Here is a 100,466-nt window from a genome sequence, read left to right as displayed (position 1 = left end):
TGCAATGATTGAAGATTACATTGGCTATTACAATACTAAGCGTTTACAGAGAAAACTGGGTGTAGTAACCCCGATGGAAAAGCACAATAACTATTACGTGGCAGCATAAAAACTGCCACACTTAAAGGAAAGATAAATAAGTATAAAGAAATTCTACTTTTTTTCATCTTTCCTCTTGCACAATGATCATAAAAGTTTTAGGATAGGTATAGTACCGTTCATGGGGATGTAGCTCAGCTGGGAGAGCGTGCGGTTCGCATCCGTAAGGTCGAGAGTTCAATCCTCTTCATCTCCACCATGAAAAAATCCTCTTGCTATAGGCAAGAGGATTTTTTTTGTTGTCGTACGGAATCCGATCAGGCAGCCAGCCGTTTGCGCAAGACTGCCGTAACGACCCGGTCAAATTGAGGCAGCCAGCAATGATCCTTGTGGCTGTAGGTCCGGATGACAATGCGGTCGGCAAACAAATAGAGGGAATTCGTATAAATGGCTTCGTTATCATCCCAGTCGCCATTGTAAACGTTGAGGATGCGTCCATCGAAATAATTGACAGGATTCATAAAATCAGGATCGCCCGGCCGCGTATGGGTATGCCCGGAAACCCAAAGACGCACTTGTGGCTGGTGCCGCAAAATATCTGCCAGTGCCTGAGCCGGCTGGGCTACATCCCGTTCACCTGGCCGTGACACACCTGCCGCATCAGGCAAGGCCGTGCCCGCAAGCGGTGCATGACAGAAAATAATCGTCGGCGCGTCCCTGTTCTCTGTGAGGACCTGCTGCAGCCAGTGAAGCTGCTGCTGTGATAATTCAACTGCCGCCTGGCCGGTCGTCACATCCGGCGACAGGAAGATGAGGACATAGCCGTAGAGACGGCGCATATAATAGAGGGGGCCAAAGGTCCGCGTATACCGCTTCATATGGAGAATCCGGTCGAAGAGGCCAGCCGTCGTAAAATGACCGGCACCGTCCTTACTGTATAACAGCTCATGGTTGCCGGCGATAAAGGCTTTACGGCAGCGCAGGCCCCGGACAAAGGCTTTCACCGTTGCATATTCGGCCTGACTGCCATCGCGCTGCACCATATCGCCTGTAAAAACAGACAAATCGACATCGCGCCAATGGGAAATATCGTGCAGTGCATTTTCTTTCGTTGCCATTTTATTCATGTACGGTGCGCCGGAAATACAGGTCTTGCTGGGATAGTGAATATCGCTGAGGACAACGATACGCCGGTACGCACGGCCCGCACGTTTACTCCTGACAGCAGAAAATGACGGTGCGATTCCTAATACAGACTGCAATTTCTTAAACCATCCTGATCTTGCCATATGTATCCCTCCTGACCCATCCGGTGACCCGGCAACACTGACTTGTTCTCTATCTACAGCATAGCGGACAAATATATGAACATTTCTAATAGAGGGAAAAATCTTTGTAAAGTAAAAAAACGTGGCAGCAAGGAGCCTGTACCCCTATGCTGACCACGTTTTTTTTAATACCATTCATTAATGTAGCATTTCGTCTGCGGGAAGAGGGCTTCCACAAGCTCAAGTCCTGCATCAGACCCGCTCAATTTTTCCTGGAATACCAGGTCCTGTACAGCCAGCGTACCAAAGGAGAGGAGCGCCAGCGTACCGATAGGCAGGGTAACTGCCGCTGCCGTTTCAGGCGGCATCTTTTCAACGCTGCCTTCACCGTGCCAAACACTCAGGCGCCATGTACCCGTATTCCATTCAGCCAGGGGATCCGTAACAGAAAAGACGAGATTGCCGCTTACGTCTTTCGGATAGGGCAGTTCTTCCAAGGCACCCTTGACATCGACAATGCGGCCTGTCATAAAGGGCATCGTTTCATGGCCCTCTTTCCCGTCCGGATAAAAGCGGTAGGACTGATCGTGCAAGCCTTCATTCCATTGGAACGTATCGCCTTGGGAACGGTGATTGTAGATGTAATTCAAAAGACCCTTCTTCCCCTTTGCCGTAGCGTATACGAACTCACCACTGACGATGGTCGGTTCGCCAAGCTGGTAAAAGAGATAGCCTACAGGACGGTCGCCGTCAAAGCAGACAGCAATATTCCCTTCAGCCAGCTGGGCTTCCATATGGGACCGCCAGCTCGCTTCGTCACGCACGGCATAGCCCGAAAGATGACGCGTATAGGCTTCGTATACTGGGGCCAGACATTGCCACTGGTCGGGACTCGTCAAAAAGCCATAATGAAGGCTCCTGTCCGTCAGGGGACGCAAGGCGTCCAAGGGCAGGGTTTCCTTCCATTGATGACAATAGAGCTCATAGCCATAGGGCTGGTAAAAACCGGCTTTGGAAGGCATGAGAATGTTGATGTAATGGCCACGCCGTTTCATTTCGCTGAGAGCGGCTTTCAGGAGTTTACCGCCGACACCACCGCGCCGCGCTGCAGGATGCGTAGCCAGGCCGACGATATAGGAGGTCTTGATTTCCCGTCCCCGCAGGCAGAGCGTGTAGGGATTCAAATGGGTCAGGCAGGCCATTTGTCCGTTCTGGAAGCCTAAGAGCACATTTTCCGGCCGGTAGAATTTCTTGAAATACCATTGAAAAAAGGGATGTTCCCGCGGTTCGAAACAATAGGCCCATAAGCTTTCTACTAATTCCCGGTCCTCTGCAGAGGCTAAACGAAATTCCATAGAAAAAACCCCTTTCCTAGAAAAAAAGTCTCCACAGGTACGGCCGACGCCTGGCATAGTGCCGGCAGCCCGGCCGTGCCCGGGAGACGCTGTCTTTTATTTTTGACGCAGTGTGACATCAAATTTTTCTACATAATGGTGCGGATTGTACGATTCTTTCGAATGACGCAGGCCGGGAATCCCCATATCTTCTTCACGATTGATGTACGTCGTATGGCTCCAGGCGTGGACGACGAACTCGTGGTTAATGATCTGATAGAGACCGCGGATGGTAGGATCACTCTTTTCAAAGTGAATGATCGCCGTATCGTCATTGAGCATTTCCCCAATGGAAAAGGCTACGATCTTATTGTACATGCGGATAGCACCGCCGACAGCCTGCAAAGCATCCCAATTATTGAATACCGTTTCAATGGCATGGCGTTCTCCCAGCAGTTCTTCATCACCTTCGCCATCCGTATCATGCTGGTCGTACCACGTTTTTTCTGCATCCAGGCATTCGCCGAAGATTTTTTCCGTAATAGGCACGTATTCCCAGTTACCGATATACTGGTTGCGGAAATGATTGAGGTTATTCTTTTTCTGGCGGAACTTCTTGCCGGAAAGGTTTATGAGGTCCTGCGTCAGGTAGACGTATTCGTAATTATCCCGGTCCGGTGTAATGTCATAACAGTCCGGGCATAAATCATGGATCCGTTTCGCCGCTTCCGGTACAACGCCCTTCATGAGGAACTGATAACCCCGGGCGTCAAACCATTCGTGCATACGGGCAATGCCCTTGACGAAGTCGGCATCCTTTTTCGTAAAAGGCGGCAGCCAGAACTGCTTCTTGCCACGGCCGGAACGGATATAGAGGACATTGTCTTCTTCGGCCCACTGTATTTCGTAGGGGTACTGCCAGGCAAAGAGTGTCATAAACGTAGCATCTGCCTGTTCGTACCGCTTTTGGTGAAAATAATCATCCAGTATTGCTTTATCTTCCAATCGGAATTCCTTGAATTCGATAATAATAATCGCCCTCCCCCAAAATGAAGACAGCCGGTACTTTCCCTATATACTTACCTGCGGGATACGTACGGGTTATCTTTTATATAAAACCGCCAGGGAAAAAACTTTCCCTTTTCGGCATAATCAATATGAATACGCGGTGAACGCAGTATCGTCAGACGCGTTTTTCGTGCAGGCGCAGCAATATACAGCTCAGCACCGCAAAGATCGAGCATATTTTGCTCTTTCGTAATCGCCATGGCCTGGCACAGCTTGCCCGGGCCATTGGTCAGATTCACACTGGCCTTAGCGGCCTTTCGATTGGCCAGCATGGCCCTGACTCCCAGAACCGGTTCGACAGCCCTGATGAGTACGGCCTCGCCGCTGCCGGCCGGACCGGCTACGACGTTAACACAATAGTACATACCATAAATAAGATAGACATAGCTGCAGCCGCCAGCCCGGAACATGGGCTCCGTCCGTTTCGTACAGCCATGGAAGCTGTGTGCCCCGTCGTCAGGCTGCCGGCGGTACGTGCCGCCGTACGCCTCTGTCTCTACGATGCGGCCTGCATAGGTGGTGCCGGCAGTAACGTGGACCAGATACGAGCCTAACAGCTTCTTGGCCAGGCTGACAGCATGTACCTCATAGGCTTCGCGTGGCCATCTTTCACCAATCATGATTCCTTCCGGTAGCCTAAGGAATAGGAAATTTCATAGGCATACTGGCTCATGGTAAAGAGCATTTTTTGCCGGATAGAGTCGTAAAAACGCATACTCGGACCGGCAATGGTCAGGGACGCCACGACCTGTTCTTCAAAGTTAAAAATAGGTACGGACAGGGCAAAAAGGCCATGTTCGCTTTCGTCCTGCGTAATGGCATAGCCATTATGCCTGATCGTGGCAAATTCACTTTCTGACAGGTTCCCATATTGGACGATAATCCGCTTGCGTTCTGCCTTATTAGCCCAGGCCAGCAATACCTTGCCGGCAGCACCTTTATATATAGGCAGGGATTCGCCCATGGGAATCACGCGGCGCAAGGAATGGGTGCTTTCTACATGATCCAGACAGATACGGTTATCTCCTTCAGCTACATAAATACTGGCCGTTTCATTAAAGATTTGCTGGAGACGGCGCAAGTAGGGCTTAGCCAGGGTAACGACATTTTCCGTCCAATGGGACGAATAGCCCAAAGCCAGCGCTTTAGGACCCAGGCGGTATTGCTTGGAGGCCTCATTGCGGGTCAGATACTGCCGCCGTTCCAGCGTGTTGACGATGCGGAACGCCGTAGACGTATTGAGATCTGTCTTCTCCGCAATTTCTTTCAGCGTCAGGCCTGTATTGCATTCGACGAAAATATCCAGCACATCCAGACTTTTTTCCAAAGACTTGAGCAGGCTGTTTTCCCTGCCTTTTTTCCCTGTATCTTCTGTTCTCACGAAATACCCTCCTTCCTATGGCTACGAATTTACTTTCATGCCAATTTCCAGAGAATCCGGCGGATCTACGACGACCTTATCGCCTTCATTGAGGCCGTTCAAAATGACGACCTGCCCCGCTTCTTCATCGCCAGTCAGGACAGAACGGGCGTCTGCCAGGCCCTGATCATTGACGATGTAGACAAAGTCACCACTGTCCTTCGTGCGGATGGCTGTCTTAGGTACCGTGATCTGCGAAACCTCCTGTGGTGTAGAAAGGCGGACATGATAAAATTCTCCCGGCATAAACAGGTTTTTATCGTTGTTAAAGGTAATCTTAGCCATATACGAATTGGTCGCCGGATCCTTTACGTCAGCCAGGTACGTCAGCTCACCGGCTTCCGATTCACCGGACGGCGCAATAATGGATACCTTGATTGTACCACTGTTCTTGGAACTTTTCAGGGCTTCTATATAATCTTCCGGTACGGCAAAGGTAGCGACGAGCGGAGTCATCTGCTGAATCGTAGCCAGGACGTTGCCTGCTACAGCGACGGACGGGTTGTCGGCTACGGCCGTTACGCGGCCATCAATAGGTGAATAAATCGTAGCATTGCTCAGCATTTCCCGGGCTGTCTGTACAGCCTGCTGGAGCTGGGCAATCTTTTCCGTATCGACAGCCGGAGCTGCCGCTTGTGCCGGCGCAGCAGGCGCTGCCGTGCGGGCCATCATCTGGTTATATTCCACCTTGGAAATAGCCCCCATATTGTACCAAACATCCAGCTTTGCACGCTGGGCACTATCACCGCCGCCACTGCTGGCCGGAGCCGTATACGCCGGCGCTGCCGCCGCGGCCGAAGAGGCTGCTACTAATTGGGCTTCTGCATCGCTGACGCTCTGCTGGTACGGCGTGGAATCCACCTGCACGACGGCTTGGCCAGCCTTTACTTCCTGGCCTACCGTAAGAGGCGTAGAAACCAGCTTACCCGATAACTTCGGCACGATATTTGTCATATGCAGGGCCGTAATATTCGCATCCAGTGTCAGGGCTACAGGATGATTGGACTTCGTCACGCTTTGGGTCTTCGTAGAAACACTGTTACCGCAGCCTGCAAGCAGACTCATGGCAAAGACAGCAGTACAGACCAAAGCGGCCCATTTCTTTACGTTCACAACTATTACCTTCTTTCGGAATAAAAGAATCTGCACTTTTATTCCTATATATCACGCCATAGGGAGCAGGACAGCCGGCTCCTCAAAAAAATGTGTAAAACAAGGTCAATACGGCAACGGCAGGCAAGCCAAAAATCCCGATCAACAGGCCCGTGACGAGCGTAATCGGTACAGGTGACAAGCCCAGCAGATAGCCGAAATGATTGATCCCGTAGAGGACAATCAGGCCGACGATCACGTTGCCAAGGAGACGCCGCAAGGGCGCTAAAATCAGTTTATGAAGCAGCACCAGTATGATAATACCAATGCCCACACCATATAGGTCCAAAAGGCACCTCACATTTCCTGCCGGTTGGCCACAGCACCTGCCAAGGTAGCTTCATCGGCATATTCAATATCACCGCCCATAGGCAGGCCACGGGCAATACGGGTCACGCGGATACCGGCTGTTTTCAGCAGTCTGGCCAGATAGAGAGCCGTCGCTTCGCCTTCCACATCGGGATCCGTTGCCAGGATGACTTCCTGTACCTCTGTATTTTGCAGCCGCTGCAGTAACTCTTTAATGCGCAGGTCATCGACGCCTACGCCATCTAACGGCGATAAGGCACCGTGCAGGACATGATAGAGGCCATGGTAATCGCCACTGCGTTCAATAGCCAGTACATCCTGCGGCGTTTCTACGACACAAATGGTCGTATGATCACGGCGGGAGTCGCTGCAAATCGGGCAAGGGTCCTGGGCCGATAAATTAAAACAAATGGAACAAAAATGCATTTGTTCTTTTGCCTCACGGATAGCCGTAATAAAGGCATCTACCTTATCCTGCGGCTGCTGCACTATATGGTACGCCAGCTTTCTTGCCGTCTTGATGCCTATGCCCGGCAAACGGCGGAACTGTTCCGTCAGGCGATCGAGTGGCGTATCCATTAGAACATGCCCGGCAGCTTCATGCCGCCTGTAATCTTGCTCATTTCAGCAGCCATCATGTCGTCTACTTTCTTGTTGGCTTCATTGACGCCGGCTACAATGAGGTCTTCGAGCATTTCCGTATCTTCCGGATCGATGACATTTTTATCGTTGATTTTGACGCTTTCTACATTCTTTTCGCCATTCATGATAATCGTCAGGGCACCGCCGCCGACGGTCACTTCTACCGTACGCTGTTTTAATTCATCCTGCAGCTTCTTCATATCCTTCTGCATTTTCTGTACTTTCTTCATCATACCTTGCATATTTCCACCAAACATTTTCTTGTCCTCCTGTTTTCTATTTGTTTTCTACATATATATGACAGTCTCCCAGTGTTTTCAGCAATGGTTCCAGAACTTCTCGTTCCTGCTCCGGAATATCCTGCAGCGTAACAGCCTGTAAGGACTCAGCCTCTTCTTCAGGAGCTGCTGCGTTCACTGCCGGCGCCATAGGTTCAGCTATAGATGGCGCAGGAGAACTCATCAACGTGGTTTTAGTGTTTTTTTTTTCAAAGTCTGCCAGTGCAGGATCATTTTCCTGATACGCCTGCATATGGTAGCCCCGGCCAATTACCTGGGCCAAAGCCTGGTCGACAAACTTGTAATAGTCTTCCCGGTTGGCCCGCTTGACCATGAAGGCCGATTTGAGGGAAATGATGACCTCTGTCGCACCGATATAGACGACATGTCCCAGGCGGACACAGGAAAGAACCTGTAACTGCTTTTCTTTTTGTAAAATCTGGCAAACCTGTTTCCAGATAGCCATGTATTGGCCCGGCGGAACAGTCTGGCCGCCTGCTGCACTCCCGGCAGGCATAGCCTCCGGTGCGGGAGCCGTTTTGACCGGTTGTGTAACCTCGGTTGTTGCCGGCGGTGCTGCTGCCACGTCCTTTGGTGCTGCCTTGGGTTTTGCCGGTGCCTGCCGGTGCGGCGTCTCTGCCGGTGCGGCTACGAGGCCGGCATCATCAAAGGGGTCATAGAGAGGTTCCACAGGCTGGTAAAATTCATCCTCCGGCAGGGGAATTTCTTCCTGCTCCGTACCTGCCTTCGAAGCCTGCACGGGCAGGCCTTTTGCCAGTGCCTGTTCTAAGCGGGTTACGCGGTCGGTCAGAGCCTGCAGCACGGGCAGCATCTCGCTGCTGCCTGTAGCAGCCGCAGGGGAAACGACGGGTTCACTCGCCCTAAGCAGCCCCATTTCGACGGCCACCCGTGGAACAGGTGAATTCTTTGCCGTGACCAGGGCTTCCTGAAGAATTCCCAGGATATGAAATACCTGCTCTTTCGAAACGCTGTCGGCCTGTTTGGCCAGTTCGTCCCGCGAATCGGCATAGGCCGCCAGCGTATCGGACGCCGGTGCGGCCTGATACAGCATGAGGGCCCGTAAATGAGTCAGCAATTCGGTCAGGATAACGCGCGGTTCCTTGCCAAAACGTACGATATCATCGACAGATTTGACGATCACATCGCCTTTATTATGGAAAACGGCATCGGCCAGAGAAAAAATCCAATCCCGGCCTACGAGGCCCAGCAGGTTGCGGACAAGCGTTTCATCAATAGTCCCGTCAGCATTACTGACGCATTGATCAAGCATACTTAGGGCATCGCGCATACCGCCATCGGCCTGGACGGCCAAAATATGGGCCGCCCCTACTGTCAGGTCGATCTGTTCCTGTTTGGCTACATAGAGGAGCCGTTCGGCAATATCCTGGCTGGTAATACGCCGGAATTCGTAGCGCTGGCAACGGGAAAGAATCGTCATAGGTATCTTTTCCGGTTCTGTCGTCGCCAAAATAAAAATGACGTGGGCCGGCGGTTCTTCTAAGGTCTTTAAGAGAGCATTAAAGGCTTCTGTCGTCAGCATGTGTACTTCATCGATGATGTAGACTCTCTTTTTGCCTTCTGCCGGCATAAATTTAATCGTTTCCCGTAAGCTGCGTATGTCTTCAATACTACGGTTGGAAGCCGCATCAATTTCCACTACATCCAGTGATTCGCCGTTCATAATGTGCAAACAGGCTTCGCACTCGTTACAAGGATGGGAGGTCGGTCCGTGGACACAGTTCATGGCCCGGGCAAAAATCTTAGCCGTACTGGTTTTGCCAGTGCCACGCGGTCCGGAAAAGAGGTACGCATGGGCTACCTTATCCGTATCTATAGCTTTCTGCAAAGTCTTCGTAATGTGGCCCTGACCGACTACATCTTCAAAGGTCTTCGGCCGCCATTTACGATATAACGCAATATATGCCATGACTATCCCTTTCCAAACTATTAAAAAAAGCAGCTAACGGGCTAGCTGCTTTTACCAACTGAAAAGTACTCGTGTATGACAACCCGTCAGGTTGCCTCATGGCACATGAAAATGACTACTTATCGCTGCTTCCTTTCGGACCTGACGAGGTTCATAGGTTTCCATTGCATAAGTCCCAACGGATTGTCACGCACCAATACTTTTATTATGTTAGCTATGTAATTATAGCCCATAAATGGTAAAATAGCAAGCAATTTTACATTGTAAAATTGAAAACGATCTATACGTAATCCACATATGTCATTTAATGTGTAAAAAAACTGCTGCATGCACCAGGCATGCAACAGTTTTTTTGATCTAAGCCGAAGCTTATTTATTCTGCCAAATATCAACACGACGGTTGTCAGCACGGCCAGCTGCTGTAGCGTTCGTAGCAACCGGATCGGTATCGCCCTTGTATTCCAGTTTCATCTGCGAAGCCGGTACGCCCTTGCTTTCAGCGTATGCAGCTACGTTGTCTACGCGGCGCTGAGACAAGCCTTCGTTGTATGCATTCGTGCCCTTGGAGTCTGTATTACCAACGAGTTTGAATGTATCTGTCGGGTTAGCTTTTGCTGTAGCAACGAAGTTTTCCAGTTTCTGCTGTTCCGACGGCAACGGCTGATCTTCATCAAAGCCGAAGTGGATGCTTTCGAAATAGTAGTCGTTTCTCGGAGCCGGAGCCGGTGTTTCAACAACCGGTGCGGGTTCCGGAGCTGGTGTGTATACAGGTTCCGGAGCCGGAGCTTCTTTGTGGCCGCCACCGAAACGATAGGATACGCCGGCAATGAAGCCTTTGTACGTGATGTTCGTGTCGTCATGTAATTTAACGCCATCGATAACGTCGCCGCCATCAGCCAGTTTCGTGTTCAAATACCGGTAGCCGGCACTGATATCCCAGTTATCGCCAATGGTGTAGCCAAGGCCTGCTTCCCAAAGAGCCGTGCTCTTCGTGCCGACAGCACCTTTTGCATAGAAATCGAGGTTTTTAGCCAGCGGTGCTTTAGCGATCAAGCCGATCTGGGCAACGTTGTTCGTATCGCTCCAGTTGGCACCGTCGAGATCGTTTTTAATGCGGTTCCAACCAGCGTATACAGCGAAGTTTTTGTTCAGGGAATATACGAGGTTGACTTCGTGTTCGTCACCATCGGTGCCGATACCGGCAGTTTCATTGCTGCCATCGGTTTTCAGACCGTAGTAGTTATACTGCAAAGCCAATCTGTTTGTGAATGCATAGCCGAGACCGCCCTGGAAATTCCATTTTGTATCGGTGCTTACGTCGCCACCGGTACCATAAATGTCGCCGCTGTCTACTTCAGCCTTCGGATTCCAGGCACCCAGGTCCAATTGCCACTGGCCCTGTTCAAACTGTGTCTGCGGTGTTGCAAAAGCAAATGATGAAACACATGCAGCTGCTGCTACTAAAGCGAATACTTTCTTTTTCATCATGATACCCCCACGCTTTCTGTTATAAATAAATTCATAAAAACTACACAATAACTTTATAAAAGGTTCGTTATTGTGGACCTTTATACGCAAAAAGTATAGCATATCATTGTTACAGAATTGTTACAGTTTAGTTACAAACAATCAATATTACAAAGTGTCAACTATCTATTCTGCTGTATTCTTTACATACATAAGTACCCGTTCTAAGACGGCCGGCAGCTTGACGGAAACACTTTCAATATTGACCCGTTCTGTCCGTTCGTGCAGATCACGGCCCCACGGTCCGAGGAGCAGGAAGGGAATCTGCATTTCTGCCATGGCATTGAAATCAAAGCCATAGGATTTGCCCCACAAGGGCAGGTTATGTTCTAAGAGAGATTCATCGAGATTGGGATCCACACAGCAATAGCTGCAGTCAGAAACGCCATTAAAATAGTGATCGTAACGGATATCCGTCACTTCTTTAATGGCCTGGCAGAGACCGGAGAATTTTTCGTCGTGAAGCATGTGGCTGTCGGCGGCTGGATAGTACGGCGGTGCAAAGGAAATAATCGTCAGGGGATCAGTCATGCCCGTAAAATCGAGGATTGCTTCGATCATGCGGATCGTTTCCTGGGCATACGTCGTTTCCCCTTCCTGGAGACGGATGAAGCTGTTATTTTTGACGTTTTCGTAGAACACGTCAAAGCCGGGATAGGCTGCGGCCCGGTTGAGCAATTCGGCGCTGCTGATGACTTCCATAGAAAGGCCGTCATCGACATGCTGCAAGGCTTCAGCTACAGCTTCTTGGGCTACATTGCGCAAAATATACATGACATCTTCCGGCGTCTTCGTATAGGTCATGAAATTGGCACAAGCGGCTACGCGCTGAGGCAGGGATACATCATAATGCTGCTTGCGGTCGCGCAAGTAAATCCACGCCGGCGGCGGCGTCATTTCTTCGCCGCAGCGGTCGGCCAGGGAAGCATCCCCTTCTGTCGCTGCAATAATCCGGGATACGATCCCCAAGGGATTGATGCCCTGACGGTAATTGCCTACGTGTACGGATTTTCCCTGTACGAGGACGACAGGCAATAATTTGCCGACAGACCCTGTAAAGGCGACGATTTTTCCGTTTTTCTTTTCGTTCGGTTCACTATTGATGAGAACGCGATAACTAAGGCCGTACGTATCGCGCAGTTCCTTTAACATCGGTACGGCTGTGCGCATACCGGAAGAGTACGATTCTTCATCAGGCAGGGAGACAAATAAAAGACCTACATCGCCACCACCCTGGGCGGCATATTCTTCAAATACGGCGAGCTGCGCTGCGGCACCGCCCTTCATATCACAGGCACCACGGCCAACGAGCCATTCTCCGCTGGTCAGATCAGAAAGGACGACTTCGTCCTTTTCAAACTTGATCAATTCTGCCAAGAGCCGGTCCGGGGAGAATGCATCATCCCGCAAGATACCATAGGCCTCTGTATTGACGGCGTCATGATGATTCAGAAAAATGACCGTATCTTTCTTTTTGCCTGGAATAAAGCCGCAGACTACGGAGCGTCCGGCCGGATCATTCGTGACCCGGATCAGGCTGACCTGTACGCTGTCACCCATGGCCAGTAATTTTTTTTGCAGATATTTTTCCATATCCACTTCTTTTTCCGTATTGGTTTCACTATCAATGGCAATCATTTCCCGCAACAGTTCTAGTACTCGCTGGTTTCTTTCCATATCCCCAACCCCTTTTCAAATTATTTAAAAATCCATTTTTTACGTGATAAATAATTCCACACCGTAACAATCGCACTGGCCATGATTTTTGCCAGCATAGGCGGCAGGCCTAAAATAGACGGTGACGTAAAAATCCACATGAGAAGTAAGTTCCAGCCCAGACCGATGGCACTGACCAAAAATACGAGGGATACCTCTGCGCCCCGGTCATAGCGGCTGCCGCTGTCGAAAACAAAGACATTGCACAAGAGATAGTGGTACAACGTAGAAACGGCAAAGGCCATAGTCGTCGCAGCCAGAACATTTTGCGTTTGCAGTGAAAATACACTGTACGCCGTAAGGCAGCTAAAAAAGAGATAAAACAATCCCCATTCCAACAAAGCCGCGCTGCCACCGACCAGAAGGTACATGAAGATTTTCATATATTCATTATTGGTATAGTCAAAGCCAAATATTTGCTTTTTTTTCATTACTGATGTATATCCTTTGTATTTTCCCCCATCACAGGCGATGAAGAGATGATATTTCTTTAATTATACGTCATCTATGGGCGCTATACAATCCAAAGATAGTCAGACAGTCTGGCAAATTTCTGCCGATACGGCCATAAATCGTGAGATTTATCATAGCATTGATGAATATCTTATGGTAAACTAAAACTGATTTATATCAAAAATCAAACATTAACAAAGGGAGCAATCTCATGGAATATACAAAATGTATCAATTACCTGCTGACGGTAGCACAGCACGAGGTATTTCTCATATTTTCGGAAAACCTGTCCCAGTTTGGCATTACGCCGGGACAGTATGGCGTATTGGCCTGCCTTTGGCAGGAAGAATCGTTGACGCCAAAGGAAATCGCGACGATTTTACGCGTCGAGAATTCTACCATTTCCGGCGTCCTCGACAGGATGGAAAAACGGGGCCTTATCGACCGCGTACTCAATCCTACTAACCGCCGCAGCATCAGTGTCAAAGCGACAAAGGAAGGCCTGTCCCTCAAGGAACCGGTACAAGCCCTGATCGATCAGCTGAATGATCAGGTTTTAAGCATCTTTTCACCGCAAGAAAAGGACGAGCTCATAGGCCTTCTCAATCGTATGTGTGACCAAAAAGGCTGACTATCGTATGGCTCCGGCCCTGTACAATCGTGTACAGGGCCGGTTTTCTTTTCTCTACGTTGCAGCTATAGCATGCATTCTCTCTGCCTATACCCATTTTCGCAGATCATTGACGTATCCTCCTGAACATGATATTCTTTGTTTAAGAAATAGTTCTTAATACGAATTATTTTAATTAAAAATAATAATAGATTTTTCCCTATATAGCAGGAGGTGTTTTTATGAATTTCTCGTTAACAACAGAACAACAACAGCTTGTCGATCAGGTACGTAAATTTACGGCAGCTCACTTGGCACCGGGTGTTGCCGAACGGGATGAAAAACAAGAATTTCCCTTGGACGCATTTAAAGAATTCGGGAAAATGGGCATGTTCGGTCTTTGCTATCCCACTGAATTCGGCGGGTCCGGTATGGGCTATTTACCGTATATCCTGGCTGTAGAAGAAGTATCAAAGGTAGACGCCGCTTTTGGTATCGCCTATTCTGTCAATACCTCTTTATATGGTGGCAGCGTCATGTATTCCCAAGCTACGGCAGAACAAAAGAAACGCTTTCTCGCTCCCATTGCCAGCGGCCAGGCTATTGGTTCCTTCGGCCTGACAGAACCTTCTGCCGGCTCGGACGCAGCGGGCCAAAAAATGCTGGCAACCAAGGATGGAGACAGCTACATCCTGAACGGTACCAAAATTTTTAATACCAATGGCCCCATTGCTGACTACACGGTGATCTATGCTCTGACAGATCCTTCTATCGGTACAAAAAGTATGTGTGCCTTCGTCGTGGAAAAAGGAATGGAAGGATTTTATGTAGGGCCTAAAGCCCATAAAATGGGGATCCGTTCTGCCCAGGTAGCGGAGATGGTATTGAATAATGTCCGCGTGTCACCGGAGCACATGATTGCTAAACCGGGAGAAGGCTTTAAGTTAGCCATGGTCACCTTGGACGGCGGCCGCATTGGCGTAGCGGCCCAGGCCCTGGGTATTGCCGAAGGTGCCTTTGCCATCGCCGCGGACTACCTGCAAAAACGGGAACAGTTCGGTAAACCTTTGGTTAAACAGCAGTATTTGGCCTTCAAAATGGCCGAGCTATATGCCGATCTGGAAAAGGCAAGACTGGTCCTCTATAAAGCAGCTACCTTAAAAGAAGAAGGAAAACCTTTTACAACAGCAGCAGCCATTGCCAAATTGACCTGTTCCGATACAGCTATGAAAATAACGACGGAATGTGTACAAATGCTGGGCGGTAACGGTTATATGCAAGAATACCACGTAGAACGCATGATGCGCGATGCCAAAATCACACAAATTTACGAAGGGACCAATGAAATTCAAAAACTGGTCATTTCCAGTAATCTCTTTGCCCATAAAAAATAAACGCTCTCTATACATAAAAAGTTCCACGTATGAACTGTTTCATGCGTGGAACTTTTTTGATTCTTATTTCATTTTTGCGGCTACATCAGCGGTAATATCCTGATACTGGCCGATCAGGACGCTGCCTTTCAGAACGACATTGTCCAAACCTTTTTCCTTGCGGACGGCGTCAGCCTTAGCGAGGATATCTTTTTCGATGGGCAGGAATAAATCGAGGCGCTGCTTGTTCAGCTGATCAGCGTATTTCTTAGCAACGTCCTGCTGCTGTTTCTGATCCGTTATCTTATCCTTCTTAATTTCGTTCTGGAAGCCTTCCTGGGCTTTTGTTACATCTGTCTTCCAGGAAGCCATGGCTTTCGTGAAGCCCGGATGCTGTTGGATCAGTTGAGGCATATCGAGCGTACCTACCGGTGCGGCCAAGGCACCACCTAAAGCGGTTGCTGCCAGCATAACCGACATCATTAACGTGCCTATTTTTTTCTTCATCTGCATCGTAATCAATCCTCCTTTATTAGTAAACATTATATAACAAAACAGGTTTATTTTTCAACCCCTGTGAGAGCCAGGCATTCTTCATGGACTTGGTCTTCGCAGGAGCGCATAGCTAAAATCGTCTTTTCAAAGAGCTCATTTAAATCCCAGCCCAGTACAGCGGCGCCCTTTTCGATGACGTCACGGGAACAGCCGGCAGCAAAGCGTTTATCCTTAAATTTCTTTTTCAGGCTCTTTACTTCCATATCCTTCGTGCTCTTAGAAGGACGCATCTGAGCAGCAGCCCAAATCAGGCCGGTCAGTTCATCTGCTGCATAGAGGACCTTTTCCATCTGGTGTTCCGGCGCTACGTCGACACAGATGCCATAGCCATGACAGACGACGGCGTGGATAAATTCATCAGAAGCATTGATTTCCTTTAAGAGCTCCGGTGCCTTTTTGCAGTGCTGCTCCGGATATTTTTCAAAATCTACGTCATGCAATAAGCCGACGAGACCCCAAAAATCAGCTTCGTCGCCATAGCCCATTTCCTGGGCATACCAGCGCATGACACCTTCTACAGTCAGGCCATGCATGATATGAAACGGTTCTCCATTATATTTACGTAATAAAGCTAATGCATCATTTCTTTCCATTGTTCTCTACCCCCTGCATGAAATATAAATGGTTACGTGGATATAACCAGTATTATATCATAGATTCTTTAGGAATAGTAAAATTAGAATTGTATTCTATATCATTTCATCAAGGCGGTTCATGCGGCTGTCTTCTACGACCTGAAGAAAAGAGCGCCTATGGATGGGATTATCCCGGAAGCCAAAGAGATGACTGGGGCAGGTGCAATCGGTACAGCCAAAGCCGTCTATACGCCAGTCTGCCACAGTACCTACGGCCTGGGCCAGGCTGTGCTCCAAATCGGCTGCCGTACGGATCGGAATGGCCGCTACGACAGCTGCAGCCTGGCGCAGGTAATCAATGTGCCAGTGCAGGTGCTTACGCTTGCGCTGGTGCCGGGCCAGACGGGCAGCCAGGTTCTTCTTGGCCGAACCGACATAGACGTAATAGCCTTTAGGAAAATGCATGCTGCCCTTGGCACCGATAACGATATCGCAGGCTTCTGCCAGGGAGAGAACGAAAAGATAGTCGCCACGATCTTTGTTTTCTTCTTTTAACACCGCTTCAGGATAGGTCAAAAGACCGGCCGGCTGCGGCTTAGTAAAGGAAGCATCCCAGCCGACGGCCAAGGCCTTCCAGTCCAAAAATGGCGCCGCCTCGGCAAAGGCTGCCGCAAAGGCCGGATCCGTGTGATAATCCGGTAAGAACCAACGGGCCCGGTTCCAATGGACGAGAAAGAGAATGCCCGTATGGCAGCCCTTTTGGGCCATCGCTGCCAGTTCGAGGACGTGCTTTCTGCCCCGCTCCGTTACGGCATCGGGAAACATAGCTCCTTCTTTGCTAAAGAGGGTGCACGACTTCACTTCGACGAAAAAGAGCTCTTCGCCGCGGCTGAGGAGAAGGTCAAAGCGGCTGTCGCCGACAGTCACCTCCCGCCGCAGGAGATCCCAGTCCTCCCAGCCCGGCACGAGATGCTGTGACACCAGCCAGGCTGCGGCATCATTATTGTACTGCGTATCGAGGAGAATGGGCACACCATCCCGTTCGATACCGACAATATCGTAGGGCGTCTTGCGGGCGCTATTCGCAGCCGGCCGCAAATACACCGGTACCTTGGGAAATAACAGCTCCCACATGCGCCCGGGATTGGGCATATGGCAGGTCACACACTGCCCAGCCAGTTCTACATGGGCAATAAAGCGATTCGGGCGATCGACAAAATATCCTTTTTGTAACGGCGGCATAGCTTTCATAGGCTTTTCTTCCTCTCTAGTTCCGATATCCCCAGTATACCACAAAGGACTGCAACCGTTGGTCACAGTCCTTGCACAATTTTGTGGATATGTTTTACCAGAGCTGGCGCTGCGTTTCATTCAAGACATAGCGCAAGCCATCACGGCTTGTGTTGAGGATAAGCTTTTCCGGGAAGTTACACCGCGTCAGCATGGCTTCAGCTGTGGCAAAATCGCCGACAGCCGAAAAAATGTGGGCATCACTGCCGACGATAACCGGCACACCATAGTCCTGGCAGAGGGCCAGAAAGATAGGAATGTTTTTATCAGCATTGCGCCGGCCCGTCCGGGGCGACGTAGAGCTGCTGTTCACTTCCAGGGCTACCTTGGCTTTCGCAGCGGCCTGAACCAAGCGGGGGTAATCCAGTGGATAACGGTCGTCATCAGGATGACCAATGATCTTTACGAAGGGATTTTGCATGGCGCCGATGAGGGCGTCTGTATTTTCAGCCCGCGTGCCCGCATCAATACAGGGTACGTGCAGGCTGGCAATGACATAGTCCATCTTTTTCAGGGTTGCGTCGTCCATATCGAGGTGCCCGTCATAATCGCTGATATTGGCTTCCATACCGGTAAAGATGCGGACGCCAAACAGTTCATCTGGTACGGCCTTATAATTGCCAAAGAAGATGGGGTCCGGTGCGCCCGGCATAGAGCTGCTGTGATCCGATGTGCCCATAGCCCATAGGCCCCGGTCCCTCGCCGCTTCGATATTTTCCTTCAACGTACTGAAGGCATGGCCGCTGACCAGGGTATGCGTATGCAGGTCAAACAATAATTTTTTCATCGGCCTGCCCCTTCCTGATCCTTAAGAATCATGCGGACCTCTTCCCCCGGCTGGAACATGGCTTCACAACCGGTATACACGGTGAACCAGCCGTTGGCACAACGCAGGGAATACTGGATTTCCCGGCCGTTATACTGGCGGTTTGTAACCGTCGCAGCCAGACCCTGACCGGTACGGCTCAGGCGGAACTGTTCCGGCCGTACGGGATAAATCCCTTTTTCTTTAAAGACCGGCGCAATGGCCTGATCTTCATAGACCAAGGTGGAACCGGCCACATGAAACTGATGGTCACGCCACTTGCCCTGCACCATGTTGCATTTGCTGACAAAGGAGGCGACGAATTCCGTCCGCGGCGAGGCATAAATTTCCTGTGGCGTACCGATTTGTTCAATAGCACCATTTTTCATCACGATAATCCGGTCGGCCATAGCCAGGGCTTCGCTCTGATCGTGGGTAACGTAAATGATGGTCGCCCCGGTCTGGCTATGAATGTCCTGAATTTCCCGGCGCATACTGATCTTTAATTCCGCATCTAAGGCGCTCAAAGGTTCATCCATGAGCAGGATAGACGGCTTGCCTACGATGGCCCGGGCCAGGGCTACGCGCTGGCGCTGGCCGCCGGATAATTCACCGGGCAGACGCTTGGCATAGGGCAGGAGGCCCATATTGGCAATAGCCTGTTCGACGGCTCTTCTCTTTTCTTCTGCCGACAAGTGCTTTTGCCGTTTGCTTTCCATAGGAAAGCGGACATGCTCTTCTACGGTCATGTGCGGCCAAAGGGCGAAGGACTGAAACACCATGCCCAGATCACGTGCTTCTACAGGCACCATAGTGTGCCCATCTGAATAGATTGTTTCATCCAGGCGGATCGTCCCTTCGGTCGGCTTAATAAAGCCGCCAATGGCCCGCAAAAGCGTCGTCTTACCGCAGCCGGAAGGCCCCAGAATAGCAATGAATTCGCCTTTTTTGATTTCTAAGGTAATATCACGAAGGGCCGGCGTCTGTCCGAACTGCTGACTTACGTGTTCCAGATACAAACTCATGTTCCTTTTTCTCCTTTCGTTCAGAGGCTTTAAAGTGAACCAGGCTGTAACCAGCCAGGATCAGGATGACAATGACCGTCGACATAGCTGCCGAAAGACTATAATCACCGGCCTGCTGGAAATTAAAGATCGTCAGGCCAATGGTCTTCGTACCGGCACTGGCCAGCATGGAAGACAAGGTTAATTCCGTCAGGGCGGAAACAAAGATCAGGAAGGCACTGGAGAGGACCGGCCGGGTCAAGAGGGGAATCATGACCGTCCGCCACAACGTCCACTTGCTGCGGCCGGAAACGCGGACGGCTTCTTCCAGTTCCGGGTTGACCGAGAGGAGTGCCGTCGTACTGCCCTTGATCTGTAAGATCAGGTAGCGCGTAATGTAGGCAATAATGAGGATATTGATCGTACCGTAAATGCCCGGCTTTACACCTGGCAAGGGTTCTGTCCAATGGAAAATCATAGCCAGGGCCAGGACGATACCCGGAATGGCATAGGTCAGGGACGCACACTTTTCAGCCAGGGCTACGGCCCGGCTGTTACGGCGTACTTTCAAATAGGCCATGGCTGTGCCCACGAGGATACAGATCACACAGGTGATCACGGCCAGGAGAATACTGTTGCGAATGGCCGAAAGGACGCCTGTATTGGTAAAGACAAAGGAAAAATGCTGCAGCGACAGATTGGCACGGGTCATGGCCAGGCCATAATTTTTTAAGAAGGCACTGGAAATCATAGCCGCCAAGAGGACTAAATTAATCAGGCCCCACAGGAGGAACAAGCCCCATTCCAGCAGACGGCGCCGCCCCTTTTGCAAGTAAATACGTACAGCATAATCATCCTTAATACTTTCCATCGCGCCGCCCTTGCGGATGACCAGCGCTTCAATGAGGGTCCCCGTAATGGCAATGACCGACAGGATAACCGACAAAGACGCTGCCAGGGGGAACGAATCAGGGCCAAAGCTGATGGCCTTTTCATAGATATACGTACTGAGTACGGGAATACCGGAAGAAATACCCAAAAAAGCTGGTACAGAAAAGTTATCAATTGCTGAGAGAAAGGCCAGGAGGGAACCGCTCATAATGGCTGGCAGTGCTTCTTTTAAATCAATCTTCCACAGGGTCTGCCAAATGGTGAAGCCGCAGGCCCGGGAAGCCCATTCCATATCGAGAGGTATTTTACGCAGCATATGAACGACACTCAAATACACAATGGGTATGTTGCAAATACCAATGACCAAAAGAATACCGCCCGTCGTGTACATATCGATGGCAGCCAGGCCGTGACTTTCCAGGAACTGGTTAACCAGTCCCCGTTTTGTCAAAAGGCCGCTCCACGAAAGCGTAATAATGTACGAGGGAATGATGAACGGCATGAGTACCATCATTTCCATGAGCCGCTTATGCCGTAAATTGGTATAGGCTACAGCCAGAGCCATGAGTACGCCGACGACAGCAGCGATTACGGTCGAGCCCAGGGCGATGATCACCGTATTGACGATGGCCTCGAGAGTCCGCGCATCCTGCAACAGGATGTAATAATTCTGCAGGCTGTAGCCATCGGGGCCTTTGAGGCTCATGACCAGCAAGCGGATAATAGGGGCTACGAAGATCATAAAGATCGCGGCATAAAAGAGGCTGGTTTTGCTTTTTTGCCACCCCTTGCGCAGTATGTCCATCCTTTCCTTCCTTTCTTAGTTACTGAAAAATACTAGTGAATTTGCTCTTATCTGCTTCTCGGTTTTTAAAGAGTTCGGCAATATTGACATCCATTACTTTAATATCAGCAATGCTCTTCAAGCCGGCCGGCGCTTCTACGCCTTCTTTAATCGGTGTATAACCAATGCTGGCTGCCAGTCTCTGGCCGTCTGCCGAAAGGACATAATCGATGAAGGCCTGGGCAGCTTTCTTATTCTTTGCACCCTTGACGAGGCCAATCGGTTCGGTAATAACCGGGGAGCCTTCAGCCGGATAGACGAATTCTACCGGTGCGCCCTCTTTCTTCGAACGGTTTGCCATGTAGTCGACGATGATCCCGCAGGCTTTTTCTCCGGCCACAACGGCTTTCTGAATAGCACCATTGCCCTTATCTACTTTGACATCGTTCTGTTTCAAGGCCTGGAAATAATCCCAGCCCAAGGAAGGAATACGGGTCATGACGCCTACATTATAGGCAGCTGCACCGGAATAAAGCGGACTGGGCATAATCAATTCCCCTTTATAGGCCGGTTTCGTAAGGTCGGCAAAGCTCGTCGGAATTTCTTTGGTCCGCGTCGTATTGTACATGATCCCTGTCGTAATGACTTTCGTACCCGTATACATATGATCTTTATCGATAAAGGTAGCAGGAATACCTTGCAGCTCCGGCGATTCATAGGCTTCGAGTAAATCCTTTTGTTTCAGGTTTTCAAAGGTGACACTGTCCGCTACCAAGAGGACATCGGCCTGTACGGCGCCAGCCTGTTTTTCTGCCAGTACTTTACTGATGACTTCTTCTGTACCGGAGCGGAACACATCGACTTTTACTTCCGGATGCTGCTTGTGGAAGCCGTCAACGAGCTTCTGCGCATCTGCTTCAGGCTGTGACGTGTACAGGACGAGAGACCCTGTATTTTCATTTTTACTCGTTTCCGAGCCGGTTCCGGAACAGCCTGCCAGCCCCATCATGGTAACACCCATCATTACCGCTACTATGACTTTCTTTTTCCAGCTTTTCATCGAAAGAATCCTCCTTAGAATGTAAGAATGCAAGATTTTTTTTGTATATAGTACACTCCCGGCTGTCGTCATAGCCTTCTATGACGAAGGGGAGATTTCTTTTCTGCAGCCACGGCCAAAAAGCGCTCAAGTCGTAATCTCCTTCCCCTAAGGGCGTATGATATACGGCACCGCGGCGGTTGCTGATATGGATTTTGGAAACACCGGGCATGAAGGTCAATAGCTGCCGCGCTTCGGACAGGCTGTCACAGTGGGCAATATCAACGGTATAGGAAAATTTCGGAAAGAGTTCTCCTGTTACTGTTTGCATAGCCGCAGCTGTCGTAACGAATTCTTTCTTGATTTTCTCCATGATTTCCAGTGATACAGCCAGCGACATAGAAGCGGCAGCCTCACTGATTTCTTCCAGTGAGTGGTGCAGGATCTGACAGCTCCTGTCCGTGATGCCGGCCAAGGTCAGATGCCCCGGGTGAACGGTCACCTCTTCTGCACCAATGGCTTTTGCCAGCTGCAATGACGCGATGACCTGCCCTACCGAAGCCTGGCGGATACTTTCATTAATCGAAGCCAGATTCAGATCCCAGCTGCAGCTGTGCACGAGGGTGCGCAAGCCGTAGGCCTCAGCCAATGTTTTATACTCTTCTATATCATAATTTTGGTAAAAAAATTGCTGGGCCCACATTTCCAGGCCGGTCAGACCATCCGTCTTTATTTGTCTTGTCATATCCTGCAAGGATGTCTGCCAAAACAATGTAGACGCTACAAACATGTCCTTCATGGGATGCCTCCTTTTCCTTGCTACGCTATTATACCCATGTCTTTGTAAAGGCCTTACAGAGTTTCTGTAAAGAATGAATAAAATTATTTCACTACAAAAATATTGAAATAATTATTGCATTTTTGTAACGATATCCTGTACAATAGACGGGAAAGTAAGGTATATCATGGCAAGGAGGATATGTATGCTACAAGAATTGTACGAACAGCACAAGGATCTCTTTTCCCGGTCAGACCATAAAATCATGGAATACCTGTTGCGCAATAAGGATCAGCTTCCCTATTTGACCGTCCGTGATCTCGTGCATACGCTGCAGATCAGTCCGGCTACGGTGTCTCGTTTTTGGGGAAAAATTGACGTCCGCAATTTAAACGATTTAAAGCAGCGGCTCCATGATTTGGAACAGGCAACACCGTCTTCCCGCATGGCCTCGGCAGTAAAACAAATCCAGTGTACAGGCATTTCTGAAGAAGATGTCCTGGAACGGCAAAAGCAGGGTATCAAACGGACCTGGGAACACTTAGAGCCACAGAAATTGGAAAAAGCAGCGCGTCTCATGCAACAAGCCCGTCGGATTTACGTTCTCGCGCCGGATGCATCGCTGGGATTATTTTATATTTTGCAATACAGGCTGCGCCGCCTGGGTTTGGAAATGATTCTTATCAAAACAGTTTCAGAGCTGTATGAATATCTTGTCTCCCTCACAGCCCGGGACGTCCTGTTGATTTTCAGCTATTCCCACATTATCAATGAAGTCAAGGTATTGCTGCGTCACTGCCGAAGCATTTCCTGCCCGGCCTTGGTCTTTACAGATCTCCTCTTATTCACCGAAGAAGACAAAGCCGATTTTGTCTTCTATACCTATCGCGGTGAGCCCAATGAATACCATTCCATGACGATTCCCATGCTGCTCCTGGATATTCTCATTCTCTGCCTGACCAGTATGGACACTGACAGCGTTTCTAACAGCCGCTATTTGGAAGAATTGCGAAAGACCTACGAAACCTTCATTAAGAGATAAAAAATAACGACCTGGTTAAAACCAGATCGTTATTTTTATACAATGTTATTTTCTCCCTGCCGCCAGCTGTGGTTCCGTTACGGTCTTTTGTAAAACCATGTCGGTTTTGGGAATTTCCTTAAAGAAGAGACGAATCAGGAAAAAGGCCAGGATAAAAGCCAAGATATCTGATAGAGACTGGCACCACACCAGACCGGCCAGACCAAAGAAATACGGCAGCAGGAGGAGTGCCGGAATGAGAAAAATACCGCTCCGGCCGGCAGCGACTACCATGGCGCCTAAGGTATGACGCGTCGTTTGAAGCGTCATATTGGTAATGACGACCAGGGCTGTAAAAGGAAAGGTCACACATTGACAGCGCAAGGCCCAGATACCAATGGAAATAACCGCCGGATCATCGCGGAAAAGGGCAATAATGGAGCTGGCAAAGAGAAAGGCAACGACGGAAACGACGCAGGCAAAGGTCGTGCCAAAGGTCACGGCAAAGGAAAAGCCCTGGCGCAGGCGGGAAAATTTTCGGGCGCCATAGCTAAAGCCGCACACAGGCTGAAAGCCCTGGCCAAAGCCGATGATGACGGCGGCGGCGAAAAAACTCAGTCTGGTCACAATGGACATAGCGGCAATGGCCGCATCACCGTAGGCACCGGCAGCTACATTGAGACAAATCGTAGCCACGCTCGTCGTACCCTGGCGGGTCAGGGACGGCGCACCGCCGGCAACGATTTCCTTAAAGACCGGCCACGACGGATGTACATCACGCAGACGGAAGGGAATGTTGCCACCCCGGCGGGTCATACAGAAGAGAATACAAAAGCTCACGATCTGACTGAGTACCGTCGCATAAGCGGCGCCGGCCACCCCCTGATGAAAATAAAAGATAAAAAGCGGGTCGAGAAGAACGTTGAGAAAGCCACCGGCCATAATCCCGATCATGCCTAAGGACGAACTGCCCTGAAAGCGGAGGTGGTTGTTCATCAACAGAGAGCACATCATGACAGGTGCCCCCCAAAGAATGACACTTAAATATTGAATAGCATAGGGTAAAATGGTCGGTGTCGAGCCTGTAAGCACGGCAATATCAGAAACAAAAAAATTACCGCCTAAGGCAACAACGAGGCCACAGCAAAAGGCATAAAAGAAACTCGTCGAAATCATGCCATGGGCCGCGTCCCGCTTTCCTGCACCGAGCAGGCGGGACACGGCATTACCTGAGCCCATGCCGAAGAAAAAGGCCAGGGCCTGCATGATGGCCATGCTGGCAAAGGTAACACCTACAGCAGCCGTCGCTGCCGTATCGATTTTACTGACAAAAAATGTATCAGCCATATTATAAAAGCTCGTACAGAGCATACTGATAATGGAGGGAATTGCCAGGGACGTAATAAGATGCCGTACAGGCAACTCCAGCATATGTTTAATTTTTTTCTTTTCTTTTTCTTCTTGTGTAGATATATCCGTAATGCCACCACCTTAGTCAGATACTGTGCCAGAGGGCCTGACGTTCTAAAAGCGTATTTATTATACTCGCTTTTTTCGAAAAAGGAACGTATTTTTCTGATAAAAAAAGACTGCGCTCCCATGAAAATCGTCATAAGGGCACAGTCTTTAATTTGTCTGGATTATGTGATTTTATCTGTCAGTCTTCCAGCCATTCACCTGTAAAGGTAACAGCAGCCGGACCGGTCATGAAAACGTGGCCGGTTTTTTCGTCGTATTCGATATGCAGTGTACCTAAATACAGCTGTACATCGACACTGCGGCCTGTAAAGCCATTGAGGAAGGAGCCAACAGCGCAGGCGCAGGAGCCGGTACCGCAGGCAAGGGTTGCACCGGCACCGCGTTCCCACGTATGGACTTTGATCGTATGATCATCAATGACCTGAACAAAGTTCATATTGGTTTTGCGCGGGAAGGCCTTGTACGTTTCAAATTTATGTCCTAATTCCGGCAGATTGATGTCATCTACATTGTTAACATAGGTCATCGTATGGGGTACACCCATGAGGAGGCTTGTAATCTTGTAGGTTTTGCCGTCGATTTCGATCGGTTCATCTACGACGGGACCAGCCGGACCTTCCATAGGAATCTGGGCCCGTTCTGTAAAAGGCGTGCCCATGTCGATGGTAACCAGGCTGACCTTGCCGTCGTCCCCTACGGTTACCTTCGGTTTCATAATGCCCGCCAGGGTTTCTACGGCAAATTCCTCTTTCGTAATGATGCCATGGTCGTAGACATATTTGGCAAAGCAACGAATCCCATTGCCGCACATTTCCGCTTCACTGCCATCGGCGTTTATAATACGCATACGCACATCGGCCTTGTCACTGGGCACGATGACGATAATGCCGTCGGCGCCGACACCCGTATGGGGTGCACATAATTTGACAGCCAGCTGGGAAAAATCTTTATCAGCACCATTCTTGTCTTCCAAAAATACAAAATCGTTGCCTAAGCCGTGCATTTTTACGAATTTCATGGGACGTATCTCCTTTTATATAAAAATTACACTATAGAATGTCTATGTCTTGATCCTCTTCATTATAGTATAACGGAAAATGGCAAATATATGAAAATAATGCTATACTTATTGCAAATCCTGCTATTTCTGGTAAAGGAGGAGCTTCAGTTGGCTACGAAAACAGGGTATTTAAAGGAAGAGTTCCGCCTCTTCCATCTTTCCGATCAGCGGCAGTGGACGTGCCCCTATCATTATCATGATTTCGATAAAATCACGTTGTTTCTGCAAGGCCAGGTCCATTATGATATGGCCGGCATATCCTATGCCCTACAGCCGTATGACATTGTCGTCATTCCTTCCGGCTGTATTCACCGGCCGGTCATTACGTCTGATGCGGTTTACGAACGGATCATTGCCTACTTATCGCCAGCCTTTCTCCAGGCCTATGCAGCCAAAGGCTGTTCACTGACACCGATTTTTTCCCAGCCTGGCGGTACGGTCTTGCGCCAATCCCTGGATACGGGCAGCCTGTACGGTACGTCGTGCCGCCTGCGCCAGGCCTGGACCTATGAGGGCGGACCGGGCAAACTGCTCCAGGAAGCCATCTTTTCAGAATTTCTCATTCACCTGGCCCTGGCGGTGCAAGAGAAAAAAATCGGCAGTGCCAGTGATGGCCGGCAAAATAAGAAAATCCAGCTCGTCCTGTCGTATATTGACAGCCACCTGACCCAAAAACTGACCATCCCGATCATCGCCCGCGATTGTTTTCTCAGTCCCGATTACCTCATGCACCTCTTTAAGAGCGAGACGGGCCTTTCCCTCGGCCATTACATTACGGCCAAACGACTGCAGAAAGCCCGCCGCCTCATTGCCGAGGGACGGGCTTTGACGGCAGTCTGCTATGACTGCGGCTTTACGAACTATTCTACCTTTTACCGGGCCTGGAAAAAGCAATATGATCTGTCTCCCAAGCGGGGCAGCGAGCTGGCCGATCTGGATTTCAGCGAATAATCAGCGGTTGCGGTTAAAGTTGATGAGGCAGCCTGCTTTGACGATTTCCTTTTCCGTATCGGTCATAGGCGAAATGAAAAGTTCTATTTCCTGCCATTCTTTGCCGACGATGTAGGCCTTGATGTGCTGCATATCCCCATCGAGGGCGGTTCGGATAGACGGAATAAAGATATAGTCGCCTACTTCAAAGGACGGCGTTTCTTTCATCTGGAACGGCAGCATGCCCCAGTTGATGACATTCGAGCGATAGCGTTTCGTCGCATATTCACTGCAAATATTGGCCAGACCGCCGAGGACGCGCTGGCAGCTGGCTGCCTGTTCACGGGCTGAGCCATCGCCGGGACGGGTGCAGTAGATCATACTGCCGATTTCCGTCGTCTTCATCGACGCCTGGGGGAAATGTGCCTGGATTTGTGCATAAATATCTTTCAAGGCGGCATCAGCCTGGGCCGGGCACTGGCCGGCTGTACGCGCTTCTTCCAGCGCCCGTACGGCCTTAGAGCGGCCTACATATTCGGGATCGCGGCGGGACAAGGTAAATTCTGCCAAGCCTAAGGGATTAGAGCGGAAGGAGCTCGTTTCACCGGAGGGAATGAGTTCATCTGTCGTCGTAACGGCGTCCATGATTTTCGAGCAGACCTTGAGGAGAATGTCGTCAGCCAGAGCTTCCATTTTCGGCCAGTCTTTGATGTTCGGGCCATAAATGAGGTCGGCTTCCGGTTCGGCCTTGCCGAAACCATTATACACGCGGACGGCATACGAGCTGTCATCATAGTCATAGGCCGGTACTTCATAATCATCGGCGTAGGCTTCAGCCGACGTGAGGACACCGCCATTGGCAGCAGTCGCCGCAATGGAGCGGGCATCCATGAGAGCTACAGCAGCAAACTGGTCCTGACCGGGCTTGCTGCCTTCACGGTTCGGGAAGTTACGCGTCGTATGACGGATGCTGAGCGTATTATTCGCCGGCGTATCCCCTGCACCAAAGCAGGGGCCGCAGAAGGCCGTCTTCACGACGGCTCCGGCTGCCATGAGGTCGGCTACAGCGCCTTTGCGGACCAGGTCCATATTGACAGGCTGGCTCGACGGATAGACGTCCAGTGTAAAGATATCGTTGCCGCAACTGGCATTTTTCAGGATATGGGCAGCTGCCATGACGTTGACATAGTTGCCGCCGGCACAACCGGCAATAACGCCCTGCTGGACGTGCAGCTTGCCGTCAATGACTTTATCCGTCAGGCTAAAGGGAATATCGCGGCTGCCAATGAGTTCCTGTGCCCGTTTTTCTGCATCCCGCAGAATGTCAGCGGCATTTTCGTTAAATGCATCGATTTCAAAAGCATTGCTCGGATGGAAGGGCAAGGCAATCATAGGTTTAATCGTCGACAAGTCGACAGTAACCATGCCATCATAGTAAGCAACGTCAGCAGGATTCAATTCTTTATAGTCTTCCGGGCGGCCGTGCTGGGTCAGGTAGGCTTTCGTATCGTCATCGGTCCGCCAAATAGATGACAGACACGTCGTTTCTGTCGTCATGACGTCGACGCTGTTCCGATAATCCGTACCCATAGAAGCCACACCGGGACCGACGAATTCCATGACCTTATTTTTGACATAGCCATTTTTAAAGACGGCACCGACGATGGCAATGGCAATATCGTGAGGACCTACACCGGGATTAGGACGGCCTGTGAGGTACACGCCGACGACACCGGGATAGGCCACGTCGTACGTATCACAAAGGAGCTGTTTTACCAGTTCGCCGCCGCCTTCACCCATAGCCATAGTGCCCAAAGCGCCATAGCGGGTGTGGCTGTCCGAGCCAAGGATCATCTTGCCACAGCCGGCCATTTTTTCACGCATATACTGATGGATAACGGCAATGTGAGGCGGTACATAAATGCCGCCGTATTTTTTTGCTGCAGATAAACCAAAGAGATGGTCGTCTTCATTGATCGTACCGCCGACAGCGCAGAGGGAATTATGACAGTTTGTCAGAACGTACGGCAAGGGAAATTTTTCCATACCCGAAGCCCGGGCGGTCTGAATAATGCCGACAAAGGTAATGTCATGGGAAGCCATGGCATCAAATTTTATTTGTAAGTGCTCCATATCAGGAGATACATTGTGTTTTTGTAAAATGGAATAGGCAATGGTACCGCGGCGTCCTTCTTCTTTGCTTACGTCACGGCCTGTCAGTTCCTTTAGTTTGGCAGCTTCACTTTCCGGGATAATTTGCGTTCCGTGCAGCAAGTATGCGCCGCCGTTGGATAAGGTAATCATGTGTTTACGTCCTCCTTCTTACGCCTTTTTCCTATAAGGCTTGCTTTTCAAACGAATGTAAACTAATTTCACATTATGAAAAAATCTGCTGTTACGTTAATATTATATCATAATTATTCTAATCCTGACTAGCCATAACAGGTTCCCGTATTTTTTTCATTTTTGTTTTACTTTTGCCTTAATTATGCTATAATTACTTATACTCTCAGGGAATGATCCACAGAGAATGCAGGAGTGTATAAATATAAAAACAGACGTATATCTAAAAAATCATTTTTTTAGATACCTGCCGGAAAGAGAGGAGTTTCATGGACAAAAATATTTACTTGGCCCAATTCTTTGGCAAATCACAAAATTACACACAAATTCCCCGCGAATGGTTTCCTAAATTTGGCGTCAAACGCGGACTGCGTAATGAAGACCACACCGGCGTGCTGGTTGGCCTGACACGGGTTGCTGATGTCGTCGGCTACAAACGGGACGAAAACAACAACAAAGTAGACTGTGATGGTATCTTGTATTATCGCGGTATTGACGTACGTAGTCTGATTGAACGGGAAGAATACCACGGTTTTCTCTATGAAGAAGCCTGTTTTCTCCTGCTCTTTGGCTACCTGCCCACGCGTGAAGAGCTTGACGCATTCTGTAAGGTACTCCAAAGCGGCTATGATCTGCCTGACGAATTCCTGGAAATGAACCTCCTGCGTCTGCCCGGGAAAAATCTGATGAATAAATTGCAGCATGCCCTGATTACCTTGTATAATTACGATCCTGATCCGGATAATACAGATGTCTATCAAACCTTGCGCAAAGGGCTCAACATTATGAGCAAGCTGCCTTCCATTGCCGTCTATGCCTATATGTCAAAGGTACACTACTACGACCGTAAGAGTCTGGTCATCCATTATCCGCGCAAGGATTTTTCGACAGCCCAGAATATTCTTTCTATGCTGCGCCTGGATGGAAAATTTACGGAAGAAGAAGCTCATCTCCTCGATTTACTGCTCTTCCTCCACGCGGATCACGGCGGTGGTACCAACTCTACCTTTGCCAACCTCGTTGTTTCCTCTACCGATACGGATCTGTATTCAGCTATGGCTGCTTCTGTTGCTGCCCTTAAGGGGCCGCGTCACGGCGGTGCCAACGTCAAAGTATCAATCATGATGGAACGGATCATCGATGCCATCGGTATTCATGCATCTGATGCCCAAATGGAAGATGTCATCGATAAAATTTTACATAAAAAGTTCAAGAACCACAGCGGTCTCGTCTACGGCTTTGGTCACGCCGTATATACCCTTTCCGATCCCCGTGCAGAGATTATGCGTCATTTCTGTGGTATCGTAGCCAAGGAAAAAGGTCTTGATGAACTGTACAATTTCTATTGCCGTTTTGAAAAAATAGCTGTCCGTACGTTATCTCAAGCCAAAGGAAAGCATATGTGCAGCAATGTGGACTATTATAGCGGCTTCGCCTATCAGCTCCTGGGGATTCCCCGTGATCTCTATACGCCGCTCTTTGTCATCAGCCGTTTTGTCGGCTGGCTGGCTCATAATATTGAACATAAAGAATATGACGACCGCATTGTCCGCCCGGCAGCTAAGTATGTGGGCGAATTGCTGGAATATATCCCTATGGAGGACAGATAACCAATGACTACGATTACAGTTTTTAAGGGCGATGGCATTGGCCCGGAAATTACAGATGCCGTAATTGATATCCTGAACGCCGCGAAGGCACCCCTGACGTATGAATTTTTTAACGTCGGTGCAGCCGAATACGAACGCAACGGCGCCCTCATTCCGGAAGCAGCCTTTCAGTCTTTCGATAAAACGCATATCCTGCTGAAATCCCCTATTACCACGCCTATTGGCAAGGGCTTTCGTTCCCTCAACGTAACGCTGCGCAAAAAATACGACCTCTTTGCCAACATCCGTCCGGCCAAATCGAATACAGCCGTTAAGACGCCCTTTCCCAACGTCGATCTGGTTACGTTCCGGGAAAACACAGAAGACCTCTACGCCGGCGTAGAAGAAAAAATCAGTGACGACGAAATGCATTCCATCAAGATCATTACCCGTCACGCCAGCAGCCGCATCATCCGCAGCGCCTTTGAATACGCCGTAGCTCACGGCCGGAAAAAGGTCACCTGTGTTCATAAGGCCAATATCATGAAACTGAGCGACGGCATGTTCCTCGATATTTTCCGGGAAATCGCACCGGATTATCCGCAGGTTGAAGCAGACGACAAGATCGTCGATAACACGTGTATGCAGCTCGTCATGCATCCGGAAAATTTCGACGTCATGGTCATGCCCAACCTCTACGGTGATATCATTTCTGACCTCACGAGCGGCCTCATCGGCGGCCTGGGCCTCTTGCCTTCCATGAATATCGGTACAGATTATGCCATGTTTGAAGCTGTCCACGGCTCGGCACCGGACATTGCCGGCAAACACATTGCCAATCCGACGGCCCTCCTCTGGTCTGCCTGCATGATGCTGGAACACCTGGGCGAAAATGAAACAGCCCGGCGCATCCGCCAGGCTGTTGATGACGTATTGGCAGAAAAGAAATGCCTGACTCCGGACTTAGGCGGTACAGCCAAGACGGAAGAATACAAAGACGCCATTATTGCCAAATTATAATAAAAAAGCGTACAAAAAAAGAATGGGCCCTGACGGCTCATTCTTTTTTTGTGCACCTCTCTTTTTACGCTTCTACAGCCGTATCGAGGGCTACGCGGATCATATCATTAAAGGAGGTCTGCCGTTCTTCTGCCGTGCAGGCAGCACCGGTCAGAAGATGGTCGCTCACCGTAAAAATTCCCAGGGCCTGTACGTGGTATTGGGCAGCCAGGACATATAAAGCGGCCGTTTCCATTTCGACAGCCATAATGCCGTAGTCCGTCAGTTTTTTGTTATCAATTTCTTCATCGTAAAAACGATCGACAGAAATCAGATTACCTACGCGTACGGAAACGCCGGCGGCTTGCGCTTTTTCGTAAGCCCTGCGGAGGAGATCGAAATCAGCAATGGGCGCAAAATTGATAGACGGGCCAAAAATATTGCGGATAATAGAAGAATCTGTCGTTGCCCCTTGTGCTATGAGGACATCACGCAGCTGAATATCAGCGCGCATGGCACCGCACGTACCGACGCGGATGAGTTTTTCGACACCATAATCGCGAATCAGTTCGTTCACATAAATAGAAATGGAAGGAATGCCCATGCCCGTGCCTTGTACAGAAATACGTTTTCCTTTATACGTGCCCGTATATCCCAGGATATTCCGTATTTGATTGTAACAGTGTGCATCTTCCAAAAACGTTTCAGCAATGTACTTTGCCCGCAAGGGATCACCGGGCAGTAAAATCCGGTCGGCAATGTCCCCTTGCTTTGCTTTAATATGTAAGCTCATGGCTAAACCCCTTTCTGTAACCTTTTCTTTACATTTTACCACATCTTTCTTATCTTGTTGTGATATATGATATAATACTCCATATAAACGAAAGGTTTTCAGGAGGGATTGGTATGAATATTACGGTTTTAGGCTGTGGACGCTGGGGTGCTTTCCATGCCTGGTATGCCCATCACATTGGTCATCACGTAACCCTTTGGGGCCGTCCGGGTTCCCCTCATTTAGCAGAGCTTATTTCCCAGCGCCGCAATGAATATATGACCCTGCCCAGAGATATTGCCCTGACGGCAGACCTGACCGGGGCGCTGGCCGGGGCTGATGTAGTCATCATCAGTATCAGTGCCCAGCAGCTGCGCAATCTGGCCGGCCAAATAAAGGGAACAGGACTGACCAAAATGCCCTTTATTCTCTGTATGAAAGGCCTCGAAATCGGCACGGGAAAACGCCTGACCACAGTGATGAAAGAAGTACTGGGACCTCATGTACGCACCATCGTCTGGGTCGGTCCGGGACACGTCCAGGATTTCCTCGCCGGCATGCCAAACTGCATGGTCATGGCCTCGGATAATCTGGACCGGACCAAGCACATGGCCAATCTCTTCAGCAGTCCTTTAATCCGTTTTTACTACGGCAAGGATCTCTTAGGTACAGAAATCGGCGCCGCTGCCAAAAACGTCATCGGCATTGCCGCCGGCATGCTCGACGGCTATCATTATACGAGCCTCAAGGGAGCCCTCATGGCCCGGGGAACGCACGAGCTGTCGCGCCTCATCGCCGCCATGGGAGGCGACGCCATGACCGTCTACGGCTTAAGCCATTTAGGGGACTATGAGGCGACCCTCTTTTCCCGGCACAGCAATAACCGCCGTTTCGGCGAAGATTTCATCCTGGGCAAACCCTTTGCTAAGCTGGCCGAAGGTGTCTATACCAGCCAGGCTCTCGTCGACCTGTCCGACGCCTACCAGGTAGAACTGCCCATTACCCGGACCATTTACGAAATCATTTGTCATCAAAAGGATCCTTTAGAAGGATTACAGGATCTCTTCCTTCGTTCCCAGAAGGAAGAATAACAAAAAGGTATCGCCTCCCTGCGTGGCGATACCTTTTTTGTTATTAGCCGTTATCTTTTTCGATGCTCACTTTTGTCCCCTCTGCGGTCGTTACCTTCGACGTCGTCGCTGCCGGCTCTGCCGGCGCAGTTGCGGCTTCGTTGTGGGAAGCAATCGTCTTGGCTACGGTTTCACTATCTGCCGGCGTAACAGGCGTAGCAGCGGCAGGTGTACCAGCTGCTGCAGGCACTGTTTCCGGCGCTGTCGCCGGAGCCGTTACCGGTGCGGCCGGAGCCGATTCATCAGGGACCACACCGGCCCAGATAGAAATAATTTTGCCATTTTCTACGCCAAAGCTAAAGCCGCCAAAATCATTCGGCATGGCCGGATTGGGTTCCATGGCATAATGATAGTACGTCACGCCATTGACATTGCCAATGCGTTCACACGTACCATATTTTTCCGTAATGACAGAAGCATCCATACCGACACCGACACCGGCCGGTGTATTAAGGCCGTTATGGCCGGACGAAAGAACCGTATACACCGTATTCGTGCTAGCATTGGCTGTGAGGACAAAGGAATTGCCATACGTATACGTAGCTTCTGCAGGCGTATCAAAATTCGTACTGGCCGGCTGCCCATAAATACTCTTCACATAGTCCATAGACGAACCGGGGCCTACGCCGCCGATCAGTACCTGTGTATACGGGATTGCCGCCAGACAGACAGAGCTGCAAATGGCAGCTCCTAACGATAAGAGACACGCTTTTTTCCATACAGATTTCAATTTCACAATAGGGCCTTCTTTCTCAAGTATCATTCGTTCAATAGTATAGCAGATACTGAAAAAAAAGGAACGGCAAAAGAGGCGAATTTTTTGGCAATTTGCTAGCGATCAAAGAAAGGATCCTTGCCGGCTACTGAAAGGGCGATTCCCAGCCATTTATACTCTTTGCCGTATGCCATTTCACCGGCTGCCTTGCCGATGGAGGCATAGATTCGCGTGTCCGTCAGGTCCAGATTGGCAATGACCGCTGCCGAAGACAGGGCAATGCCCAAATCGACGTAAATGTAGGCGCAATTGCCACCGGCAGCACGGCAGCCGGAACAGTCGCCAAAATCACAGAAATTACATTCTTTGAGGCCCCGGTATCCTTTTTCGATACCGATCAATACGACGGCGTCGGCAGCCCGTACGTTACCGGCATCACGGCCGTACCAGTGCTGCCAGTCGTCAGCAAAATGGGCCCTGCCAAATTCTTCCATTTTAGCCGCCAGGGCTTCTTTTTCGTCCCCTGTGACTACCAGTGTATGAATGCCATCGATATGGCGTGTTTTCGGTGCCGTACGGGCAGCAGCACACATTCTGGCAGCCGTCGTCATTACCGCTGTCTGTTCCATTTCTTCACCTGTATATAACATGTGAATTCCTCCTTTGCTTTTTTTCATCATAGCAGACCGGCCAGACCCTGGCCAGCCTTTTTCTTGCACCAGAACGGAAAACAAGGTATAATACGTTGCAAACAACTATTATTTTTTATTACTAAAAGGAGCTGTCATATAATTTGGATTTTTCACTAGGACAACAATTTCTTGTTATCCTCTTGCTGATTATTGGTAACGGTATATTTTCTATGCTGGAAATGTCCATAGTCAGTTGCAACCAAGCCCGATTGGAATCCCTGGCTGAAGAGGGAAACGGATCGGCAAAGATCGTCATTAAATTACGGGAAAACCCAAATAAAATGTTTTCGACGGTCCAGTTTGGCATGACCCTGGTCAGTTTGCTGACCGGTGTCTACGGCGGTACTGCCATGGCCGAACCCATGTCGGAATACCTCATATCACTCTTGCCTTCCCTGGCTCCCTATGCCTATTCTATCAGCCTGGCTGCACTGGTCATTGCCATTACCTATTTGACCTTGATTTTAGGTGAACTGGTGCCCAAACGGCTGGCTATTGATAATCCTGAACGCATTGCCTGCCTGCTGGCCCGGCCGATGCTCTATTTTTCCTCCTTTTGTACGCCCCTGGTCTGGTTCCTGTCCGCGTCTACAGCGGCCGTCATGAAGCTCATGGGTGCCAGCCAGCCTAAAAAGCAGCCCGTTACGGAGGATGAAATCAAACTGCTCCTCGAACAGGGTGCTGAACTCGGTGCCTTTGCCAAAGAGGAACCGGAGCTGGTAGACCGCGTCTTCCGTTTGGCCGATATGGACGTCAGCGATATCATGACCAACCGGACCCAGATCGACTGGATTGACCTGGAAGATCCGGAAGACACGATCATTCAGGAAATGATCGAATGCAATCACATGATGCTGCCCATTGGCCGCGGTTCCCTTGATGACTTTGTCGGCATCGTTTCTATTGCCGAAGTGTTTGGCAAATACCACGCAGCCGTACACAGCCAAAAAATTCCTTCTATGATCCAAATTATCGAATCCAGTCTGCGCCGGCCTACGTATGTACCGGAATCGATGGATATCATGAAGGCCGTCCAGGTATTCCGGGAACAAGGCGTGCATGAAGCAGCCGTCCTCGACGAATATGGCAGCCTGAGCGGCATTGTCACCTTGCACGATATCCTGGAAGAGCTCGTAGGCATCATGCCTGCCGGCGAAGAAGAAAAACAGGAAGAAGCGAACCGCATCATCCGCCGGGGACCCAACCAGTGGCTCATGGAAGGCCTCCTGACGATTGAAGAATTTAAAGATTTCTTCGATTTGGATGAAGACCTGCCTGGCGAAGAAGATGACCTCTATAAAACCTTAGCCGGTTTTATCACCTATGAAATCGGCCGTATACCGGCAGAAACAGACACGTGTACGTGGCAGCATTTCACCTTTGAAGTCATGGATATGGATAACCTGCGGGTCGATAAAATTCTTGTAACCCAAAACCTGCCGGAAAAAACGGAAGAATCGTAAGATTCTTCCGTTTTTTTACTAGACCCAAATATCAATGCCGCCGTGGTGATGCCAGCCACCGCCCCAGCCGACGCCAATACCAATGCCGACACCGACATTCCGGCCGCTGCTGCCCGTATGTCGGTCAGCCGTTTCTACGACGCGTACGCTCTTAGTCAGCGTACGTATAGTATCTCCCATTTTCAGGTCAATAACCAAATCCGTCTTGCCTTCACTTTGGGGCATAATGTTCAGTTCATCTGACACAGAGGCAATAGACGTGTTGAGGCTCGTCACCTTAATATCATAGGGCAGGCGTCCCGGCACGTGGACGCGCAGGATACCATGGCTGCCCATTTGTATTTTATCGGGATAGACGACGACTTCAGCTTTTTCCAGCAACTTGTCAGCTGTACCAAAGATCATAGCCCCATCGCCGTTTTGGGATAAGCGCCAGACGCAGGAACCATCCTTGGCCACGAAATAACTGCCTATAAGAACATGCGTATCCGCAGCATAGGCTTTGACGCTGTACAAATAGTTACTTGTCAGATTCTTTTCTACGCGGTAATAATACTGGCTTCTTACGGCCGGCAGGCCCGTCCGCTCTTTGGCAATTTCTTCTAAGAGGCCCGTTACCTTTTCATAGGTTGAACCGGAAACGAGATAATACTTTTCCGGATGCTTCATATTCACAGCCGGGTCTGTCTGTACTTCCGGTATCACCGGTGCCGTAACGGCCGTTCCCGGTGCCGCTGTGCCTGCAGGCGCCGTCGTTTCTGCCGGCGCAGCCGCCAGGACCGTGCCGCACAGGAGACACGCGCTAAGGCTCGTAATGACCCATTTTTTCAGCATGGGCTCGTCCCCCTTTCTAAAGCTAACCTTTACTCTTTCATTATAAAGCCTGTCCGGTCCAGGTGCAATGAATCTGGAACAAGTAAAAAAAGCAGTTCTCCCAGGTTATGGGAAAACTGCTTTTTTATTGGCTTACAAGTCGAGATTACGTACTTTTTTCGCGTTTTCTTCAATGAATTTACGGCGCGGTTCTACTTTATCGCCCATGAGGACCGAGAAGATCTGGTCGGCAGCGACAGCATCTTCCAAATGGACCTTGAGCATGGTCCGGTTAGCCGGATCCATGGTCGTTTCCCAGAGCTGTTCCGGGTTCATTTCCCCTAAGCCTTTATAGCGCTGGACGACAACAGACGAATCGTTACCCAGTTCAGCCAGCTTGGCATTCATCGCTTCATCGGTATAGAGATACCAGACCTGTTTGCCCTTGCGTACCTGATAGAGAGGCGGCTGGGCAATATAGACATGGCCTTCTTCGATGAGGGGTTTCATGAAACGGTAGAAGAACGTCAGGAGCAGCGTCCGGATATGGGCACCGTCGACATCGGCATCAGTCATGATGATGATCTTGTCGTAACGCCGTTTGGTAATATCAAATTCTTCACCAATCCCCGTGCCAAAGGCGGTGATCATAGAACGGATTTCGTCATTCGAAAGAATTTTATCAAGACGTGCTTTTTCAACGTTGATGATTTTGCCACGCAACGGCAAAATAGCCTGGAATTTACGATCCCGGCCCTGTTTTGCCGAGCCACCGGCAGAATCACCTTCGACGAGATAAATTTCCGTTTCATCCGGATTCTTATCAGAGCAATCAGCCAGTTTGCCTGGCAGGCTGCTGATTTCCAAGGCATTTTTACGGCGCGTCAGTTCTCTGGCCTTACGGGCAGCCTGACGGGCCCGGGCTGCCGAAATGGTCTTGTTGATAATATTTTTGGCTTCTGCCGGGTGTTCTTCCAGGTATTCCCGCAGACCGTCGGAAACGATATTATCGACAATCCCTTTGACTTCACTATTACCGAGCTTTGTCTTCGTCTGGCCTTCAAACTGCGGTTCCCGTACTTTGACGCTGATGACCGCCGTCAGTCCTTCACGGACATCATCACCGGAAAGATTTTCTTCGTTTTCCTTGATCAGGCCGGCCTGACGGCCATAATCGTTGATCGTCCGGGTAAGGCCGGAACGGAAACCGGAAAGGTGGGTGCCCCCTTCTTCCGTAAAGATATCGTTGACAAAGCTTAAAATATTTTCACTATAGCCATCGTTATACTGCATGGCAATATCGACGATAACCTTATTTTTTTCACTGTCAATATTGACGACAGTCGGGTTCACAGGAGTACGTTTTTCGTTCAAAAATTCGACAAAGGAGGTTAAGCCGCCTTCATAGCAATATACTTCCTGCTTGCCTTCGCCCCGTTTATCCGTCAGCGTAATATGGAGGCCCTTATTGAGGAAGGCCAGTTCACGCAGACGCGTTTTCAAGGTGTCAAAATCATATACCGTATCGGGAAAGATTTCCTTATCGGGCTTAAAGGTAACGTGCGTACCCGTTTCTTCGCCAGGATGTAAGGGACGTACCTGCATGAGAGGCTGATCCGTAATGCCGCGGGCGAAGGAAATGGTATACAAATAGCCGTCACGTTTTACTTCTACGCGTGTCCATTCACTCAAGGCGTTGACGACGGAAATACCGACGCCGTGGAGACCGCCGGAAATGGGGTAGCCGTCGCCGCCAAATTTCCCGCCGGCATGCAGGACGGTCAGGACGACTTCAACAGCCGGTTTGCCTACTTTATGCATGGCTACAGGAATACCGCGGCCATTGTCGACTACGCTAATACTGTTATCGGCTTCAATTTCTACTTCAATATGTGTACAATAGCCAGCCAAGGCTTCGTCAATACTGTTATCTACGACTTCATACACCAGATGATGCAAACCGCGCAGGCTCGTACTGCCAATATACATGCCCGGTCGTTTACGAACGGCTTCCAGGCCTTCCAGGACCTGAATTTGTTCGGCACCATACTTTATTTTCTTGCCTTCCGACATATAACGATTCCTCCTATTCTGAAAACTATGCTATTGCACAGTCCAGCTCTCCGTATGTATTGCACAGTGCTGTATACGAAAAGATGTGTCAACATCTTATTATACCAAATTTTGCCCGTTCATTCCACACTCAGCAGCGCTTCATAGCGCCGGACCAGTGTCTGTACTGCCAGAGGAGAGCCATAAATGGCTTCATCCGTCAGGACATAGCTGCGTACGTGTGCCCCATGTTGCGGGTCCGCCAGCCGGTAAGGCAAATGATACGACGTAACGGGGTTGGCCTTGCCTGTACGGCCGGGATCACGATGAAAAAAGGCGACGATATGCCGTACATCAATCATCTGGCTGCCGCCGATGTGCAGATACATGGTTCTTCCCTTCTTCTTTTCCTTTGTTCTCTTTTTTCCGGTACCTGTTCGTTAAATTGCGGATCAGATCATCCGTCAGCTCTGACGGTGTCTTACGCGTAATGTACAGGGTGAGTAAAATATCATCCACTGGCGTATCTGTATCATGGTAAATCTTGTCTATGAGTTTATAAATGCAGTCCCGGCGTACCTCATTATAGACGTCTTCTACTTCTTTATTGATAGCCACGTTGCCGGCCTCGCCAAATTGTGCCAGCGTCAGCCAGGGCTGTTCTTTTAGGATCGAATAGGCCCAGCGTATCTTTTCCTGCCAGGCCTTGCGCCGGCAAAAGAGACACAGCGTTTCCCATTCTTCCAGCCAGCGGCCACACTGGGGACATGTCCTGTAGCCTGCCGCTTCGTGGGCCAGACGGTTCTTTTCACTGGCATAGCGGGCGGCCCTGATTTTGCTGCGCAGGGGTTCCTTTATCCCTTCGGTCTGCTCCTTGACACTTGCGACAAATTCATCACTGAGCACAATATTGCGGATGGCTGTATGCAGGTTTTTCTGCAGTGCGTTTTCTTTCTTTTCTTCCTGGAAAACCGGCGGCAGTGGTTTGCGGCCGGCCTTGACAAAGCGGACTGAATGCACAAAGTCAGTGCCAATATAGGCATTCAATTTATCCTGTATGTCCTGCTGGATAATGAAGAGCTGATTCATCCAAATAGAATTGGTAACGCCTATCACTACTTCATGTCTATCCATCTCTTTAATATAAGAATATTTCGCAACTTGTTTGCCGACTATCTGTTCCCAATCCCGCTTAGCCATGTAAAAGCGCAAGGGATATAAGAGCTTGTATTTTTCTAGTACTGTGGGAATACTCTGTCCGGCCTGGGATAAGTTGCCTTTTCGTTCAGTCATAGGCAGCCACCTTTCCCTGCTCAATCCGGATGAAAGAGCAGCCTTCCATGGAACGGAATAAATCCGGCTCGGTCGTCGTAATAAAGGTCTGGATCCGGCCCCGGACGAAGGCCAGTAAGGCCTGTCTGCGACTGCTGTCCAGTTCGCTCATGACGTCGTCTAAGAGTAAGACCGGATATTCACCGGTTTCCGATTTAATATATTCCAGTTCAGCCAATTCTAATGATAATACAGCTGTACGCTGCTGGCCTTGAGAGCCAAATTTTTTCAGATCAGCTCCGTTGGCGGTAAACACCAAATCGTCACGATGGGGACCTACAGACGTAGACATATGGTAGATATCCTGCTGTAAATGGGTCTGCAATTTCTCATAAAACCAGGCTGCATCTGCCACGTTTCCCTGGCCGTCGCCATAGGGCTGTTCGTAAGCCAGGGCCAGTATTTCCCCACTGCTGATCCGTTTGTGAATGACGCCGGCCAGAAAGCCTATTTTATGGAGCGCATCGAGACGGCGTGCCGTTATGTCGGCAGCCAGGCCGGCAATTTGCCGGTCCCATTCTTCTAACGATAAGGGCCCTTCGTATTTCATCTTTTTTAACAACAGGTTGCGCTGGGCTATAGCCCGGTTATACCGCAGCAGGGTGCGGCAATAGACGGAACTGACCTGGGATATTTCCCGGTCCAGAAAGCGGCGGCGCAGGGCCGGTCCGGCTTTGATCAGCTGCAGATCCTCCGGCGAAAAAATGACTTCATTCAGCGTGCCGATGAGCTCCCGCTGGGGTACCTTCGTTTCATTGATCCAGAGTTCTTTTTTTGCTGTATGGGAAAGGATGATTTTAATCTGCTGGGCAACCTGGTTGCGTGTAAAAGAGAGGATGATACTGGCCTCCTGGGCCTGAAAGCGGATGAGATCCGCATCCTGCAGGCCCCGGTAGGATTTGCCAAAGCTGGCCATATACAGGGCTTCCAAAAGATTCGTTTTTCCTTGTCCGTTTTTTCCATACAAAATGACGATAGATGCCGGAAAGGAAACGCACTCTGCTTCATAATTGCGATAGTTATGTAAACGAATCTGATGTATCTGCATAGCTTATTCTCCGCATACCCGGTAGGTGCCACAGCCCTTTACTTCTACGACATCGCCGTCATGGAGCTGCTTTCTTTTTACCTGGCACAGTTCGCCATTGACAAAGATTTTCTTAGCATCCAAAAACATGCGGATCTGGCCGCCCGTGGCAATCACATCGGCTAATTTTAAAAGTTGGTCTAACTGAATCATATCTGTTTTTATTTTAATATTTTTTATCATTTTGTCCTCATAGGTGTTACGACAAATAAACAATTATTATCATCTTTGTTTTGTACCAGTACCGGTTTGTTTTCGCCTAATTTCAAGACGACGTCGTCGGCTTCACAATGTTTCAGGAGGTCGAGAAGAAGCTTTCCGTTCAAAGCGATATGGAGGGGATCCCCTATGGCCTGGCAGGGAACGCTGTCGGCAATGGTACCGTAATCCGGGTTCTGGCTGGTCATATTGATGCTTTCATTGGTGACCATAAAATCGATGACATTGTAGCCCGCATCTTTAGCGATGAGGGAGGCCCGTTCGACGGCATTCGTAAATTCCTGGCGGTTGACCGTGGCGACACAGGAAAACTGGCTGGGAATGACGCGATGGTAGTCGGGGAATTCCCCTTCGATGAGGCGCGTCTTCATATATACGTTGGTAAAGGTTACGGCCAGGGAATTACGCAGCAAAATGATATCGACCATTTCCGGAATATCTGTCGGCAAGTGACGGGAAATTTCGGCTAAGAGGCGGCTGGGAATGACGGCCTTGAAGGGCTGATCGACCGGTTTTTCCAGGCTGGCTGATTTGTAGGCCAGGCGGTGTGTATCTGTAGCGACCATATTGATTGTCGTACCGGATACGTCCAGGTAGGTGCCGGAGAAGATAGGGCGTACTGTGTCTGTCGAGCAGGCAAAAGCGGTGTGTTCGATTAAATCTTTTAAAGTAATGCTGTCTGTCGTGAATTGTACCTGTCCGGAATTGACCACGTCTACTTCAGAAAAGTCATCCGGGTTGATTGTCAGGCATTCGAATTTCAGTTTGCCTCCCTTTAAAAGGAGCTGTGTGTCGCCGTTTTGTTTGATCATTTCGATTTCGTCTCCTGGCAGGCGACGTGTCAGTTCTGTAAGATAGGGATTAGCTATATATGCTTCTCCCTTTTCTTCGATGATTCCGGGTACATGAATGCGAATTGCCATGTCGAAGCCGTTGGCTTGAAATTCGATATGTTCACTGACTGCTTTAATAAGGAACCCTGATTGTGTGTGGAGTTCCGTATTGCTAAGCTGAGCTATTCTATGTACGGCCTGGAGGCCTTTGTTGAGGTCTTCCTTTTTGAGTTTCAGTTTCATGGTTGTCCCCTTTTCTACTGTGGTGAGTTTAATTGAGAAAGAGTAAAAGATCGTAATAATAGTAATAGGCGCTGTGCAATTGTGTATAAGTGCTTAAACCCCTGTATTTTCAGCTATCCACAGGTGTGTATAAATTGTGGATAACCAGAGATTATCTATCCACATTTCCACCGTTTTTCGGAGCTTGTGGAAAACTTTTCAGTTATCCACATTGTGTGCGCCTACTTATCCACGCCTGTAATTTGTGTCTTTAACTGTTCGATCATCTTACGGAAGCTTTCGTTGCTTTTAATTTCATCGGATACTTTATTGCAGGCGTGCATAACTGTCGTATGGTCCCTGCCGCTAAAGGCTGTACCAATATGTGGAAAGGTATTTTCTGTCAATTCCCGGCAAAGGTACATGGCAATCTGGCGGGGAATAACGATGGACTTCGTCTTTTTCTTGCTCATCAGATCTTCATACTTTACTTTATAGAACTGGCAGACAGTCCGTGTAATTTCATCTATTGTAATATACTTCTTTTTATTATTGGTTTTCACCAGGTCCTGTAAGGCCTTTTGGGTCAGCTCCAGTGTAATGGGGGTATGGGCCTGCGAGGCCAGGAGTGTGACGCGGACGAAGGCGCCTTCGAGCTCACGGATATTTTCACTGACGTTTGAAGCAATATAATCGATGGCTTCCTTTTGGAATTCGATATGTTCGGCTTCGGCGCGGCTGCGCAGGATCGCCGTACGTGTTTCCAGATCCGGCGGGTCGATGCTGGTGACCATGCCGCCTTGGAAGCGGGACCGCAGGCGGTCTTCCATTTTTTTGATATCCTGAGGCGGACGGTCGCTGGTAAATACCATTTGTTTATGGTCCTGGTAGAGCTTGTTGAAGGTATGGAAAAACTCTTCCTGTGTGTGTTCCTTATTTTCGAGAAACTGGATATCATCGACGAGCAGTACGTCTACATTGCGGTAGCGCTGGCGGAAACTTTCCGAGCTTTTATCCTGAATGGATTGGATCAGCTCGTTGGCAAAGTCTTCACTGGTAATGCAGCGCAGGACCATGTTAGGGAAGTTTTCACGAATGCGGTGGCCAATAGCCTGCATGAGGTGGGTTTTACCGAGGCCGGAGCCGCCATATATAAAGAAAGGATTATATTTCTGGGCTGGTGCTTCGGCAATGGAAAGGGCTGCCGCATGGGCAATGCGGTTGCTGTTGCCGACGATAAACGTTTCAAAGGTATAATTGCTGTTTAATTCATCAGCTGTCGTAAGTGGCTTGACGTCTGCTTTGGGCGGTGGCGTCAACGGCAGGGCATCCTGTACGAGGAGCTCCGGTTTGACGATTTCAAGCGTTGGCGTAAGCGGCGGATCTACCGGTGGTTCAGCTTCTTCCGGCTGTAATTTTGGCTCGTCTATAGCCTGCGTTTCTTGTAACAGTTCGTTCGTCGTTTTTTCGGCAGCTGTACTGACAATGGCTTCTTCTTCGCCTTCACTGCTATAGATCAGCCGGACCGTTGTCGCTTTTCCCGTTACCTGGGAAGCTGCATTTTCCAGGAGACCTGTATATTTTTTGCTGATAAATTTGCAAATAAAGAGGCCTGTCGTATCGAGAGTCAGTGTATCGTTCTCATACGTATAGGGAATTAGGGCTGTTTCAAACCAGTTGTCATAAATTTGTGGAGGTATTTCCTGCTGGATTTTAGCCAGGATTCCCAGCCAAAGTGATGTCAGATCCATGCTTGCCATGTCATGCATTCCTTCCTCTTGTGGATATGTTTATAATCCCTTGTGGATAAAGTGGGTAAAATAGGGCTGAAAAAAGCGGAAAGCCGATGAATATCGAATTTCCGACATGATGGAAGTTATCCACATTTTGTGGATAACTTGTGGATAACTAGGTGAATATCTTCCCGAAGATCACATTGACATTGTACATCAAAAGTGGATAATACACAAATAGAACTTGTGTTTTTACTTGTACACAGGGCTGTGGATAACTTTTTTTCGCCTCATGCAAGACCGGAAAAAATAAAATGTAAGCGGAAATGATTGACATGAGCAGTCGGATTGTCTATAATTACACTGTTATGGTGTAAATTCTATATACGTTGTATCGATACGAAGGAGGTGTCTACATTGAAACAGACATATCAGCCGAACGAACTGTGGAAAAAAAGAACCCATGGCTTCCGTGAAAGAATGAAGACTAAAGGTGGCCGCATGGTTTTGAAAAAACGCCGCATGAAAGGCAGAAAGAAGCTTTCTGCTTAATTTTTTCAGATGAACAGAAAAGTTCCCCAGAGGAATTTTTCTGTTCATCTGTAATTTTTAGGAATTACAGCTTAGGAACTTACGATGTATGAATTAAATAAAGAAAAGCGGTTGCGTAAGAACCGGGAATATCAGCTTGTCTACCGCCGCGGTAAATCTTTCGTAAATCGCTTGGTCGTTTTATACGTATTGCCCCGTTCCCCAAAACAGCCGTCACGCATCGGTTTTGTTACAGGGAAAAAGATCGGCTGTGCTGTAGAACGCAACCGCTGTCGCCGGTTAATGAAGGAAGTCTACCGCTTGCATCAGGATTCCCTGCAGGACGGCTATGATGTCGTATTAATCGGACGCAGCTATTTAAAAGATGTAGGATATAAAGAAGCTGAAAAAAGTATCCTCCAGCTATTTCGCCGGGCCAATATATGGAAGAAGCGAATGCAATGAAAGCACTCTTCATTTTCGTAATACGTTTTTATCAGGTATGTGTATCTCCGCTACGGCTGCCATGTTGCCGTTTTTACCCTACGTGCTCCGCCTATGCCTTGGAAGCTGTACAGAAATACGGTGCCTTGAAAGGCGGTTATCTGGCAGTAAAGCGCATTTTAAAATGCCATCCTTTCCATAAGGGAGGTTACGATCCTGTACCTTAATAAATTAGACAGATGAAAAAGAGGCTGTCTGATTTTTTATCCTTTTTATTCGACAGGAGTTGAGTTTATTGAGCTTTTTTAGCGGAATTATGGATATATTAACAGGTTTCATGTCCGTCTGCCTCGATTATTGTTATGCCTTCACCCATATGATTGGTTACCCGAGCTATGGCATTGCAATTATTTTATTGACGATCATCATCAAGCTGATTCTGGCGCCTTTAACGGCAAAACAGATCCATTCCATGGAAGGCATGCAGAAAATACAGCCGAAGATCAAGGAATTGCAAAAGAAATACAAAGGCGACCAGGCAAAAATGCAGGCAGCCCTGCAGAAGTTATATAAGGAAGAAAAGGTCAGCCCCTTTTCCGGATGCCTGCCGATCATCATTCAGATGCCCTTCCTGATTTCTATTTTCTATGCCCTGCGGGCCTATCCCTATGATCCGGCATACGAAAGCTTTTTATGGATGCCCAGCCTGGGTGCTGCCGATCCGACGTATATCATGCCTATCCTTTCCGCTATTTCTACCTTTGGCATTCAAAAGCAGATGAGCGGTACGCAGGTAGCGATGAATGATGCGCAGGCAAAACAGCAGAAAATCATGCAGATCGTCATGCCTCTCTTCATCGGCTGGATCAGCATCAGCTTCCCTAGCGGTCTTGTTATTTACTGGGTCGTTTCCAACGTATTCCAGTGGGTACAGCAACTCATCATGTTCCGCGGCAAAAAGAAAGGAGCTAATGCATGAACAGTGTAGAAGCTACAGGCAAAACGATCGAAGATGCCGTCCGCTCTGGCCTGGTTCAATTGGGATTAACCCGTGATGAAGCTGATGTCGAAGTATTAGCTGAACCGAAAAGCGGTTTTCTCGGTCTTGGCAGCAAGCCTGCCCAAGTACGGGTAACGGCTAAGAAAGAAGCAGCCCATGTGCTCTTCCGTCAGCAAGAAGAGGCGGCTGCCGCACAGGAAGTACCTGTGCCTGCTGTTGAAAAAGAAGACAGCAAAGCAGTTATAGAAGAAAAAGAAGTGGCTCCTGCCGCTACGGCTCCGGAAACGACAGCACCTGCTGTTGCTAACACACCGGAAGCAGCACCGGCTGTAGCCCTTGCCGATACAGAAGAAACGAAACCCGTATACACAGCGGAAGAAGCCGCCGCTCAGGCAAAACGCTTCTTACAGGAAGTCCTTGCCAATATGGGCCTGCAAGTGATGATCGAAAAGATGATCAAGCCGGACAAGATTGTCCTCCACTTGCACGGGAAAAATCTGGGCATTCTCATCGGTAAGCACGGACAAACGCTGGATGCGCTGCAGTATCTGACGAATCTGACGATTAATCAGAGTCATGAAGGCCGTCATTTTGTCATGCTCGATGTAGAAAATTACCGCCATCGCCGTGAAGAAACGTTAAAACAGCTGGCTGTACGCCTTTCCGGGCGTATTAAGAAAAAAGGCGATAAAGTAGTTTTAGAACCGATGAACGGGTATGAACGCAAGATCATTCACGTGGCACTGCAGGATAAGGAACACGTCCGGACGGAAAGTGAAGGACAGGATCCTTACCGTCATGTAGTCATTTATTACGCAGAATAAACGCAGGCTAACACCTGCAAAAAAACCCGGTGCTGGCACCGGGTTTTTTTGAAAGGAGGAACTCTTCCTATGCTCTACGATGCAACAGATACGATTGCGGCTATTACGACGCCCTTAGGTGAAAGCGGGATCGGCGCCATCCGCATTAGCGGTCCTGACGCATATACCCTGGGTGACCGTATCTTTCACAGCCAGTCCCAAACTCCCTTAGGCGAGAGACGGGACCGGTCTATCCAATACGGCACTATTGTCGATGAACAAGGCCATTGCATAGATGAAGTATTGGCCCTGATCATGAAGGGCCCTCATTCCTATACGGCTGAGGATGTACTCGAAATCCAATGTCATGGCGGCCGTCAGTCCTTGTCTGCTATTTTAGCGCTTATTTTGCGTCAAGGCGCCCGCCTGGCCAATCCCGGTGAGTTTACGGAACGGGCCTTTGTCAACGGCCGTATTGACCTGGCCCAGGCAGAGGCCGTGATGGATGTCATTCAGGCGAAAAGCAAAGCCGGTCTTACCAGTGCCGTAAGCCAGCTGGAGGGCCGCCTTTCCCAGGCCGTCCGGTCTGTGCGTCAGGAACTGACCGAACTGATTACGCGCCTGGAAGTCATGATTGATTACCCGGAAGAAGATTTGGAAGATATTGTCGTACCTGATGTAAGTGCAGCCCTGCAGACGATGCAGGAGAAAATCCAGGCCATGCTGGAAAACTCCCAAAGTGGCAAAATGATCCGCGATGGCGTCGTGGCAGCCATTGCCGGCGTGCCCAATGCCGGGAAATCGAGCCTCCTGAACCGCTTTTTGCAGGAAGAACGGGCCATCGTTACAGATGTACCGGGAACGACGCGGGACGTACTGGAAGAATGGATTGTCCTCCAGGGCGTACCTGTTTGTCTCGTCGATACAGCCGGCATCAGGCAAACGGAAGATACTGTAGAAAAGATAGGTGTTGACCGGGCCCGGAAGTATTTGGACCGCGCCGATATCGTCATGGTAGTCATTGACGGCTCCCGGGCCCTGACGGAAGAAGACCGTCAGATCCTCGCCTCGGTAAAGGGCAAAAAAGCCATTATCGTCTTAAATAAAGAAGACCTGCAAAAAGAAGTGACCGTCTCTGACCTGACGGACTACGGCTTCCCTGTATGTCCTATTTCAGCCAATACAGGAGCCGGTATGGATGCATTAAAAGAGCGACTGCTCCAGGAAGTCCTGGCTCACGGCCTGATGGACGGCCAAAGTGCCCTCCTGACCAATACGCGGCATATCGAGCTGGTGCGGCAAAGTGCAGCCGCCTTGACACGGGCCCAGGAATCCCTGGCCGCCGGCATGCCTCTCGATTGTGCGGTCGTCGATATTCGCGAAGCCTGGGACCTTTTGGGATCCATTACGGGGGAAACGGTTCATGCCGATATTGTAGAAGAAATATTCAGCCGTTTTTGTTTGGGAAAATAATACGAGTTCATACATTACGCAAAGGAAGGAATTTCCATGTTTGTCATAGATACATACGATGTCATCGTCATTGGTGCCGGCCATGCCGGCTGTGAAGCGGCCCTGGCCAGTGCCCGTTTGGGAGCTAAAACACTGATGGCCACACTTAACCTGGATAATATTGCCCTCATGCCCTGTAATCCGGCCGTTGGCGGCCCCGGTAAGAGCCACTTAGTGCGGGAAATCGACGCCTTAGGCGGACAAATGGGCATCAATACGGACTGGACATGCCTGCAAATGCGCATGCTCAATACAGGCAAAGGGCCGGCTGTGTATTCCTTGCGGGCCCAGTCGGATAAAAAGCTCTATCAGATGACCATGACGAAAACCTTGGAAAATCAGGAAAATCTCGATGTGCGCCAGCTCATGGTGACGGACCTCCTCATCGAAGATGGCAAGGTAACGGGCATCCGTACGGAATTAGGTGAAGTATATAAGGCGGCCTGTGTCATTTTGGCGACCGGTACGTACTTAAAGGGGAAAATAATCATTGGCGAATGCACCTACTCCGGCGGCCCGGTAGGACAGCGGTCGGCCGAAGACCTGTCGGCTTCCCTGCTCCGGGCAGGCCTCCATCTCATGCGCTTTAAAACCGGTACGCCTGCCCGCGTCGACCGGCGGACCTTGCGGACGGAGGAAATGACCATTCAAGAAGGCGATACAGACGGTCACGCCTTTTCCTTTATGTCGGAACGGGAAAACCGCAATAAGGAATGCTGCTGGCTGACCTTTACGAATGAAGAAACACACCGCATCATCCGGGAAAATCTGGACCGGGCACCGATGTGTAACGGCACGATTGAAGGCATTGGCCCGCGCTACTGCCCTTCTATCGAATCGAAAATCGTCCGCTTTGCCGACAAGAAACGGCATCAGCTCTTTATTGAATCGGAAGGAGAAGCGACGGAAGAAATGTACGTCCAGGGTATGAGTACGAGTATGCCCATTGATGTGCAGTATGAATTTTTGCGTACCATTCCGGGCCTGGAAGACGTGCGCATTATGCGTCCGGGCTATGCCATTGAATACGATTGCCTCGATCCCTTACAACTGACCCCTGCCCTAGAAACAAAGCAGGTCAGCGGCCTCTTTTCCGCCGGCCAGTCCAACGGGACCAGCGGTTATGAAGAAGCTGCCGCCCAGGGACTCATGGCCGGTATTAATGCGGCCCGCAAGGTCCAGGGAAAAGAACCGTTTATTTTAACGCGTGCCGAAGCGTATATCGGCGTACTGATTGATGATCTGGTCACCAAGGGTACGGAAGAACCATACCGTATGATGACCAGCCGCAGTGAATACCGTCTCATCCTGCGTCAGGATAATGCAGACCTGCGCCTCACCCAGAAGGGCTACGACCTGGGTCTCGTAAGCCAGGCACGCTACGACCGCTTTTGCGCCAAAAAACAGGCTATTGCCGACGGCATAGCTGCGCTGCGGGCCATTTCTATTACGCCCAGCAAGGCCATGGGAGAAAAACTGCAGGCCTTGGGGACTGCACCGGTACATACAGGGCTTACGGCCTATGAACTGCTGCGCCGCCAGGAATTGACCTATGACCGGCTACAGACAGTCTTCGACCTGCCCGATCTGAATGCTGATGTAAAAGAAGAAATCGAAATCATGATCAAATACGAAGGCTATATTAACCGCCAGCTGGAACAGGTAGAAAAAATGAACCGGCTGGAACAAAAGCTCATGCCGGATTCTATCGTGTATGCAGAAATCGATACGCTGTCTGCCGAAGCGCGGCAGAAGCTCGATGCTATCCGTCCCCGTTCCCTCGGCCAGGCCAGCCGTATTTCCGGTGTTTCCCCGGCCGATATTACGGCACTGCTCATCGTGCTGGAACAAAACAAGCGGGAGGGCAATCATGTTTCGTAATGAATTGACTGCCGTTCTGACGGCTATGCATATATCCCTGAGCGAGCAGCAGCTCAGCCAGTTCTGCCGCTTTGAAGAACTCCTCTTGGAAACGAACAAGGTCATGAACCTGACGGCCATTACAGAACCCAAAGAAGTAGCGGTCAAGCACATGGCAGACAGCCTTTCCTGCTATGAGGAAGCGTATTTTCCTAAGGGCGCTGCCTGCCTCGATTTAGGTACCGGCGCCGGTTTTCCCGGTATTCCCCTGCTCATTTACCGGCCGGACCTGCACATGACTTTTTTCGATTCCCTGCAAAAAAGGCTGCGCTTCCTGGAACAGGTCACGACGGAACTAACGCTGACAGGAGCTGTATTTCTCCACGGCCGGGCTGAAGAAAAAGCCCATGACAAGACCTACCGGGAACAGTTTGATGTCGTTACCAGCCGGGCCGTTGCGCGCCTCAATATTCTCTGCGAATGGGCACTGCCCTATGTGCGTACAGGCGGTGTTTTCATTGCCCTTAAGGGGGCACAATATGAAGAGGAAATCAAAGAAGCCGGCCATGCTCTGGCTGTGCTAGGAGGGACCCTGGAAGCTGTGCGTCCTGTGACCTTGCCGGGGCTTACAGATAAGCGGGCTGTCCTCTACATCCGCAAGAACGCCAAGAGTCCCTTAAAATATCCGCGCAAGCCTACACTGGCTGCCAAAAATCCGTTATAATGGAGCTGAATTCATATTTTTCAGCCTATAGAAAGGGTGTGTCAGCATGTCTCTTAAAAAATCTATTCTGGTCCTGCTTACAGCCTGCTTTACCCTGGGTACGGCGGCCGTCATGGCAGCTGCGCCGGAAATTAATGCACAGTCGGCCTGTGTCATTGATGCCAATACGGGAAAAGAATTATATGCCAAGGATGCAGATCACCGCATGTACCCCGGTGGTACGACGATGATTATGACCAGTCTGCTCGGCGTAGAATCGGGGAAACTGGATCAGCCTCTTACGATTGCTCCGGCTTCCCAGCAGCTGCCTGGTGATGTCAGCAAGCTGGGCCTCTATGCCGGGGATAAAGTGACCTTGCGTCATGCCCTGACCGGTATGATGACCGTCGGTGGCTGTGATGCGGCCATAGACGTAGCCGTAACGGTAGCGCCGACAGAAGCTGATTTTGTGCAGCAAATGAATGCCAAGGCTGCCGCCTTAGGCGCGACAGGCACGCATTTTACCAATCCTACCGGCCTGCCTGATGCCAAGCACTATTCGACAGCCCGCGATTTGGCGAAAATCGCAGCCTATGCGATGCAGTCCTCTGATTTCCGCGGCCTTGTAAACCACACGTCCTACGATATGCCCTATATGGATAGCGGGACCAAGCATTGTGAAACGACCAACGGGTTCCTGACCAGTGGCTTTAGCGGTGCTAACGGTGTCAAAACGGGCGTGACGAACGAAGGCGGTCCTTGCCTCGTCGCTTCGGCCACGCGTGATGGCCATACTCTCGTCGTTTCGATCCTCAATTCGCAGAGCCGTTCTGCCGATGCCCAAAGCTTGCTCACGTATGGTTTTTCGCAGTTAACGGATACGACAGCACCGCAGGCGACAGCTAACACGACGAGCCAGCCTGCAGCGGCACCAAGCAAAACTGCCGCGGCGGCAGATACTGACCGGGATGCAGAAGAAGCCTATGTCCTGCGCAATGCACCGGCAGGACAGACCTTATCGTCTATTGCAGCCCAGCAGAGACAGGTGCAGGCCCTTTCTGCTGCCAATGCCCAAGGAGCAGAGTCATAAAAATTAATTCTTGACATAAGACTCTTTCTTGCTATAATAAAAGAACATCATGAATATTCCGATGCAGGACTGACGGATCAGTGGAACAACCACGTGGACTGTATCGCAGTAGTAAGCGCCGACCGTCTGGGCAAAGATATGAAAATATGCTTTGGCCAGCCGGCCGGCGCTTCTTTTTGTGCGCCTGTGTGCCGGCCGACCGCAAAGGAGAGATGGATTCAATGAAAAAGAACCGTTGGCTTATTGCGTTGTCCGCTATGGGGATTCACATCTGCATTGGCAGTGTCTATGCCTGGAGCGTCCTTACCCGCCCGATTATGGAGTCCATGGGCTTTTCCCTGAAGGAAACGACGTGGACCTTCTCCCTGGCCATTTTATTCTTAGGCCTGTCAGCAGGTTTTTTAGGCAGCTTTGTCCAGAAAATCGGACCGCGCAAGTCAGGTCTTTTATCGATGGTTTTCTTCTGCAGCGGTATGTTTGGTACGGCTGCTGCTCTGTATTTCCACAGTCTGCCCCTGCTCTATATCTGCTATGGTGTCATAGGCGGTATCGGCCTGGGCACAGGCTATATTACACCTGTTTCGACACTGGTCAAATGGTTCCCCGATAACCGTGGCTTTGCTACGGGGCTGGCCATTATGGGCTTTGGTTTTGCCAGCATGATCGCCGGCCCGGTTATGCAGCTTCTGGTGCAGCACGTAGGTCTTATTCCCAACTTCCTCATCCTGGGAGCCGTTTATATGACCATTATGACTGCTTCTTCGCTGTATTTGGCGCCGCCTAAAGCAGGCGAAGTGCCTCAGGCCGATCTGGCCCTGCGTCAGGCCGGGGAAAAGAAAAGGATCGTCTATGCCGATTCCCTGCCTCAATTTACGGTCAAGGGGGCTATGAAGACGTGGCAGCTCTATACGATCTGGCTCCTCTTCTTTACTAACATTACCTGCGGTATTGCTCTCCTGGCCGTGGCCTCTCCTATGGCCCAGGAAGTCGTCGGCATGTCACCCATGGCCGCTGCCTCCATGGTCGGTATCATCGGGTTTATGAACGGTGCCGGCCGCATCGCCTGGGCTACCGTATCGGACTACATTGGCCGTTCGGCTACATATGTCCTCTTCTTCGCCATTGAAATCGTCGCCTTCTGGCAGCTTTCCCAGGTGACTAACTCCTTTAGCTTCCAGGTTCTCGTACTGCTCATCATCACCTGCTATGGCGGCGGCTTCTCGTGCATGCCGGCCTACCTTTCGGACCTCTTCGGCACACGCGAACTCAGTGCTATTCACGGACGTATTCTTACGGCCTGGGGCGCTGCCGGTGTCGCCGGTCCGCTGCTGCTGGCCTTGATCAAAGAAACGACGAACAGCTATGCCGTCACCTTGCAGGTCTTCTCGGCCTTCTTCGTCGGCGCCCTGGTACTGATGCTCTTCCTTAAATACCAGACCCGTCATGGCATTGTCTGCCATGATGCGGAAAACCTTCGTCCTGTCCGGCAGAAGGCGGAAGTGAAAGGCTAAGCTCTGTTTGATTCCCTATCCCCTGTGGCAGCATAATGCTGCCTGGGGGATTTTTTTTATCCCAGTATATCGTAGTTAGATAGATGATTGAAAATGATTGCTTTTTAAACATAGTCACTAAAAATGATTGAAAATGATTGATTATGATTATATAATGAAGATATACATAAAGATTGATCTACAGAAAAAGACGGGTGACGCTATGCTTACAGAAGAACGACAGGAAGAAATCGTACGCATTGTCAATGCTGGCGGTGCAGCCTCTGTACAGGAACTGGTTGATTATTTTCATATTTCAGAGGCCACTGTACGCCGGGATTTAACGGTATTGCAACAGGCCGGCCGCTTGCGCCGTGTCCATGGCGGGGCTACGGCTATTCCTTCCGATACAGCCGGCTATGAAGCCAATATGGAAGAGCTGGAAATAAAATATGCCTTTCATTTGCCGGAAAAACGCCGTATTGCCCAATATGCGGCAGGACAAATCGGCCCTGCCGATTTCGTTTATCTCGACGCCGGTTCGACAGTGGAACAAATGGCAGATTTCCTTTCGGGCTCTACGGCGACGTTTGTGACGAACAGCCTGCCCTTAGCACAGAAACTGGCCCGTAATGGCTGTCAGGTCAGAATCCTGGCGGGCCATGTCAAAGGGACGACGTCTTCCGTCGTCGGCAGTGAGGTCATACAGCTCCTGCGCCGGTATCACTTTACGAAAGGCTTTTTTGGGGCTAATGGACTGAGCCTTCATGAAGGCTGTACGACGCCGGATATTGAAGAGGCAGCTACCAAGGAGGCGGCTGTCGTTCGCTGTAATACGGCGTATATCCTGGCCGATGCCAGTAAATTTGGCCTGGCTTCGCATATTACCTTTGCCGAATTACCGGACGTTACGATTATTACTGCCAAAAGCGAACGCATTCAGGATTTTAGCTCGTATCAGCAGTTAACGGAGGTGCATGTACTGTGATTTACACGGTAACCTTTAATCCTTCCCTGGATTATGTTGTACGTATGAAACATTTTGAAACGGGGGCCATCAACCGGGCCGAGCAGGAAACGATCTACCCTGGCGGCAAGGGCATCAACGTGGCCCTGGTCTTGGGCAACCTGCATATTCCGGCCCGGATTTTGGGCTTTACAGCCGGTTTTACAGGCCAGGAGATCGTCCGCCTTTGCAAGGAAAACGGCGGCGATTGTGATTTTATTACGCTCGATCAGGGAAATTCCCGCATCAATTTGAAAATCAGTGCTGCCGATGAAACGGCTGTGAACGGTATGGGCCCGGATATACCGGAAGCCAAGCTGCAGCTCCTGTGGGAAAAAATACAGACCTTAAAGGCTGGCGATACGCTGGTTTTGGCCGGCAGTATTCCGGCTGTCCTGCCAGGTGACATGTATGAAGATATCATGAAGCGGCTCCAGGGCCGGCAGATCCGCGTTGTCGTCGATGCGACAGGCGATCTCCTGCGCAATGTCATCGCCTATCACCCCTTCCTGATCAAACCGAATCAATTTGAATTGGGCGAACTCTTCAGTGTGATCCTGCATACAGATGAAGAAATCATTACCTGTGGCAAACGGCTCCAGTCGATGGGTGCCCGCAACGTACTCGTGTCGTTAGGGGAAGCCGGAGCCTTGCTCATCGGTGAAGATGGGCAGGTGTACCGCCGCGCAGCACCACAGGGCAAGATGGTCAACTCCGTCGGTGCCGGGGACAGCATGGTGGCCGGTTTCCTGGCAGGCTATGAATCGTCCGGCGGCAATTTGGAAGAAGCCTTAAAACTGGGCTTGTGCGCCGGCAGTGCCACAGCCTTTCAGGAATGGCTGGCGACAGAGCAGGAAATCCGTGCTCTCTATGAAGCGTTATAGATACTCGTAGGAAAGTGAGGGGAAATCCCGTGCGTATTGCAGATTTATTAAAACTCGACAGTATTGATCTCCAGGCACAAGCCGTCAACAAAGAGGCGGCCATTGATCACCTCGTAGACCTGATGGCTAAGGGCGGTCATTTACGGGACGTCAGTGCCTATAAGGCCGGCGTACTGGCCCGTGAAGCAGAAGGCAGTACAGGGATTGGCGAAGGGATTGCTATTCCGCATGCCAAGACCGATGCCGTGCAAAATCCCGGCCTGGCTTCCATGATCGTCCGTAGCGGCGTCGATTATGAAAGCCTCGACGAAGAACCGGCGTATCTCTTCTTCATGATTGCCGCTCCGGCTGACGGGGCAGATATTCACTTGGAAGTATTGAGCCGTTTGAGCCGTATGCTCATGGACGATGACTTTCGCGACCGCCTGATGCAGGCTGCGTCGCCGCAGGAATATTTAGCGGTTATCAATGAGGCGGAAGCAGCGCAGCTGGCCGAAGAGGAAGCCGAAGCGGCAGAAGAAGCGGCAGCCCAGGCAGCACCTGTGCCGGCGGCACCTGAGACAGAAACAGAAAAGCCCTACGTCATTGGCGTAACGGCGTGCCCGACGGGCATTGCCCATACGTATATGGCAGCCGAAGCACTGGAAAATAAAGCCCAGGAAATGGGCGTTGAGATTAAAATAGAAACGAATGGCTCCGGCGGCGCCAAGCATGTCCTCACAGCCGCCGATATTCAGCGGGCTGCCGGGGTTATCGTCGCAGCCGATAAGGATGTGGCAACGGACCGCTTTGATGGCAAGCCCGTTCTCTTTGTAAAAGTGGCTGCCGGTATTAAAGAACCGGAGCATCTCATTCAGCAAGTACTTGATGGCAGTGTACCGATCTTTCACAGTACGCACGCCGCTGCGGCAGGCAATGAGCCGGCCACAGCAAGCGGTGAAAGTGCCGGCCGGCAGATTTATAAACACCTCATGAACGGTGTTTCTCACATGCTCCCCTTCGTCATTGGCGGCGGTATTCTCATTGCCCTGGCCTTCCTCTTCGATATGGGCAACGCAGGGTCGGGCAACTTTGGTTCCGGCACGCCGCTGGCAGCCTTTTTAAAGACCGTCGGTGGTCTTTCCTTCAGCATGATGATGCCGATCCTGGCCGGCTACATTGCCGTCAGTATTGGTGAACGGCCGGCTCTCATGCCGGGCATCGTCGGCGGTTTCCTGGCGACACAAGGTGGTTCCGGTTTCTTCGGTGCTCTCTTTGCCGGGTTTATTGCAGGCTATGTAGTCGTCTTATTGAAAAAGGTTTTTGCCCATCTGCCCCAGTCCCTGGAAGGAACCAAGCCGGTCCTCATTTATCCGGTCTTAGGGCTGATCCTCATAGGTGTCATTATGACCTGCGTCATCAATCCGCCTATGTCCATCTTCAATCAGTGGCTCTCTAACGCTCTTAACTCCATGTCGACGTCGAGCCGGATTATTCTCGGCTTTATCCTCGGCGGCATGATGTCTATCGATTTTGGCGGGCCTATCAATAAAGCCGCATATGTCTTTGGTACGGCCTCGCTCATGAGCGCATCCGGCGCGGCTGTCAGCTCAGGCATCATGGCTTCGGTCATGGTTGGCGGCATGGTACCGCCGCTGGCAATCTCCCTGGCAATGCTCCTCTTTAAAGGGAAATTTACGCCTAAAGAACGGCAGTCCACGATTACTAACTTTATTATGGGTCTCTCCTTCATTACAGAAGGGGCCATTCCCTTTGCGGCCTCAGACCCGTTACATGTCATTCCTTCCTGTGCCATTGGCGCAGCCGTAGCCGGTGCGCTTTCCATGCTTTTCGGCTGCACCCTGCCGGCGCCGCATGGCGGCATCTTCGTCTTTGGCGTCGTCCACAATTGGCCCATGTACTTAGCGGCCCTGGTTATTGGCACGGTCGTTGCGGCCGTTCTCTTGGGCCTTATACGCAAAGCCCAGCCGCAGGAATAAGACCGTTCTCTTGCGATTCTGCTGTACGTAACGTACACTATATATATACGTATCATCACACTTAAAGGAGGAACTATCATGAAAGAATTTACGTTTACTATTACGGATCCCCAAGGTATTCACGCTCGTCCGGCAGGACTGCTCGTAAAAGAAGCCAAAAAATATGCGGCTACCCTGACCATCTTAAAGGGTACCAAAAAAGGCGATCTGAAAAAGATTTTTACCGTCATGGGCTTAGGCGTTAAACAGGGTGAAACCGTAACCGTTCAGGCACAAGGTGCTGATGAAGACGCTGCTGCTGCCGCTATGGAAGCCTTCTTGAAGGAAAATTTCTAAGTTATCACCATAGTATGGGGAGAATTGCCAGGGCGATTCTCCCCTGTCTTTCAAAGGAGGTTCTCCATGTTAGTACTCAAAGGAAAAAGTGTCAATACGGGCATTACCATTGGGCCGCTGGCACTGTTTCATCGCAATACTATTTCTACGGCAGAACGTAAAATCGAAGATGTAGCAGCCGAAATCGACCGTTTCCAGGCAGCCCGGGAAGCGGCAATCCGCCAGCTCCAGGCCCTGTATGAAAAGGCCCTGGCAAAAGTCGGTGAAGAACAGGCAGCTGTATTTGAAGTACATCAGATGATGCTCGAAGACGACGATTACATCGATTCCATCGTCGGCCAGATCGAAGAAAAACAGTGCAATGCCGAAGCAGCTGTCGAAAATACGGCTCAGCAGTTTGCCACCATGTTCCGGGAAATGGATGATGCGTATATGCAGGCCCGGGCTGCAGATGTACTGGACATATCCCGCCGGGTAGAACAGGAATTGTGCGGCGGCCAGGGGATTGATTTCAGTAAATACGATGAAGTGATTATCGCTGCCGACGATCTGGCTCCCAGTGAAACGATGCAGCTCGATACGGATAAAATTTTAGGCTTTATTACCTCCGGTGGCAGTGCCAATTCCCACACGGCTATTCTGGCCCGGACGCTGGGCATTGCGGCCATCGTCAATACGGGGACACAGCTCCATCAGGACGTAGATGGCCTGTTGGCTATTGTCGATGGTACGACCGGTACGGTCTACATTAATCCCGACGCGGAAACGCTCGCCCGGATGCAGCAGGCGCAAAAGGAAGAAAAGGATCGCCGTAAGCGGCTGGAATTGGTCCGCGGCCTGCCTTCGGCAACCAAGGACGGCAAGGCCGTAGAAATCTTTGCCAACATTGGCAATCCGGATAACCTGCCGCAGGTACTGGCTAACGATGCCGAAGGCATTGGCCTCTTCCGCAGTGAATTCCTCTACCTGGGCCGGACGGACTATCCGACGGAAGAGGAACAGTTTGAAGCATATAAAAAGACGGTCCAGGCCCTGCCCGGCAAAAAGGTTGTCATCCGGACCCTCGATATTGGTGCCGATAAGAAAGTCGATTATTTTAATCTGGCAGAAGAAGAAAACCCGGCCCTGGGCATGCGGGCAATCCGTATTTGCCTGACCCGTCCGGAACTCTTCAAGACCCAGCTCCGGGCCTTGTGCCGGGCTTCGGCCTTTGGCAAGATTGCCGTCATGTTCCCCATGATCATTTCGGTCAAGGAAATACGGCGGGCTAAGGAACTGTTGCAGGAAGTGCGCCAGGATCTGGATCGCCGGAGGATTGCCTATGATAAGGACATGGAAATCGGCATCATGATTGAAACGCCGGCAGCGGCTATTATGAGTGACGACCTGGCCAAGGAAGTCGATTTCTTCAGTATTGGCTCCAATGATCTGACCCAGTATACACTGGCCATCGACCGGCAGCAGACCCAGCTGGATTCGTTCTTTGATGCGCACCATCCGGCTGTTCTGCGTCTCATCGGCCAGACCATTGCCAATGGCCACCAGGCCGGCATCTGGGTAGGGATTTGCGGCGAACTCGGTGCAGACCTGAGCCTGACGGAAACGTTCCTGCGCATGGGCGTAGACGAGCTGTCTGTGAGCCCTCAGTCAGTCCTTCCCTTGCGGGATACAGTACGCTCCCTCGACTTAAGCAAATAAGACGGATTTATTTATGAAGACGCTCTGCCTTTGGGCAGGGCGTCTTTTTAGAAACACCCTGCTTGTTTCACGTGAAACATTCTGGAAAAAATAGATTTTTCAGCATATTTGACAGGCCGTAGTGTCTATGGTACAGTCAAAGTACTTTTCTTTCAATCAGGTGCTTTGCTTAAAAGAGAAGCCGGGTAAGCCGGCGCGGTGCCGCCGCTGTAAGGTGGAGCGAGGCTGCTAAATGCCACTGTACACAGAAGTATGGGAAGGCGCAGCGTAGTGATGATGCCGAGCCAGAAGAACTGCCTGATTGTGTAATCAACGAACCTGCGAGCCATAGGGAGTGGATGATGTTTTTTCAGCGCCTGCTCTGCCGTCTTCAGGAATTATTTTGAAGGAGTGACAGTGGTATGTTTCGTAAGCTATGGAAACGTGTATGTCTATGTTCTATTATGGGGATCACCGGCTGTGGTGCCTATACGGGTGTGCCGGCCAAGGCGTCGTATCGGCTGCATCCGGCCGTCAAGGACCCGACGCCGGCCTTGCGCCAGGCTGCAGCCATTGGCGTACGGACCTATGAAAATCCGGAGCTCGCCCACAGGGAGAACGTCGACGCCCTCCTTATTGTCAGCTTCGGTACGACCTATGCGGAAAGCCGCCGCCTGAACATCAATGCGACTGTCGCGGCTATTCAGGCTGCCCACAGGGATACCCGTGTGGCCTTGGCATTTACGTCCCATATCATCATCGACCGGATCCGGGCTAAGGAAGGCCGTGTCATACCTACACCGGAACAGGCTCTGGAAGAACTCCTGACGGCTGGCTGTACGCGCGTAGCCCTGGCTTCTCTCGATATCATTCCCGGCATGGAATATAGTTATATGACGGCCATTTTCGATTTATATAAGGCCAATTTTAAGAAGATGACCTTAGGTACGCCCCTTCTCTATTGGATGGGCCAAGAAGGGCAGCGTGACGATGTAGCCGAATTTGCCCGGGCCTTTGCGACGCAATTTCCCCCGGCGGCCCTAGGGGAAAATAAAGCCATCCTGGTCATGGCCCACGGTACGCTCCATCCGGCCAATGCCTATTATGCCGTCGTCCAGCACCGCCTGAACCAGGCTGGTCTGGACCGGGTCTATGTCTATTCCGTCGAAGGCTGGCCGGCACTTGGGGAAATTATACCCCTGCTCAAGGCCCGGGGCATTAGGGAGGTCCTGCTCATGCCGATGATGCTCGTCGCCGGCGACCACGCCAACAATGACATGGCCGGTACGGCAGACGATTCGCATAAGACGCTGCTCGAAAAGGCCGGTTTTTCTGTCAGCGTGTACATCCATGGCCTGGGAGAAAATGCGGCTGTCCGGAAGATGTTTGTCGAACGGGCCAATGAAGCCTGGGCGGCACTGACAGGAGAAACTGTATAACTGACGGGCCTAAAGGGGCTGGCAGGTAAAATCCTTTGACTTACTGTAAAAATCAGTATAAGATAACGGTGTATAGAAAAAAGGCTGTGCTATGTATCAGTCTCCAGATTAGATGATGAGGTGAGGATATGAATTTTGACGAAGCCGCTATGGCTGTACGACGTGGTAAAAAAGGTATCATTGAAACGCTCCCCCGGGCTGTCCTGAAGACGCGGGATGATTTGAGTACGCTCTATACGCCGGGTGTAGCCCAGCCGTGCCGGGAAATTGTGAAGGATAAGGATTTATCCTTCGACTTGACCTGTCGTGGCAATATGATTGCCGTCGTTTCCGATGGTACGCGTGTACTGGGCTTGGGCGACATTGGTCCTGAAGCGGCCATGCCGGTTATGGAAGGGAAATCCATCCTATTCAAAGTCTTTGGCGGCGTCAATGCTGTACCCATCTGCTTGGATACGAAGGATCCGCAAAAATTCATTGAAACGGTAAAAATGCTCCAGCCGTCGTTTGCCGGCATTAATCTGGAAGATATTTCTTCACCTAAATGCTATGAAATAGAAACGACACTGAAAAAGGAAATGGATATCCCCGTTTTCCACGATGACCAGCACGGCACGGCTATTGCGGCTCTCGCCGGCGTTATCGGTGCCCTGCGTGTCGTAGGCAAAAAGCTGGCAACGGCTAAGATTGTCATCAACGGTGCCGGTGCTGCCGGTGCGTCTATTGGCCGCCTCCTCGTTCGCGCCGGAGCGGAACAGGTCATCATGGTAGATCGCTTTGGTGCTTTATATGAAGGCATGGAAGGCCTCAATAGCGTACAGGCTGAACTGGCCAGCCTGACTAACAAGGAACACGTACAGGGCACCTTAGCTGACGTCGTAAAAGGCGCTGATTTGCTCCTCGGCGTTTCGGCACCCCATATCTTTACAAAAGAAATTATCCGCTCCATGAATGCGGATGCCATCGTCTTTGCTATGGCTAACCCCATTCCGGAAACGGATTATGAATCTGCCAAGGCCGCCGGTGCCCGCGTCGTCGGTACAGGCCGTTCGGATTCTCCGAACCAGATCAACAACGTCTTGGTCTTCCCGGGCATTTTCCGCGGTGCCCTGGCTGTACGGGCCCGCCATATCAACGAAGATATGAAGATTGCTGCGGCCTACGCCATTGCCGGCCTCATTAGTGATGCGGAATTACAGGAAGAGTACGTGATTCCCGATGCCTTTGATGAACGCGTAGCACCGGCTGTGGCAGCTGCGGTAGCCAAGGCCGCTATGGAATCAGGCTCGGCCCGTATTGAACGCGATCCTGAAGAAATTCGTCAGGAAGCAGCCACGCAAATTGCAGAACTGCACGCGATGATCGACAAACTGCACGGCTAAGCTCTTTGCAGATGTAAAATTCCCGCCTTGTTTCACGTGAAACAAGGCGGGAATTTTTGTATCTTCACAATATCTTCATAATATCTTCACAACTTTTTCGCATGCCTTTACTATACTATAGGCATAGACAAAAGTAAAAGGAGGTAGACATGATGAGACGAACACTTGCCCTAGGTTTGGCCGCTATCGCGGCTGTTGCCAGCTTCTCTGTTTTTGCTGCAGCCCCCACTGCAGGTGCACAGAATGAGGCACAAAACGGGTATGGCACATATTGCCAGGGGCCACAGGACTGCTATGGCAATACAAGTAATGTGAATGCGTCAGCCTATTGCCAGGGACCGCAGGATTGTCCGGCTCCGGCAGCAGGTACGTACTGCCAGGGACCGCAGAATTGCTATACGGGCACGGCGGCTACGACGGGAAACGGGGACACAGCGTCTTCTAACCAGAATGGCTACACCTGTGCCGGTCCGCGTGGCTGTCGTGGCCTTGCGGCTCAGCGGTAATGATATTGTACATATATAGGAGGAACTAGTTATGGTAATGACTCATTATATGGAGCTCCTTTCACTCCATCAGCCTTGGTTTTTGATCCTTTTTATGCTGGTACCGATGGTTTTGGCAGAAACCATTTTGGCTGCCGGTGTGATTTCCCTGATTGATGGCGACGCACGCAGTGCCCGCTGGGATTCGTTAAGTCATGCAGCCAGTCTCATCTTGGGCGTTTTCTTCATCTTTGCCGCCGGCTACATTGTCATTTCGTACATGCCGACCATTCAATGGCGTGGTCCTATTGACTACATTGCCGTATGGAGCTACGTTTTGGCTATTATTCCGGCAGTACTGCTTATCCTCTTCGAATTGGGCGTTGTTTGCAAGAATGCCGATGTAGAAAAACGCTTGAAGCGTCACACACTGCTCATGATTCTCTTCATCTTCTTTACCCACATGGCCATGGTCTTCGGCATGGCTGATCCGCAGCTCGCCGGCTATGTACCGCCGCAGCAGACCATGAACATGCAGATGAACATGCAAAACGGACAGATGAACCATGATATGAGCAATCAGCCGATGGATCATCAGCACATGCATCACCAAATGAATGATCAGCAGATGAACAATCAGCAAAATATGAATATGAATCAGCAGAGCTCCGATGCTAACAAATAATTTCTGCTTTTCTCTTTTCTCCCCCATGCTACGGCATGGGGGATTTGTTTCACGTGAAACATGGAAACCTACCGTAAAATAAAATCATACAAAATAGGGTAGACAACGTCCTGAGGATTTCGAGCGTTACGGTACGCTCATGGTTTTCCGACAATCATATTTAGTTTCTCTTATTGCTAAGTGGCACAACAAAATAGGATCGTAGATGTCTGTTTTAAGCTCCCGTTAAGTACAAGGACTACCATCTCTTGGAAGTAGTTCTTTCTTAACGGGAGTGTTTGGTTATGCGGATTTCTTTTGCTTTATATTTTTATCAACAAAGCCTTGCCCTTTACGGGCAATGACATATCTTGCTCCCTGGTGAATTGTCAATTTCTTTCTGTCGCAATATTTTTGTTTGGCAATCTTGCTTGTGTAAGCAGGATTGACTTGAATTACATGAACATTTCGTCTATAACAACAATTTTCAAACGTTTTCTTGTACCTGGAATAATCGAAGGCATGAATCATTTTGTTGTATGCCCTGCCCTGATCAGACTTTGCTGTAGCTGTCTCCGATTTTGCTTTGCGAAAATCTAACTCTTCGATGACGATGTCTTTGCCCACAGATATTGCATAATTTACGATGTGAGAGGTGACTTCACGGATTTCGGATTCTGCTTTCTTTCCCGTACCATGATACTGTAACCGATAGTGTTTTAGACTGACGAGATTTCCCGTGTCATTGGTTTCGGCTAATTCGATGAACCCGTCGTTATAGTCCAAACCGATTGTTCCATAGGTCTTTCTCGTTTTACAATCGTCGGTATCCCTATCAAGCGTTACCATGGCTTGCAGGTAACAGGCATTGCCGCGAAAGACGATGCGATAGCTGATGCCGTGGTCTTGCTTAATAATCGTTTTGGCAAGCAGCCCGCTCAGGTAGGAAAAGATACAAGTTCCATAAACATATGCACGGTTTTTTGTATTTTTTCGTAATTGAATAGCGAAGCGATTCCCTTTGCTTGTATGTACCATGGGTGTTAATTGTACAATCTGGTTGCAACGATGTTCGTCTTTTGAGCCGATATATAAAGACCGGTTATCTCTTTGCTTACGAAAACGGTCTAACCAGATTGCATGACTCGTCAGCTTGTTTTCTGCCAGATGATATTGGGCCCGAAACAGTTTCTTTGAACCAAAGCATAGATGTAAATCCTTGCTTTGAATCTCTTTCAACAAATTGGCTTGTTTCTGCTTTAGTTTATTCAGCTTTTGATTGGTATAAAAGATTTTTTCTTTCTGCTGGCGATAATAGGTTAAGGCGGAAGGAGATAATTGATTGTTTCGGGACCTTTCCTTTAATGCGGCTACTTTTTCGCAAAGCTTCTTTCGCTTTTTATCAAGCTTTTTTATTTTACGACTCAGCTGGCTAAACTCATACCATTTTAGTTGATACAGAGCTTTATATAACCCTTCTACTTCAGAAATAACTGAATTGGCCAGACGCTTATTCACATGAAAGCGGTTTTGCAAAATGGTATTAAACGCGCTTTTCTTTACAGAGAACCTGCCACCATTGTTATACCGATGCCATGTAAAACGCAGCATCTTGCCATAGAGGAGATGATACTCTTTTACATATTCGATTAACCCGGCATTTTCTCTTTGATTGAGCCGAGTTTCAATGGTATACGTTTTAGAAGCAATCATTCTCCTCATCTTCTTTCTCATCCATTAGAGATTAAAATAAATCTAATTACGCAGGTAACTCTTTACAAACCACGATTCGTCTACCTTTTTCTGTTCATTTGATAGGCAAATTCCCTTGTTTAACGTAATTATTCCGCTTTGTAGGCAGGTTCTGTGAATTCACTTTTATATATAAGTTAGCATCTCATTTGTTTTCTTTTATTATTATAACTGATATTATTTTGTTTATCAAATAAAATACAACAGCGTACAATCATGTATTTATTAAATGATTATACGCTGTTTATAGAAACTGCTAACTACCCTCTCCCCGCATGGCGTGATACAATACAGATATGATGCTATAAATGGCAGGAGGGTAAGCCTTTGATTACAAATTCGATCCTCATCGTCGACGACGACGAAAAACTTTGTTCTTTGCTTCGCTCGTATTTTGAACAGGAGAAATTTATTGTCTATACGGCAACGGATGGCGCTGCGGCGATCCATACGGTGCGTACGCAAACACCTCAGATCATGCTCCTCGATCTCATGCTGCCTGGTATGGACGGTTTTGAAGTGTGCCGCCGTATCCGTTCCTTTAGTGATATTCCTATTATTTTTCTGACGGCCAAGGATGATGAAACGGACCGTCTTGTCGGGCTCAATATGGGTGGTGACGATTATATTACCAAGCCCTTCCATATGAAGGAAGTCATTGCCCGTGTGTACAGCCTCTTGCGCCGGGCCCGTGGCGAAGTCATTCAGCATGTAGCCCGTTATGAAATTGCCGATTTGGTCATCGATAAAGACCAATATACGGTCCTCCGTGCAGGTGAGCCCATATGCCTGACGCCAACGGAATTTAACCTGCTCGAAGTATTGACGTCTTCGCCGGGCCGTGTTTTTAGCCGTATGCAGCTCATGGAACGTACTCAGGGCGGCTATGGCTTTGAAGGCTATGAACGGACTATTGACACGCACATTCGTAATCTGCGCAAGAAACTGGAGCGCGATCCGGCCCATCCGGAATATATCCTGACCGTCTATGGTATTGGCTATAAATTCGATGGAGGCGCACATCACCGTGAATAAATACAATAGTATGGTTTTTCGCCTGACCGGTATCATTTTCCTGCTCTTTGCGGCTACTATCGGTACGCTTCTCTTTTTGGTGAATTACCAGATGGATACGCATTTTTCCAATTATTTGTACACCCATGCCATGGGTGGTATGCCCATGGGGATGCACGGTATGATGATGCACAATTCACCGGAAAATATATACCTGTCGTCTGTGCACCAGTCTCTCTTTTGGGTTGGTTCCGTTATGATTTGCATCAGTGTCTTCGTGAGCTGGCTTTTCGTACGCAGTTTTGTCAAACCGTTGCGAAAATTGACGGACGCCGTCCATGACATAGCCGAAGGCTCCTTTGGCCAAACCGTCAGGGTAGACCGGAATGACGAGGTAGGCATGCTGGCCGATACCTTTAATGATATGTCCCGTAAGCTGGAATATAACGATACAATGCGGCGGCAGCTCTTTGCCAGTATTGCCCACGAGCTGCGGACGCCCTTAGCCATCATGCAGGGGAATCTGGAAGGCATGATCGATGACGTTATTCCGGCAGATAAAGAACATTTTCTTTCTATGGAAGATGAAATCCTGCGCCTGAACCGCCTGGTCCAAGACTTGCGGGACCTGTCCCTGGCAGAAGTAAACGAGCTGGTCCTCCACAAGAGTGACGTCGATCTCAATCTTCTCCTCACCCGGGCGGCAGGTATGCTGCAGCCGCTCTTTGATGAAAAGAATCTCCATGTGACCGTACACTTAGATGACGCAGTGCCACTCTTACAGCTCGATAAGGACCGGACCAATCAGGTGATTTACAATATTTTGAATAATGCTATCCGCTACACGCCGGAGGCGGCCGATATTACGATTACCACCTGTCTGGAAGAAGCGGCAGGCAAGCGTCAGGTGCGCTTGCAGATTGCCGATACAGGGCCTGGTATAGAAAAGGAAGATCTTGAGCATATTTTTGAATGCTTCTACAGGGCCGAAAAATCACGTAACCGGAAAAGCGGTGGCAGTGGTATTGGCCTGGCTCTGGCGCGGCAGTTTGTCCTTAGCCAGGGGGGCACGATACAGGCTGCTAGTGAAGTCGGCAAAGGAACGGTTTTTACGATTACCTTTCCTGCTGCATGATAAAGAACCTCCCGTATGTTTCACGTGAAACATACGGGAGGTTCTTCGTTTGTCAGATGGATATGTTGTTTTTTGTTTCACGTGAAACAAAGGCAGCGCCGCTGCAGAGAAAAAAATACGGCCCTGACGTGGTGTGGGTCAGGACCGTTGCAGATACGTTTATTTTGCCTGGGCCTTTACCTGCGGTGGCTGAATCGGCGTCTTATCGACCAGGCGGACGACGAGAAGCGTAATGATGCAGATCAGCCATTCGAAGTAAATGACGTGAGGCAGGAAATGGATTTCCGGGAAAAACTGCCAGGCGAAGAGGCCGACAATACCAACCAGGGTCGTCCAGAAGGCTGTGTTTTTACGGCACAGGGACGGACAGAACATGGTAGCCAGGAAAACCAAGGTAAAGGCCGTTGTCAGGGAGAGGCCGATGAGCATGACCTTGACAATCCCGACGGCGTTAAAGGCCAGCCAGAGGGTGCCTAAACCAACGAAGAGGATAATCAGGCGGTTTGCCCGTACGTACGAGTGTTCTGAAATACCCGGGTTCATAAACCGCTTGTAAATATCCTGGGCAATGAGTGTACCGGCGCCGAGGAGAATCGTGCAGGCTGTCGATACGTCAGCAGCCCACAGGGCAGCTAAGGTCATACCGGAGGAAAACGGATCGAGGCTCATGATGATTTGCGGCAAGGCCATGGTCGGATTTAAATCGGGGAACTGGGCTTTGGCGGCTAAGCCGAGAACGGCGGAAATGAAGCCGATCGGAAAAATGAGGAACCCGCCGAGGATGAAGCCCTTACGGGCAGCGTGGGCGTTTTTGGCACCGCAGGCAATTTGTACCGGTCCCTGGGCGGTAATGGCCTGGGTGGTCATGACGATAATCCAGCCGAGCAGCATGGCTGCCGTGAGGCCGCCAAAGGGATCGAACCAGCCGAAGTCTGCCTGTGGCAAGGCCGCGTTGATAGCAGAAATGCCGCCATCACGCATGAGAATGCGGATCATCGAGTAGACAATGCCGATATAAATGACGGCAACACTTAAGACGTTGGAAAGACCGCTGGACCAAAGACCGCCAATGGCCGTAATGCCAATGAAGACGACGGCGCTGACGATCATCCCGGCGTGGAACGAGAAAATATCCGGCATCAGGGCGTGCAGGATAGAGCCGCCGGCAACATATTGCAGGGATGTAATACAGATCATGATCAGGGATAAGCCGATAACGCTGATGACACGTGCTTTTTTATCGTAGCTCCGTTCAAAGAGCTCCGGAATGGTCGTACATTCCAGGGAGCGGTATTTGCCGGCAGCGACGAGGCCCATGACGATGGCACCAATGGCCCAGGCGGCGTTGTACCAGCCGGCGGCCAAGCCGATTTTGGTGGCACTTTCAGCTACGCCTACAGTAGATGCGGCACCGACGGCCATGCCGGTAATACTGACGGCGACGAGGCCGGTTGAGAACTGGCGGCCTGCAAACAGGTATTCCGTCGGGTTTTGACTGGCCCGGCGTTTGACGTAAAAAGATATGGCGAAAAGCAATAAAATGTATAGAATGACAATGGCTAATTGGATGGACATGATGAACCTCCCCCTCTTTTATTTTAACAACTAGTGTTTCATCTGTCGCAACAATAGTAACGTTTACGAGACTATTGTATGCCAATATAGAGAAAAAATCAATCATTATAGGCTTTTTTTTATATTTTTCTTTTGCCGCCGGCCATCGGCTCTGCTCTTTTCTGGACGTGACATGGGAGAAACGGCCTCTTTATGGTACAATATAGAAAAATACACGCGTGTCGTACTGGGAGAAGGAGTCGGATATGGAAGCAATATATGTAACCTACGTATGGTGGTATTTGGCGATCATCAACGTCTTAGCCTTTATCGTGTATGGGCTGGACAAGCATTATGTAGAAGGCGGCCGGAAACTTGTGCCGGACGGCGGTCTCTTGGCCTTAGCTGTTGCCGGCGGCTCTATGGGGGCTTACTTTGGTATTTATATTTTTACGCACAAGAAGAAGGACTGGAAGTTTAAATACGGCATCCTTCTGGTGTATGCGTTGCAGCTCGTCGTGCTCATCCGCATGGGTATTTTCTAAGGGAAACGTGAAAAAGGGCCTGCACTGAAGTGAGTTCAGTGCAGGCCCTTTTTCTGTGCAGCCCCTTTTAGGCGGTAACGAGTTCGTAGCCGGCGTCGGCAATTACTTTGGCAAATTCGGCAGTCGGGATTTCGCGATTTGTTTCTACTTCTGCTTTTTTCCCTTCCAAGTCTACGCTGACAGCTGTTACGCCATCCATGGCAGCCAATGCTTCATGTACATGTTTCTGGCAGTGCTGGCACATCATGCCTTCGATTTTCAGTGTTGTTTTCATGTTCGTTGATTCTTCCTTTCCTTGAACTAATGTATATCCTGCAGCAGTAATGACCTTTTCAAAATCTCCTGCCGGGATGTCAGAGGTACTGGTGACCACAGCGGTTTTGTCTTCCAGGCTGACCTGTACGTCTGTGACGCCGGGCATAGCCTGTAAGGCCTTGGTGACGGTAGCCGTGCAATGGCCGCACATCATGCCTTCAATGTGCAGTGTATAGTGTTCCGGCGCTGCTGCCGGAACTAAGGTGTAGCCCGCAGCGGTAATGACCTTTTCAAAGTCTTCTGCCGGGATAGCGGACGTACTGGTGACCACAGCGGTTTTGTCTTCCAGGCTGACCTGTACGTCTGTGACGCCGGGCATGGCCTGTAAGGCCTTGGTGACGGTAGCCGTGCAATGGCCGCACATCATGCCTTCAATGTGCAGTGTATAGTGTTCCGGCGCTGCTGCCGGAACTAAGGTGTAGCCTGCAGCGGTAATGACCTTTTCAAAGTCTTCTACCGGGATAGCGGACGTACTGGTGACCATAGCAGTTTTGTCTTCCAGGCTGACCTGTACGTCTGTGACGCCGGGCATGGCCTGTAAGGCCTTGGTGACGGTAGCCGTGCAATGGCTGCAGGTCATGCCTTCTACGTGCAGCGTGTAGTGTTCTTCAGGGAGGGCAGACGCATCGGAAGAAGCGGCTGTTTCGGCCGTAAAAGGCGTAATCGCGCTAGAAGCCGCTGTAACGGCCGTAACGGGCGTGTCTTGATACATATGTCCTGAAGGAGCGGCAGAGGGCTTAAAAAAGCGCAAACGCAAGGCGTTCATGCAGACGCAGAAACTGCTCAGGCTCATGGCAGCAGCGCCGATCATCGGATTGAGGCGGATGCCAAAGGCCGGATAAAGAACACCGGCTGCCAAGGGAATACAAATGACGTTGTAGAAAAACGCCCAGAAGAGGTTTTCTTTAATGTTTTTAATAACGGCCTTGCTCAGCCGTACGGCGCTGACCGCGTCGAGGAGGTCGTTGCGCATGAGGACGGCATCGGCGCTTTCAATCGCTACGTCCGTACCGGCCCCGATGGCGATACCCAGGTCGGCTTTGGCCAGGGCAGGCGCATCGTTGATGCCGTCACCGATCATGGCGACCTTATGGCCTTCAGCCTGCAGCGCCGCTATATGACGTTCTTTATCCTGAGGCAGCACACCGGCAATGACTTGCGGGATATGCAGCCGTTTGCGGATGGCTTCGGCTGTACGCTGGTTGTCCCCTGTGAGCATAATAACATGGATGCCCATCTGGTGAAAGAGGGAAATGGCGGCGGCGCTGTTTTCCTTTTCGACGTCGGCAGCGGCGATAATACCGATAACGCCGCTGTGATCAGCGAAGATAAGGGGCGTCTTGCCGTCATCGGCAAAGCGGTTCAGCTGGTCCGTAATGGCAGCGGCAGAGAGGCCCTTTTCTTCGAGGAGCCGCGTATTGCCGGCAAAGTACAGCTTGCCATTTACGACGCCCTGAATGCCGCGGCCAAAGAGTGCTTTAAAATCAGAAATCACGACAGGCCGGATCTGCCGGCCCGCTGCGTATGTCGTAATGGCTTCGGCTAAGGGATGCTCGCTCCCCTGTTCCAGGCCGGCTGCCAGGGCCAGGAGTTCTTCTTCTGTACCCCGCTGTACCCAGATGTCCGTCACCTGCGGATGACCTTCTGTAATGGTACCGGTCTTGTCCATAACGACTGTATCTACGTCGTGGGCTGTTTCCAAGGCTTCCCCGGACTTGATAAGGATGCCGTTTTCAGCACCTTTACCGGTACCGACCATGATAGCTACCGGTGTAGCCAGGCCCAAGGCGCAGGGGCAGGAAATGACGAGAATGGAAATGGCTGTCGAGAAGGCGAATTCCATGTCGGCACCTAAGAGGAAATACCAGACCAAGCCGGCAATGACGGCGATGGTAATGACGGCCGGTACGAAGATGCCCGCGATTTTATCGGCCATTTTGGAAATAGGCGCCTTACTGGAGTTGGCTTCATCGACGAGCTGGATGATCTGGCTGATGGTCGTATCGGCGCCGACGCGGCGGGCTGTCATGTGGATAAAGCCCGTTTTGTTGAGCGTTGCCGACGTGACAGGGTCACCGGCCTGTTTTTCTACAGGAATGCTTTCGCCCGTAATGGCGGCTTCATCGATGCTGGTCGTACCTTCGCTGATGACGCCGTCAGCAGGAATACTTTCACCGGGGCGGACGACGATTTCATCGCCGACGACCAGTTCTTCTACAGGGACGACTGTTTCTACGCCGTCACGCAGGACTGTCGCCTGTTTTGGCGCCAAATCCATGAGCTTTTCAATGGCCGTACTGGTCTTGCCCTTGGCGCGGGCTTCCAGATATTTGCCGATATCGATGAGCGTGACGATCATACCGGCTGATTCAAAGTACAAATTCGTACTGTACGTGGCAACGAGGGCCCAATCGCCGTGGCCCATGCCCCAGCTCATGCGGAAGATGGCAAAGACACCGTAGGCAGCGGCGGCCATAGAACCCATGGCGACCAGGCTGTCCATATTGGGCGCACCTTCGAAGAGCGTGCGAAAGCCTTTGGTATAATAGGCCCGGTTCAAGTACATAATGGGCAAAACGAGGAGAAATTCAGCAAACCCTAAGGTAATGGCGTTGGCATCACCGTGGAAGGTATTGGTAATGATGTCCGGTACAGGAATACCAAACCATTCCAGCAGCATATGATGCATAGCCAGGTACATGACGGGAATAAGGAATACAATAGACCAAATGAGGCGTTTCTTCATAGCCTCCATGGCTTTTTTTGCCATGTCAGACGGACTGGGCGCCGGGGCTGCGTTGCTCTTTTGCGTACTGCCACCGGCTACAGATGCACCATAACCGGCGTCGACGACGGCATTGATAATATCCTTGCTCGATAGCTTTGCTTCATCGTAATCGACCTGCATGCTGTTGGTCAGCAGGTTGACGCTGGCCTTATCCATACCGTCGAGCTTAGAAACGGCCTTTTCTACACGGCTTGAGCAGGCAGAGCAGCTCATGCCGGTGACGGCGTACTTTTCATGCTTCATATATCTCACCTACTTCATCAATTTTTGTAACATCGTTACCAGTTCATCGACAACTTCGTCTTTGCCTGCCCGTATATCGCGGATGACGCAGCCGTTGATGTGCTGGGCCAGGAGTTCTTTATTAAAGGCATTGAGCGCCGACTGAACGGCACTGACCTGCATCAGTATATCGACGCAATAGCGGTCATTCTCGACCATATTGCGGATACCACGGATTTGCCCTTCAATACGGTTTAAACGGCAAATGAGGCTTTTATACTCCTTGCCCTCTTTATCGCGGTGCTTGCTTTTGCCAGTGGGGCAACAGCAAGCCGTCTTCACTTCTGCTTCTTTTTCTACTTCCAGTGCTTTTTCTTTTTCCTTCTCTTCCATCACGTACACCTCCTTACTATACCTCCCACCGGTATCTGCACACATCATATACCCTAAGGGGGTATATGTCAAGGAATTTGCAATTTATTTTCAATATAAAAACATGAGAAAAAGTATCATTTACAAACCAATAAGATATAGAGATACTCTATATAAAGAAACTATACCTTTCCCCGTTTTTCCAGGAAAGAGAGAAAAATGAAAGAGAGAAAAATATAAAAGAAAAATAAAACGTCACACAGAAGGTTCCTGCGTGACACGGAAAGGCCATAAAAAATCCCCGTCTGGCTCTTGGCCAAACGGGGATGGATTCCGGACGTATGAAGTACGGTATTATTTGAGCAGCTGTTCAACGGCCTGTGTTTCGTCCTGTGCATTATCGGCACCGGCGATGATAGCGCCCTGGGCTACGATGCAGTCCAGGTTCTTCTGCTGACGTACTTTTTCTACATTTGCGACTACATCTTTTTCAATCGGGACAATCAGGCTGTTTTCCAGCTTGCTCAGGTTTTGTGCCAGCTGACGGCCTAATTCCTGTCGTTCCTGATCGGTTTTCAGTGTAGGAGCCTTTTTAGAGAATTCTTCATTTGCGCTCTTGATGGCAGACTGCATCTGTGCACTTACCTTCGGGAAATCTTTATGTGCCTGAACGAGGGTGTCGAAATTGACGTAGCCTACGCCAGCAGCAAAAGCAGAAGACGCAGCAACAATGCTCATCATCCCTACTACGGCGAGGGAAGCCAATTGTTTTTTCAATTTCATTATATATTCCTCCTGTAAATCGCAAATATTAAGGGTTTCTTGCTGTTTCCCTATTATAGCAAAATAAAACGGAAAGTACAACGTTTGTAACTGTACTGTGACAATTACGATTCTTTGTTGTTATCTGCCGGCCCGGCCGTTGTCGTTTCGTCATCGTCTTTAATATAAATATATTTATCTTTTTTCAGTTTATCGATAATTTCCGGTGCCATGGTCAGCAGCTTTTCAAAGGCGGAAGCCTGATAGCCGCCTTTTTTGATGGAAAACATTTCTACGCGGTCCCCTTTAATGACTAATACGGCTGTCGGTTCCATCTTTGCACCGCCGCCACCACCGCCACCGCCGCTGCTTCGCCGGCTCACTTCGCCCTGGCCGCCACCGCAGCCGGTACCAAAGCCGAAGGTAATATCGACAAAGGGGACGAGAATGGCGTCGCCAATGTGTACGGCCTGGCCGACGACGGTTTCCACCTTAATCATCTCACGGAAGTTTTCAAATATCGTTTCCAGGTTGTTTTTTAATTCGTTTTTGTCCATGATCCGTATCCCTTCTTCGTTGTAAGATGGCCCGCAGAAGCTTGCGGAGCGGGCGTGTAGTCATAAAGACTGCTGCGTATAGGACGAGGGCCCCCGGGTATATCGTGCCGGCCAGGACCGCTTCACAGTCATATATTTCTTCGAGAAAATTGAACTGCAGCGTAGCTGCCTGCCGGGGCGCCACCGTGTAGAGAAAGCCGGCAGTCATACCTGTCTGATGTGGCTGGGGCAGGCCCAGCGTGCCTTCTAAGGTAAAGCGGCGGATGCGGGAATGGTGCAGCACCCGGCGGATAAGCTGTAAGCAGGCTACCAGAAATTCCTCTGATATAAGGTAGGGCCGCCACCAGCCTGCCTCTTCGTCTGCCCCGGCCTGCCGTGTGTCTGCATCCGACAGAACCTCCCTTAGCAGGTCATCGGAAAGGGCAGCGTCCGGAACCGGATCCGCTTCTGCGTTTGCCTCTGCCGGCGCCGCTTGCGGCGGCCAGGCATGCCAGCCCAGGTACAGCTCTCTTTGCGGCCGTTGGCCAAAGGTGTAATCCCAGGACCAGTACAAGCCATGCTGTAACCAGGAAACCCGGCAATATAAGCGGAAAGGCGCACGTATTTCTATGCGAACCGTATACGTACAAGGGATAAAGAGAAGCAAGGCAAGGACCATCATAAGCAGCGATAGTAAGATGATGAAGAGCATGGCACGCCTCCCTTTTCCAATAGTATACGGAACTGTTCCGTTATGATAATGTATTCGCTATAACAGGAAGAAATCCTCTTTGTAATAGGACAGATCAGGCTTCTGCCTGTTCATGGAAAATACAGTCTACGTCGGTATCGCGGAAACAGCGATTACAAGAAATGCAGGTTGCCGGCTCCGTACTGCCGTTGCGCCAGAGATTGGGCAGATCGGGCTGCCGCAATAACGGCCGGCACAGAGAAATAAAGGACAGATCTGATGTCGCTAAGGCCTCTTCCATATCACTGGCAGCACGCCAGCCGCCAACGACACCGACATCCGTTTTGCCTTTAAGGGCTGCTGCGGCCGCCTTGGCGTAGGCAGCGAAGTACATGGGTTCCTTCGTGCGGCGGATGGCCCGGATGGGACCCTTGCGGGGCAGGGACGACGTATTGCCGCCACTGACTTCAATGGCCTGGACACCGTCTTCCGCAAGCCATTTCATGACTTGCAGGCTTTCTTCTGCTTCCAGGCCGCCTTCTTTCATGAAGTCACTGCAATTTAATTTTACCCATATGGGGTAATCTGCACCGGTTTGTTTGCGGATTTCGGCAATACATTCACGCAGGAAGCGGGCCCGGTTTTCCAGGCTGCCGCCGTAGGCATCGGTACGCGTATTATAAAAGGGGGTCAGAAATTTGCTGGCCAAATAGCCGTGGGCACCGTGGAACTGGACGCCGTCAAAACCGGCAGCCTTGGCCCGGCGGGCAGCCTGGCCGGCATCCGCGACGAGCTGGCGGATTTGCCCTTCGCTCAACGCGGTGGAGGCTTGCTTTTCCCGTCCCAGCTGGTCAGGAACGCCACTGGGGCTGACGATCAACCTGTTTTCTCCTTCCGGCACCATAATGGCAGAGCCCATGATAACAATCTGGGCTACGATTTTTCCGCCCCGGTCATGGACCTGCGTAATAAGGTCTGCCAAGGGGGCAATGCAGCGGTCATCGTCAAGCAGTATCTGGTTGTGCTGATGCGGTTCCAATTTGGAAGCTGCAATCATGCCGGTAATCATAACGCCTGTACCGCCTGCGGCCAGGTTTTTGTATATAGAGGCGAGCTTTTCTGTCGGCTGTCCCTGGGCATCGGCCATCCCTTCGAAGGTGGCTGAACGGACAATGCGGCAGCGAGCGTCAATGCCGCCTATGGTACATGCATCAAATAACATGAAGATCTCTCCTTGAATTTGTAATCTGTTACTATGCAGAAAGGGTATTTCCACATATTATTCTATTATAGACTAAAAAAAGATATGTGACTAGGCCTTTCACTTTCCCCGGTCCGGGCGCGATTTTTATTCGTTTCTAATAGGAATTTTTAAAAATATCGTGTATAATATATAAGTACGTTAAAAAACAGACAGATAGTGATGTCTGTCATGTTTTCTTAATCTGTAACTTACGAAGGGATGTTGAAGCAATGGCAACAGCAATGGTATTAGGCACCCAATGGGGTGATGAAGGCAAGGGAAAAATCGTAGACTATCTGGCACAAAAAGCAGACGTTGTAATCCGCTCGCAAGGCGGCAATAATGCAGGCCATACGGTAGTAGTAGATGACCGTTCCTTTGCATTGCGCCTTCTGCCGTCGGGAATCTTGTTCTCTGATAAAACGTGCATCATTGGCAGCGGTGTCGTCGTAAATCCGAAGGTTCTCCTGGAAGAGCTTTCCGGTATGAAAGAAAAAGGAGTAACCGTCAGCCAGCTGGAAATTTCTACGCGTGCCCACGTCATCATGCCGTATCATGAACGGATTGATGAAGAAGATGAAAAACTCAAGGGCAATGCAAAAATCGGTACGACCAAAAACGGCATCGGTCCTTGTTATGCCGATAAGATCAACCGTGTAGGGATCCGCATTGGCGACCTCATGGATAAAGATACTTTTGCTGAAAAACTGCGCATCAATTTAACGCTGAAAAATCGTCTTTTCGAAACATATTATGGCTGCCAGGGCTTTGATTACGATGCCATGCTGGCAGAATACCTGGGCTATGCCGACCAGATCCGCCAGTACGTCAAGGATACGAACTACTCGGCCAACCTGTACATTAAGCAGGGCAAAAAGGTCCTCTTTGAAGGCGCCCAGGCAACGATGCTCGATATCGATCATGGCACGTACCCGTTCTGTACGAGCTCGAACCCAACGGCAGGCGGTGCCTGCACCGGTTCCGGCGTAGGTCCGCGCCGTATGGAAAATATTGTCGGTGTCGTCAAAGCCTATACGACCCGTGTCGGCGCTGGCCCCTTCCCGGCTGAACAGAACAATGAAGTAGGCGAATTCCTGCGTCAGACCGGCCACGAATTTGGCACCGTTACGGGCCGTCCCCGCCGCTGCGGCTGGCTGGATACAGCCGTTGTTAAGTATGCCGCCATGGTCAACAGCCTGGACTACCTGGCCATTACGCGCCTGGATATTCTCGATGGCCTGGATACGATCAAAATCTGCACGGGCTATAAATACCAGGGCCAGCTTCTGCAGGAATACCCGGCCAGCCTGGATGTACTCGAACATGTCGAACCGGTATATGAAGAAATGCCCGGCTGGAAAACGGATATTTCCGGCTGCCAGTCCTATGATGAACTGCCGGAAGCAGCCCGTCATTATGTAGAACGCATTAGTGAACTCGTTGAAGTACCGCTGGGAATCGTTTCTGTCGGTCCGAACCGCAGTCAGACGATCATCCTCCACGATATTTTCTAATGCCGCAGGGCTCCATGCCCGTCACGGAGACGGTATGTGTGCCTTTCTCTTGCTATTTTAGGTTTTCACCATAACGATATAAAACGAAAAGCAGGCTCTGTTCACGGAGCCTGCTTTTCGTTTATCTTCTTTTGCTAGTGAAATCTTATTCTTCTTCGTGACAATTATGGGAACAGCTGCTGCAGCCCGAGGCGCTGCAACCGCCTTCGCCTACATGATTCATACCCACTACGGCAGTTACTGCCTTGCGGGGAATGAGCATGTTGGTCGGCGTAATGGTAATGCCGATCTGCGAAGCCTGTACGGCCCGCGCGAGCGTTACGCTCTGCCGCTGCGGCGTATCCCCGTAGCCGGGAGTTACGCGCCAGACGATTTTGTAATCTTCCGGAGCACCGAGCGAATCGATGTAGCTGCACAGCTGGCCTACCATCTGTTCCGTAGCGACGGAAATGGCCGAGTCCATGAGGATCCCTTTGGTAAAATCTTTTTCCAGGAAGAGTGCATCGGCAGCATCTTCCACTTCCTTGCCCAGGCTGACTGCCATGATGATGGCTACTTCTGTCGTTTCCAGATACGAGCGGATCGTTTCGCCCTGAATTTCAAAGGGGTCATTACACTGAAACGTGTGAGTATCTTTATCGTAAAAGAACTGATAGAATACGCTGACCGGATGAGCCAGCTTTACGACAGTATTACATACTTCCGTAGCCAGTTCCGGCGTAGCAGCATCAGCCGTACGTTGTTTAGCTAATTCGAGTACCTTATCGGCATCGATATGTTTAAGCATTCCTTGATATGTAGGCATGTTCATCTCCTCTTTTCCGGGCCGGTATGAAAAACACGGTCCTAATGTATACTCATTATAGCAAGTTTTACCTGGTGTGGCTAGGCCAAGTTTTCTTTGAATCACTACTAGTTGTCACTAAATGTCTATGTTATACTATAATATAGACTTTAGGAAAATTTTTGAAATGAGGTGGCTGCGTTGGCTCATATTATTGCCGTAACAAACCAGAAAGGCGGCGTTGGCAAGACGACGACGAGTATCAACTTAAGTGCCTGTCTGGCAGACAACGGCAAACGTACGTTGTTGATTGATATGGATCCACAGGGCAATGCGACGAGCGGCCTGGGTATTGATAAAGAAAATCTGGAAGGAAATTTATACGACTGCCTCATTGAGCACGTGCCTTTTGCACAGGTCGTACAGAAAACAGCGGTCAAAAAACTGTCTCTCATGCCGGCAACGATGGATGTGGCCGGGGCAGCTGTCGAACTGGTAACGCTGGAGCATCGGGAACAGGTGCTGAAGCAGGCATTACAGGCGTATTTAGATAGTGTAAAAAAGCCGTACGACTTCGTGCTCATCGATTGTCCGCCCTCCTTGGGCCTGTTGACGATCAACGCGCTCGTAGCGGCAGATCAGGTCCTGATTCCTGTGCAGTGTGAATTTTATGCCCTGGAAGGGCTGGCCCAATTGATGCAGACCGTAGAAATGGTACGCAGCAGCATGAACGAACAGCTGCGGCTTCTCGGCCTCGTCCTGACCATGTTTGACGGCCGTACGAACTTATCCCTCCAGGTGGCGGAAGAAGTGAAAAAGTATTTTAGCGGGCAAGTCTTTCACACGCTCATCCCCCGCAATGTACGCTTAGGTGAGGCCCCCAGCCACGGTGAGCCTATCACCATATATGATAGCCATTCCCGTGGCGCAGACGTGTATAGAAAACTGGCCAGAGAGGTGATTCGCCGTGTCGGTTAGGAAAAAAGGTCTCGGGAATAACAGCGGCCTGGGGAAACGGTTAAGCGCCCTGGGCCTGACAGAAAAACATCTCGATGAAGCAGATAAAGCCGTGGAAAAAGCCGGCCCCGGCATGCCCATTGAAGTACCCATTGACTACGTTCAGGCCAGCCCGCATCAGGCACGGCAGACGTTTGACCAGCAGGCCCTGGACCGGCTGGCTGATTCCATCCGCCAGTACGGCCTCGTGCAGCCCTTGATCGTGCAGAAAAAAGCCGACGGCACGTATGAACTGATCGCCGGGGAACGGCGCTTGCGGGCAGCTAAACAGGCAGGCCTGACGACAGTGCCTGTCTTGTGTAAAAGCTATACGCCTGACGTGGCAGCCGAAGTATCGCTCATTGAAAACCTGCAGCGGGAAGACCTGAATGCCATGGAAGAAGCCGAAGCCTATCAGATGCTCATGCAAAAGTTCGGCCTCACGCAGGAAGAAACTGCCGCCAAGGTAGGCCGCAGCCGTCCCTACGTGGCCAATATGCTCCGCCTGCTCAAGCTGCCGGCTGATATTGCCCGGCTCTTGCGGGCCGGACAGCTTTCGATTGGCCAGGCCCGGCCTCTCCTGCAGCTGCCGGATGTGACGCAGCAGCTGCAGGCAGCCGAACACATTGTAAAGGAAGGGCTTTCGGCCCGGCAATGTGAGGCGCTGGTGCAACGGCTGCTGCAAGAAAAAGAGAAAAAGGAAAGGCCTGCTGGCGACGCCTATCTCGAAGCACTGCAGGACCGGTTGAAAATGCATTTGGGTACAAATGTCTCCATTCGTTTTAACCGGCAGCGCAAGAAGGGGAAAATCGAGATTGCCGTTGCGTCCGAAGCGGAATTTGAACGCCTCCTGGCTTTGCTGACAGAGGAACCGTCTGCAACAGACGACACGCCTCCGTCTTCTTTTACAATTTAATGAAAATTAAGGAAAAACAGTTGTGTTTTGCCTATCTTTTGTGTAATATAAGGTACGAACTTTACGAACAGATACGCACGTTGGGAACTACGGCAGGAGGAAAGACATGGGTTACGGATTAGACTGGCAGATGCTTTATTATATTATTGCCGGTGTGGTAGCAGTATTGCTGCTGGCTTTGCTCATTTATATTGGCATACTCAATCGCCGCGTGAGCAGGCTCAATAAAAAATATGAATTTTTTATGCAAGACGAAACGGGAAAAAGTATGGAAGCCAAGCTGCGCGAGGATGTGGCGCACTTGCATGAGCTGCAGGATTCCATGGAATTGATCCACAAGACGCAAAAGGACATTCTGGCGGTACAGAATCATTGTTTTCGCAAGATAGGCTTTGTCAAATACAACGCCTTTGATAATATTGGCAATAATCTGAGCTTTGCTTTTACGGTTCTCGATGGCAAAAATGATGGCTTTTGCCTCTCCAGCGTCTATGGCCGGAATGAATCGCGTATTTTTGCCAAGCCCATCGTCGATGGCAAGTGTCTCTACGGCATGAGCGAAGAAGAAAAAGAAAGCCTGGATAATGCGTTACAGTATGCAGGCGAGCTGACTACTGTCCAGAAGGACTAAAAGAAGGGAATACGTTTGAACATTCAGGATTGGTTCCAACAAGGGAAAAGCCGGCTGGCAGAGGTCTTTTCCCACGTGTCGCAACGGGGCTTTTTGCAGCGTTCAGAGCCTTTGGTGCTGACACCGAAACAATATAAAAAAGGGATAACCCTCGTCCTGGCAGGGGCCGTGGTCATTGTAGCCGGCCTGCTTGTCGGGATATATGAGTTCGTTTCCCTCCAGGAAATGAAAGAACAAAATGCACTGCATGAACAACAACTGGAGATGATGCGGGAAAAAACGGCATCGTTGCAGGAAAAAATGGATAAAATGGATGCCCTTGACCAAGAGCTGCGGCAAATGGTTAAAGGCGCCGGCACGGGTGACAGCCCAAAAGGTGACGGTGGCGTAGCAGGACAGCAGAAGAAATCGCCGGACGTTTCTCATGCTGACTACAATGAACTGTTACATGCCACCTCGCGGCTGGAAACGAAGACCAACGCCCGCATTATCAGTTTCATTACGCTGAAGACGGTACTGAGTGATACTGCCGGTCAGCAGGTCCGGGAAATGCAGCAATTATCCAAACAGTACCAGGCATCGAACTATCCGTCCATTTGGCCGGTCAACGGCACGATTACGTCGAATTTCGGCTATCGTGGCAATCCCATCGGCGGCGGTACGGGCTTCCATGAAGGCGTAGATATTGCCGTAGATTACGGTACGCCTGTACGGGTTACGGCGTCTGGCAAGGTCACCATGGCCGGCTGGGTAGATGGCTATGGCAACCTCGTTGAAGTTGATCATGGCGGCGGTTTTGTTACGCGCTACGGACATAACTCGATGCTTCTTGTCGTCGTAGGACAGGAAGTGAAGACGGGAGATATTATTTCACTGGCTGGCAGTACGGGCCGCAGCACAGGCCCGCATGTCCATTATGAAGTACGGGTTAATGGTACACCGACAGATCCTATGCTGTTCTTGCCATAAACAGACGAGGCAGACGGACTGGCAGCTTGCAGCCAGTTTGTCTGCCTTTTTTCGTGTGAAAGGAGCTCTACATGAAACATTTCAGCGCCTGTCTGGCCATAGGCATCTGTCTCTTGGGACTGGCACTGATAGCCTCAGGCTGCAGCCGTTCTGATTCGCAGCCCCTGCAACGCAAGGACGTATTGATCGGTACGAATCTTTCCCTGACAGGACCGGGCGAGGCTTATTGCCGCTCGACGGAACAGGGAATTGAACTGGCACGGGATATGATCAATGAACAGGGCGGCCTCCTGGGCAAGCCGGTGCAGCTGATCAGCGTAGATAATCATGGCAACGCCGATGCTGCGGCTACGGCCGTGCAGCAGCTTGCTACGCGTAATGTCAGTGCCATTATCGGCCCTAATATGTCGGCCTGCGCGACGGCAGTCATGCGGCCGGCAGAAGCACAGCGGATTCCGGTTATCAGTCCGGCCTGTACGGACCCGGACATTACTGTTGACGCAAAAACGCGGCAGGTCTACCAATATATGTTCCGGGCGACCTTCATCGATCCCTATCAGGCCCGGGCTATGGGCGATTATGCTGTCGAATATTTGCAGGTCACGCGGTCGGCCGTCGTGTTCAATAGCGACAGTACGTATTCCAAAGGCCTGGCTGAATTTTATCGCAGTACCATCGAAGCCCATGGCGGCACGATTACGGCTTTTGTCGATCTGGCCGCCTATCAGGGCGACCTGAAGGCAGCCCTGGCAGCCGTACAGGAACCGCCGTGTCAGGCTATATATCTGCCTTTATATGATAAGAAGGCGCGGGAATTCATTACCCTCGCCCGTTCGTCTGGCATTACCATTCCTATTTTAGGTGCCGATGGCTGGAACGGCCCGGCCTTGGCGAAGAATACGGATGCGGCGTATCTTACGAATCTTTTTTATACGGACCACTACGCCAATGACGTGCATGAGCAGACGGCAGAAACCTTTGCCGAACGGTATTATGAAAAATACGGCCAGTGGCCGGACAGCTACGCAGCCTTAGGCTACGATTCGCTCATGATGGTAGCCGATGCCGTGCGGCGTGGCAATTCGGCGTCACCCCAACAGATTGCCCAGGAACTGGCTAAAACCATGGATTTCACCGGCGCGACAGGCCGGGTCGTCCTCGACTCCAACCACGACGCGATTAAATCCGTATTTATCCTCACCTTCTGGCAAGGAGAGCCGGCATTGCTGAAGAAATGGCCGGCCGTTACTACACAATGATGAGAATGCATACATCGTATGTGAATTTGCAACTAAAACATTCTCAAAATTCTATTTACAAATGAGAATATAAGTGATACTATATGCGTAAAGAACAGGCCATGCTCTATGGCCGGGCGCAAGCAGTAGGCGCAGCCTGCGGGACTACATATATGTAATATGCGGTTCTGCAGGCTTTCTCTATGTCTGATTATATGTATTGGAAAAAAGGAAGTTATATATATGGTACAAGATGAAGCAGTATTAAAGCGCCGTACGGCGTGGTTATCGGTTATCAGTAATACGGTTTTGGTCATTGGCAAGCTTTCCATTGGCCTTTTGACAGGGACGGTCAGCCTCGTATCGGAAGCTATTCATTCCGGTGTAGATCTCCTGGCGGCATTCATTGCCTGTCTGGCTGTCCGCAAGGCATCGCTGCCGCCGGATAAAGACCATGATTATGGCCATGGCAAGGTGGAAAATGTGTCGGCAGCCTTTGAATCCCTTCTGATCATCGTTGCGGCCTTGGGTATTATCTATGAATCGTCAGGCAAATTTTTTGCTCCCCAGACACCGCAATCGCTGGATCTGGCCTTGGCCGTCATGCTTGGCTCCAGCCTCATCAATGCTGTCGTTTCGGCACGGCTCTACCATGTCGGCGAAAAGACCGGTTCAGAAGCACTGAAAGCCGATGGCATGCATTTGCGGGCTGACGTCTGGACCTCAGCGGCCGTCATGGCAGGAATTTTCCTCATGAAGATAACGGGCTGGGCCATTCTCGATCCGCTCATTGCCTGCATCGTAGCCGTAGGCATTCTGCGCGTCGGCTATAAGATGTGCCGCCGCAGCTACGATGACCTGACCGATGCCTCCTTAAGCGATAGTGAAGAAAAGCGTATTGGTTCGATTATTCTGGAAACACCGGGCGTCATGGGCTATCATCATTTACGTACGCGCATTTCCGGTACGGAAACGATGATGGATTTCCATTTGGAACTGGATAAAGGCTTGCCGCTCATCCAGGCCCACGCCATTTCCGAAAAGGTAGAAACGGCGCTGCACCGGGAATACGGTCCCTGCGACCCGATCATTCACTTGGATCCCCGCTAAATACAGTATGGCCGGTATGATTCGAGCGCCTTTTTCTGGCTCTTCCAATCGGGCATGAAGCGGCTCAGCCAGGCGTAAAAGCGGGCGGAGTGATTGGCTTCGAGAAAGTGGCAGAGCTCGTGCAGGACGACCTGGTCGATACAGGCGTCGGGCATGATTGCTAAATACGCATTGAGGCGTATGGTCTGCCGGGCCGGTGTACACGAGCCCCAGCGGGTCTGCATAAAGCGTATCGTCACGCGTGGCACCGGTATGCCGTAAGCCTTGACACGGGCGTAACAGCGCGTTAGGCTGGCCGTGAGCAAGGGCTGGCTGAGCTGCAGCAAAAATGCATGATAGAGGCGGCGCCGCGTTTCCCAATCCGTGTCAGACTCCGTTTCCAGGCAAAGGGTGTTTCCCTGCAGCCACATCGCCTCGGCCGGGCCATGAATGACGCGCAGGATATAAGGCCGGCCCTGGACATAGTACGTTTCCCCCGTCTGCAATGTCAGCACGGGGGCTTTTTGTAGTGTTGCCAGGGTGCGGCTGATAAAAGCCTCTTCGCGGTGCAGAAAGTCTTCGATGCGGGAGCGCGGTACTGCCGGCGGCGCCGATACGTACAGTTTGCCATCGCCCGGGATACGCAGATTAATATTTTTTACGGCTTTGCGCTGCAGCTCATACGTAACAACCGTACGGTCTGAGAGCGTGATTGTATAGCGTGTAGGTGTAGACATAGAGAACTCCTTTTTTCTTTAGTATGTTTACTCTATACTTATTTTGTCCCATTGTCCATGTCTTTTTATGCTATAATACGAGCTGTAGGGACCATTGTCCCGGAAAGGAGAATGGTATGTTAGATTTTACTGCCCTTGATTTTGAAACGGCGAACGCCTACCCCAACAGTGCCTGCTCTCTGGCGGCGGTGACCATGCACGATGCGGCTTGTGTGAAAGAAGGCTACAGCCTGATCCGCCCGCCCTTTATTGTCTTTGCGCCGGAAACGGTGCGTATTCATGGGATCACACCGGACATGGTAGCGGGAAAACCGAAATTTAATGCCCTCTGGCCGGCTATCCGGCGGCATTTGGATGGCCGTATTCTGGCGGCCCATAACGCTGCCTTTGATATGCGCGTCTTGCGCAGTCTCCTGTCGTGGTATGATCTGGAGCCACCGCAGGCCTCGTATATCTGCACGGTCCAGCTTTCGCGCCGCATCTGGCCGGAACTGCCCAGCCACAGGCTGGACGTCGTGGCAGGGCACCTGGGGTATACCTTTCGGCATCATCAGGCCTTGGACGATGCCCGGGCTTGCGCCTATATTGTCGTCAAGGCGGCTGAGAAGACCGGGGCCCGTTCGATGGAAGAGCTCATCGAGCAGGCGGGCGTACGCTTAAAAAGCCTGTAAGTGGAACCGGCGCGGGTATGGACAATTTGTTTTACAATTTCTGAGGGAATGAGTATAATATAGAAAAAACTAAGGTCCTAATTTAAAGGAGGTTTTATGCTATGAAAATTGTTTTGTTGGAATCGCTGGGAATCAGCCAGGAACTGCTGGCTACGTACGTCGGCCAGGTCAAAGCGGCAGGTCATGAATTTACTGCCTACGAACGCAACGACGACCCGGCTGTACAGATTGCAGAAGCCAAGGATGCAGACATCCTGATCATTGCCAACATGCCTCTCAAAGCTGAAGTCATCAACGCCTGCCCGCATTTGAAATATATTGACGTAGCCTTTACCGGTGTCGACCACGTCGACCTGGCCGCTGCTAAAGCCAAGGGGATCAAAGTCAGCAATGCCTCCGGCTACTCCACCGTTGCCGTAGCCGAATTGACACTGGCCATGATTCTCGACCTGCTCCGCTATGTACCGCAAGTAGACGCTGCCTGCCGGGCTGGCGGCACGAAAGCCGGTTTTATCGGCTCTGAACTGGAAGGCAAGACCGTTGCCCTCATCGGTACCGGCGCCATTGGCCAGCGCGTAGCCGAACTGGTCCATGCCTTTGGCGCTAAGGTCATTGCCTACAATGGTTTCTCCCATAAGGAAGACACGGAACTCATCAAATACCTGCCCATGAAGGAAATGATGGCCCAGGCCGACATCGTATCGCTGCACTGCCCTGTTACGGAACAGTCCCGGGGCCTGATCAATGCAGAAACCTTGTCGTATATGAAGCCTACGGCTTATTTGGTCAATGAAGCCCGTGGTCCGATCGTCGATTCCCAGGCCTTGGCCGCTGCGTTGAACGAAGGCCGTATTGCCGGTGCCGGCATTGACGTATTTGAAACGGAACCGCCTTTGGCTACAGATCATCCCCTGCTCCATGCGAAAAATACCATTGTTACACCGCACGTAGCCTTTGCCACGAAGGAATCTATGGAAAAACGGGCGGTCATTGTCTTCGACAATATTCAAGCCTACCTGCAGGGCCAGCAAAAGAACATTATTCTCTAAAAAGATAAGTCTAACCAGTCAGATGCCAAAATAGCATCTGACTGGTTTTTTTTTCGTCTGGTCTATTGTAATCATAAAAGTGGTATGGTAGCATATAACATGAAAAAAGAACTATATTGTTATACCTATTTTCTATCATTTATGTGAAACGAGGTAAATAAAAATGAGAATGAATTTTCGTTGGTATGGAGAAAAAGATGATCCGATTACGCTGACACAAATTGATCAGATTCCAGGTATGGATGGAATTGTCAGTGCCCTATATGATATTCCCGTCGGAGAAGTATGGCCGGCAGAACCACTGCTGCAGATGAAACAGGAAGCAGAAAAGCATCATCTGGTTTTTAAGGATCTGGAAAGCATCAATGTCCACGAAGACATCAAATTGGGGCTGCCTACGCGGGATGCCTATATTGAAAATTATATTACGTCCTTGAAAAATGCAGCGAAAGCAGGTATTGAAGTCGTCTGCTATAATTTTATGCCTATTTTTGACTGGACGCGGACAGACTTGGCCAAACCCTTATACGATGGTTCTACGTGCCTGGCCTACGATTATCATTTGGTAGAAGGAAAAACACCACAGGATATGGTGCATGAAATCCTCGATAACAGCCACGGCTTCAGCATGCCCGGCTGGGAACCGGAACGGCTGCAGTCCCTGAAAGCGCTCTTTAAAGCCTATGAAGGGATGGATGAAGAGCACTTACGGGAAAATTTAGCTTATTTTCTGAAAGCTGTCGTACCGGAAGCCGAAGCCTGCGGCATTAAGCTGGCCATTCACCCGGATGATCCGCCTATTTCCGTCTTTGGCCTGCCGCGCATCGTCAAAAATGAAAGGGATCTTGAAAAGATTGCGGCCATGGTCGATAGTGAAAGCAACGGCTTTACCATTTGCACCGGTTCCCTCGGCTCTAACCGGCAAAATGACATTCCCCACATTATCCGCAAGTTTGGCCGCATGAAACGCGTCCATTTCATTCACCTGCGCAACGTCCAGGTTCATGAACCGTGGGTATTTAATGAAGTAGCCCATAAGTCGGCTATCGGTTCCTTAGATATGGTAGACATTGTACAAGCGTTGTATGATATTGGCTTTGACGGTCCTATCCGGCCTGATCATGGCCGCATGATTTGGGGCGAAGAAGGCCGTCCCGGTTATGGCTTATACGACAGAGCTTTAGGGGCCAACTATATTTGCGGCCTTTGGGATGCCATCAATCGTCTGTGCGGACCGCAGTAACTACTTTCAAACTGGCACAATGTATTGTACAATAAGAGAAATATAAACGTGTTGGAGGAATGTATATGTTGCGCTTGAAAAGATCAGCCGTGCGTATGCAACGTGATGCATGGCAGGAAAAGGGGTTTACTTTGTATCAGTTTGATGACCAGGCTGTCCGGGAAGAAACGCTGGCCCGGCCGCAATGGCTGCATATTGGCTGTGGCAACCTGTTCCGGTCCTATGTGGCAGTATTGCAGCAGCGTCTGCTCAATCAGGGCCTGGCTAAGACCGGAATCATTGCAGCTACGACTCATAATGCTGCCGTCATCGATGACGTGTATACGCCATACGATAACCTTTTTATCAATGTCATCATGGAAAAGGATGGCCCCTATAAGACCGAAGTTATCGGCAGTGTAGCCGAAGCCGTTGCCGTAAAACGGGAGCGGACGGCAGACTGGCAGCGTTTGCTGCAGATTTTTACGGCACCTACGCTGCAGCTCGTCAGCTTTACGATTACTGAAAAAGGCTATAACTTAACCGGCTTTGATGGTGCGTATTTAGACGACGTCCGGGCTGATTTGGCGAATGGCCCGGCTAAGACCGTCAGCTCTATGGGCATGCTGGCTTCGCTGGCCTATGCCCGGTATCAGGCCGGTGCTGTGCCGACGGCCTTTGTAAGTATGGATAATTGTTCCCACAATGGCGACCGCGTCCGCAAGGCCTTCCTGACCTTTGCAGAAACGTGGGCCAAACAGGGCCAGGTAGAAGCGGGCTTTGTGTCCTACGTAACGGATACCTTATCGTTCCCGTACAGCATGATTGATAAAATCGTGCCCAGCCCTTCGGTTACGGTACAGGAAGAACTGCGTCATAAAGACGTAGCAGATATGGATTTCATTCAAGCCGGACACAGCACATATGCCCTCTTTGCCAATGCAGCACCACAGGAATACCTGGTCATTGAAGACAGCTTCCCGAACGGCCGTCCGCCCCTTGAAAAAGCAGGCGTCATCTTTACGGATCGGGAAACGGTCAATCAGTGCGAACGCATGAAAGTAGGCACCTGCCTGAATCCGCTCCATACGGCTTTAGCTGTCTATGGCTGCCTCCTTGGTTACGTCAAGATCGCCGATGAAATCCAGGACCCGCAGCTGCGGGGCTTAGCCGAAAAAATTGGCTATGACGAAGGCTTGCCCGTAGTGGCTGATCCTGGCGTTATTCATCCTAAAGATTTCCTCAAGGAATTTTTGGAAGAACGGCTGCCGAATCAGAATGTACCCGATACGCCCCAGCGCATTGCCACCGATACGTCACAAAAAGTGGGTGTACGCTATGGCGGCACACTGCAGGCGTATGGCCAGAAAGCCAAAGATTTGAAATATATCCCCTTAGCCATTGCCGGCTGGTGTCGTTATCTGCTGGGCATCGATGACCAGGGGAACGCCTTTAAGCCCAGTCCGGATCCGCTGCTGGCAGACTTGCAGCACGTCCTTGCACCGGTCAAGCTGGGACAGCCCGATACGGCAACAGGCGTATTACAGCCTATCCTCTCGCATACGTCCATTTGGGGCGGCCTTGATTTGACGGCCTTAGGTCTTGAACCGGTCGTTGAAACGTATTTTAAAGAACTCATTGCCGGTCCTGGCGCTGTACGGGAAGTATTAATAAAATATGTAGGAGGTAGTATAAAATGAAGTCAGTTGTAGTAGAAACACCGGGGAAAATCGCCGTGGTAGAACGGGAAATCCCGGCCATCAAAGAAAATCAGGTTTTGGTCAAAGTAAAGGCTGCCGGCATTTGCGGTTCCGACGTGCATATTTTCCATGGCAAAAACGCGTTTGCTACGTATCCCCGCGTCGTAGGCCATGAATTTGCCGGTGAAATTGCCAAAGTCGGTGACCAGGCCGGTGATTTTGCTGTAGGTGAACACGTCGTCGTGGACCCTGTCGTTTCTTGTGGCCACTGCTATGCCTGCCGTATTGGCCGGCACAATGTATGCACCAGCCTGCACGTTATGGGCGTACATGAAGATGGCGGTTTCCAGGAATACGTTGCCGTCAACGCCGATCAGGTCTATAAGCTGCCGGCAGATCTGCCTTGGGAAATTGCTGCCACAGTAGAACCCTTCTCTATCGGTGCCCAGGTGGCACACCGAGGCCGCCTCAGTGGCGATGACACCGTATTAATCTGTGGTGCCGGCCCGATTGGTTTGATCATCCTGCAGGTTGCCAAAATGAAAGGTGCCCGCGTAGCCATCCTCGACCTGGAAGAAAGCCGTCTTGAAAAAGCAAAAGAACTGGGCGCTGATATGATCATCAATGGCAATACGACGGACCTTGTAGATGCCATGAAAGAATTTACCGATGGCCTGGGCTTCAACCTGATCTATGAAGCAACGGCAAACGCTAAGATTTTGGCTACGTGCATCCGTGACCTGCCCAGCCAGGCCGGCCGCGTCGTCGTCTTAGGCTTTACGACACAGGAACTGCCTATCCGCCAGGTAGACATCATGGGCAGAGAACTGGAAATCATCGGCACACGCCTCAATAACCATCGCTTCCCTGAAGTTATCGACTGGTTTAAAGCAGGCAGCGTAAAACCGCAGGAAATCATTACGCACACCTTCCCCTTCGAAAAAGCAGCAGAAGCATTCCAGTTCAGCGATGAAAATCCGGATAAAGTACTGAAGATTATTTTAAAATTCTAAGCACAGTCAAAACAGCTGTTTTGTGTGCAATATGATGAGAGTGAACCCACAGGGTATGGGGTTCACTCTTTTTTTTAATATGACTAAAAAGAAAAAATAAAATATTATGATTTAATTTTACCTTTTTGTAATCAGAATAACAAATCAATACATATTTGATATATATAAATTGTGTAAATTCATTGACATCATTCTGTTAAGTGCTAGAATGTTAGTATATTAAAAACACGGATTTAAAGTAAATTAAAAATATAATTTGAAAAAATCATATATAAGATTAAACTTATTTTGATATAATCTGGTAATTATTAAGATATTAAATAATGATATCTTAATAACATTAAATAAACCCATAAGAAAGGAGAAGAAAACTAGTATTAAAGGAGGAGAAAACGTAAACACTATCAATTAATTAAAAAAAGGAGTGTATATTTATGAAAATGCCTAAGGCTCATCCCATATCGTGGATACTGTTATTAGTAACGACATTAGCTATTTTGGCAACTTCCGTTTCACGTATTATTTTACCTACCGTTTTACCAGCTATTATGGAAGAATTCCAGTGGAGCGCAACTGAAGTTGGTTTCTTAAATTCAGCAATGTTTATTGGTGCCTTTATTGGTGCGACATTCTTTGGTATCTTATCGGACTCTGTCGGCTCCGGCTATAAGCGAGGCTGGACCTGGATCTGCTGCATGATTACTGCCGGTATTGGTGGTATTTTGACGGCCATGTGCACAACTGTCAATGCCATGCGTGGTGCTCTGGCTATTTTAGGTATGGGCACTGGTGGTTCCGAACCGGTAAACGTAGCTATTATCGGCGAATGGTGGCCAAAAGAACATCGTGGTTTTGCTATTGGTGTTCATCATACAGGCTTCCCCTTTGGCCAGTTTTTAGGGCCAATCCTTATCAGCTATATCCTGGCTGTAGGTACCTGGCACGATGCCTTTACCTTTATTCCTCTCTTGGCTATCCCTATTATTATCCTTCAGTTAATCTTTGGTACAGAAAAGAATCAGAAGAAAGTTTACAAATGGATTGAAGACCACAAGATGACGAAGCCGTTGGATGAAGTAGAAGCCGAAGGCAAAAAGCCGTCTCTTAAAGAAATGATTAAAAATGTTGGTATTTGCTTACACAACAGAAACTGCGTCATGCTTATTATCTTTGATTTCATTTTCCTCTGGTCAGAAGCGGCTATCACAACCTTCATGACCTTGCAGTTAACCACCGTTGTTGGCCTTTCCTTAGCAGCCGCTGCTGTTGTTTCCGGTGCTTCTGGTATTACCGGTTGGATTGGTCAGATTGTTTGGGGTACTGTATCCGACTCGACAGGCCGTAAATTTGCCTTGCGCATTATCGCCGTTGGCTGGATTATTGCTACTTTGGCCTGCATGTTCATTAACACAGAAATGACTGCCTGGATGATCCTGATTTTCTGGGGCTTGTTCCGTAATTCACCGTTCCCCGTTGTCTATGCCCTGTTGATCGATTCTCTGCCGAAATCGGCCGGTTCTTCCATGGGTCTTATGATTGGTATTGCCCTGGGCCTTTCCGGTTTCTTTGCAGCTCCGACGGCCGGCTGGATTATTGAAACGTTTGGTTTTACTGCCCATTATGTTGTCTTAGCAATCATGCTGGCTCTTTCCTTTATTCCTCTGGCAATTACTAAGGAAACTGTCCATAAGGATAAAGACAAGGCTGCTGCATAAGACTGTGTATAGTAACTATTCCTATGTTTTCTGTATCTCGTAAAGGAGCTGAGTAGTGTGAATACAAAAGATATTGCCCAGGCGTTAAACAACATGGAAGCCGTGGACTTAACACTGACCATGGAAGAAGGTATGCCTGTCTGGCCAACGCATCAGCATTTTTTCCACAACATTGTCGAATCGACGGAATTAGGTGACCCGGCAACGCATTATGCCATTACGATGGGCGAACATTGCGGCACCCATATGGATGCACCGCGTCACTTTATTACAGGTGCTACGCCTGTAAGTGATGTGCCCGTTAAACAGTTCATGGGCCACGCTGTAAAGATTGAAGCCACACAGGTAGGGCCACTGGGGCTCTTCCATAAGGAAGATATCATGGCCTGGGAAAAAGACCATGTAGAAATTCAAAAGGATGATATTGTCCTGCTTCACTTCGGCTGGGATGCACGCTATGGTGTGAAACCGAATTATGACGATTTCCTCAAAGATTGGCCGGGCCTGGCCCAGGATGGGGCTCAGTACCTTGCCGAAAAAGGCGTAAAGATCGTAGGCTGCGATGCCCTGGCATTGGACGTTTTCGCCGGTACTGACCCGACACACAAGACCTTATTGCCAAAAGGTATTCTGATTGTTGAAAACCTGTATAATCTGGGCCTGCTGCCGGATGAAGTATTCTTTGTGGCCGTTCCGCTAAAAATTAAAGACGGTTCCGGATCGCCGGTCCATGCAGTAGCCTTCTTTGAAAAGAAATAAATAATACGTTGGATCAGATCTTAATTGAAAGGGTGATGTTACATGTATGTATATCTTTCCTATCCATTAGCTGAAGGTCAAATCGCCTGGCCGGATGCCCCCGTATATTCTGCTGGCCGGCATGATATTATTGGCATTGATGGCAGCGCCTGCAACACGTCCATCATGGTGATTCCAAACCACTATGGCACGCACTATGATGCACCGCGTCATTTCAATGCTAAGGGACCTAAGATTACTGAATTGCCGATGGAATATTTCTGCTTTAAAGGCGACGACATTTTGATTCTCGATATTCCCAAGGGAAAGAAAGAAGTCATTACGGCAGAAGATGTCATGCCCTATAAAGACCAGATTGCCAAGGCGAAGCTGTTGCTTTTCCGTACGGGCTTTGAAAAACAGAAGGAACTGGATCCGCAGGGATATAAATATGAAAATCCCAGTGCCCATCCGGGGCTTTGCAAATACTTGGTAGAAAATTTCCCTGATTTAAAGACGATCGGCCTCGATTCCCTGTCCCTCGGCTCGGTATGTAACGACTATGCAACGGAAGCCCATCACTGGCTGCTGGGGTATTATACGGATCACTTTGTTACGGTCATTGAAGACATGATGCTTTCCCCGCTGGAAGGAAAGACCGTAAAAAGTATTACCGTAGCACCTATTCGTGCCTTAGATGTAGATAGTGCACCGGTTACGATTATTGCCGAAGTAGAATAAGAATGGTGAAGTAACATAATAATAAAGATACTCCTCTTGAGAAATCGGGAGGAGTATTTTTTGTTAAGATTTACCTTGTATATGGAAATGAGCTTGCTTGCCGGGCCTCACTATTTTTATCATGAGAACTGCTTACATGGATTAGTAAATGATAATAAATTTATAGCTTTACATTTTAGCAATAAAAATAACGAATCAATACAAATTTGATATATATGAATTTTATAAATCTGTTGACATCATTCTGTTAAGTGCTAGAATGTTAGTATAGTGGAAAAAGCGGAATTTAAGAAAATAAGAAGATGATTTAAGAAAAAATAGGTAATGCCTTAAATATATTTTTAATTTATATTAAAACAGATTAATATATTTAATAAAAATATGTTGAGCTGTTTAAATAAAATACGGAGGAAAGGAGCGTAAACGATTAGTAAACGAGGAGACGAAGCAGGTATTAGCAATTAAATAAAAAGAAGGAGTGTATCTTTATGAAAATGCCTAAAGCTCATCCCATATCGTGGATACTGTTATTAGTAACGACATTAGCTATTTTAGCAACTTCCGTTTCGCGCATTATTTTACCGACTGTTTTACCGGCTATTATGGAAGAATTTCATTGGAGCGCAACAGAAGTTGGTTTCTTGAATTCGGCCATGTTTATCGGTGCCTTTATTGGTGCAACATTCTTTGGTATTTTATCGGACTCCGTCGGCTCTGGCTATAAGCGGGGCTGGACCTGGATTTGCTGCATGGTAGTAGCTGCTGCCGGCGGTATCTTAACAGCTATGTGTACTAGTGTCAATGCCATGCGTGGCGCCCTGGCTGTGTTAGGTATGGGTACTGGTGGCGCGGAACCGGTAAACGTAGCTATTATCGGCGAATGGTGGCCAAAAGAACACCGTGGCTTCGCTATTGGTGTTCACCATACGGGCTTCCCCTTCGGCCAATTCTTAGGGCCTGTTATTATCAGCTATATCCTGGCTGTAGGCACGTGGCATGACGCTTTTACATTTGTACCTCTTTTGGCTATTCCTATTATTATTCTTCAGTTACTTTTTGGGACAGAAAAGAACCAGAAAAAAGTTTACAAATGGATTGAAGATCATAAAATGACCAAGCCGCTGGATGAAGTGGAACAAGAAGGCAAGAAACCTTCTCTTGGCGAAATGATTAAAAATGTTGGCGTTTGTCTCCATAACAGAAACTGCGTCATGGCTATTATTACTATCTTTATTTTCCTTTGGTCCGAAGCAGCCATTACTACCTTCATGACCCTGCAGTTGACTACGGTGGCAGGCATTTCCTTAGCAGCCGCTGCTGTTGTTTCCGGTGCTTCTGGCCTGACTGGCTGGATTGGCCAGATTGGCTGGGGTACCGTATCCGACTCGACAGGCCGTAAATTTGCCTTGCGCATTATTACTGCTGGCTGGGTAGTAGCTACATTGGCTTGTATGTTCATCAATACGGAAATGTCCGCCTGGATGATCCTGATTTTCTGGGGCTTGTTCCGTAATTCACCGTTCCCTGTTATGTATGCCCTGTTGATCGATTCCTTGCCGAAATCGGCCGGCTCTTCTATGGGTCTTATGATTGGTATTGCCCTGGGCCTTTCCGGTTTCTTCGCAGCACCGACGGCCGGCTGGATTATTGAAACCTACGGCTTTACAGCCCACTATATCGTCTTGGCCATCATGCTGGCTCTTTCGTATATTCCGTTAGCGATCATTAAGGAAACGGTTCATAAAGACGAAGATCAGGCTGCTGCATAAGGCTGTGCATGGTAACTATTCCTATGTTTTCTGTATCTCGTAAAGGAGCTGAGTAGTGTGAATACAAAAGATATTGCCCAGGCGTTAAACAACATGGAAGCCGTGGACTTAACACTGACCATGGAAGAAGGTATGCCTGTCTGGCCAACGCATCAGCATTTTTTCCACAACATTGTCGAATCGACGGAATTAGGTGACCCGGCAACGCATTATGCCATTACGATGGGCGAACATTGCGGCACCCATATGGATGCACCGCGTCACTTTATTACAGGTGCTACGCCTGTAAGTGATGTGCCCGTTAAACAGTTCATGGGCCACGCTGTAAAGATTGAAGCCACACAGGTAGGGCCACTGGGGCTCTTCCATAAGGAAGATATCATGGCCTGGGAAAAAGACCATGTAGAAATTCAAAAGGATGATATTGTCCTGCTCCACTTCGGCTGGGATGCACGCTATGGTGTGAAACCGAATTATGACGATTTCCTCAAAGATTGGCCGGGCCTGGCCCAGGATGGGGCTCAGTACCTTGCCGAAAAAGGCGTAAAGATCGTAGGCTGCGATGCCCTGGCATTGGACGTTTTCGCCGGTACTGACCCGACACACAAGACCTTATTGCCAAAAGGTATTCTGATTGTTGAAAACCTGTATAATCTGGGCCTGCTGCCGGATGAAGTATTCTTTGTGGCCGTTCCGCTAAAAATTAAAGACGGTTCCGGATCGCCGGTCCATGCAGTAGCCTTCTTTGAAAAGAAATAAATAATACGTTGGATCAGATCTTAATTGAAAGGGTGATGTTACATGTATGTATATCTTTCCTATCCATTAGCTGAAGGTCAAATCGCCTGGCCGGATGCCCCCGTATATTCTGCTGGCCGGCATGATATTATTGGCATTGATGGCAGCGCCTGCAACACGTCCATCATGGTGATTCCAAACCACTATGGCACGCACTATGATGCACCGCGTCATTTCAATGCTAAGGGACCTAAGATTACTGAATTGCCGATGGAATATTTCTGCTTTAAAGGCGACGACATTTTGATTCTCGATATTCCCAAGGGAAAGAAAGAAGTCATTACGGCAGAAGATGTCATGCCCTATAAAGACCAGATTGCCAAGGCGAAGCTGTTGCTTTTCCGTACGGGCTTTGAAAAACAGAAGGAACTGGATCCGCAGGGATATAAATATGAAAATCCCAGTGCCCATCCGGGGCTTTGTAAATACTTGGTAGAAAATTTCCCTGATTTAAAGACGATCGGCCTCGATTCCCTGTCCCTCGGCTCGGTATGTAACGACTATGCAACGGAAGCCCATCACTGGCTGCTGGGGTATTATACGGATCACTTTGTTACAGTCATTGAAGACATGATGCTTTCCCCGCTGGAAGGAAAGACCGTAAAAAGTATTACCGTAGCACCTATTCGTGCCTTAGATGTAGATAGTGCACCGGTTACGATTATTGCCGAAGTAGAATAAGAATGGTGATACTCCTCTTGAGAAATCAGGAGGAGTATTTTTATTATAAAATTATCTTATTGTATTTTGGCCCCAAATAGGAATAATTGCTAGCTTATGTATGGGTGGTATGCTATAATTAAATAGTATATATGGTATCAGGTTGTTATCCGTCAAAAGGGAACTTCCCCAGGGATATAAAAGCGACGCTTCTTCCTTGGTCCGTGTGCTTAGGGACCGGGTAAAATCAGCTTTTTTGTGCAGTACGGGTAGGAATTTAGGAGACGGTATAAATTTATAATAGTTAGGTGAGGCTAATGATTGAGTTACAAACACAGGCGGCAGAGCCGCGGGAAAATGTCCGGTCGTATGTATACCGGACGCTCTATAACAACATTATGTCCGTACAGCTTGCTCCCGGTACGGCTATGTCAGAAAAGGAAGTAGCCAGTATTTTGGAAACGAGCCGTACACCTGTACGGGAAGCCTTCATTCATTTGGCGCAGGAACGGCTCCTCGATATTTTACCGCAACGGGGCACGTTCGTTGCCAAGCTGGATATGCACGTCATGGAAGAATCGCGCTTCATGCGCGTCGTCCTGGAAGAGGCTGTCGTACGGGAAGCCTGTAAGTCCTTTCCGGAGCCGTATTTACAGCAATTAAAGCAGTTAATCCAGGAACAGCACAAGGCTGTCGACGCAGGCGATCCGCGCGGGTTCTATGCAGCCGATAACAGCTTTCATAGCACCCTTTTTACGGGCTGTGACAAACAGTACGTCTGGCAAACACTGATGCAGGCCAGCCGTGATTACTTCCGGGCGCGGACCCTCAATGCATTTGCTGAACCCATTGAAATTCCTCTCCACATCCACGAAGGCATCGTTGCTGCCATCGAAGCGCATGATGAAGCAAAAGGCGTAGCCTTGTTGCATGAACACCTGACCAAGTTTGATACGGATGTACAACAGCTGAAGAAAACCTATCCGGATTATTTCCTATAATATAAAAGGGAGTGTGACAAAATGCGAAAGCATTTTGTCCACTTCCTTTTTTTCATGCTCTTTTTCCTTTTTTAGAGAATGACCTTTAAAAAATGGGCGCAAAGCCCCTTTCCCCATAAAGCAGTATTTTTATAGTTTATACGGCTTTTTGCAAGCGTAGTTTTTTATTGTGATATTTATAGAGGTTATGTCCGATGGAAACCTGGAAAATCTCTAATCGAACCTGTTTTATGCCTTTTCGGACAATTCTTTTGTACCATCGGTCGTTTTTCATGATACCGAAGGTGCCTTCCGATTGAATGGAACGATTCATGCGTAGAAGGGCACCGTGGATACTTTCTAAGTTATCCACAACTTCTTGATGCATGGAAGTCAGTTCTTCGTTGAGGCTGATTGTTCTATTCTTATCCGTCTTTTTACATTGTGCCGCATAGGGACAATCCGTGCAGTCTTCGCATTGGTAGATTTCCTCTTGTCGTCCATATAGATTTCCTCTGACATTTCGTCGATATTGCAAATGAAACGCCCTCCCCGCTGGACAGCGAAGTGTGCCGTTCTCGTCAATCCTGAAATTGACGGGACGGAAGGGATTCTCATGGTAGTTTTTGTCGGTTTGTCTCTTTTTTGAACATGGGGAACTTCATATACTTTTCCATGCCATGTTGCTCGCAGTAGATGTAGTTGTTGTACGAACCATATCCCGCGTCAGCTACAGGGTACTTGGGATAAAAGCCATACGTTTCATGAAACTTTTCCAGCAATGGGACGAAGCAATCCATGTCGGAACGGTATTGACTGACGTCAGCCACAGCAATGTATTCATCTGCAATACCAAATTGAACATTATATGCAGGAAGAAGCTGGTCATTGCCCATATAGTCTTTCTTGATACGCATGAAGGTTGCCGAAGGGTCTGTCTTGGAATAACTGTTGCGGTTGGGGCCACAAACTGCGATCTT

General features: G+C 49.8%; 97 protein-coding genes, 1 tRNA gene, 1 other RNA gene and 2 riboswitches. Of the genes, 51 read left to right on the top strand and 48 right to left on the bottom strand.

Annotation, left to right across the window (positions count from 1 at the left end):
• The first annotated feature begins 4 nt into the window (after positions 1-4).
• Both H8J70_RS12830 and H8J70_RS03820 read left to right on the top strand, forming a co-directional pair.
• Positions 5-109: an IS3 family transposase gene (locus H8J70_RS12830; RefSeq protein ID WP_425489114.1), complete on the top strand. Its 105-nt coding sequence runs from the start codon at positions 5-7 to the stop codon at positions 107-109.
• 113 nt (positions 110-222) lie between these two features.
• Positions 223-298, top strand: a tRNA-Ala gene (locus tag H8J70_RS03820).
• Between the two features lie 58 nt (positions 299-356).
• On the opposite strand, the gene H8J70_RS03815 is transcribed toward H8J70_RS03820, so the two are convergent.
• From H8J70_RS03815 to H8J70_RS03750, 14 genes are all read right to left on the bottom strand, one after another.
• A complete protein-coding gene (locus H8J70_RS03815) occupies positions 357-1,328 on the bottom strand; it encodes a metallophosphoesterase family protein (protein ID WP_186502533.1) in 972 nt (323 codons plus the stop codon).
• 164 nt (positions 1,329-1,492) lie between these two features.
• Positions 1,493-2,662 (bottom strand): GNAT family N-acetyltransferase, encoded by a 1,170-nt coding sequence (locus H8J70_RS03810; RefSeq protein ID WP_186502532.1) that lies wholly within the window; start codon positions 2,660-2,662, stop codon positions 1,493-1,495.
• A 96-nt stretch (positions 2,663-2,758) separates the two neighbouring features.
• Positions 2,759-3,646: a phosphatidylglycerol lysyltransferase domain-containing protein gene (locus H8J70_RS03805; RefSeq protein ID WP_186502531.1), complete on the bottom strand. Its 888-nt coding sequence runs from the start codon at positions 3,644-3,646 to the stop codon at positions 2,759-2,761.
• A 74-nt stretch (positions 3,647-3,720) separates the two neighbouring features.
• A complete protein-coding gene (locus tag H8J70_RS03800) occupies positions 3,721-4,329 on the bottom strand; it encodes a DNA-3-methyladenine glycosylase (protein WP_186502530.1) in 609 nt (202 codons plus the stop codon).
• A complete protein-coding gene (locus tag H8J70_RS03795) occupies positions 4,326-5,090 on the bottom strand; it encodes an IclR family transcriptional regulator (protein ID WP_186502529.1) in 765 nt (254 codons plus the stop codon). The genes H8J70_RS03800 and H8J70_RS03795 overlap by 4 nt, the downstream gene beginning before the upstream one ends.
• Before the next feature lie 21 nt (positions 5,091-5,111).
• A complete protein-coding gene (locus H8J70_RS03790; protein ID WP_186502528.1) occupies positions 5,112-6,242 on the bottom strand; it encodes an efflux RND transporter periplasmic adaptor subunit in 1,131 nt (376 codons plus the stop codon).
• Positions 6,243-6,324: 82 nt separating this feature from the next.
• A complete protein-coding gene (locus tag H8J70_RS03785; protein WP_186502527.1) occupies positions 6,325-6,570 on the bottom strand; it encodes a pro-sigmaK processing inhibitor BofA family protein in 246 nt (81 codons plus the stop codon).
• A gap of 8 nt (positions 6,571-6,578) precedes the next feature.
• Positions 6,579-7,169 carry a recombination mediator RecR gene (gene recR, locus H8J70_RS03780; protein WP_186502526.1) on the bottom strand — a complete coding sequence of 197 codons (591 nt, stop codon included), beginning with the start codon at positions 7,167-7,169 and terminating at the stop codon, positions 6,579-6,581.
• Entirely contained in the window at positions 7,169-7,489 is a 321-nt protein-coding gene (locus H8J70_RS03775) for a YbaB/EbfC family nucleoid-associated protein (protein ID WP_186502525.1), read from the bottom strand. Before H8J70_RS03775 ends, recR begins: the two co-directional genes overlap by 1 nt.
• 19 nt (positions 7,490-7,508) lie before the next feature.
• Positions 7,509-9,458 carry a DNA polymerase III subunit gamma/tau gene (dnaX, locus tag H8J70_RS03770; protein WP_186502524.1) on the bottom strand — a complete coding sequence of 650 codons (1,950 nt, stop codon included), beginning with the start codon at positions 9,456-9,458 and terminating at the stop codon, positions 7,509-7,511.
• 81 nt (positions 9,459-9,539) lie between these two features.
• Positions 9,540-9,639: signal recognition particle sRNA small type (gene ffs, locus H8J70_RS12825), an RNA gene on the bottom strand.
• A 188-nt stretch (positions 9,640-9,827) separates the two neighbouring features.
• Entirely contained in the window at positions 9,828-10,946 is a 1,119-nt protein-coding gene (locus H8J70_RS03760) for an OmpA family protein (protein WP_186502523.1), read from the bottom strand.
• Positions 10,947-11,111: 165 nt separating this feature from the next.
• Positions 11,112-12,662 carry a M20/M25/M40 family metallo-hydrolase gene (locus tag H8J70_RS03755; RefSeq protein WP_186502522.1) on the bottom strand — a complete coding sequence of 517 codons (1,551 nt, stop codon included), beginning with the start codon at positions 12,660-12,662 and terminating at the stop codon, positions 11,112-11,114.
• A gap of 20 nt (positions 12,663-12,682) precedes the next feature.
• Positions 12,683-13,132: a GtrA family protein gene (locus H8J70_RS03750; RefSeq protein WP_186502521.1), complete on the bottom strand. Its 450-nt coding sequence runs from the start codon at positions 13,130-13,132 to the stop codon at positions 12,683-12,685.
• Positions 13,133-13,365: 233 nt separating this feature from the next.
• On the opposite strand from H8J70_RS03750, the gene H8J70_RS03745 reads away from it, so the two are divergent.
• Both H8J70_RS03745 and H8J70_RS03740 read left to right on the top strand, forming a co-directional pair.
• Positions 13,366-13,785 (top strand): MarR family winged helix-turn-helix transcriptional regulator, encoded by a 420-nt coding sequence (locus H8J70_RS03745; RefSeq protein WP_186502520.1) that lies wholly within the window; start codon positions 13,366-13,368, stop codon positions 13,783-13,785.
• Positions 13,786-14,006: 221 nt separating this feature from the next.
• Positions 14,007-15,158 (top strand): acyl-CoA dehydrogenase family protein, encoded by a 1,152-nt coding sequence (locus tag H8J70_RS03740; protein ID WP_186502519.1) that lies wholly within the window; start codon positions 14,007-14,009, stop codon positions 15,156-15,158.
• A gap of 63 nt (positions 15,159-15,221) precedes the next feature.
• On the opposite strand, the gene H8J70_RS03735 is transcribed toward H8J70_RS03740, so the two are convergent.
• From H8J70_RS03735 to H8J70_RS03700, 8 genes are all read right to left on the bottom strand, one after another.
• Positions 15,222-15,650: an OmpH/Skp family outer membrane protein gene (locus H8J70_RS03735; protein ID WP_186502518.1), complete on the bottom strand. Its 429-nt coding sequence runs from the start codon at positions 15,648-15,650 to the stop codon at positions 15,222-15,224.
• A gap of 47 nt (positions 15,651-15,697) precedes the next feature.
• Positions 15,698-16,285: a hydrolase gene (locus tag H8J70_RS03730; protein ID WP_186502517.1), complete on the bottom strand. Its 588-nt coding sequence runs from the start codon at positions 16,283-16,285 to the stop codon at positions 15,698-15,700.
• Between the two features lie 96 nt (positions 16,286-16,381).
• Positions 16,382-17,518, bottom strand: coding sequence for a DNA/RNA nuclease SfsA (gene sfsA / locus H8J70_RS03725; protein WP_186502516.1), 1,137 nt, complete (start codon positions 17,516-17,518; stop codon positions 16,382-16,384).
• A gap of 94 nt (positions 17,519-17,612) precedes the next feature.
• Positions 17,613-18,344 (bottom strand): phosphatase, encoded by a 732-nt coding sequence (locus H8J70_RS03720; protein ID WP_186502515.1) that lies wholly within the window; start codon positions 18,342-18,344, stop codon positions 17,613-17,615.
• Positions 18,341-19,387 carry an ABC transporter ATP-binding protein gene (locus tag H8J70_RS03715; protein ID WP_186502514.1) on the bottom strand — a complete coding sequence of 349 codons (1,047 nt, stop codon included), beginning with the start codon at positions 19,385-19,387 and terminating at the stop codon, positions 18,341-18,343. The genes H8J70_RS03720 and H8J70_RS03715 overlap by 4 nt, the downstream gene beginning before the upstream one ends.
• Positions 19,329-21,062: an ABC transporter permease gene (locus H8J70_RS03710; RefSeq protein ID WP_222433567.1), complete on the bottom strand. Its 1,734-nt coding sequence runs from the start codon at positions 21,060-21,062 to the stop codon at positions 19,329-19,331. The genes H8J70_RS03715 and H8J70_RS03710 overlap by 59 nt, the downstream gene beginning before the upstream one ends.
• A 19-nt stretch (positions 21,063-21,081) precedes the next feature.
• The gene (locus tag H8J70_RS03705) at positions 21,082-22,101 is read right to left on the bottom strand and encodes an ABC transporter substrate-binding protein (protein WP_186502513.1); all 1,020 of its coding nucleotides are present in this window, start codon (positions 22,099-22,101) and stop codon (positions 21,082-21,084) included.
• A complete protein-coding gene (locus tag H8J70_RS03700; protein WP_186502512.1) occupies positions 22,004-22,879 on the bottom strand; it encodes a sugar phosphate isomerase/epimerase family protein in 876 nt (291 codons plus the stop codon). The genes H8J70_RS03705 and H8J70_RS03700 overlap by 98 nt, the downstream gene beginning before the upstream one ends.
• Positions 22,880-23,063: 184 nt before the next feature.
• Here H8J70_RS03700 and H8J70_RS03695 point away from each other — a divergent pair, with 184 nt between their 5' ends.
• Complete coding sequence (locus H8J70_RS03695; RefSeq protein WP_186502511.1) at positions 23,064-23,900, top strand: MurR/RpiR family transcriptional regulator; 837 nt, start codon at positions 23,064-23,066, stop codon at positions 23,898-23,900.
• A 45-nt stretch (positions 23,901-23,945) separates the two neighbouring features.
• Here H8J70_RS03695 and H8J70_RS03690 read toward each other — a convergent pair whose 3' ends face one another.
• Complete coding sequence (locus H8J70_RS03690; RefSeq protein WP_186502510.1) at positions 23,946-25,310, bottom strand: MATE family efflux transporter; 1,365 nt, start codon at positions 25,308-25,310, stop codon at positions 23,946-23,948.
• Between the two features lie 226 nt (positions 25,311-25,536).
• On the bottom strand, positions 25,537-26,376 hold the full coding sequence (gene dapF / locus H8J70_RS03685) for a diaminopimelate epimerase (RefSeq protein WP_186502509.1): 840 nt from the start codon (positions 26,374-26,376) through the stop codon (positions 25,537-25,539).
• Positions 26,377-26,526: 150 nt separating this feature from the next.
• Here dapF and H8J70_RS03680 point away from each other — a divergent pair, with 150 nt between their 5' ends.
• Positions 26,527-27,369: an AraC family transcriptional regulator gene (locus H8J70_RS03680; protein WP_186502508.1), complete on the top strand. Its 843-nt coding sequence runs from the start codon at positions 26,527-26,529 to the stop codon at positions 27,367-27,369.
• On the opposite strand, the gene H8J70_RS03675 is transcribed toward H8J70_RS03680, so the two are convergent.
• On the bottom strand, positions 27,370-29,652 hold the full coding sequence (locus H8J70_RS03675; RefSeq protein WP_186502507.1) for a hydratase: 2,283 nt from the start codon (positions 29,650-29,652) through the stop codon (positions 27,370-27,372).
• Between the two features lie 308 nt (positions 29,653-29,960).
• On the opposite strand from H8J70_RS03675, the gene H8J70_RS03670 reads away from it, so the two are divergent.
• On the top strand, positions 29,961-31,301 hold the full coding sequence (locus tag H8J70_RS03670; protein ID WP_186502506.1) for a citrate synthase: 1,341 nt from the start codon (positions 29,961-29,963) through the stop codon (positions 31,299-31,301).
• 3 nt (positions 31,302-31,304) lie between these two features.
• Positions 31,305-32,300, top strand: a complete 996-nt coding sequence (locus H8J70_RS03665) for an isocitrate/isopropylmalate dehydrogenase family protein (protein ID WP_186502505.1) — start codon at positions 31,305-31,307, stop codon at positions 32,298-32,300.
• Between the two features lie 64 nt (positions 32,301-32,364).
• Here H8J70_RS03665 and deoD read toward each other — a convergent pair whose 3' ends face one another.
• Entirely contained in the window at positions 32,365-33,072 is a 708-nt protein-coding gene (gene deoD, locus H8J70_RS03660) for a purine-nucleoside phosphorylase (RefSeq protein WP_186502504.1), read from the bottom strand.
• Positions 33,073-33,185: 113 nt separating this feature from the next.
• Between deoD and H8J70_RS03655 the strand changes: the two genes are divergently transcribed.
• A complete protein-coding gene (locus H8J70_RS03655; RefSeq protein ID WP_186502503.1) occupies positions 33,186-34,142 on the top strand; it encodes an NAD(P)H-dependent glycerol-3-phosphate dehydrogenase in 957 nt (318 codons plus the stop codon).
• Positions 34,143-34,185: 43 nt separating this feature from the next.
• Here the strand turns inward: H8J70_RS03655 and H8J70_RS03650 are convergent, their stop codons facing one another.
• A complete protein-coding gene (locus tag H8J70_RS03650; RefSeq protein WP_186502502.1) occupies positions 34,186-34,917 on the bottom strand; it encodes a hypothetical protein in 732 nt (243 codons plus the stop codon).
• A gap of 95 nt (positions 34,918-35,012) precedes the next feature.
• Positions 35,013-35,546, bottom strand: coding sequence for a DUF2148 domain-containing protein (locus H8J70_RS03645; RefSeq protein WP_186502501.1), 534 nt, complete (start codon positions 35,544-35,546; stop codon positions 35,013-35,015).
• A gap of 143 nt (positions 35,547-35,689) precedes the next feature.
• Here H8J70_RS03645 and H8J70_RS03640 point away from each other — a divergent pair, with 143 nt between their 5' ends.
• Positions 35,690-37,051, top strand: coding sequence for a hemolysin family protein (locus tag H8J70_RS03640; protein WP_186502500.1), 1,362 nt, complete (start codon positions 35,690-35,692; stop codon positions 37,049-37,051).
• Positions 37,052-37,069: 18 nt separating this feature from the next.
• Here the strand turns inward: H8J70_RS03640 and H8J70_RS03635 are convergent, their stop codons facing one another.
• The 8 genes from H8J70_RS03635 to dnaA all read right to left on the bottom strand — a co-directional run bounded on the left by H8J70_RS03635 (position 37,070) and on the right by dnaA (position 45,369).
• On the bottom strand, positions 37,070-37,885 hold the full coding sequence (locus H8J70_RS03635) for a hypothetical protein (RefSeq protein ID WP_186502499.1): 816 nt from the start codon (positions 37,883-37,885) through the stop codon (positions 37,070-37,072).
• A gap of 132 nt (positions 37,886-38,017) precedes the next feature.
• Positions 38,018-39,937, bottom strand: coding sequence for a DNA topoisomerase (ATP-hydrolyzing) subunit B (gene gyrB / locus H8J70_RS03630; protein ID WP_186502498.1), 1,920 nt, complete (start codon positions 39,935-39,937; stop codon positions 38,018-38,020).
• 119 nt (positions 39,938-40,056) lie between these two features.
• A complete protein-coding gene (locus H8J70_RS03625) occupies positions 40,057-40,305 on the bottom strand; it encodes a DUF370 domain-containing protein (protein ID WP_186502497.1) in 249 nt (82 codons plus the stop codon).
• Entirely contained in the window at positions 40,271-41,209 is a 939-nt protein-coding gene (locus H8J70_RS03620) for a DciA family protein (protein ID WP_186502496.1), read from the bottom strand. Before H8J70_RS03620 ends, H8J70_RS03625 begins: the two co-directional genes overlap by 35 nt.
• Positions 41,202-42,296, bottom strand: coding sequence for a DNA replication/repair protein RecF (gene recF / locus H8J70_RS03615; protein WP_186502495.1), 1,095 nt, complete (start codon positions 42,294-42,296; stop codon positions 41,202-41,204). Before recF ends, H8J70_RS03620 begins: the two co-directional genes overlap by 8 nt.
• Positions 42,297-42,299: 3 nt before the next feature.
• Positions 42,300-42,518: an RNA-binding S4 domain-containing protein gene (locus tag H8J70_RS03610; RefSeq protein WP_222433565.1), complete on the bottom strand. Its 219-nt coding sequence runs from the start codon at positions 42,516-42,518 to the stop codon at positions 42,300-42,302.
• Complete coding sequence (gene dnaN / locus H8J70_RS03605) at positions 42,515-43,630, bottom strand: DNA polymerase III subunit beta (RefSeq protein ID WP_186502494.1); 1,116 nt, start codon at positions 43,628-43,630, stop codon at positions 42,515-42,517. The genes H8J70_RS03610 and dnaN overlap by 4 nt, the downstream gene beginning before the upstream one ends.
• A gap of 221 nt (positions 43,631-43,851) precedes the next feature.
• Complete coding sequence (gene dnaA / locus H8J70_RS03600) at positions 43,852-45,369, bottom strand: chromosomal replication initiator protein DnaA (RefSeq protein WP_246415253.1); 1,518 nt, start codon at positions 45,367-45,369, stop codon at positions 43,852-43,854.
• 390 nt (positions 45,370-45,759) lie between these two features.
• Between dnaA and rpmH the strand changes: the two genes are divergently transcribed.
• The 19 genes from rpmH to H8J70_RS03505 all read left to right on the top strand — a co-directional run bounded on the left by rpmH (position 45,760) and on the right by H8J70_RS03505 (position 64,648).
• Positions 45,760-45,894, top strand: a complete 135-nt coding sequence (rpmH, locus tag H8J70_RS03595) for a 50S ribosomal protein L34 (RefSeq protein ID WP_186502493.1) — start codon at positions 45,760-45,762, stop codon at positions 45,892-45,894.
• 84 nt (positions 45,895-45,978) lie between these two features.
• A complete protein-coding gene (gene rnpA / locus H8J70_RS03590) occupies positions 45,979-46,338 on the top strand; it encodes a ribonuclease P protein component (protein WP_186502492.1) in 360 nt (119 codons plus the stop codon).
• Positions 46,335-46,544, top strand: coding sequence for a membrane protein insertion efficiency factor YidD (yidD, locus tag H8J70_RS03585; RefSeq protein WP_186502537.1), 210 nt, complete (start codon positions 46,335-46,337; stop codon positions 46,542-46,544). The genes rnpA and yidD overlap by 4 nt, the downstream gene beginning before the upstream one ends.
• Positions 46,545-46,633: 89 nt before the next feature.
• Complete coding sequence (locus H8J70_RS03580) at positions 46,634-47,296, top strand: YidC/Oxa1 family membrane protein insertase (protein WP_186502491.1); 663 nt, start codon at positions 46,634-46,636, stop codon at positions 47,294-47,296.
• Positions 47,293-48,141: an RNA-binding cell elongation regulator Jag/EloR gene (jag, locus tag H8J70_RS03575; RefSeq protein WP_186502490.1), complete on the top strand. Its 849-nt coding sequence runs from the start codon at positions 47,293-47,295 to the stop codon at positions 48,139-48,141. The genes H8J70_RS03580 and jag overlap by 4 nt, the downstream gene beginning before the upstream one ends.
• Positions 48,142-48,210: 69 nt before the next feature.
• Entirely contained in the window at positions 48,211-49,593 is a 1,383-nt protein-coding gene (gene mnmE, locus H8J70_RS03570; RefSeq protein WP_186502489.1) for a tRNA uridine-5-carboxymethylaminomethyl(34) synthesis GTPase MnmE, read from the top strand.
• A gap of 36 nt (positions 49,594-49,629) precedes the next feature.
• On the top strand, positions 49,630-51,513 hold the full coding sequence (gene mnmG / locus H8J70_RS03565; RefSeq protein ID WP_186502488.1) for a tRNA uridine-5-carboxymethylaminomethyl(34) synthesis enzyme MnmG: 1,884 nt from the start codon (positions 49,630-49,632) through the stop codon (positions 51,511-51,513).
• Positions 51,503-52,216 (top strand): 16S rRNA (guanine(527)-N(7))-methyltransferase RsmG, encoded by a 714-nt coding sequence (rsmG, locus tag H8J70_RS03560; protein ID WP_186502487.1) that lies wholly within the window; start codon positions 51,503-51,505, stop codon positions 52,214-52,216. The genes mnmG and rsmG overlap by 11 nt, the downstream gene beginning before the upstream one ends.
• A 46-nt stretch (positions 52,217-52,262) precedes the next feature.
• A complete protein-coding gene (locus tag H8J70_RS03555) occupies positions 52,263-53,285 on the top strand; it encodes a D-alanyl-D-alanine carboxypeptidase family protein (RefSeq protein ID WP_186502486.1) in 1,023 nt (340 codons plus the stop codon).
• A gap of 55 nt (positions 53,286-53,340) precedes the next feature.
• Positions 53,341-53,424: riboswitch (ZMP/ZTP riboswitch) on the top strand.
• A gap of 82 nt (positions 53,425-53,506) precedes the next feature.
• Entirely contained in the window at positions 53,507-54,796 is a 1,290-nt protein-coding gene (locus H8J70_RS03550) for an L-lactate MFS transporter (protein WP_186502485.1), read from the top strand.
• A 202-nt stretch (positions 54,797-54,998) separates the two neighbouring features.
• Positions 54,999-55,763, top strand: a complete 765-nt coding sequence (locus tag H8J70_RS03545; protein ID WP_186502484.1) for a DeoR/GlpR family DNA-binding transcription regulator — start codon at positions 54,999-55,001, stop codon at positions 55,761-55,763.
• Positions 55,760-56,665 (top strand): 1-phosphofructokinase, encoded by a 906-nt coding sequence (gene pfkB, locus H8J70_RS03540; protein WP_186502483.1) that lies wholly within the window; start codon positions 55,760-55,762, stop codon positions 56,663-56,665. The genes H8J70_RS03545 and pfkB overlap by 4 nt, the downstream gene beginning before the upstream one ends.
• A gap of 29 nt (positions 56,666-56,694) precedes the next feature.
• Positions 56,695-58,644, top strand: coding sequence for a PTS fructose transporter subunit IIABC (locus H8J70_RS03535; protein WP_186502482.1), 1,950 nt, complete (start codon positions 56,695-56,697; stop codon positions 58,642-58,644).
• A gap of 78 nt (positions 58,645-58,722) precedes the next feature.
• Positions 58,723-58,980: an HPr family phosphocarrier protein gene (locus H8J70_RS03530; RefSeq protein ID WP_186502481.1), complete on the top strand. Its 258-nt coding sequence runs from the start codon at positions 58,723-58,725 to the stop codon at positions 58,978-58,980.
• 66 nt (positions 58,981-59,046) lie between these two features.
• Positions 59,047-60,678, top strand: a complete 1,632-nt coding sequence (gene ptsP, locus H8J70_RS03525; protein ID WP_186502480.1) for a phosphoenolpyruvate--protein phosphotransferase — start codon at positions 59,047-59,049, stop codon at positions 60,676-60,678.
• A gap of 141 nt (positions 60,679-60,819) precedes the next feature.
• Positions 60,820-60,993: riboswitch (cobalamin riboswitch) on the top strand.
• Between the two features lie 86 nt (positions 60,994-61,079).
• On the top strand, positions 61,080-62,096 hold the full coding sequence (locus tag H8J70_RS03520) for a sirohydrochlorin cobaltochelatase (protein WP_186502479.1): 1,017 nt from the start codon (positions 61,080-61,082) through the stop codon (positions 62,094-62,096).
• A gap of 128 nt (positions 62,097-62,224) precedes the next feature.
• Positions 62,225-63,478 (top strand): NAD(P)-dependent malic enzyme, encoded by a 1,254-nt coding sequence (locus H8J70_RS03515; RefSeq protein ID WP_186502478.1) that lies wholly within the window; start codon positions 62,225-62,227, stop codon positions 63,476-63,478.
• Between the two features lie 149 nt (positions 63,479-63,627).
• Entirely contained in the window at positions 63,628-63,984 is a 357-nt protein-coding gene (locus H8J70_RS03510; protein ID WP_186502477.1) for a hypothetical protein, read from the top strand.
• A 31-nt stretch (positions 63,985-64,015) separates the two neighbouring features.
• Positions 64,016-64,648: a DUF6803 family protein gene (locus tag H8J70_RS03505; protein WP_186502476.1), complete on the top strand. Its 633-nt coding sequence runs from the start codon at positions 64,016-64,018 to the stop codon at positions 64,646-64,648.
• Between the two features lie 282 nt (positions 64,649-64,930).
• On the opposite strand, the gene H8J70_RS03500 is transcribed toward H8J70_RS03505, so the two are convergent.
• Entirely contained in the window at positions 64,931-66,340 is a 1,410-nt protein-coding gene (locus tag H8J70_RS03500; RefSeq protein WP_186502475.1) for an IS200/IS605 family accessory protein TnpB-related protein, read from the bottom strand.
• A gap of 366 nt (positions 66,341-66,706) precedes the next feature.
• Here H8J70_RS03500 and H8J70_RS03495 point away from each other — a divergent pair, with 366 nt between their 5' ends.
• Together H8J70_RS03495 and H8J70_RS03490 are read left to right on the top strand one after the other, a co-directional pair.
• Positions 66,707-67,414: a response regulator transcription factor gene (locus tag H8J70_RS03495; protein ID WP_186502474.1), complete on the top strand. Its 708-nt coding sequence runs from the start codon at positions 66,707-66,709 to the stop codon at positions 67,412-67,414.
• Positions 67,407-68,528, top strand: a complete 1,122-nt coding sequence (locus H8J70_RS03490; protein WP_186502473.1) for a sensor histidine kinase — start codon at positions 67,407-67,409, stop codon at positions 68,526-68,528. Before H8J70_RS03495 ends, H8J70_RS03490 begins: the two co-directional genes overlap by 8 nt.
• Before the next feature lie 159 nt (positions 68,529-68,687).
• Here H8J70_RS03490 and H8J70_RS03485 read toward each other — a convergent pair whose 3' ends face one another.
• Positions 68,688-70,103, bottom strand: coding sequence for a sodium:solute symporter family protein (locus tag H8J70_RS03485; protein WP_186502472.1), 1,416 nt, complete (start codon positions 70,101-70,103; stop codon positions 68,688-68,690).
• Positions 70,104-70,348: 245 nt separating this feature from the next.
• Here H8J70_RS03485 and H8J70_RS03480 point away from each other — a divergent pair, with 245 nt between their 5' ends.
• The gene (locus tag H8J70_RS03480) at positions 70,349-70,627 is read left to right on the top strand and encodes a DUF1294 domain-containing protein (protein WP_186502471.1); all 279 of its coding nucleotides are present in this window, start codon (positions 70,349-70,351) and stop codon (positions 70,625-70,627) included.
• Positions 70,628-70,694: 67 nt separating this feature from the next.
• Here H8J70_RS03480 and H8J70_RS03470 read toward each other — a convergent pair whose 3' ends face one another.
• The 6 genes from H8J70_RS03470 to H8J70_RS03445 all read right to left on the bottom strand — a co-directional run bounded on the left by H8J70_RS03470 (position 70,695) and on the right by H8J70_RS03445 (position 77,535).
• Positions 70,695-73,973: a heavy metal translocating P-type ATPase gene (locus tag H8J70_RS03470; RefSeq protein ID WP_246415252.1), complete on the bottom strand. Its 3,279-nt coding sequence runs from the start codon at positions 73,971-73,973 to the stop codon at positions 70,695-70,697.
• A gap of 9 nt (positions 73,974-73,982) precedes the next feature.
• Positions 73,983-74,345, bottom strand: coding sequence for a metal-sensing transcriptional repressor (locus tag H8J70_RS03465; protein ID WP_186502470.1), 363 nt, complete (start codon positions 74,343-74,345; stop codon positions 73,983-73,985).
• Positions 74,346-74,678: 333 nt separating this feature from the next.
• Positions 74,679-75,107 carry an OmpH/Skp family outer membrane protein gene (locus H8J70_RS03460; RefSeq protein ID WP_186502469.1) on the bottom strand — a complete coding sequence of 143 codons (429 nt, stop codon included), beginning with the start codon at positions 75,105-75,107 and terminating at the stop codon, positions 74,679-74,681.
• A 104-nt stretch (positions 75,108-75,211) separates the two neighbouring features.
• A complete protein-coding gene (locus H8J70_RS03455; RefSeq protein WP_186502468.1) occupies positions 75,212-75,643 on the bottom strand; it encodes a GerW family sporulation protein in 432 nt (143 codons plus the stop codon).
• Positions 75,600-76,334, bottom strand: a complete 735-nt coding sequence (locus tag H8J70_RS03450; protein ID WP_186502467.1) for a hypothetical protein — start codon at positions 76,332-76,334, stop codon at positions 75,600-75,602. Before H8J70_RS03450 ends, H8J70_RS03455 begins: the two co-directional genes overlap by 44 nt.
• Positions 76,335-76,428: 94 nt before the next feature.
• The gene (locus tag H8J70_RS03445; protein WP_186502466.1) at positions 76,429-77,535 is read right to left on the bottom strand and encodes an oxidoreductase; all 1,107 of its coding nucleotides are present in this window, start codon (positions 77,533-77,535) and stop codon (positions 76,429-76,431) included.
• 251 nt (positions 77,536-77,786) lie between these two features.
• On the opposite strand from H8J70_RS03445, the gene H8J70_RS03440 reads away from it, so the two are divergent.
• The gene (locus H8J70_RS03440; RefSeq protein ID WP_186502465.1) at positions 77,787-79,070 is read left to right on the top strand and encodes an adenylosuccinate synthase; all 1,284 of its coding nucleotides are present in this window, start codon (positions 77,787-77,789) and stop codon (positions 79,068-79,070) included.
• Between the two features lie 145 nt (positions 79,071-79,215).
• On the opposite strand, the gene H8J70_RS03435 is transcribed toward H8J70_RS03440, so the two are convergent.
• Positions 79,216-79,875, bottom strand: coding sequence for a hypothetical protein (locus H8J70_RS03435; RefSeq protein WP_222433562.1), 660 nt, complete (start codon positions 79,873-79,875; stop codon positions 79,216-79,218).
• A gap of 180 nt (positions 79,876-80,055) precedes the next feature.
• On the opposite strand from H8J70_RS03435, the gene H8J70_RS03430 reads away from it, so the two are divergent.
• The 6 genes from H8J70_RS03430 (at position 80,056) to H8J70_RS03405 (ending at position 85,714) form a co-directional block, all read left to right on the top strand.
• On the top strand, positions 80,056-80,832 hold the full coding sequence (locus H8J70_RS03430) for a ParA family protein (protein WP_186502463.1): 777 nt from the start codon (positions 80,056-80,058) through the stop codon (positions 80,830-80,832).
• Positions 80,822-81,766 (top strand): ParB/RepB/Spo0J family partition protein, encoded by a 945-nt coding sequence (locus H8J70_RS03425; protein ID WP_288298729.1) that lies wholly within the window; start codon positions 80,822-80,824, stop codon positions 81,764-81,766. Before H8J70_RS03430 ends, H8J70_RS03425 begins: the two co-directional genes overlap by 11 nt.
• 106 nt (positions 81,767-81,872) lie before the next feature.
• Entirely contained in the window at positions 81,873-82,397 is a 525-nt protein-coding gene (locus H8J70_RS03420; RefSeq protein WP_186502462.1) for a DUF4446 family protein, read from the top strand.
• A gap of 15 nt (positions 82,398-82,412) precedes the next feature.
• Positions 82,413-83,366 carry a peptidoglycan DD-metalloendopeptidase family protein gene (locus H8J70_RS03415; protein ID WP_222433561.1) on the top strand — a complete coding sequence of 318 codons (954 nt, stop codon included), beginning with the start codon at positions 82,413-82,415 and terminating at the stop codon, positions 83,364-83,366.
• A 71-nt stretch (positions 83,367-83,437) separates the two neighbouring features.
• Positions 83,438-84,625, top strand: coding sequence for an ABC transporter substrate-binding protein (locus H8J70_RS03410; RefSeq protein WP_186502461.1), 1,188 nt, complete (start codon positions 83,438-83,440; stop codon positions 84,623-84,625).
• 222 nt (positions 84,626-84,847) lie between these two features.
• Positions 84,848-85,714, top strand: a complete 867-nt coding sequence (locus tag H8J70_RS03405; protein WP_186502460.1) for a cation diffusion facilitator family transporter — start codon at positions 84,848-84,850, stop codon at positions 85,712-85,714.
• Here H8J70_RS03405 and H8J70_RS03400 read toward each other — a convergent pair.
• Positions 85,711-86,430, bottom strand: a complete 720-nt coding sequence (locus H8J70_RS03400; RefSeq protein WP_186502459.1) for a M48 family metallopeptidase — start codon at positions 86,428-86,430, stop codon at positions 85,711-85,713. The genes H8J70_RS03405 and H8J70_RS03400 overlap by 4 nt on opposite strands.
• 116 nt (positions 86,431-86,546) lie before the next feature.
• Here H8J70_RS03400 and H8J70_RS03395 point away from each other — a divergent pair, with 116 nt between their 5' ends.
• From H8J70_RS03395 to H8J70_RS03340, 12 genes are all read left to right on the top strand, one after another.
• Complete coding sequence (locus H8J70_RS03395; protein ID WP_186502458.1) at positions 86,547-87,101, top strand: 3'-5' exonuclease; 555 nt, start codon at positions 86,547-86,549, stop codon at positions 87,099-87,101.
• Positions 87,102-87,202: 101 nt separating this feature from the next.
• Positions 87,203-88,150, top strand: coding sequence for a 2-hydroxyacid dehydrogenase (locus tag H8J70_RS03390; protein WP_186502457.1), 948 nt, complete (start codon positions 87,203-87,205; stop codon positions 88,148-88,150).
• Between the two features lie 163 nt (positions 88,151-88,313).
• Positions 88,314-89,393: a mannonate dehydratase gene (uxuA, locus tag H8J70_RS03385; protein WP_186502456.1), complete on the top strand. Its 1,080-nt coding sequence runs from the start codon at positions 88,314-88,316 to the stop codon at positions 89,391-89,393.
• 131 nt (positions 89,394-89,524) lie between these two features.
• Positions 89,525-91,072, top strand: a complete 1,548-nt coding sequence (locus H8J70_RS03380; protein WP_246415251.1) for a mannitol dehydrogenase family protein — start codon at positions 89,525-89,527, stop codon at positions 91,070-91,072.
• The gene (locus H8J70_RS03375) at positions 91,069-92,085 is read left to right on the top strand and encodes a zinc-binding alcohol dehydrogenase family protein (protein ID WP_186502454.1); all 1,017 of its coding nucleotides are present in this window, start codon (positions 91,069-91,071) and stop codon (positions 92,083-92,085) included. The genes H8J70_RS03380 and H8J70_RS03375 overlap by 4 nt, the downstream gene beginning before the upstream one ends.
• Positions 92,086-92,519: 434 nt before the next feature.
• Positions 92,520-93,800 carry an MFS transporter gene (locus tag H8J70_RS03370; protein ID WP_186502453.1) on the top strand — a complete coding sequence of 427 codons (1,281 nt, stop codon included), beginning with the start codon at positions 92,520-92,522 and terminating at the stop codon, positions 93,798-93,800.
• Positions 93,801-93,857: 57 nt separating this feature from the next.
• Positions 93,858-94,559 carry a cyclase family protein gene (locus H8J70_RS03365; RefSeq protein ID WP_186502451.1) on the top strand — a complete coding sequence of 234 codons (702 nt, stop codon included), beginning with the start codon at positions 93,858-93,860 and terminating at the stop codon, positions 94,557-94,559.
• A gap of 42 nt (positions 94,560-94,601) precedes the next feature.
• Positions 94,602-95,279 (top strand): cyclase family protein, encoded by a 678-nt coding sequence (locus tag H8J70_RS03360; protein ID WP_186502450.1) that lies wholly within the window; start codon positions 94,602-94,604, stop codon positions 95,277-95,279.
• 488 nt (positions 95,280-95,767) lie between these two features.
• Entirely contained in the window at positions 95,768-97,048 is a 1,281-nt protein-coding gene (locus H8J70_RS03355) for an MFS transporter (protein ID WP_186502452.1), read from the top strand.
• 57 nt (positions 97,049-97,105) lie between these two features.
• Positions 97,106-97,807 carry a cyclase family protein gene (locus H8J70_RS03350; RefSeq protein WP_186502451.1) on the top strand — a complete coding sequence of 234 codons (702 nt, stop codon included), beginning with the start codon at positions 97,106-97,108 and terminating at the stop codon, positions 97,805-97,807.
• A gap of 42 nt (positions 97,808-97,849) precedes the next feature.
• Positions 97,850-98,527: a cyclase family protein gene (locus tag H8J70_RS03345; protein ID WP_186502450.1), complete on the top strand. Its 678-nt coding sequence runs from the start codon at positions 97,850-97,852 to the stop codon at positions 98,525-98,527.
• 296 nt (positions 98,528-98,823) lie between these two features.
• The gene (locus H8J70_RS03340; protein WP_186502449.1) at positions 98,824-99,507 is read left to right on the top strand and encodes a GntR family transcriptional regulator; all 684 of its coding nucleotides are present in this window, start codon (positions 98,824-98,826) and stop codon (positions 99,505-99,507) included.
• 136 nt (positions 99,508-99,643) lie between these two features.
• On the opposite strand, the gene H8J70_RS12460 is transcribed toward H8J70_RS03340, so the two are convergent.
• Positions 99,644-100,072: a transposase gene (locus tag H8J70_RS12460; protein WP_343068682.1), complete on the bottom strand. Its 429-nt coding sequence runs from the start codon at positions 100,070-100,072 to the stop codon at positions 99,644-99,646.
• 28 nt (positions 100,073-100,100) lie between these two features.
• A partial coding sequence (locus H8J70_RS12455; protein ID WP_222433559.1) for a transposase occupies positions 100,101-100,466 on the bottom strand: 366 nt, incomplete at its 5' end.

The organism is Megasphaera hominis, from assembly GCF_014269395.1.
GTDB classification, from domain to species: domain Bacteria; phylum Bacillota; class Negativicutes; order Veillonellales; family Megasphaeraceae; genus Megasphaera; species Megasphaera hominis.
Note: the sequence above shows the minus strand (reverse complement) of the source record. Positions and strands in the feature narration are given on the sequence as shown.

Coding starts and splice junctions, on each gene's coding strand:
- yidD (WP_186502537.1), top strand. CDS start 46,335: ATGAAAGCACTCTTCATTTTCGTAATACGTTTTTATCAGGTATGTGTA.
- H8J70_RS03810 (WP_186502532.1), bottom strand. CDS start 2,662: ATGGAATTTCGTTTAGCCTCTGCAGAGGACCGGGAATTAGTAGAAAGC.
- recF (WP_186502495.1), bottom strand. CDS start 42,296: ATGCAGATACATCAGATTCGTTTACATAACTATCGCAATTATGAAGCA.
- H8J70_RS03355 (WP_186502452.1), top strand. CDS start 95,768: ATGAAAATGCCTAAAGCTCATCCCATATCGTGGATACTGTTATTAGTA.
- H8J70_RS03740 (WP_186502519.1), top strand. CDS start 14,007: ATGAATTTCTCGTTAACAACAGAACAACAACAGCTTGTCGATCAGGTA.
- H8J70_RS03360 (WP_186502450.1), top strand. CDS start 94,602: ATGTATGTATATCTTTCCTATCCATTAGCTGAAGGTCAAATCGCCTGG.
- H8J70_RS03625 (WP_186502497.1), bottom strand. CDS start 40,305: ATGTATCTGCACATCGGCGGCAGCCAGATGATTGATGTACGGCATATC.
- deoD (WP_186502504.1), bottom strand. CDS start 33,072: ATGAGCTTACATATTAAAGCAAAGCAAGGGGACATTGCCGACCGGATT.
- dnaN (WP_186502494.1), bottom strand. CDS start 43,630: ATGAAACTGAAACTCAAAAAGGAAGACCTCAACAAAGGCCTCCAGGCC.
- H8J70_RS03620 (WP_186502496.1), bottom strand. CDS start 41,209: ATGACTGAACGAAAAGGCAACTTATCCCAGGCCGGACAGAGTATTCCC.
- H8J70_RS03375 (WP_186502454.1), top strand. CDS start 91,069: ATGAAGTCAGTTGTAGTAGAAACACCGGGGAAAATCGCCGTGGTAGAA.
- H8J70_RS03530 (WP_186502481.1), top strand. CDS start 58,723: ATGAAAGAATTTACGTTTACTATTACGGATCCCCAAGGTATTCACGCT.
- H8J70_RS03550 (WP_186502485.1), top strand. CDS start 53,507: ATGAAAAAGAACCGTTGGCTTATTGCGTTGTCCGCTATGGGGATTCAC.
- H8J70_RS03480 (WP_186502471.1), top strand. CDS start 70,349: ATGGAAGCAATATATGTAACCTACGTATGGTGGTATTTGGCGATCATC.
- H8J70_RS03370 (WP_186502453.1), top strand. CDS start 92,520: ATGAAAATGCCTAAGGCTCATCCCATATCGTGGATACTGTTATTAGTA.
- H8J70_RS03400 (WP_186502459.1), bottom strand. CDS start 86,430: ATGTCTACACCTACACGCTATACAATCACGCTCTCAGACCGTACGGTT.
- H8J70_RS03745 (WP_186502520.1), top strand. CDS start 13,366: ATGGAATATACAAAATGTATCAATTACCTGCTGACGGTAGCACAGCAC.
- H8J70_RS03645 (WP_186502501.1), bottom strand. CDS start 35,546: ATGTTATATACAGGTGAAGAAATGGAACAGACAGCGGTAATGACGACG.
- H8J70_RS03730 (WP_186502517.1), bottom strand. CDS start 16,285: ATGGAAAGAAATGATGCATTAGCTTTATTACGTAAATATAATGGAGAA.
- H8J70_RS03545 (WP_186502484.1), top strand. CDS start 54,999: ATGCTTACAGAAGAACGACAGGAAGAAATCGTACGCATTGTCAATGCT.
- H8J70_RS03410 (WP_186502461.1), top strand. CDS start 83,438: ATGAAACATTTCAGCGCCTGTCTGGCCATAGGCATCTGTCTCTTGGGA.
- H8J70_RS12830 (WP_425489114.1), top strand. CDS start 5: ATGATTGAAGATTACATTGGCTATTACAATACTAAGCGTTTACAGAGA.
- H8J70_RS03470 (WP_246415252.1), bottom strand. CDS start 73,973: ATGAAGCATGAAAAGTACGCCGTCACCGGCATGAGCTGCTCTGCCTGC.
- mnmG (WP_186502488.1), top strand. CDS start 49,630: ATGTTTGTCATAGATACATACGATGTCATCGTCATTGGTGCCGGCCAT.
- rnpA (WP_186502492.1), top strand. CDS start 45,979: ATGTATGAATTAAATAAAGAAAAGCGGTTGCGTAAGAACCGGGAATAT.
- H8J70_RS03460 (WP_186502469.1), bottom strand. CDS start 75,107: ATGAAATTGAAAAAACAATTGGCTTCCCTCGCCGTAGTAGGGATGATG.
- H8J70_RS03555 (WP_186502486.1), top strand. CDS start 52,263: ATGTCTCTTAAAAAATCTATTCTGGTCCTGCTTACAGCCTGCTTTACC.
- jag (WP_186502490.1), top strand. CDS start 47,293: ATGAACAGTGTAGAAGCTACAGGCAAAACGATCGAAGATGCCGTCCGC.
- H8J70_RS03455 (WP_186502468.1), bottom strand. CDS start 75,643: ATGGACAAAAACGAATTAAAAAACAACCTGGAAACGATATTTGAAAAC.
- H8J70_RS03655 (WP_186502503.1), top strand. CDS start 33,186: ATGAATATTACGGTTTTAGGCTGTGGACGCTGGGGTGCTTTCCATGCC.
- H8J70_RS03435 (WP_222433562.1), bottom strand. CDS start 79,875: ATGCCTACATATCAAGGAATGCTTAAACATATCGATGCCGATAAGGTA.
- H8J70_RS03505 (WP_186502476.1), top strand. CDS start 64,016: ATGGTAATGACTCATTATATGGAGCTCCTTTCACTCCATCAGCCTTGG.
- H8J70_RS03440 (WP_186502465.1), top strand. CDS start 77,787: ATGGCAACAGCAATGGTATTAGGCACCCAATGGGGTGATGAAGGCAAG.
- H8J70_RS03580 (WP_186502491.1), top strand. CDS start 46,634: ATGGATATATTAACAGGTTTCATGTCCGTCTGCCTCGATTATTGTTAT.
- H8J70_RS03485 (WP_186502472.1), bottom strand. CDS start 70,103: ATGTCCATCCAATTAGCCATTGTCATTCTATACATTTTATTGCTTTTC.
- H8J70_RS03760 (WP_186502523.1), bottom strand. CDS start 10,946: ATGATGAAAAAGAAAGTATTCGCTTTAGTAGCAGCAGCTGCATGTGTT.
- H8J70_RS03800 (WP_186502530.1), bottom strand. CDS start 4,329: ATGATTGGTGAAAGATGGCCACGCGAAGCCTATGAGGTACATGCTGTC.
- H8J70_RS03735 (WP_186502518.1), bottom strand. CDS start 15,650: ATGCAGATGAAGAAAAAAATAGGCACGTTAATGATGTCGGTTATGCTG.
- H8J70_RS03690 (WP_186502510.1), bottom strand. CDS start 25,310: ATGCTGGAGTTGCCTGTACGGCATCTTATTACGTCCCTGGCAATTCCC.
- rsmG (WP_186502487.1), top strand. CDS start 51,503: ATGTTTCGTAATGAATTGACTGCCGTTCTGACGGCTATGCATATATCC.
- H8J70_RS03695 (WP_186502511.1), top strand. CDS start 23,064: ATGCTACAAGAATTGTACGAACAGCACAAGGATCTCTTTTCCCGGTCA.
- H8J70_RS03715 (WP_186502514.1), bottom strand. CDS start 19,387: ATGAGTTTGTATCTGGAACACGTAAGTCAGCAGTTCGGACAGACGCCG.
- H8J70_RS03395 (WP_186502458.1), top strand. CDS start 86,547: ATGTTAGATTTTACTGCCCTTGATTTTGAAACGGCGAACGCCTACCCC.
- H8J70_RS03710 (WP_222433567.1), bottom strand. CDS start 21,062: ATGGACATACTGCGCAAGGGGTGGCAAAAAAGCAAAACCAGCCTCTTT.
- sfsA (WP_186502516.1), bottom strand. CDS start 17,518: ATGAAAGCTATGCCGCCGTTACAAAAAGGATATTTTGTCGATCGCCCG.
- H8J70_RS03510 (WP_186502477.1), top strand. CDS start 63,628: ATGATGAGACGAACACTTGCCCTAGGTTTGGCCGCTATCGCGGCTGTT.
- H8J70_RS03405 (WP_186502460.1), top strand. CDS start 84,848: ATGGTACAAGATGAAGCAGTATTAAAGCGCCGTACGGCGTGGTTATCG.
- H8J70_RS03345 (WP_186502450.1), top strand. CDS start 97,850: ATGTATGTATATCTTTCCTATCCATTAGCTGAAGGTCAAATCGCCTGG.
- H8J70_RS03465 (WP_186502470.1), bottom strand. CDS start 74,345: ATGGAAGAGAAGGAAAAAGAAAAAGCACTGGAAGTAGAAAAAGAAGCA.
- H8J70_RS03720 (WP_186502515.1), bottom strand. CDS start 18,344: ATGAAAAAATTATTGTTTGACCTGCATACGCATACCCTGGTCAGCGGC.
- mnmE (WP_186502489.1), top strand. CDS start 48,211: ATGCTCTACGATGCAACAGATACGATTGCGGCTATTACGACGCCCTTA.
- gyrB (WP_186502498.1), bottom strand. CDS start 39,937: ATGTCGGAAGGCAAGAAAATAAAGTATGGTGCCGAACAAATTCAGGTC.
- H8J70_RS03500 (WP_186502475.1), bottom strand. CDS start 66,340: ATGATTGCTTCTAAAACGTATACCATTGAAACTCGGCTCAATCAAAGA.
- uxuA (WP_186502456.1), top strand. CDS start 88,314: ATGAGAATGAATTTTCGTTGGTATGGAGAAAAAGATGATCCGATTACG.
- H8J70_RS03390 (WP_186502457.1), top strand. CDS start 87,203: ATGAAAATTGTTTTGTTGGAATCGCTGGGAATCAGCCAGGAACTGCTG.
- H8J70_RS03520 (WP_186502479.1), top strand. CDS start 61,080: ATGTTTCGTAAGCTATGGAAACGTGTATGTCTATGTTCTATTATGGGG.
- H8J70_RS03815 (WP_186502533.1), bottom strand. CDS start 1,328: ATGGCAAGATCAGGATGGTTTAAGAAATTGCAGTCTGTATTAGGAATC.
- ptsP (WP_186502480.1), top strand. CDS start 59,047: ATGTTAGTACTCAAAGGAAAAAGTGTCAATACGGGCATTACCATTGGG.
- H8J70_RS03420 (WP_186502462.1), top strand. CDS start 81,873: ATGGGTTACGGATTAGACTGGCAGATGCTTTATTATATTATTGCCGGT.
- H8J70_RS03775 (WP_186502525.1), bottom strand. CDS start 7,489: ATGTTTGGTGGAAATATGCAAGGTATGATGAAGAAAGTACAGAAAATG.
- H8J70_RS03675 (WP_186502507.1), bottom strand. CDS start 29,652: ATGATTACCTTATCCAACGGCGGCGCATACTTGCTGCACGGAACGCAA.
- H8J70_RS03705 (WP_186502513.1), bottom strand. CDS start 22,101: ATGAAAAGCTGGAAAAAGAAAGTCATAGTAGCGGTAATGATGGGTGTT.
- H8J70_RS03445 (WP_186502466.1), bottom strand. CDS start 77,535: ATGTTATTTGATGCATGTACCATAGGCGGCATTGACGCTCGCTGCCGC.
- H8J70_RS03635 (WP_186502499.1), bottom strand. CDS start 37,885: ATGCTGAAAAAATGGGTCATTACGAGCCTTAGCGCGTGTCTCCTGTGC.
- H8J70_RS03340 (WP_186502449.1), top strand. CDS start 98,824: ATGATTGAGTTACAAACACAGGCGGCAGAGCCGCGGGAAAATGTCCGG.
- H8J70_RS03450 (WP_186502467.1), bottom strand. CDS start 76,334: ATGCTCTTCATCATCTTACTATCGCTGCTTATGATGGTCCTTGCCTTG.
- recR (WP_186502526.1), bottom strand. CDS start 7,169: ATGGATACGCCACTCGATCGCCTGACGGAACAGTTCCGCCGTTTGCCG.
- dnaX (WP_186502524.1), bottom strand. CDS start 9,458: ATGGCATATATTGCGTTATATCGTAAATGGCGGCCGAAGACCTTTGAA.
- H8J70_RS03700 (WP_186502512.1), bottom strand. CDS start 22,879: ATGAAGGACATGTTTGTAGCGTCTACATTGTTTTGGCAGACATCCTTG.
- H8J70_RS03750 (WP_186502521.1), bottom strand. CDS start 13,132: ATGAAAAAAAAGCAAATATTTGGCTTTGACTATACCAATAATGAATAT.
- H8J70_RS03665 (WP_186502505.1), top strand. CDS start 31,305: ATGACTACGATTACAGTTTTTAAGGGCGATGGCATTGGCCCGGAAATT.
- H8J70_RS03755 (WP_186502522.1), bottom strand. CDS start 12,662: ATGGAAAGAAACCAGCGAGTACTAGAACTGTTGCGGGAAATGATTGCC.
- H8J70_RS03670 (WP_186502506.1), top strand. CDS start 29,961: ATGGACAAAAATATTTACTTGGCCCAATTCTTTGGCAAATCACAAAAT.
- H8J70_RS03515 (WP_186502478.1), top strand. CDS start 62,225: ATGAATTTTGACGAAGCCGCTATGGCTGTACGACGTGGTAAAAAAGGT.
- dnaA (WP_246415253.1), bottom strand. CDS start 45,369: ATGGCAAGCATGGATCTGACATCACTTTGGCTGGGAATCCTGGCTAAA.
- dapF (WP_186502509.1), bottom strand. CDS start 26,376: ATGAAATTCGTAAAAATGCACGGCTTAGGCAACGATTTTGTATTTTTG.
- H8J70_RS03610 (WP_222433565.1), bottom strand. CDS start 42,518: ATGATAAAAAATATTAAAATAAAAACAGATATGATTCAGTTAGACCAA.